This window comes from Streptomyces sp. NPDC051104, assembly GCF_040682835.1.
In the GTDB taxonomy this organism is placed as follows: Bacteria; Actinomycetota; Actinomycetes; order Streptomycetales; family Streptomycetaceae; genus Streptomyces; species Streptomyces cynarae.
In genome coordinates this window covers 169,313-282,445 of the sequence record NZ_JBFBBS010000008.1, presented here as the reverse complement: position 1 = coordinate 282,445, position 113,133 = coordinate 169,313, and the positions used below count along the sequence as shown (strand labels likewise).

Genomic DNA, 113,133 nt, shown 5'->3' with positions numbered 1-113,133 from the left:
CGCTGCCGGCCCGGCTGCTGCACCCCGGGCTGTGGGTCGCCGAGGTGGTCTACCGCCCGCTGGAGACCGAACTGCTGCGCACCGCCCGCGCGCTCGGCTGCGCCACGCTCGACGGCGGCGGTATGGCCGTCTTCCAGGCGGCCGACGCGTTCCGCCTGTTCACCGGGCGGGAACCGGACAGCACGCGCATGCTCACGGACATCACCGAACTGGCCGGGGCCACGGCCGCCCGTCAGTAGGGAAGGACCCCTGGTGCGTACCTCCATCGCCACCGTCTCGATCGGCGGATCCCTCACCGAGAAGCTCACCGCCGCGGCCCGGGCCGGGTTCGACGGGATCGAGATCTTCGAGAACGACCTGCTCGCCAGCCCGCTGAGCCCCGAGGAGATCCGGGCCCGCTGCGCCGACCTCGGCCTGAGCATCGACCTCTACCAGCCCCTGCGGGACATCGAGGCCGTGCCGGCGGAGGAGTTCGAGCGCAATCTGCGCCGGGCCCGGCACAAGTTCCAGCTGATGAACCGCCTCGGCGCGGACACGGTCCTGGTCTGCTCCAGCGTCTCCCCGCACGCCGAGGACGACGACGCTCTCGCCGCCCGGCATCTGCGCCGACTCGCCGACCTCGTTCCAGGAGTTCGGGATCCGCGTCGCCTACGAGGCACTGGCCTGGGGCCGGCACGTGAGCACGTACGACCACGCGTGGAGCGTCGTCGAGGCCGCGGACCACCCGGCGCTCGGCGTCTGCCTGGACAGCTTCCACATCCTCGCCCGGGGCAGTGACCCGAAGGGCATCGAGGACATCCCCGGCGAGAAGATCTTCTTCCTGCAACTGGCCGACGCCCCGCTGATGGCGATGGACGTCCTGCAGTGGAGCCGCCACTACCGCTGCTTCCCCGGCCAGGGCGGCTTCGACCTCGCCGGGCTCCTCGCCCATGTGATGCGCGCCGGCTACACCGGCCCGCTGTCCCTGGAGGTCTTCAACGACGTCTTCCGGCAGGCCGAGGCCGCCCCCACCGCCGTGGACGCCCGCCGCTCGCTGCTCGTCCTCCAGGAGGCGACCGGACTCGCGGCCCCGCCCCCGCCCGTGGTGCCGACCGGTGTCGCCTTCGCGGAACTCGTCACCCCGGACGTCGACCCGGTCTCCGCGGTCCTCGGCGCGCTCGGCTTCGCCCGCGCGGCCCGGCACCGGACGAAACCCGTGGACCTGTGGGAGCAGGGCGCGGCCCGTGTCCTCGTCAACACCGGCCCGGCCGCACGCCGCGACGGCACCGCCCTCGCCGCCATCGGCCTGGAGTCCCCGGACCCGGAAGGAGCCGCCCGGCGCGCCGAGGCGCTGCTCGCCCCGGTCCTGCCACGCCGCCGCGCCCCGCAGGACGCGCCGCTGGAGGCGGTGTCCGCGCCCGACGGCACGGAGCTGTTCTTCTGCGCCACCGGACGATCCCGACTCCCCGACTGACGCGGGGACTTCGAGGACGTCCCGCACAAGGCCGCGGCCTCCGGCATCGACCGCGTCGACCATCTCGCCCTCACCCAGCCCTGGCACCAGTTCGACGAGGCGGCCCTCTTCCACCGCAGCGTGCTCGGGCTGCACGCCCAGGAAAGCGTCGACGTCGCCGACCCCTACGGACTGCACCGCAGCCGCGCGGTCACCAACGCCGACGGCAGCGTGCGCATCGCCCTGAGCATCGGGCCCACCCCGATCGACGACGGCGCCCGAGCCCAGCACATCGCGCTCGCCACCGAAGACGTGGTCGCGGCGGCCCGCCGCTTCCGCGAGGCGGGCGGCCGGCTCCTCGAGGTGCCCGCCAACTACTACGACGACCTGGCCGCCCAGTACGAGTTCACCGACGGCGAGCTGGAGACGTACCGCGACCTCGGCATCCTCTACGACCGCGACGCGGACGGCACCTTCCTGCACTGTTACACGCACACCGTAGGCCGCGTCTTCTTCGAACTGGTCCGGCGGGGCGGCGGCTACCGGGGGTACGGCGCCCGGAACGCACCGGTGCGGCTGGCGGCGCAGCACGCGAGCCGCACCGGTGCGTTGACGAAGGGCGTCACGGGGCTACGGGACTACAGGTCGAACTCGTGCGGCGGCAGGTCCAGTGCGAAGCACGCCTCCCGGACCACCGCCTGCTCGTCCTTGTCGAAGTCGCCGTCGGCGCCACCGATGACGATGCCGATCTGGATGACGGCCCGTGCCTCGGCCGGCTTCTTCTTCGCCTTGCCGATCTCCTGCAACACACTGACCTTGCCGAAGTCGAAGTCGGCGGTCAGCTTGTTCAGGTTCTCCTCGAAGCGGCGGCGGAGGTCGTCGGCCGGGAAGTTCTGCAGCACCTCATTGGTGGCGATGAGTTGCGCCACGCGCTGACGCTCCGACGGGTCCACGGTGCCGTCGGCCGCCGCGACGAGCGCGCACATCGCCATGCTCGCGTCGCGGAACGCGCCGCTCTTCAGGTCGTTCTTCTTCGCCACGAGCTGCGTCTGCATCGTCGACGCGGATTCCTTGATGCGGTCCCACAGAGCCATGCGGACTCCCTATGTCGTGGAGGAGGGCCCGCCCCCGGCGGGCAGGCCCTCGTCCCTGAAGATCTCTACAGCAACCGAGAAGAGAACTGACGGGGAGTCGCGGAAGTTCCGGTCGTGTTCCACTCCGCGACCACGGGCCGGCCGTGCTCGGTGGAGAGCCGGCTGAGCGTGCCCGTGGCGAGCTGGAACAGCCGCCCCTCGGCGGCCGAGAGGCCGAGGTGCCGCGCGGTGAGGACGCGCAGGAAGTGGGCGTGGGCCACGAGGACCACGTCGCCCTCGGCGAGGTCGGGCGCGATGCGGGCCAGTACCCGGTCCGCACGTGCGCCGACCTCGTCCGGCGACTCACCGGGGTGACCGGGCGGGCCCTGCGGGACGCCGTCGGTCCACAGGTTCCAGTCGGGGCGGGTGCGGTGGATCTCGACGGTGGTGATGCCCTCGTAGGCGCCGTAGTCCCACTCGTGCAGATCCGGGTCGGGGACGGCGCCGGAGAGTCCGGCGAGTTCGGCGGTGCGTATCGCGCGGCCGAGGGGGCTGGTGAGGATGCGCGCGAAGGTGCGTCCGGCGAGCAGCGGGGCGAGGGACTTGGCCTGTTCCTCGCCCCGCTGCGTGAGCGGGAGGTCGGTGAAGCTGGTGTGCTGCCCCGAGACGCTCCACTCGGTTTCGCCGTGGCGGACCAGCAGGAGGTCGCCCACGGCTCGTTACTCCTTCGCGGACTCGACCGCGTGACCGCCGAACTGGTTGCGCAGCGCCGCGATCATCTTCATCTGGGGGGAGTCGTCCTGCCGCGAGGCGAACCGGGCGAACAGGGACGCCGTGATCGCCGGGAGCGGGACGGCGTTGTCGATGGCGGCCTCCACCGTCCAGCGGCCCTCGCCGGAGTCCTCGGCGTAGCCGCGCAGCTTGTCCAGGTGCTCGTCCTCGTCCAGGGCGTTGACCGCGAGGTCGAGCAGCCAGGAGCGGATGACGGTGCCCTCCTGCCAGGAGCGGAAGACCTCGCGGACGTTGTCCACGGACTTGATCTTCTCCAGCAGCTCCCAGCCCTCGGCGTAGGCCTGCATCATCGCGTACTCGATGCCGTTGTGGACCATCTTCGAGAAGTGGCCGGCGCCGACCCTGCCCGCGTGGACGTAGCCGTACGGCCCCTCGGGCTTGAGCGCGTCGAAGATCGGCTGGAGCCGGTCGACGTGCTCCTTGTCGCCGCCGACCATCAGCGCGTAGCCGTTCTGCAGGCCCCACACACCGCCGGAGACGCCCGCGTCGATGAAGCCGATGCCCTTGATGCCGAGTTCGGTGGCGTGCTTCTCGTCGTCCGTCCAGCGGGAGTTGCCGCCGTCCACCACGATGTCGCCGGGGGAGAGCAGAGCGCCGAGTTCGTCGACGACGGACTGGGTGGCGGCGCCGGCCGGGACCATCACCCAGATCACGCGCGGGGCCTCGAGCTTCTCGACGAGTTCGCCCAGGCTCTTGACGTCGGAGACCTCGGGGTTGCGGTCGTAGCCGACGACGGTGTGGCCCGCGCGGCGGATCCGCTCGCGCATGTTGCCGCCCATCTTGCCGAGACCGATGAGTCCGAGCTGCATGTCAGTTCACTTCTTCCTGAGCGTTCTTGAGCGTGCGGTAGGCGGCCACGAGGGCGGCGGTGGACGGGTCGAGGCCGGGGACGTCGGCGCCCTGGGTCAGGGCGGGCTCGACGCGCTTGGCGAGGACCTTGCCGAGTTCGACGCCCCACTGGTCGAAGGAGTCGATGTTCCAGATCGCGCCCTGCACGAACACCTTGTGCTCGTAGAGGGCGATGAGCTGGCCGAGGACCGACGGGGTCAGCTCGGTGGCCAGGACCGTGGTGGTGGGGTGGTTGCCCTTGAAGGTGCGGTGCGGCACCTGCTCCTCGGGCACGCCCTCCGCGCGCACCTCCTCCTCCGTCTTGCCGAAGGCGAGCGCCTGGCCCTGCGCGAACAGGTTGGCCATCAGCAGGTCGTGCTGGGCCTTCAGCTCGTCGCTCAGCTCGGCGACCGGGTTCGCGAAGCCGATCAGGTCGGCCGGGATCAGCTTGGTGCCCTGGTGGAGGAGCTGGTAGTAGGCGTGCTGCCCGTTGGTGCCCGGGGTGCCCCACACCACCGGGCCGGTCTGCCACTGCACCGGGTGCCCGTCGCGGTCCACCGACTTGCCGTTGGACTCCATGTCCAGCTGCTGCAGGTAGGCGGTGAACTTGGACAGGTAGTGCGAGTACGGCAGCACCGCGTGCGACTGGGCGTCGAAGAAGTTGCCGTACCAGACGCCCAGCAGGCCCAGGATCAGCGGCGCGTTGGCCTCGGCCGGCGCGTTGCGGAAGTGCTCGTCGACGATGCGGAAGCCGTCCAGCATCTCCCGGAACCGCTCGGGACCGATCGCGATCATCAGCGACAGTCCGATGGCCGAGTCGTACGAGTAGCGGCCGCCGACCCAGTCCCAGAACTCGAACATGTTGTCAGGGTCGATACCGAACTCGGTGACCTTCCCCGCGTTCGTCGACAGCGCCACGAAGTGCTTGGCGACCGCCTTGTCGTCACCCTCGAACGCGGCGAGCAGCCAGGACCGCGCCGAGGTCGCGTTCGTGATCGTCTCGATCGTGGTGAAGGTCTTCGACGCGACGATGAACAGCGTCTCCGCCGGGTCCAGGTCCCGCACCGCCTCGTGCAGGTCGGCACCGTCCACGTTCGACACGAACCGGAACGTCATCTCCCGTGCGGTGTAGGCGCGCAGCGCCTCGTACGCCATCGCGGGGCCCAGGTCGGAGCCGCCGATGCCGATGTTGACGACGTTCTTGATGCGCTTGCCGGTGTGGCCGGTCCACTCGCCGGAGCGGACCCGGTCGGCGAAGTCGGTCATCTTGTCGAGCACCGCGTGCACCTTGGGCACCACGTTCTCGCCGTCGACCTCGATCACCGCATCACGCGGGGCGCGCAGCGCGGTGTGCAGCACGGCCCGGCGCTCCGTGGTGTTGATCTTCTCGCCGCGGAACATGGCGTCGCGCAGCCCGAACACGTCGGTGGCGGTGGCCAGTTCCTGGAGCAGCGCCAGGGTCTCGTCGGTGATCAGGTGCTTGGAGTAGTCGATGCGCAGATCACCGACGCGCACGACATAGCGTTCCGCGCGCCCGGGGTCCTGGTCGAACAGGTCCCGGAGGTGCGCGTGCCACTGGGCGCGGTGGTCCTCCAGTTCGGTCCACTCGGGCCGCCGGGTGAGCCTCGGGCTGTCAGACATGAGCGGCACCCTCCTCGGCACCGTCGCCGCCGCGCAGGGCGATGGCGTACATCTCGTCCGCGTCGAGGCGGCGCAGCTCCTCGGCGATCAGTTCGGAGGTGGGGCGCACCTTCAGCGCCAGGGTGCGCGAGGGCTGGCCCGGCAGGGTGAGCGTGGCCAGCGGGCCCTCGGGGCGGTCGATGACGATCTCGCCCTTGTCGGTGCCCAGCCGGACGGCCGTGACGACCGGTCCGGCGGTGACGACCCGGTCGACGGTCACCTTCAGCCGGGCCTCCAGCCAGCGGGCCAGCAGCTCGGCGGCCGGGTTCTCCGCCTCGGCCTCCACGGCCGCGGAGATCACCTTCGTCCGGGCCTGGTCGAGCGCGGCGGCCAGCATCGACCGCCACGGCGTCAGCCGGGTCCAGGCCAGGTCGGTGTCGCCCGGCGCGTATGAGGAGACCCGGGCCTGCATTACGCGCAGCGGGTCCTCGACCGCGTACAGGTCGGTGATCCGGCGCTGTGCGAGGGCGCCCAGCGGGTCCTTGGCCGGGTTGTCCGGCGCGTCCACCGGCCACCACACGACGACGGGCGCGTCGGGCAGCAGCAGCGGCAGGACCACCGAGTCGGCGTGGTCGGAGACCTCGCCGTACAGTCGCAGCACGACCGTCTCGCCGGTGCCGGCGTCGGCGCCCACCCGGACCTCGGCGTCCAGGTGCGACCGGGTGCGGTCGCGCGGGGTGCGGGCCTGCCGCTTGATGACCACCAGGGTCCGCGAGGGGTGCTCGTGCGAGGCGTCCTGGGCCGCCTTCATCGAGTCGTAGGCGTTCTCCTCGTCGGTCACGATGACCATGGTCAGGACCATGCCCACGGCGGGGGTGCCGAGGGCGCGGCGGCCCTGCACCAGCGCCTTGTTGATCTTGCTTGCCGTGGTGTCGGTCAGGTCGATCTTCATGGCCTGCGCCAGCTCCGTCCGTCTCGTGCGAGCATCTCGTCGGCTTCCCCGGGACCCCAGCTGCCCGAGGCGTACTGCGCGGGCTTGCCGTGGGTCGCCCAGTGCTCCTCGATCGGGTCGAGGATCCTCCAGGACTCCTCCACTTCCTCGGTGCGGGGGAACAGGTTGGCGTCGCCGAGCAGTACGTCCAGGATCAGCCGTTCGTACGCCTCCGGGCTGGACTCGGTGAACGACTCGCCGTAGGCGAAGTCCATCGTGACGTCCCGGATCTCCATCGACGTACCCGGCACCTTCGAACCGAAGCGAACGGTCATCCCTTCATCGGGCTGCACCCGGATGACGATCGCGTTCTGGCCCAGCTCCTCGGTGGCCGTGGTGTCGAAGGGGGAGTGCGGGGCCCGCTGGAAGACGACGGCGATCTCCGTCACCCGGCGGCCCAGGCGCTTGCCCGTCCTGAGGTAGAACGGCACGCCCGCCCAGCGGCGGTTGTCGACCTCCAGCTTGATCGCCGCGTAGGTGTCCGTGGTGGACACGGGGTCGATGCCCTCCTCCTGGAGGTAGCCGCGCACCTTCTCGCCGCCCTGCCACGCGGCCGCGTACTGGCCGCGCACGGTGTGCGCCCCGAGGTCCTCCGGCAGCTTCACCGACTTCAGGACCTTCATCTTCTCGGTGACCAGCGACCCGGCGTCGAAGGCGATGGGCTCCTCCATGGCCGTCAGGGCCATCAGCTGGAGCAGGTGGTTCTGGATCACGTCGCGGGCGGCGCCGATGCCGTCGTAGTAGCCGGCGCGGCCGCCGATGCCGATGTCCTCGGCCATGGTGATCTGCACGTGGTCCACGAAGGACCGGTTCCAGACCGGCTCGTACATCTGGTTCGCGAAGCGCAGCGCCAGGATGTTCTGGACGGTCTCCTTGCCCAGGTAGTGGTCGATGCGGAACACCTGGTCCGGCTCGAACACCTCGTGCACGATCCGGTTCAGCTCGCGGGCGCTCGCCAGGTCGTGGCCGAACGGCTTCTCGATGACCGCGCGCCGCCAGGAGCCCTCCGGAGCGTGGGCGAGGCCGTGCTTCTTCAGCTGCTTCACGACCTTCGGGAAGAACTTCGGCGGCACCGACAGGTAGAACGCGTAGTTGCCGCTCGTGCCCCGGGAGGCGTCCAACTCGTCGACGGCGGACTTCAGCTGCTTGAAGGCCGTGTCGTCGTCGAAGTCACCGGGGATGAACCGCATGCCCTCGGCGAGCTGCTGCCAGACCTCCTCGCGGAAGGGCGTACGGGCGTGCTCGCGCACCGCGTCGTGCACCACCTGCGCGAAGTCCTGGTCGGCCCAGTCGCGCCGGGCGAACCCGACGAGCGAGAAGCCCGGCGGCAGCAGGCCGCGGTTGGCCAGGTCGTAGACCGCCGGCATCAGCTTCTTGCGGGACAGGTCGCCGGTGACACCGAAGATGACCAGTCCGGAAGGGCCCGCGATACGGGGCAGACGGCGGTCCCGGGGGTCGCGCAGCGGGTTGTCCCAGGCGGACGAACCGCTGTCGGGAGGGGTGAGGGCGGCTTCGAGCACCAGCGTGCTCTCGGCCGGAGCCGCGCCCCGTGCCATGGTCTCGTCGCTCATTCCGCGTCAACTCCCTTGCTCTTCAGGGACTTCGTCACGGCGTCCAGCAGGTCCTGCCAGGCCGTCTCGAACTTCGCGACGCCCTCGTCCTCGAGCTGCTTGACGACCTCGTCGTAGGAGATCCCGAGCCGCTCCACGGCCGCGAGGTCGGCGCGGGCCTGCTCGTAGCCACCCGTCACCGTGTCGCCCCGGACGGCGCCGTGGTCGGCGGTGGCCTTCAGGGTGGCCTCCGGCATGGTGTTGACCGTGCCCGGCGCGACCAGTTCGTCGACGTACAGGGTGTCCTTGTACGCCGGGTCCTTCACACCGGTGGAGGCCCACAGGGGGCGCTGCCTGCCCGCGCCCGCGTTCTCCAGCGCGCTCCACCGCTCGGAGGCGAAAGCCTTCTCATAAGCCTCGTACGCGAGCCGTGCGTTCGCGAGCGCGGCCCGGCCCTTGAGAGTCAGGGCCTCGTCGGTGCCGAGCTTGGTGAGGCGCTTGTCGATCTCGGTGTCGACGCGGGAGACGAAGAAGGAGGCGACGGAGTGGATGGCCGACAGGTCTAGGCCGGCCGCCCGGGCCTTCTCCAGGCCGGCGAGGTAGGCGTCCATGACCTGGCGGTAGCGCTCCAGGGAGAAGATCAGCGTCACGTTGACGCTGATGCCCTGGCCGATGACCTCGGTGATGGCCGGCAGGCCCGCCTCGGTGGCCGGGATCTTGATCATCACGTTGGGACGGTCGACGAGCCAGGCGAGCTGCCTGGCCTCGGCGATGGTCGCCGCCGTGTTGTCGGCGAGGCGCGGGTCGACCTCGATGGAGACCCGGCCGTCCCGGCCGTCCGTCGCGTCGTACACGGGCCGCAGGATGTCGGCGGCGGCCCGGACGTCCGCGGTGGTCATCATGCGGACGGCCTCCTCGACCGTCACCCCGCGCACGGCCAGGTCGGCCAGCTGCTCCTCGTAGCCCTCTCCGGAGCCGATGGCGGCCTGGAAGATGGACGGGTTGGTGGTGACGCCCACCACGTGCCGGGTCTCGATGAGTTCGGCGAGGTTGCCGGACGCGATCCGCTTGCGGGACAGGTCGTCCAGCCAGATCGACACGCCCGCCTCGGACAGGCGCTTCAGAGGCTCCGCTGCTGCGGTTGCTTCGGTCACTGTGATCATCTTCCTTCTGGCGATCGGATCAACCGCGGACGGCGGTAAGAGATTCCTTGGCGGCGGCGACGACGTTCTCGGGGGTGAAGCCGAACTCGGCGAACAGGGTCTTGGCGTCGGCGGAGGCGCCGAAGTGCTCCAGGGACACGATGCGCCCTGCGTCTCCGACGTACCGGTACCAGGTCAGGCCGATACCGGCCTCGACGGCCACCCGGGCCTTCACGGACGGCGGGAGGACGCGCTCGCGGTACTCGGCGGGCTGCTCCTCGAACCACTCCACGGACGGCATCGACACCACCCGGGTGCCCACGCCCTCGGCCTCCAGCTGCTTCCGCGCGGCGACGGCGAGCTGCACCTCGGAACCGGTGGCGACCAGGATGACGTCCGGCGTCCCGGTGGAGGACTCCTGAAGTATGTAACCGCCCTTCGCCGCCTCGGGGTTGGGCGCGTAGGTGGGCACGCCCTGGCGGGTGAGCGCGAGCCCGTGCGGGGCGGGGTCGGTGGAGTGCCGCTTGAGGATCTCGGCCCAGGCGACGGCGGTCTCGTTGGCGTCGGCCGGGCGGACGACGTTCAGGCCCGGGATCGCGCGCAGCGCCGCGAGGTGTTCGACCGGCTGGTGGGTGGGGCCGTCCTCACCGAGGCCGATGGAGTCGTGCGTCCACACGTACGTCACCGGCAGCTGCATGAGGGCGGACATACGGACCGCGTTGCGCATGTAGTCCGAGAACACCAGGAACGTGCCGCCGTAGATACGGGTGTTGCCGTGCAGGGCGATGCCGTTCATCTCCGCGGCCATGGAGAACTCGCGGATACCGAAGTGGATGGTGCGGCCGTAGGGGCTCGCCTCCGGCAGCGGGTTGCCCTTCGGAAGGAAGGAGGACGTCTTGTCGATGGTGGTGTTGTTCGACCCGGCGAGGTCGGCGGAGCCGCCCCACAGCTCGGGGATGACCGCACCGAGCGCCTGCAGCACCTTGCCGGAGGCGGCACGCGTGGCGACGGACGCGCCCTCCTCGAACTCCGGAAGCGCCTGCTCCCAGCCGTCGGGGAGCTGCCCGGCCACGACACGGTCGTACAGCTTCGCGCGCTCGGGCTGGGCACCGCGCCACTCGGCGATCCGCTTGTCCCAGGCGGCGTGCGCCTCGGCACCCCGGTCCAGGGCCTGACGGGCGTGGGCGAGGACCTCGGGCGCCACCTCGAAGGACATCTCCGGGTCGAAGCCGAGGACGCGCTTGGTGGCGGCGACCTCGTCCGCGCCGAGCGCCGAGCCGTGGGCGGCCTCGGTGTTCTGCGCGTTCGGGGCCGGCCAGGCGATGATCGTGCGCATCGCGATGATCGAGGGGCGCTCGGTCTCGGCCTGCGCCGCCCTCAGCGCCGCGTACAGCGCGTGGACGTCGATGTCCCCGTTCTCGGCGGGCTCGATGCGCTGGGTGTGCCAGCCGTAGGCCTCGTACCGCTTCAGGACGTCCTCGGAGAAGGCCGTCGCGGTGTCGCCCTCGATGGAGATGTGGTTGTCGTCGTACAGGAAGACGAGGTTGCCGAGCTTCTGGTGGCCGGCCATCGAGGAGGCCTCGGCGGAGACGCCCTCCTCCAGGTCGCCGTCGGAGACGATGGCCCAGATCGTGTGGTCGAAGGGGGACTCGCCCGCGGGGGCCTCCGGGTCGAACAGGCCGCGCTCGTAGCGGGCGGCCATCGCCATGCCCACCGCGTTCGCGACACCCTGGCCGAGCGGGCCGGTGGTGGTCTCGACACCGGCCGTGTGCCCGTACTCCGGGTGACCGGGTGTCTTCGAACCGTGCGTGCGGAACGCCTTCAGGTCGTCCAGCTCCAGCTCGTAGCCGGCCAGGAAGAGCTGCGTGTAGAGGGTCAGCGAGGTGTGGCCGGGGGAGAGGACGAAACGGTCACGGCCCGTCCACTCCGGATCCGCCGGATCATGGCGCATCACCTTGTGAAAGATCGTGTACGCGGCCGGGGCCAGGCTCATCGCGGTGCCAGGGTGGCCGTTGCCGACCTTCTGCACGGCGTCGGCCGCCAGGACGCGGGCGGTGTTGACGGCACGCCGGTCGAGCTCGGTCCATTCGAATCCGTCGGTGCTCTGCGCACTCATCTTCAAAGAGTCCTCACTGGATGCGGAATCGCTGGTGGAACGCGTTCAAAGCTAAAAGTCTGACTTTTGCCGGGGAAGGTGCGGCTGTGTCAGCCTTCGGTGAAAGTGGGACATCGGCAGCGGTACCGAGGCGGCACGAGAAGGACATGGCGGACAGAACCATGCAAGACGGCGACGGGATCAGGACATACGCGTTCCCGGCCGACCGGAGCGTCTGCGGCGTCGGTATGCAGGTGAGCCCCATGGAGCCCGGGCGCACCTGGCACGAGGACGCGCCGCTGGACCGCGTCCACCGCATCGATTTCCATGTCCTGATGCTCTTCACTGGCGGCCCCGTGACGCACATGGTGGATTTCGCCGAGTACGAGATGACCGACGGCGACCTTCTGTGGATCCGCCCCGGGCAGGTCCACCGCTTCTCCCGGGCGAGCGAGTACCGCGGCACCGTGCTCACCATGCAACCCGGCTTCCTGCCCCGTGCCACGGTGGAGGCCACGGGCCTTTACCGCTACGATCTGCCGCCCCTGCTGCACCCCGACCCGGCCCAGCTCGCCGCGCTCCGGGCGGCCCTCGCCCAGCTCCGGCGCGAGTACGAGGACACCACCACGCTGCCGCTCGGTCTGCACACCGAGGTGCTGCGGCACTCGCTGACCGCGTTCCTGGTACGCCTCGCGCACCTCGCGACCACCTCCGCCGAGGCGGCCCGCGGCCAGATCGACACCACCTTCACCCGCTTCCGGGACGCGGTGGAGAAGGACTTCGCCACCAACCACAGCGTCAGCGCCTACGCCGACGCCCTCGGCTACTCCCGCCGTACCCTGGTCCGCGCCGTCCGCGCCGCCACCGGTCAGACGCCCAAGGGCTTCATCGACAAGCGCGTGATCCTGGAGGCCAAGCGCCTGCTGGCGCACACGGACCTGCCGATCGGCCGCGTCGGCGCGGCCGTGGGCTTCCCCGACGCGGCGAACTTCTCCAAGTTCTTCCACCAGCACACGGACACGACGCCGGCGGCGTTCCGGGCGGACCTGCGCTGAGTTCCGTGCACGGGAAAGGGGCCCCACGCGCGCGGGGCCCCTTTCCCGTGGGGGAGGGAGGTGGTCAGTGCCCGAAGTCGAACCAGTTCACGTTCACGAAGTCGCCCGGCTGACCGCTGGTGAAGGTCAGATAGACGTCATGCGTGCCGGTCACGGAGGTGATGTTGGCCGGGATCGTCCTCCAGCTCTGCCAGCCACCGGTGTCGGCCACCGCGAAACTGCCGATCGGTGCGTTGCTCCGGCTGTCGAGGCGCACCTCGACCAGCCCGCTCACCCCGCTCGCCGCGCCGCTCGCGACCCGGCCGTAGAACTGCTTCGCGGCCGTGGAGCCGAAGTTGACGCCCTTGTACACGGCCCAGTCGCCGTTCGCCAGTGAGCCGATGTCCTGGCCGCCGCCCGTGTCCGTGGTGGTCTCGGTGGCGACGCCGGACTGGCCGTCGTACGACTCGGCTTGGATCGCGCTGTAGGCGTCGCGGTTGCCCGACGGCGGAGGTGTGGTACCGCTCCCGCCGCCCGAGGACTGCAGTACCTGCACGTAGTCGACCACCATCGGATGGCCGGGCTGCGTGTCGTTGTCCAGGCCGCCGCCGAACGCGTCCGGGAAGCCGCCGCCCATCGCCACGTTCAGGATGACGAAGAACCCGTGGTTCGTGGCGTTGGCCCAGGTCGTCGCGTCGACCTGGTTGGCGGTGACCGTGTGGTAGTTGACACCGTCGACGTAGAAGCGGATCGCCTCCGGGCTCACGGAACGGTCCCACTCCATGGTGTAGGTGTGGAAGCCGGACTGGCATGTCGTGTTCGGACACGCGGTGGAGTTGCCGATGCCGCTGGTCTCGTTGCACGGGCCGCCCGGGTTGGTGCCGCAGTGCATCGTGGCCCACGTCTTGTTCAGGCCCTGGACGTTCTCCATGATGTCCAGCTCGCCGACACCGGGCCAGTTCTGGTAGTTGCCGCGGTAGGGAGCGCCCAGCATCCAGAACGCGGGCCAGTAGCCCTCGGCGGCGGTGCCGGTCACGTTCGGCATCTGCAGCCGGGCCTCGACGCGCAGCTTGCCGCCGGCCGGCGGCTGGAAGTCCGTGCGAGCGGTCTCGATACGGCCCGAGGTCCAGTGGCCGGAGGCGTCGCGACGCGGGGTGATGAGCAGGTTGCCGTTGCCGTCGAGCGAGACGTTGCTGGTGCTGGAGGTCATCGTCTCGACCTCGCCGGTGCCCCAGTTTGCGGCGCCGCCCGGATACGACGTCCCGGTGTCGTACTGCCAGTTGGACGTGTTGACGCCGGAGCCGGCCGCGCCGCTGAAGTCGTCGAGGAAGACCTGGCTCCAGCCCGACGGGGGAGCGGGAGCGGAGGCGTTCGCGGACGGCGTGGCGACCGTGGCGGCGGCCACGGCGAGACCCATCGTGCCGAGGACGGCGACGAACGCCCGCCTCACGCTGCACCGTCTGCGGGGTATTCCGGGGGAATCGCTCATGGGGGGTGCCTCTCGGGTACGGGGAGTCGATGCGCGGGTGTCTGCCGGAGAGCGTCCGCGGCTTCTTGAGAGCGCTCTCAAGCGGTGGTTGCGCGCTCAATGTGCTCTCCGTCATTCCGGTCGTCAAGAGGTGAAGCAGAGAAAGTCCCTCGTAGGGAAGGGAGTTCAGGGCCTGAAGGGAGGGATGAAGGGAGGACGGTCCGGCGATGACCTGTCCCGTGGGTCCCTCGGACCCCGAGGCTGACTACTATCCTCAATCGAGCCAGGCGCCACCGGAGTTGGGGGAACCATGCCGAACGTCCTGACCATTCCGCTCGATGGCGGGGAGCAACTGCACGTCGAGGTCGAACAGCGGGACGAGAACGGCTGGGCCCGGGCCGGCCGGGCGCAGGACGCCGCCCTTGCGGCGGGCAGGACCCTGCAAGAGGTGCTCGCTCCCATACGGCCCGCCATGGAGGCGGTGGTCAGCCAGCTGCGTGCGGGCGTCGCACCGCCGGACAGGATCAGTCTGGAGTTCGGGATCAAGTTCTCCGCCGACGCGGGTGTGGTGGTCGCGCGCACGGCGACCGAGGCGAACTTCACCGTCGCGGTGGAGTGGAACCGCCCGGCCGAACGCCCCTCCGGACCGTGACCGCCGGGGAGTTGGTACTCGCCGACGCCGTCGCCCGGGTGCACGGCCAGGGCGGCATCGTCGGCGCCGCCTTTCTCGTGGCCCCGGGCCTGCTCTGCACCTGCGCCCATGTCGTGGCGCGTGCGCTGGGCACGGACCCACGGGATCCCGCCCCGCCGCCCGGCCGGGTCGGACTCGACTTCCCGCTGGCGGCGGCGAAGGGCACGGGCGACGGCCCGCGGCTCGCCCGGGCCGTCGTGTCGGGCTGGCACCCCGTACTCCCCGACGAGACCGGGGACATGGCTCTGCTGCGCCTCGAGGGGGATGTGCCCTCCGGCACGGTGACACCGTGGCTGGTGGAGGCGGACGAGCTGTGGGACCACGGCGTCCGCCTTTTCGGCTTCCCCTCCGGCAGCGACCACGGGGTGTGGGTCGCGGGACGGCTGAGAGCCGTGCAGGGAGCCGGCTGGCTTCAGATGCAGAGCGAGGCCGGACCGCAGGTGGAGCCGGGGTTCAGCGGTACGCCGGTCTGGGACGTCGACCTCGGCGGAGTCGTCGGCATGGCGGTCGCCGCCGGACAGGGAAGCGCCGTAGGCACGGCCTATCTGCACCCCGCCTCGTCGATCCTGCGGGCCTGGCCGGAGCTCGCGGAACACGCGCAGCCCTCCTCTCCCTACCGCGGTCTGCGACCGTTCACGGAGGAGGACGAACCGGTCTTCTGCGGCCGTGAGAAGGACGCCCTGCAACTGGAGGAGCTGGTCACCCGCCAGCCGGTCGTCGTGCTGTCCGGGCCGTCGGGCAGCGGGAAGTCCTCACTCGTCCGGGCCGGACTGCTGCCCAGGCTGCGACGGGCCGGCCAGGTGACGGCGGACTTCCGGCCCACTCCCGGACTCGGCCCCGAGGAGACGCTGGCCGGCGCGGTGCAGCCGCTGCTGGACGGCGAACTGAGCCGCGCCGAGCTGGCCCAGCGGCTGTCCGCCGGGGACACCACCGAGGTGGCCGCACGCCTGGCACGCCGTCACCCCGATGGTGTCCTGCTGTTCGTCGACCAGTTCGAGGAAATCGTCACCACCGATCCGGTCACCGGCCGGGAACTGCTCAGGCTGGTCACCGCACTGGCCGAGGGCAGTCCGCGGTCCCGGCCGGTGCGGGCGCTGCTCACGGTGCGGTCCGGCTCCCTCGACCGCCTGCTGACCCACGACAACCAGAGCGGGCTGCAGGAAGGCATCATGCTCCTGGCTCCCATGGACCGGGACCAGCTGCGGGCGGCGATCACCGGTCCACTCGCCGCCGCTCCGGGCGTCGCTCACGAGGCGGGCCTGGTCGAGCGGATCCTGGACGACGCGGGCGACGGCCCCGGACGGCTGCCACTGGTGGAGTTCACGCTGACCCGGCTGTGGAACCGGCGCCGCGGCGGGACACTCACCCATGAGGCCTACGACGCCATGAGCGGCGTGTCCGGCGCGGTCGCCGGATACGCGGAAGAGGTGTACCACCGCCACCTGCGGGACGCGGAACGCGACGCCGCGAGGCGCCTGCTCGTCCAGCTCGCCCGACCCGAGGACGACGGCGGCTTCGTCCGGCGCACCGTGCGCGTGGACTCCCTCCCCGAGGGCCAGAGGCGGGTGGCGAGCCTGCTGACCGACCGCAAACTGCTGGTCTCCACCCAGGCGGTGGACGGGGCGGAGATGATCGACGTCGCCCACGAGGCGTTGATCCACCACTGGGACCGGCTGCTGTCCTGGCTGGCGGCGGACCGTGACTTCCGGGACTGGCAGGAACGGCTCCGACAGAGCCTGCGCCAGTGGCGGCAGCTCGACGGCGGGAGCAGAGGTGCACTGTTACGGGGAGCTCCGCTGGCGGAGGCCGTCCGGTGGCGGGAACAACGGCCGCAGGAGATCACGGCCGAGGAACACGCGTACATCCAGGCGTCCCAGGCCCGTCAGAGCTGGGAGGTGCGGCGGTGGCGGCTGATCACCGCGGTGATCACCGTGCTCGCGGTGCTGGCCGGCACCATGGCCGGGCTGTCGTATCAGCGTTCCCAGGAACTGAACCGGCAACTGCGCGCTCAGGCCGCGCGTCTGCTCGGCCCGGACGCGGTGCGCAGGGCCGCCGACAATCCGAGCACCGCGGCTCTGCTGGCCCTGACCGCCTGGCGCACCGACGCGCGCCAGCCCGAGGCCTACGGCGCGCTGCTGACGTTGTACTCACAACTGCGCAACACCGAGTACGCCCTGGATCTCCCCGGGACCGACCACGTGCTGTTGCTGACGGCCACACCCGACGGCCGGGCCGCGGCGGTGGTCGACCAGGTGGGGGCCGTGCAGGTCCTCACGAACCTCACCGGCCGGGTGACCGTGCACCGGCTGCCCCGGATCAGGTCGATCACCGCCCACGAGCCGATCGTGCGGCTCAGCCGCGACGGCCGGAAGGTCGGTGTGCTCGACGACCGGGAGGGGTTGTCGGTGTGGGACGTCGCGCACCCGGACCGTCCCCTGCGGCTGCCCGTACCCACTTCGTGGAACGCGGCTGAGAACACCCGGGACATCGACTTCTCCTCCGACGGCTCCCGGGTTCTCGCCCTGTTCGCGGCCGACGGTGACAACGCCAGGGAACGGCTCGGCGTCTGGGACCTGGAGCGCCGGACGCTCATGTCCACCACGATGCTGCCGGCGGGCCGCGCCTTCTACACCGCGCGCTTCTCCCAGCCCTCCGGGGCCGTCGTACTCAAGGAGACGGGAAGCTACGACCGGTTCGACCTGCGCACCGGTGCCCAGCTCGGCAAGGTCCCGGTCCAAGGCCTGGACGGCCTCGGGCTCGACGCCCAGGCGGTCGTCGACTGTCCCGCCGACTCCTTCCGGGTGCGACCGCTGACCGGGCGGACACCGCGGTACGAGGTCGGCGGGATCGACTGCGGAGGCGAGCTCCTCGACGCCACCGGCCGTTACGCCGTCATGCCGACCGGGGACGACGGGGTGGACTCGGTGGTGGCGATCGACATCCGGACGGGCGGAGTGTCCCGCGGGCCGGCCCCGGTTACCGATGTCGCCAAGGACGCAGACTACCTGGTGCTGCCGCGGAAGGACGGGCAGTTGACCGTGGTGGGCATAAGGGGCGGAACGCTGCTGCGGTTCACGCTGCCGCGACCGGGTGACAACCCGGTCTTTCCCACACCGGTGTACGGACCGTTTCCGCTGCTCACTGCGGACGGAAGGTTCCGCGTCCTGGCGGACGACACGTCGGGCGAGGAGACGATGGCGGTCCTCGACACCCGGACCGGCAGGAGGTACGACGCCGGGACGGCGGCACGTCAGCAACTCCTGCCGACGTACAGGGCCCTGCGTCAGAACGCCCTCACCTCCGACGGCCGCCATCTGGTAGCCCGGATCGGGAACCGGCTCGCCGTCTACTCCCTGCCTCGTCTGTCACTGGAGCATGTCGTACGGCTTCCCGGCTCCGCCAAGTTGCGGGAGAACGCCACCGGGGCCGTCGCCGCCGCCGGCGACGGCAGTGTCGTGACCCTGTACGCGGGCACCCTGACACGCTGGGACCCCTCCACCGGACGGGCCATCGGCTCACCACTTCCCCTGCACACAAACGACACGTCGCAGCAATGGCTCGCGGTCAACGGAGAGTCGCTGTGGCCGCGCCCAGGACACGCTCAACAGGTACTCGTCCGAGGCCGGGACGGAGAAATGATCCTGTGGGATCTCGGCGCACGCCGCCCGGTGAAAGCGTTCCACGCCAACCCCGATGCGGTCAGCAATTGGGAGACGGAAGTCTTCGATCCGTCGGGGAACACCCTCGCCACCCTCAGCAACATCAAGACCATGAAGGCCGCGCGGATCGAGTTCCGCAGTGTGCCGGACTTCCGTCTGCGGTCACCCGCGGTCTCCGCGGGTGAGTTCGGCCACCTGATCGGATTCACCCCGGACGGACATCTGATCTCCACAGACCTGGACAATCTCGAGGTGTGGCAGCCGGGGACCACACTTGAGATCGCGAAGCTCCCGGTGCAGCTGACCTCCGCGCAATGGCTCCTGCGAGGCCACACCGCCGTGGGTGCGACCACCTGGGGCACACTGGCGCTCCCGCTCGACCCCGAAGACTGGTACAGAGGGCTCTGCCGCGCCTTCCACCGTTCGCTGACCGCCGACGAACGTCAGCTCCTGCCCCACGGTGCCGACCGCTCAGGGGCCTGCCCCGAGGTCTGAAGCCGCGCCCCCGGGTCTCACCGCGCCTCCGGCTGCCACCCCAGCGCCCGCGATATCCCCCGCGCCGCGAGCCGCACCGCCGGGATCAGGGCCGGTACCTGGGCCGTCGCGTGGGGAACCACGACTGACACCGCCGCCGTTGCCCCGCCGTCGCGGCCGCGCACCGGGGCCGCCACCGACAGGGCGTCGTCCGTGACCTGACGGCTGCTCACGGCCGCTCCGGAGCGCCGCACCTCGGCCAGTTCGCGGCGCAGCCGCCCCGGATCCGTGAGGGTGTACGGGGTGAACGCGGCCAGCGGCCCCTCGCAGTAATCCTCCTGGAACGCCTGCTCGCTGTGGGCCAGCAGCGCCAGCCCCACCCCGGTGGCGTGCAGCGGCCAGCGGGCGCCCACCCGGATGTGCACGCCGACGGCGGAGCGCCCCGAGAGCCACTCGATGTACACGACGTCCGCGCCGTCGCGCACCGCCAGCTGCACGTTCTCGTGCGTCGCCTCGTACAGGTCCTCCAGGTACGGCAACGCCACCTGCCGCAGCGCGAGTCCGCGCGGGGCGAGCGCCGCGACCTCCCACAGCCTCAGGCCCACATGGTAGACACCGTCCGCGTCCCGCTCCAGCGCGCCCCACTCGGTCAGCGCCCGGACCAGCCGGTGCGTTGTGGTGAGGGTGAGCCCGGTACGGCGGCTGATGTCGGTGAGGCAGAGCGCCGGATGCGCGTGGTCGAAGGCCGCGAGCACGGCGAGCAGCCGGTCCGGCGCGGAGCGCACCGTCTGCGGGGGCAGGGCGTCGGCGGTCATCGGTATCGGGTCACCCGAGCCCGGTCTCGGCGACTCTGAGCAGCAGCGCGTGCAGGGCCTCCCGCTCGTCGGCGTCGAGCGGCCGGAGCAGTTCGCCCGTGACGCGCAGGCCGGCCTCGTCGGTGTCGCGCAGAAAGGCCCGGCCGGTCTCGGTCAGTACGACGATGCGGCTGCGCCGGTCGTCCGGGGAGGGGCGGCGCTCGGCGAACCCCAGCTTCTCCAGGTCGTCGACCAGGCCGACGATCGCGCTCGGGTCGTAGCCGAGGGAGGTGCTCAGCTCCCGCTGGAGGGCGCCCTCGGAGGTGGCGAGGAAGCGCAGCAGGGCGTAGTGGCGCAGCCGCAGGCCGGACTCCTGGAGGAAGGCGTTGAACAGCTGACCCGAGCGCAGTCCGAGCCGGTACAGCAGATAGCCGGTGTCCGCGTGCAGCCCGCGCATCCACGGCTCCCGGGCGTCGATGGGGTCGGCGGAGGTCGGGGCGTGCTGCTGGCCGGTGATGACGGGCTCCCTGGGCCGGGCCTCCGGAGGGAGGCGGTACGGACTGCTGCCCACAGCATGCCGCACCGACCGGTCGGCAACAACTATTGACGACAACAATGATTGTCCTTAGCTTCGATCTCGAAGCCGCACCGCCGCCGGGGCAGCAGGCGCCTTGCCGCAGCGCGCCCGGTGGCCGACCCGTCTGGAAGGGACCCGCTCGTGCCCAGCATCGATCTCACCGGCAAGGTGGCCGTCGTCACCGGAAGCGGCCGTGGCCTCGGCCTGGCCTACGCCCGCGCCCTGGCCGCCCATGGCGCCGCCGTGGTCGTGAACGACGTCGACGAGGCCGTCGCCGAGCAGGCCGTGAAGTCCATCACCGAGGCGGGCGGCAAGGCCGTGGCCGAGGTCGTCGCGGTCGGCACCAGTGAGGCCGCCGACCGGCTGGTCGCCCGCGCCGTGGAGGAGTTCGGCCGACTGGACATCCTGGTCACCAACGCCGGCATCCTGCGCGACAAGGTGCTGTGGAAGATGACCGACGACGACTTCGACGCGGTGATCACCACGCATCTGCGCGGCACCTTCACCTGCGCCCGCGCCGCCGCCGTCCGCATGCGCGAACAGGGTGAGGGCGGCACCCTTGTCCTGGTCGGCTCCCCGGCCGGCCAGCGCGGCAACTTCGGCCAGACCAACTACGCCGCCGCGAAGGCCGGCATCGCCGCCATGGCCCGCACCTGGTCGATGGAGCTGGCCCGCGCGAACATCACCGTCAACGCGATCGTGCCGGTCGCCGCCACCGCCATGACCGAGACCATCCCGGGCTTCGCCCCCCACATCGAGGCGATGAAGAACGGCGAGCCGCTGCCGGACTTCCTCCGCAAGGGCGAGGGCTTCGGCACCCCCGACGACTGCGCCGCCCTCGTGCCCTTCCTCGCCTCGGAGGCGGCGCGCGGGGTGACCGGCCAGTGCATCGGCATCGGCGGCGACAAGGTGGCACTCTGGTCGCATCCGCAGGAGATCAGGACGGCCTACTCGGACGGCGGCTGGTCCCCGGACACCCTCGCCGACGTGTGGGCCACCTCGGTCGGCGCCGAACCGCAGACCGTCGGCATCCCCGCGCCGAAGTTCCCGGAGGCGTGATGGACCTGAACGAACTCGTCGCGATCGACGTCCACACCCACGCCGAGGTCTCCTCCAAGGGGCACTCCTCGCTGGACGACGACCTGCACGACGCCTCCTCCGCCTACTTCAAGGTGGAGGGCAAGCGGAAGCCGACCCTGGAGGAGACGGCCGCGTACTACCGCGAGCGGAAGATGGCCGCCGTGATCTTCACGGTCGACGCCGAGTCCGCCACCGGCACCGAGCCGGTCCCCAACGAGGAGGTGGCGGAGGCCGCCGCCGCGAACCCGGACGTGCTGATCCCCTTCGCCTCCATCGACCCCTTCCGCGGCAAGGCCGGCGTCAAGCAGGCGCGCCGTCTGGTCGAGGAGTACGGGGTGAAGGGCTTCAAGTTCCACCCCAGTATCCAGGGCTTCTTCCCCAACGACCGCTCGGTGGCGTACGACCTGTACGAGGTCATCGAGGAGACCGGTGCCATCGCCCTGTTCCACACCGGCCAGACCGGGATCGGCGCCGGTGTACCCGGCGGGGGCGGGATCAGGCTCAAGTACTCCAACCCGCTGCACGTGGACGACGTCGCCGCCGACTTCCCCCATCTGAAGATCATCCTGGCGCACCCGTCGTTCCCCTGGCAGGACGAGGCCCTCGCGGTCGCCACGCACAAACCGGGCGTGCACATCGACCTGTCCGGCTGGTCGCCGAAGTACTTCCCGCCGCAGCTCGTGCAGTACGCCAACACCTTGCTCAAGGACAAGGTGCTCTTCGGCTCCGACTTCCCCGTCCTCACCCCCGACCGCTGGCTCGCCGACTTCGAGAAGCTGTCGATCAAGGACGAGGTCCGGCCGAAGATCCTCAAGGAGAACGCCGCTCGCCTGCTCGGGCTGACGAAAGCGTAGAGGGGCCGTGAGATGCGCAACGAGGGACTGGGGTCGTGGCCCGCACGCCGGGCCCGCAAGACCCCGCACCGCACCGCCCTGATCCACGGCGACCGGAGCGTCACCTACGCGGAGCTCTACGAACGCACCACCCGTCTCGCGCACGCCCTGCGTGCCCGTGGTGTCCGCCGCGGCGACCGGATCGCCTATCTCGGCCCCAACCACCCCGCCTACCTGGAGACACTGTTCGCAGCGGGCGCCCTCGGCGCGGTCTTCGTCCCGCTCAACATCCGCCTCGCCGGCCCCGAGATCGCCTACCAGCTCGCCGATTCGGGCGCCAAGGCCCTGGTCTACGCACCCTCGCTGGCCGCGCCGGTGGCCGGGCTGCCGGGCAGCACCGATGTCCGCGCGTACGTCGAAGTGGGCGCCGAGTACGAGGAGTTGCTGGCCGTCGCGAGCGACGAACCGATCGACCAGCCCGTCGCCCTCGACGACACCTGCATCATCATGTACACCTCGGGGACCACGGGCCGGCCCAAGGGCGCCATGCTCACGCACGGCAACCTGGTCTGGAACGCGTTCAACGTTCTCGTCGACCACGATCTGATCGCCGACGAACGCGCCCTGGTCTCCGCCCCGTTGTTCCACACGGCCGGGCTGAACATGCTCACCCTGCCCGTCCTGCTCAAGGGCGGCACCTGCGTCCTGGTCGAGTCCTTCGACCCGGAGGCCACCTTCGACCTGATCGAACGCCACCGGATCACCTTCATGTTCGGGGTGCCGACCATGTTCGACCAGGTGGCCCGGCATCCGCGCTGGGACGGGGCCGACCTGTCCAGCCTGCGCATCCTCACCTGCGGCGGCTCCCCGGTGCCGACCCCGCTGATCGCGAAGTACCAGGAGCGCGGCCTCACCTTCCTCCAGGGGTACGGCATGACGGAGGCCGCGCCCGGCACGCTCTTCCTGGACGCCGAGCACGCGGTCGGCAAGGCGGGTTCGGCGGGTGTGCCGCACTTCTTCAGCGACGTACGGGTGGTGCGGCCCGACCTCGCCCCGGTCGACGTCGGCGAGACCGGCGAGGTCGTGGTGCGCGGCCCGCACGTCATGCCCGGCTACTGGGGGCTGCCCGAGGAGACCGCGGCCGTGTTCGCCGACGGCTGGTTCCGCAGCGGGGACGCGGCCCGCGTGGACGAGGACGGGTACGTCTACATCGTCGACCGCATCAAGGACATGATCATCTCGGGGGGCGAGAACATCTACCCCGCCGAGATCGAGGACCAGCTCCTCGCGCACCCCGACATAGTCGAATGCGCCGTCATCGGCGTGCCCGACGAGAAGTGGGGCGAGGTGCCGCGCGCGGTCGTCGTCCCCCGCGAGGGCGCCACGCTCGACCCGGACCAGGTGATCACCTCGCTCTCCGGGCGGCTGGCCAAGTACAAGATCCCCAAGTCGGTGGTGGTCGCGGACGCCCTCCCGCGCACCGCCTCCGGAAAGCTCCTGAAGTCCCGGGTCCGCTCCCGGTACGGCACCGACTCCCAGGCAAAGGACCACAGATGAGCATCACCGTCAACGGCCTCGACGAACTCAAGAAGCTGGCCGGCAGCGACCTCGGCACCAGCGAGTGGATCGAGGTCACCCAGGAGCGGATCAACACCTTCGCCGACGCCACGGGCGACCACCAGTGGATCCACGTCGACCCGGAGAAGGCGAAGGACGGCCCGTTCGGCGCGCCCATCGCACACGGCTATCTGACCCTGTCCCTCTTCATCCCGCTCTTCACCGAGCTGCTGGAGGTCGAGGGCGTGTCGACGAAGGTCAACTACGGCCTGAACAAGGTGCGTTTCCCGGCACCGGTGAAGGTCGGCTCCCGCATCCGGCTGGTCGCGAAGCTGGCCTCGGTGGATGACGTGCCGGGCGGGGTGCAGATCGCCGTCGACGGCACGATAGAGATCGACGGCGGCGGGAAGCCCGCGGCCGTCCTGCAGAGCCTGTCGCGGTTCTACGCCTGAGGCAGGGCGTTCTGCCTCAGGCACGGGTTCTGAGGCAGGCGCGTTCGGTCGGGCGGCCCGGGGCAGGGTCGCGGGACGCACGCCCGAAGCCCTGCCCGGGTTCCTCCGGCGGCGGGTGACAATGCGCACGGGAGTCCTCCCCGCGCCCGCCGCAACCTCGCCTCCCCTTCCCCCGTCTAACTGGCATGCAGGGCCCGCGTGGCGGGTCCCGCGTCCAGACCAGGGGGAAGCCCATGCGCGTCCAGCAGTTCCGCAAGGTTCCGGCCGCCGCCGTGGTGCTCGCGGCGGGACTCGCGCTCACCGCCTGCAACGGCGACGACGGCAAGCACAGCGGGGTGAGCTCCGCTCCGTCCGCCACGGCGTCCACGTCAGGCGCCACTCAGGGCTCCGGCAGCGGTCCGGCAGGCGGCGGCACCTCGGCGACGGCCACCTCCGGCACGGCGACCGGCGGCACGAGCAGCGCGTCCGGCTCGGCCACGGGGTCCGGTTCGGCCACGGGGTCCGGTTCGGCCACGGCGTCCGCGGGACCGCGGACCTCCACGAGGCCCGCCGCCCGGTGCAGGACCGCCCATCTGACCTTCGCCAAGGGTGACGCGTACGGCAAGGGCCCGTACTCGAACATTCCCGTGAGACTGACCAACTCCGGCCCCGCCCCGTGCACCCTGCACGGCTTCCCGGGCGTGGACCTGGTCGGCAAGGACGGACACGTCCGTGCCCGGCGGAGCGTCGAGGCCCCGCACACCGTCGTCCTCACCCCGGGCCGGAGCGCGACCTTCCTGCTGGTCGTGCCGCAGAACTACGGCGGCGGCAGCGGAGTGACCTTCACCCGCGCGGTGATCACCCTGCCGCGCGAGATCCACCCGCACGTCCTGCAGCTCAGGGTGAACCTGCCCGCCAAGGGCGACGGTCCCGACGACCACACCGTGATCGTCGGCCCCCTCACCCGCTAGTGCCGCAACAGGCAACGTTCGCCCCGTCGCGACGCCCGGCACTCCCCCAAGCTCTCGGCTTCGCTCGAGCAGGGGGGACGCGGTCCGGGAAGACGACACCGTCCGCGATGAACGCGCCGTCGTGGACGGTCTCGCCGAAGTCGCCGCCGTACGCCCAGCGATGGCCGGGCGCGGCGACACCGTTGTCGTACAGCCCGGCGCCCGCGCGCCCGGTGGGTCTGCCGTCGCTCACGCGTTGCAGAATTCCGTGGTCCCAGAACTCCCAGATGAACCCGCCCTGAAGACCCGGCGTGGACTCGATGGCCGCCCAATGGTCCGCCAGCGTGCCGTTGCTGTTGCCCATGGCGTGCGAGTACTCGCACTGGATCAGGGGCCGGGTCTGCCGGCCCGACAGGGCGTGGGCCACGCAGTCCTCGAGCGGTGCGTACATGGGGCAGGCGATGTCGGAGGCGTCGTCGGTCGCCGCCCAGTCGAGTTTGGCGGCGCTCTCGTACTGGATCGGCCGCGTCGGATCGTGCCGCCGCACCCAGCCGGCCGCCGCGTCGTGGTTCGCGCCGTAGTCGGACTCGTTGCCCAGCGACCAGATGATGATCGACGGGTGGTTCTTGTCGCGCAGCACCATCCGCGAGACCCGGTCCACGAAGGCGTTCAGACAGCGCGGGTCGTCGGCGATCTCGTGGGCGTGGTCGTGGGACTCGATGTCGGCCTCGTCGACGACGTAGAAGCCGAGCTCGTCGGCGAGGTCGTACAGGGTGGGGTCGTTCGGGTAGTGGGAGGTGCGGATCGCGTTGAAGCCGAACCGCTTCAGCAGCACCAGGTCCGCGCGCATGTCGCCGTACGACACCGTGCGGCCGGTCAGCGGATGGAAGTCGTGCCGGTTCACGCCCCGGATGAACACGCGCTCGCCGTTGACCAGCAGGTCCCGGCCGACGATCTCGACGTCGCGGAAGCCGACGCGGTGCCGCGAGGTGTCGGCGACCGTTCCATCGGCGCGGTGCAGGCGGACCGTGAGGTCGTACAGCTCCGGCGCCTCGGCGTTCCAGGTGCGCACGTCGGGGACGGTGGTGTGGAGGCGGGCCTCGCCGAGGAAGTCGGAGACGCGGTCGTCCTCGGCGTTGACGCGGTCGAACTCCGTGTCCTGCGTGAGGAGGCGGCCCTCCAGCTCGCCGCTGACGTACCACCCTTCCGGCAGTGCCCCGCGCGCGTCGCGCACCCGGCAGTCGATGCGCAGCTCGCCGTCCTGCCGCGCCCGCACGGTCACGTCGGCGAGGTGCAGGGGGTCGGTGGCGTACAGCAGTCGGCGTAGATCTGGGTGCCGTTCGCGGCGGCCTTGGCGAGCCAGGCGCGGGGCTCGGCCTCGAGGTGCACCAGGGCGGTGCGCGCCTCGGGCACCTCACCCATCAGCATGTCCTGCGAGTACGGGGGCTCCTGGCCGTGCGTGACCAGGGCCCGGTCGGCGATGGGGGTCCCCCCTGCTCGTGGGGGTCCCCCCGCTCGAGCGAAGCCGAGAGTGGGGGAGGAGCCGAGAGCTTGGGGGAGCGCGAGCGAGACGGTGACGGGGGTGGGCCAGCCGTTCGCGGTGCGGGAGAGCGAGAGGTCGATGTGTTCCTGGTCGCCGATGACGTCCCGGCAGTACGCGCCGCAGAAGTCGTCGCCGAAGACCGTGGCCAGGGAGGTTTTCAGGCCGAAGCGGGCGGCGGCCACCGCGAGGTTCGCGATGCCGCCCGGGCCGCAGCCCATGCCCGCCGTCCAGATCTCCTCGCCGGGCGTCGGTGCTTTGCCCAGGCCCGTGAGGACGAGGTCGTAGAAGAGCAGCCCGGTCAACAGCACCTCGGGCCGGTCGTCGTCCACGCGTGGGTCCTCTCGTCAGAACTGCTCAAACTCGGTGCACGGAATCGTGCGCTCATCGACGAGATTGGTCAATACTCAAGCAGAAGTGAGCATAGAAATGATTGAAGATGACGAGTAGTGTTCGCGGCGTGCTGGCAGAACGACGACACCAACTCATCCTGCGGGTCCTGCGCTCCGGCGGGCCTGCGTCGGTGACCGATCTCTCCGAGCAGCTCGGTGTGAGCCCGGCGACCATCCGGCGCGACCTCGTCAAGCTGGAGGAGGACGGCCTGCTCACGCGGGTGCACGGCGGCGCGGTCGTCGAGGAGGGCGACCAGCCCTTCGCCGAGGTCGCTGAGGTGCGCGTGTCCGAGAAGGACGCGATAGCCGCGCACGCCGCCGAGATGATCACGGACGGACAGTCGGTGCTGCTCGACATCGGGACCACCGCCTACCGCCTGGCCCGCCAGCTGCACGGCCGCCGGCTCACCGTGATCACCAGCAACCTCGTCGTCTACGAGGAGCTCGCCGACGACGAGGGCATCGAGCTGGTGCTGCTCGGCGGCATGGTCCGCCGAGAGTACCGCTCGCTGGTCGGCTTCCTCACCGAGGACAACCTGCGCCAGCTCCACGCGGACTGGCTCTTCCTCGGCACCAGCGGGGTCCGGCCCGGCGGGCAGGTGATGGACACGACGGTCGTCGAGGTACCGGTCAAGCGAGCCATGATCAAGGCGAGCGACAAGGTCGTGCTGCTCGCCGACTCGGCCAAGTTCCCGGGCACGGGTATGGCGAAGGTCTGCGGTCCCGAGGACCTGGATGTGGTGGTGTCGGACGCGCCGCTGAACGCGGTGACCCGCTCCTCGCTGGACGAGGCGGGCGTCGAGGTGATCGTGGCAGGAAAGGTGCAAGCGTGAAGCTGACTATTCTGGGCGGTGGCGGCTTCCGCGTCCCGCTCGTGTACGGGGCGCTCCTGACGGACCGCGCCGAGGGCCGCGTCACCCGGGTCGTGCTGCACGACCTGGACGCGGGCCGGCTCTCGGCCGTGACCCGGGTCCTGGCCGAGCAGGCCGCGGGGGTGCCCGGCGCGCCCGAGGTGACCGCCACGACCGATCTCGACGAGGCCCTGCGCGGCGCCGACTTCGTCTTCTCCGCGATCCGCGTCGGCGGCCTCGAGGGCAGGGCGAACGACGAGCGCGTGGCCCTCGCGGAGGGCGTCCTCGGCCAGGAGACGGTCGGCGCCGGGGGCATCGCCTACGGGCTGCGCACGGTCCCCGTCGCCGTCGACATCGCCCGGCGGGTGGCCCGGCTCGCCCCCGACGCCTGGGTCATCAACTTCACCAACCCGGCGGGCCTCGTCACGGAGGCCATGTCCCGCCACCTCGGCGACCGCGTCATCGGCATCTGCGACTCACCGGTCGGCCTCGGCCGCCGTATCGCCCGGGTGCTCGGCGCGAACCCGAGGGAGGCGTGGATCGACTACGTCGGCCTCAACCACCTCGGCTGGGTCCGCGGCCTGCGGATCGCCGGCCGCGACGAGCTCCCGCGCCTGCTCGCCGACCCCGACCTGCTCGGCTCCTTCGAGGAGGGCAAGCTCTTCGGGACGGAGTGGCTGCAGTCGCTGGGCGCGATCCCCAACGAGTATCTGCACTACTACTACTTCAACCGTGAGACCGTCCGCGCCTACCAGCACGCCGAGAAGACCCGCGGCGCCTTCCTGCGCGACCAGCAGGCGCACTTCTACGAACAGGTCACGCGGCCGGACGCCTCCGCCCTTCAGGCATGGGAACGCACCCGCGCCGAGCGGGAGGCGACCTACATGGCCGAGAACCGCGAGACCGCGGGCGCCGGCGAGCGCGAGGCCGACGACCTGTCCGGCGGCTACGAGAAGGTCGCCCTCGCCCTGATGCGGGCCATCGCGCGGGACGAGCGCACGACCCTGATCCTCAACGTCCGCAACCGCTGCACCCTGTCCGTCCTCGACACCGAGGCCGTGATCGAGGTTCCGTGCCTGGTCGACGCGAACGGTGCGCACCCGGTCGCGGTCGACCCGCTGCCGGGCCACGCCACCGGACTGGTCTGCGCGGTCAAGGCGGTGGAGCGCGAGGTGCTCGCCGCCGCCGATTCCGGCGACCGCGCGACGGCCGTGAAGGCGTTCGCCCTGCATCCGCTGGTCGACTCCGTGAACGTGGCCCGCAGGCTGGTCGAGGGCTACACGGCGGTCCACCCTGGGCTGGCGTACCTTAGGTGAACACCTCTCAGTAAGCGCTTTCTCCCTCTCGCTTCCCGCTCTCTCTGGAGACCCCGAATGCACGACGAACGCCGCCGGATCGAGGAGCGCGTCCAGCGCCTCCACGACCAGCGCATCAAGACCGCGATCCACGCCGCCACGGTTCCCCTCGAGGTGGAGGCCTGGCAGGCCCCGGGGGAGCCGGTCCCGTTCGCCGAGGCCGCTGCCGCGTCGTACGCGCCCTTCGCGATGGGCACCCCGTGGGGCCCGCCGTGGGGCACCACCTGGTTCCGCATGCGCGGGCAGGTGCCCTCGGAGTGGGCCGGCCGGCGCGTCGAGGCCGTCATCGACCTCGGCTTCGTGGGCGACTGGCCCGGCAACCAGGCCGAGGCCCTGGTGCACCTGACCGACGGCCGGCCGCTGAAGGCCGTCAACCCGCTCAACCAGTACGTCCCGATCGCCCACCCGGCCGTCGGCGGTGAGGAGATCCACTACCTCGTCGAGGCCGCCTCCAACCCGGACATCCTCGCGAACGACTTCGCGGCCCCCACCCCGCTCGGCGACGTGCTCACAGCCGGGGACAAGCCGCTCTACACCTTCCAGCGCGCCGACATCGCGATCCTCGACGAGGACGTCTGGCACCTCGACCTCGACATCCAGGTGCTGCGCGAGCTGATGCTGGAGCTCGGCGAGCACGACCCGCGCCGGCACGAGATCATGCACGCCCTCGACCGGGCGATGGACCTGCTCGACCTCGACGACATCTCCGGCTCGGCCGCCTCCGTGCGCGAGGCGCTGAAGCCGGTCCTCGCCAAGCCGGCGCACGCCAGCGCGCACATCGTCTCCGGGGTCGGCCACGCCCACATCGACTCGGCCTGGCTGTGGCCGATCCGCGAGACCAAGCGCAAGACCTCCCGCACCTTCTCGAACGTCACGTCCCTGGCCGACGAGTACGAGGAGTTCGTCTTCGCCTGCTCCCAGGCCCAGCAGTACGAGTGGGTGCGCGACAACTACCCGCACGTGTGGGCCCGTATCCAGGAGTCGGTGAAGAAGGGCCAGTGGGCGCCGGTCGGCGGCATGTGGGTGGAGGCCGACGGCAACCTGCCCGGCGGCGAGGCCCTGGCCCGCCAGCTCGTCCACGGCAAGCGGTTCTTCATCGAGCACTTCGGCATCGAGACCAAGGGCGTGTGGCTGCCGGACTCCTTCGGCTACACCGCGGCCTACCCGCAGCTCGCCAGGCTGGCCGGCAACGAGTGGTTCCTCACCCAGAAGATCTCCTGGAACCAGACCAACAAGTTCCCCCACCACACCTTCTGGTGGGAGGGCATCGACGGCACCCGCATCTTCACCCACTTCCCGCCGGTCGACACCTACAACGCCCGCTTCAGCGGCGAGGAGATGGCCCGGGCGGTGCGCAACTACCAGGAGAAGGGCGGCGCGACGCGCTCGCTGGCCCCCTTCGGCTGGGGCGACGGCGGTGGCGGCCCCACCCGCGAGATCATGGAACGGGCGCGGCGGCTGAAGAACCTGGAGGGCTCCGCCAGGGTCGAGGTCGAACACCCCGACGCGTTCTTCGCCAAGGCCCGCGAGGAGTACCCGGACGCCCCGGTGTGGGTGGGCGAGCTGTACCTGGAGCTGCACCGGGCCACCTACACCTCCCAGGCCCGCACCAAGCAGGGCAACCGGCGCAGCGAACACCGGCTGCGCGAGGCAGAGCTGTGGGCGACGACGGCCGCGCTGCACGCGCCGGGCTACGCGTACCCGTACGCGAAGCTCGACCGGCTGTGGAAGACGGTCCTGCTGCACCAGTTCCACGACATCCTGCCGGGCTCGTCGATCGCCTGGGTGCATCGCGAGGCCGAGGCCGAGTACGCCCGCGTCGCCCAGGAGCTGGAGCAGCTGACGGCGGAGGCGGTGGCCGCGCTGGGCGCCGGCGACACCCGTGTCTTCAACACCAGCCCCTTCGACCGCGCCGAGGTCGTCCGCGCGGCCACGGGCGTCCCGGCCTACGCCGAGGTACCGGCGAACGGCAGCGCGCCCGTCGCGGTAGCCGACCCGCCGCAGCCGGTCACGGTGAGCGGCCGTGTGCTCGACAACGGCCTCGTGCGCGTCGAGGTGGCGGCGGACGGCACGCTCGCCTCCGTACGCGACCTGCGGGCCGGTGGCCGTGAGGTCCTCGCCGACAAGGGCAATCTGCTCCGCCTGCACACCGACCTCCCGAACTACTGGGACGCCTGGGACGTCGACAAGCACTACAGGAACCGCTACACGGATCTGCTGGACGCCGACTCCGTGACGGTCGTCGAGGAGGACCCGCTGCTCGGCGCGATCCGCGTGGAGCGGAGCTTCGGCAAGGGCTCGAAGATCACGCAGACGATCACGCTTCGCGCCGGCAGTCCCCGTATCGACTTCGAGACGGACATCGACTGGCACGAGGCGGAGAAGTTCCTCAAGGCGGGCTTCCCGGTCGACATCCGCGCCCCGCACTCCTCCGCGGAGATCCAGTTCGGGCACATCCAGCGGCCCACCCACACCAACACCAGCTGGGAGGCGGCCCGTTTCGAGGTCTCCGGCCATCGCTGGGTGCACATCGCCGAGCCCGGCTACGGCGTCGCGGTCATCAACGACTCTACCTACGGCCACGACGTCTCCCGCACGGTCCGCGAGGACGGAGGTACGACCACCACGGTCCGCCTCAGCCTGGTCCGCGCCCCGCGCGTCCCGGACCCGGGTGCCGACCAGGGCCGCCATCGCTTCACGTACTCCCTCCTCCCGGGCGCGACCATCGATGACGCGGTCGCCGAGGGCTACGCCCTCAACCTCCCCCTCCGGGTGGCCGAGGCGGCGGGCGCGCCGGAGCCGATTGTCTCCGTCGACGGCGGGGGCGTGACCGTGGAGGCGGTGAAGCTCGCCGACGACGAGTCCGGTGACGTCGTCGTACGGCTCTACGAGTCCCGGGGCGGCCGCGTCGAGGGCGTGCTCCGCACGGGCTTCCCGCTCGCCGGCGCCCGGGTGACCGACCTGCTGGAGCGCCCGCTGGAGGACGCGGAGATCGTCGACGGCGGTGTCCCCGTCGACCTGCGGCCCTTCCAGATCCTGACGCTCCGTCTGCGGAGGGGCTGACCCGTGGCCATGCAACCCTGGTTCGCCGACGCCAAGTTGGGGATCTTCGTACACTGGGGCATATACGCCGTCGACGGCGTCCAGGAGTCCTGGTCGTTCTACGACGACATCGTGCCGCACGACCAGTACATGTCCCAGCTGGAGCGTTTCACCGGCGCCGACTACGATCCGAAGGCGTGGGCCGACCTGTTCGCCCGCGCCGGCGCCAAGTACGCCGTGCTGACGAGCCGTCACCATGACGGAGTGGCCCTGTGGGACACGCGGTACGGCGACCTCAACCTCGGCAAGGACTACATCGGCCCGTACGCCGAGGCCCTGCGCGAGAAGGGCCTCAAGGTCGGCCTGTACTACTCCCACTCCGACTGGAATCACCCCGACTACGCCTCCACGCGCAAGCCGGGCCGCCCGCCGGAGCTGGAGGACAACCGCTACTCCGAGGTGGCGGCCGAGGACGAGGACCTTCAGGCCTGGGAGCGGTTCATCGCCTACCGGGACGGCCAGATCAAGGAGTTGGCCTCCCGCTACCGTCCCGACCTGATGTGGTTCGACGGCGAATGGGACCGCAGCGAGGAGCAGTGGCGGATTCCCGAACTCGCCGCGCTCATCCGCAGTTACGTGCCCCACGTCGTCTTCAACGCCCGGATGCTCAGCGAGGGCGACTACGCCACCCCGGAGCAGGGCGCCCCCATCGTTCCCCCGGAGGGCCCCTGGGAGCTGTGCCTGACGATCAACGACTCCTGGGGCTACCAGCACCACGACCACAACCACAAGTCGCTGTCCCAGCTGATCCGCTACTTCACCGAGACCATGGGCGGAGGCGGCAACCTGCTCCTGGACGTCGGCCCGATGGAGGACGGCACCATCCCGCAGCCCCAGGTGGAGCGTCTGGAAGGCCTGGGGGAGTGGATCCGCAGGCATGCGGAGGCGGTGTACGGAACGGTGCGCGGCCTCCCGGCCGGACACCACTACGGCCCCAGCACACTCTCCGCCGACCGCCGCACCCTTTACCTGACCCTGTTCGACATCCCGCGCGCCGAGACAGGCGTCCGGGGCCTCGCCACACCGGTCCGCAAGGTCACCGTGCTCGGCACCGGCACCGAACTCGGCCACCGGGTCGTCGGCGGACTGCACGAGGCGGTCGGCGTGCTGTGGATCGACCCGCCGTCCGAGGCCGATCTGGACCCGTACGCCACCGTCCTCGCGGTCGAGTTGGACGGCGAGCTGGAGCTGTACCGGGGCTCGGGCCGCTTCTGACGGTCAGGGGGGTGCCCGACGCAGCGGGCACCCCCCTTTTTTTCCGTTCCTGGCTTCCTCGCTCAGCCGGTGAAGCCGGCCGTGATCGAGGTGAACTGCCAGTTGTTCTGGCTGATGCCGGAGCAGTTGCTCACCACGCCCCCGCCCGGGCACGGCCGGTCGCGGTTGACCGACCAGAAGGCGAGGCGGGCGATGTGGTGCGAGTTCGCCCAGTCTTTGATCTGGGTCCAGATCGCCGGGGTGGTGTTCTCCTGCTGGTCGGATAGGCCGTTCATGCCGGAGATGCCTATGTGGGAGTACGCGGTGGCGTCGTCCCAGCCGAAGGTCGACTTCAGCTTGGCCTTCAGGCCCTCGGCCGCGTTCACGGTGTTCCCGTACATGTCGGAGCCGCCGCCGAAGTCGAAGGGCATGATGGTGAAGACGTCGATGTTTGCGCCGAGCGACTGCGCCTGCTCTATGAGGCGGTTGCCGTAGTACGTCGGGCCGGTGGTGGACGTGCCGAAGGTGACGATGGTCTTCAGGCCGGGGTTGTTGGCCTTGACCGTCTTCAGGGCGGTGAGGATCTTCGCCTGGACGGCCTCGTTCTCGAACTCGTCCGAGTTCTCGATGTCCATGTCGATCGCCTTCAGGCCGTAGGCGTCGATCACCTTCTGCAGGGCCCCGGCGAGCGCGCTCGCCGAGGAGCAGTTGGCGCCGAGCTTGCTGCCCTGCCAGCCGCCGAACGAGGGGACGATGTCACCGCCGGCGGAGCGGATGGCGTTGATGGCGGTCTGGTCGACACCGCCGGTCAGCGGCCTGCTGCCGTCCCAGGCGGGGTTGCAGCCACCCGAGTCCAGCATGAACGCCATCGTGAACCACTTGATGCCCGTCGCGCTCATCACCGTCGTCGGGCTCGGCGGGTCGCCCCAGCCCTCGTACAGGTAGGGCGCGGCCTGCTTGAAGCCGGTGCCGCCACCGGTGCCCGCGTCCGTCGTGACGGTCACGGAGTTGGAGGCCGCGGAGGTGTTCCCGGCCGCGTCCCGCGCCTTCACGGTGAAGGTGTAGGAGGTGCTGGGCGACAGCCCGCCGACCGTGGCGGTCGTACCGGAGACGCTGAGCACCTGACTCGAGCCGCTGTAGATGTCGTACGCCGTCACACCGACGTTGTCCGTCGAGGGGTTCCACTTCAGCGACACGCTCGACGACGTCTTGCCCGTGGAGGTCAGTCCACCGGGGGCGGTCGGCGCCTGCGTGTCCGAACCACCGCCTCCGCCGGGGCCGTCGAGACTGATGTCGTCGGCGTAGTAGGAGCCCTGGGCGTACCAGCCGTGGACGTAGATCGTGGCACTGGTCTGCGAGGCGCCCGTGGTGAAGGACACCGACAGCTGGCTGTAGGCCGACGGGGACGTCGTCCAGGTGGAGGCGCCGCCGTCGACGCCGAGGTAGACGTAGCTGCCCCGCACCCAACCTTGAAGCGTGTACGTCGTGTTCGGCTGCACCGCCACGGTCTGGCTGCACTGGGCGTTGTCACTCGAAGTCACCGCACCCTGAAGGGCCTTGGACCCCCCGTGCACGGGCGAGGAGACGACCGAGCCGAGGTTCCCGGTGCAGGACCAGGGGGAGAGGGAGCCGGATTCGAAGCCGGGGTTGGTCAGAATGTTGGCCGCCTGGGCCGTGCCCGGCAGGGCGATGGCTCCACCGACCGCCAGAGCGGCGGAACCGAGCAGAGCGAGGAGCCGGCGTCTGGAACGCCTGAGTGTGGTGCGCACGCGATCTCCCTGGAGGATGTGGGGTGTTCGGGAGTGGCAGGGACATGCGAAACGATGCGCAACCAAGTTGGTATGGACCAATCCGCGTGTCAAGGAGAATGACGGAATTGGTCCATACCGGTGAGTGGAGAAACCCCGGTCTCGCGCGCACTGCGCTGAGCTACGGAGTCAGCACGATCCTGCCGAAGACCTCGCCGGCCTCCATCTTCCGGTGCGCCAGCACGGCTTGCTCCATCGGCAGCAGCTCGTGCACCACCGTCTGCAGTTCGCCGCGGCTCGCGGCGGCGAACTGCTCGGTCCTCACGGCACGCCGATCGGGTTCACCGACGGTGTCGGCGCTGAAGGTGGCGAACGATGTCGACTTCCGGAATGCTGCCATCAGGCTCGTGGCGAAGTCCTCCGGCGGCTGACCGGCGACCACGCCGACGGCCACCATGCGGCCGTTGGGATTGAGCTTGTCGAAGATCGAGGACATGTCCGCACCGGCGACGATGTCGATGATGACGTCGTAGCCCGCAGGAGCGTCCTCGTCCGTCTCACCGGAGCGGTCCAGCACATGCGTCGCGCCGAGCTTGCGCAGGCGGTCGCCGCGCTCGGCCGACGAAGTCGTGACCGCTACCGCTCCGGCACCACCACGAGCCGCGAGCTGGACCGCCATGATCCCGATGCTGCCGGCCGCGCCGCGCACCAGCACCGTCTCGCCCGGCGCGAAGTGGGCATGGGCAAGGCCGAAGTGCGCCACCACTCCGGAGCTACCGAGCGTCACCGCGTCGACAGCGGAAAGGTTCGCGGGGAGGGGGAGGATCTCCTCGACCGGGGCGATCGCCTGTTCCACGTAGCCGCCGCCCAGGCCGGTGAACGCCCATACGCGCCGGCCGATCCACGACGTGTCGACGCCGTCGCCGACTGCTGTCACCGTGCCCGCCACCTCGCTGCCGGGGATGTGGCCCTCCTGGAAACCGTAGGCAGCGACCGCGCCCCTTCTGATCACGGCGTCGACACCGCCGACGCCGATCGCCTCGGTGGTGACCAGCTGCCGGGCAAACGTTGCCTGCCGCGGCACTAGAGCGGCAGTGCCTCCGCCGCTGCTTCGACTGTCTCGACGGGCGCAGGAACCGTCGGCAGCAACGGCTCCGCCTGCTCGACCCGCTGCTGCGGCAGCGACACCGGTCGCAGCGGCCGAGGCCCCGACACCACCGTGTAGTCCTGCCCCAGGAACGGCGGCGTGATCTCCCCGGGATCCTCCCCGAGCGCCAACTGCACAGCCGCCCAAGGCGCGTTGACCCCGCACAGGGACAACTGGTGCAAGCCGCCGGCCGGGCGCGTGTTGACATCCATGAGCACGGGCTGCTCGCCGAACATCCGGAACTGGATGTTGGACAGGTAGTGCAGCCCGAACCCCTCCGCGATCCGCCGCGCCGGCTCCAGCCACTGCTCGTGCTGCGTGAAGCCGCGCCGGCGGCCGTTCTTGGTGCGGCCGATGGCCAGCCGCACCCGGTTGTCCGGTCCGGTGAGGCAGTCCACCGACACCTCCGGCTGCTCCAGGCGCGGCATCACCAGCCAGTCGACCGGCTCGTCGGCCTGCTCCAGCGCCTCCACGACCAGGTCCAGCGGCACGTAGGGGCTGGGAAACCCGGTGAGGTGCGCGAGCGAGAAGGGAGCGCGCGTGACGACCCGGAAGCCCACCCCGCCCGCACCGGACGCCGGCTTGAAGCACGCCTTATGCCCGCCGGCCTCCAACTCTTCCACCGAAGCGACGAGTCCGTCCGCCGTCCGCACCCGGAACCACGGCGGCACGGGCACACCGATCGCCTGCACGGCCTCGTAGGCGATCACCTTGTCCTCGAAGACGGCCACGGCCTCCGGCGGCGGCGCCAGCAGCGCCGTACCCACCGCCTCGAACTCGGAGCGGTGCGCCACGATCGCCGACTGGTGCAGGCGGGGCACGAAGACATCGATGCCACGCCGTGCGCACTGGTCGAGGGCGTACTCCACGTACGCGGCCGGGGAAAGGCCGTCCGGCTCCAGATCGGCGGTGTCCGCGGCGGCCAGGACGGGCGAGTCGGGGTCACCGTGCGTGGCGTGGATCTCGACGGCCCGGTCGCTGGGATTTCTCCGCAGCTGGTCCATGAAGAACACGTTCTCCGCGTACGTGCGGTTGAGCCAGACGCGTACGCGAGAGACCATGCAGGCCGCCTTTCACGGTTGTGCGGGCAGGGCGAAGCAGGCCGTGCCCGGCCAGGGGAGAGGGAGGTGCACCGAACCGCCGTACGCTTCTGCGGCGTCCGCGACGGATGTGCTGGGGCGATCATAGGCCCTTCCGGGCACCACCACTGCTACGCGCGTGTTACGGATTTTCCCCGGCTCTCGATCAGGCGGGGAGGGGCGTGTTGCGGGACGGCTGAGCACCCGGTGCACGTTGTTTCGGCCTGGCCCGGAACCTGCCGCGGGTCGCTCTTGTCCGTCCGCGGCCCGGTGTGGTCTTGTGGAGCCAATTCGGATCTCGAAAGGGGCGAGAGTGGAGTCGACGGACGGCCGTGGACGTCTGCTCGCCATCAGCGACCTGCACGTCGGGTACGCCGAGAACCGCGCCCTCGTCGAGCGCATGCGGCCCACGTCGGACGAGGACTGGCTGCTGGTCGCCGGTGACGTGGCCGAGACCGTCGCCGACATCCGCTGGGCCCTGGAACTGCTCGCCGGCCGCTTCAGCAAGGTGGTCTGGGCACCGGGCAACCACGAGCTGTGGACCCACGGGAAGGACACCGTCACCCTGCGCGGCGTCGAGCGGTACGAGCACCTGGTGGCCGTGTGCCGGGAGTTGGGCGTGACGACCCCCGAGGACCCCTACCCGGTCTGGGAGGGCCCGGGCGGTCCGGCGGTCGTCGCCCCGCTGTTCCTCCTCTACGACTACTCGTTCCTGCCGAAGGGATGCACGACCAAGGAGCAGGGGCTCGCCTACGCGCACGGCACCGGGATCGTGTGCACGGACGAGCACCTGCTGCACCCCGACCCCTATCCCAGCCGCGAGGCGTGGTGCCGGGCCCGGGTGGCCGAAACCGAGCGCAGGCTGACGGAGATCCCCGGCGATCTCCCCGTGGTGCTGGTGAACCACTACCCGCTGGACCGGCACCCGACGGACATCCTGCGCTACCCCGAGTTCGCCATGTGGTGCGGTACCCGCCTGACCGCCGACTGGCACCGCCGCTTCCCGGTGGCGTGCATCGTCTACGGCCATCTGCACATCCCACGGACCACCCACCACGAGGGCGTCCGCTTCGAAGAGGTGTCCCTGGGCTACCCCCGTGAGTGGGGCCCGCGCCCGCAGCCGCCAGGGGAGCTGCGGCGCATTCTGCCGATGGAGGACCAAGCAGGTGATCGAGGAGCTGCTTCCGGGGCCGGTCGCGGTCGTGGAGGCGCACGGCCGTGACGCGCTCGGCGAGGGCGTCAGTCTCTACCCCGAGGAAGAAGCGGTCATAGCGCGGGCGGTGGACAAGCGGCGCCGGGAGTTCACCGCCGTACGGGCCTGCGCACGGCATGCCATGGAGAAGCTCGGAGTCCCGCCGCAGCCGGTCCTGCCCGGCGAGCGCGGTGCACCGCGCTGGCCGGACGGGCTGATCGGCAGCATGACGCACTGCGACGGCTACTGTGCCGCCGCACTGGCCCCGGTCGGCGAGCTCGCCTCGCTCGGCATCGACGCCGAACCCCACGACCGGCTGCCGGACGGCGTACTGGACGCGGTGGCCCTGCCCACCGAGCGGACGCGGCTGCGGGGCCTTGCCCGCAGCCGTCCTTCCGTCCACTGGGACCGGCTGCTGTTCAGCGCCAAGGAGTCGGTCTACAAGGCGTGGTTCCCCCTGACCGGCAAGTGGCTCGACTTCCTCGAGGCCGACGTGGAGATCGACCCGGGCGCCGCCCTCCGGGCCCCGGACTCGCCGGATTCGTCGGACTCCCGGGCCGCTTCGGAGCCGTCCGACTCGCGGGCCGCCTCGGACGCCTCCGGCGGCTTCCGGGCACGGCTCCTCGTGCCGGGCCCGCTGGTCGACGGCCGCCGCGTCGAGGCCTTCGACGGTCGCTGGACCGTACGCGGGGGCCTGCTCGCCACGGCCGTCGCCGTGCGCCACTTCTGAGTCGCCCTCCGCGTCGTCCACCCGGTCATCGGGGGCACCAGTCGCCGAGCAGGCGGAAGAACTCCTCCTCGGTGCCGGTGAGCCCCGCCTCCATCAGGGCCCGGTCCGCCTCGGCCAGCGCGGCGGTCGGGACCACGGGTGGTCGGCGCGCGTCCGACGGCCCGTCGAAGGCGGCTCGTACGGTGTGCAGGAGACGCAGATAGGCCTGGACGGCGGCGCGCTGGCGGTCGGTCAGGACGGCGGTCGGCATCGGTCGGCTCTCCCCGGTTTCGGCCGTGCGACGGGACGTCGCGCGGCGGTTCGTGCACGGCACGCGCCGGCGGTACGCGGACGGCCGCCGCGCGCACCTCGGGCGCACCTCCCAAGCTTGCCGTCCGCCACTGACAATCCCGTTCGCCTCCCTGCTGGTTCGCCCGCTTAGCCGAGGCGAAACCCGGCCGAAATCCAGCGGGGAACACGCCCCCTACGCTGGGGAGCAAGGGCTTTCACACGCCTTCGCGGCGGCCGGCGGAAGGGAGGCGGGCGGTGGAGGACGTCCCGGGCGGGCGCCCGCGGCGCGCACCCAGGCTGCGCCCCGTGGGCGAGGGCGAACTGCGCCCGCGCCACCGGATCGTGCACGGTTACCGGCGCGCCTATCGTCTGGCCGGCCAAGGCCCGGCGCTCGTCCTCATCCACGGCATCGGCGACTCCTCGGCGACCTGGGCGGAGCTGATCCCCGACCTGGCCCGCACCCACACCGTGCTCGCGCCGGACCTGCTCGGCCACGGAGCCTCCGACAAACCGCGCGCCGACTACTCCGTGGCCGCGTACGCGAACGGGGTACGCGATCTGCTCACGACTCTCGGCATCGAGTCGGCGACGCTGGTGGGGCACTCGCTGGGCGGCGGCGTCGCCATGCAGTTCGCCTACCAGTTCCCCGAGCGCACCGAGCGGCTGATTCTGGTCAGCGCCGGGGGAGTGGGCAGGGAGGTCAACCCGGTGCTGCGGGCCGCCTCCTTGCCCGGAGCGCACCTGATGCTCTCCGCGCTCCGCCTGCCCAGTATGCGGCTCAATCTCGGCCTGTTCGCCCACCTGATGCGACTGCTGGACACCGATCTCGGCCAGGACGCGGCCGAGCTGCTGACCCTGGTGGACGCGCTGCCGGACGCCACGTCCCGCAGCGCCTTCATCCGCACGCTGCGGGCCGTGGTCGACTGGCGCGGCCAGGCGGTCACCATGCTCGACCGCTGCTATCTGACCGAGGGCATGCCCACCCTGCTGATCTGGGGCGACCGGGACGGTGTGGTGCCGGTGCGGCACGCCCACCGGGCGCACGAGGCGATGCCCGGCAGCCGTCTGGAGATCTTCGAGGGCGCGGGCCACTTCCCGTTCCACACGGATCCCGCGCGCTTCCTGGCCCTGGTCGAGGAGTTCACCAGCGGCACAGCCCCGGCGGAGTGGAGCCGCGACCACTGGCGGGCGCTGCTGCGGGCCGGCCGTCCCGACACGTCCGGGAACCGGGCGCCGGACAGGGACGTACGGGAGGCGAGCGAACGCAGCGCCACGTGACGATCATCTGTTTGAGGTGCGGCCGCCGACCGCTACCAGTAGGGCCGTCACAAGGTACGGCAGCGCGGCCCATACGAAGGCGGTGCTGTGCGTGGTGGCCGAGCTGACCGCCGCGTACGCGCCGTACACCGCCATCGTGGCCACGTCGGTGCCAAGGCTTGCCACCGAGGTCAGGGTGGCCCGGTGCCCGTCGTCGATGCGCGTCTGGAGCCGGGCGTCGGCCAGCACCGTGGCCAGTTGGAAGCCACCGAAGGCGAGGGCCACGAGGACGAGGCCGGCCGGTGTCCGCAGCGCTGCGCCGGTGGCCAGGGCGAGCGCGGCGCTCGCGAGGAGTCCGGAGAGTCCGGCCCGGCCCAGGCGTGCGCACGCCCCGGCCGACAGACCGCCGGTCGTGGCCCCGGCCCAGACGAGGAGGAGCGGGTAGGGGACGGCTTCGTCGGGCACGCCGGTGCCCCGTACCAGGAGCGGGGTGTACTCGTCGAGCGCGCCCCACACGGCGCCCACGGCCGGGACGAGCAGCAGGGCTCCGCGTACGGACCGGTCGGCCCGGGCCTCGGCGAGCCCCGCCCGCAGCGTCCTGGCCCAGTCGCCGCTCCGTGCGGCCGGCGCCCGGTGTTCCGGCAGCCGGGTCGCCGTCGCCGCCGCGAGGAGGCAGGCCAGCGCGCTCGCCGCGCCGACGGCCGGATAGCCGCCCAGGGCGAATACCGGGCCGGCGAGCGCCATCGCCGCCATCACGGCCACCAGCCCGGCCGCGCGGATCCGGCCCATGACACGGGCGTAGCGCTCGGCGGCGCCGAGTCGGCCCAACTCGTCGTACACGAGCGCCTCCAGCGCCCCGGAGCCGAGAGCTCCGCCGGCGCCCCAGAGGACGAAGCCGAGGGCGAAGGCCCCGTACGACGGGACGAGCACCCACAGGGCGAAGGCAACGGCGGTGAGGAGCGGGCCGAGCCACAGCAGCAGCCGACGGGAGAGGGCGTCGGCCCAAGCGCCGGAAGGAATTTCCAGGAGTACGCCAGTGACCGACCAGAGGGCGAAGAGGGAGGAGATCTGCCACAGCGGCAGACCGGTGTCGATGAACAGCAGCGCGTACACCGGGTAGAGCAGGACGAAGTCGTTGAGGAACGCGTAGCAGTACAGCTTCGCGGTCAGCCGCCGGACCCCGGTGGCGGGCACACGTGCAGGTGAGAGTGTCATGAGGCCTTCCCGCAGGGACAGTTCGGACGCCGGGAGCGGGGCGTCCGAGGTGGCCCTCGGGAGGCATGGCTGCGGGATCAATGTCGCCAGGTCATGGCACCGCATGGTAGGCGGTGGGTCCCGTGCGGCGCAGGGAATTGCGCACGACCGTCCGCAGGGCGTCCGTCCGCTGCCGCCACCCGCTGTGCCCGTTCGAGGGGAACATCCCGCGGAGCCGTCCCACGCATCCCCCACCCTCGGCGACGTCCCGGCAGGTCACAGGGGGTGGAATCCCGTAAGGGCGTCATGTGCCCAGGGATCGCTGGGGCGGGACGGGGCGGCCGGGCACGGTGGTGTCGTGCCGACGGACCACGAGGGACCCACCGGGGGACCGTCCGCCGGCCGACGGAAAGGATCCACTGTGATGTCACGCAAGCGCATCGCCCTCGTAGCCGCCGGACTGGCCCTGGCGGGTGGCCTCGCCGCGGCCCCGGCAGCGACCGGCGCACCGTCCGCCCGGTCTGCTCAGTCCGCCGCGAACGTGGAGGCCGCGGCCAACAAGTGCTCCGGCTGGAAGGAGATCCACATCACCGGCGGCGCCGCCAAGTACATGGAGTGCACGAAGAAGGTCAACGGCAAGTCGTACGCCTCCGGCGCCTTCTACCTGTGGGACACCAAGCGCGACGGCAAGGCCGTCCAGGCGTACGCGGAGACGGACTACGACCACTGGTACGGCGACGACGTCACCTGGTCGCACTTCTACGGCTGGGCCGACGACACCCACCACAGCCCGAAGATCAGCACGGGCTGGCACCCGGGCAACGACTTCGGCCTGGTGATCGAACTCAAGTAGGCGCCTCGGCCTCGGTGACCACTTCGTCGGGCTGGTCACTGCCCGGTGGGCGGCTCGATCAGGTCGGTCGGGTCGGTGTTGGCCCCGCACAGCACGACGCAGACCTTCTCCCCCCTTCCGGGCCGGTAGCTGCGGTCGGGGGTGTCGGGCCGGACCGGCAGGTCGCCGTCGGGCAGACGCTCGTCGGGTGTGGTGAGTGCGGCGAGGGCGGTCGCGGCGCCGTGTTCGACGGCCACCTTGCGGTGGTCCCACAGTGCCTTGCGGGCGCGGACGATCTCAGCGTCCGGTACCAGTACGGAGTGCACGCCGTCCTGCTGGGCGGCGTGCAGGGCCATGGCGGAGGCGCGGCGGGCGCCGAGGGAGTCGGCGGCGACGGAGTCGACGGTGACGTCGACGGGTCGGCCGGCCCGCAGGGCGGCGTTCAGCGCGCGGCAGTTGTCCGGCTCGACAGCCACGGTGCGGATGCCGTGGTGCCGGGCGGCGGTCGCGACGCCGGCGAACAGGCCGCCGCCGCCGACCGCGACCACCACGGTGTCCAGGCCGGGGATCTGCTGGTGGATCTCCTCGAGCAGGGTGCCGGCGCCGGCCGCGATCAGCGGGTGGTCGTAGGCGTGGGAGGTCAGGGCGCCGGTGGTGGCGGCGAAGTCCTCGCACGCGCCCAGGGCGTCGGCGTACTCGGTGCCGGTCAGCCGTACGCCGGCGCCGTAGGAGCGGAGCTTGGTGACCTTCACCTGCGGGGCGGTGGCGGGCAGGAAGACGGTGGCCTGGACGCCCTGCTGCTGGGCGGCCCAGGCGCAGGCCAGGCCGGCGTTGCCGCCGGAGGCGATCGTCACCCCGGCCTCGGGGAGGGTGCCGGCGTCGAGGTGGGCCTGGAGGAAGTTCTGCGCGCCGCGGGCCTTGAAAGACCCGGTGTGCTGCATGAACTCCAGTGCCAGCCACACCTGGCACGGCTGTTCGGGGCCCTCGTCCGGGGCGTCGCGTCGGCCGGTGCGGATCGCGCCGGGATCGACGCGGGCGAGGGTGACGGGGCGGATGCGGCCGGCGATCCGGTCGGTGGCGTCCTTGACGTCGCCGTACGTGAGCTGGTGCACGGTGTCGCTCGCGGCTCTGAGAGACAGGCGTCAGGCCGCACTCTCCCGGGCCTCGCCGTCCTGCGGGCCTTCCGCCGATCCCGTGACCGCCTTCCACTCGTCCGCGGTCAGCGGCGGCGCCGTCAGGAGCGGGCGGCGGGGGCCGCGCAGCACGGCGATCACGACGGCCGGTCGGACCAGTTCGCTCATCGGCTTCGACAGGGTGACCACGTCGAAGAACGCCTTGGTGACGAGCGGTCGGCCGGTCGCGGTGAGCATCAGCCGGTTGACGTACGCGCCGAGGACGCGGTTGGCAAGGCCCGGTGCCTTGCCGATCGCGTCCGGGTAGTGGATGTCCGTGCTGGTCGCGAACTCCCAGGCCGTCCCCACCGGACGGGCCACCGCCCGCTGCACCCGCCGCGCGAGCCCCGGCGCGGCAGGCCCGTGCCGGGCCACCAGCTCGCCCAGCGCCACGGCACCCTGCGCGGCGACCGAGAGCCCGTGCCCGTAGACCGGGTTGTACGTGGCCACCGAGTCGCCGATCGCCACGAACCCCTCGGGCCAGCCGTCGACCTTCTCGTAGAAGCGCCGGCGGTTGACCGTGCTGCGCGTGACGACCGGGTCCGACAGCGGCTCCGCGTGTGCGATCAGCTCGCCCACCACCGGATGCCGCACGCTCGCGCGCGCGAACGCCTCGAACTCCTCGGCGGTGGAGGGCGGTTCGCCGCCGCGCGTGCCCGACAGCGTCACCAGCCACCGTCCGCCCTCGATCGGCTCGATGGTCGTGGTCCGCCCCGGCACCGGCACCGTCGCGTCCGACTGCACGTTGACCAGCGGGAACTCCTCGGTGCCCGCGGGCGCCCGGAAGATCCGGCTGGAGTAGACGAGCCCCGAGTCCACCTCCTCCAGGGGCGCCGCGGGCACGCCCAGGTCCTTCAGCCAGGCCGCCGCGCGCGAACCGCGTCCCGCAGCGTCCACGACGAGGTCGGCCGCCAGCACCCGCTCCTCGCCGTCGGCCGTCCGCACCCGCACGCCCGTCACCCGCGACGCGTCGCCCTCCAGGGACAGCAGTTCGGTCCGCTGCAGCACCGTCACCCGCTCGCTCCCGGTGACGCGCTCACGCACCACCCAGTCGAGCAGATCACGGCTGCACGCGATCATGAACTGCATCTCGGGCCAGCGCCGGAACCAGCCGCGCGGCTGCAGCGACACGAGCCCCGTGGGCAGCGGGACGCGCCGGGCGCCCGCCGCGAGCCACGCCTCGGTCACCCCCGGCAGCAGCTGTTCCATGGCGCGGGCGCCCCCGGACCAGATCACGTGCACATGCCGGGCCTGCGGGAGCCCCTTGCGCGGTTCGGGGCCCTCGGGCAGCACATCCCGCTCGACGACGGTGACGTCGGCGTGGGCGCGCAGGGCCGCGGCGGCCAGCATGCCGGCCATGCCGCCGCCGATCACGACGGCACGACGCGGTCTCGCGCCCGGGGAGGTGCTAGCGGGTTCGTTCATGGAAGTCGCTTCCTGGCCTGGTCCCGGCCGGCCCCCGGGCGGCCGCGACGACGGGTGACTGACGCAGGGCGACCGACATCCGCACGAGGTCGCGGGGGACCTCCAGGGACGCGGCGGGAGCGCTGTCCGTCCCCGCCGAGCTGATCACCCTGCCCTCCGGATCGGCTGCCCTCGCCCGCACGGCCGCCGCCACCATCGCCGCGTCGGCCTCGGCCTGCGCGTGGACGGGGTCGGAGCCGGCCGCCAGGGCGGCGTCGTAGGCGCGGGAGCGCACGTCGGAGTCGAAGTAGCAGTACAGGCCGAGCATGCCGTCGTGGATGTCGGACTCCCGCTGGGTGACCTGGAGTTCGACCGGCGACCACCAGGAGATGCGCACCCCGTGGTCCGCGTGTGCGGACACCGGTCGCAGCTCGCGCCACAGCGGCCCGAGTCGGCGGTAGGTCGCCCAGGTGCTCCAGCTGTCCCCGACGCGCTGGCAGGCCAGCGGAAGGCAGAAGCCGACCGCGCTGATCTGCGCCCCCGCGGACGCCAGCACCGGCGCCGCGTCACTGCTGAGATAGTCCAGGTCGTGGCCGTACCAGCGGGCGACGACGGCGGTGAACTTGGTCGTCAGATAGGCCAGGTTGAACAGATAGCCGGTCACGATGATCAGCAGTCCGACGCGCAGCCAGCCGCGCACCTGCAGGGCCCAGCGTCCGCACATGAAGTTCATCGCGACGCCCGCCACGGTGAGGGCCAGCAGGTACAGCACGATCATCTCGCGCATGTACGGGGTGCGCGCGTAGTACGTGTCGAAGTCGACGAGACGTTCCACCGGGGCGTCGCCGAGCGCGAACAGCGTCACCAGGGCGACGATGACCACCCCGTACCCGGTGATGATCCTCCGGGTGGTGCGCCGGGTCTGCTCGGGCGGCCCGCCGCGCCAGTTGACGACGAGGACCAGGCAGGACGCGCTGAACGCGCTCAGCAGGCAGTACACCAGGGGTGCCGAGACATTGGTGATGCCGGTGTGGTCGTTCACCTTCGCGATGGTCGGGGGCGCGGCGAAGAAGAACACCAGGCCGGCCAGCGCCATCAGCGCGCACACCGACCTGAGCAGCGGATCGCGCCACGAACGGGCCAGTGCGGGCGTCTTGAAGGTGAGCGCCAGGCCCATCGCCGCGGCCGGAACGTAATAGCTGGAACCGTCCATGGAATCGGCGCCCGCGCCCCTCAGCCCCGCGGTCCGCGATAACCGAGCGACGCCTCGATCCGCCCCGCCAGGTCGTCCCGTTTGACGGGCCCGCGCAGGGACGAACCGACCAGCCAGGTACGGCACTTGCTCGCCAGCAGCAGCCCGAAGCTCTCGGCGTCCTTCTCGTCGGCGAGATCGAAGTGCGTACGTGCGGCGACCTTGTGGACGGTGGCCCGCAGATCCGCCGTGTCGCTCAGCAGCCGCGCCGCGACCGCGGCGCCCTCCACATGGTGGCCGTGGTGCCCGGCGTTCATGTGCCACAGCTCGTGGCCGAGGATCACCAACTGGTGGTCGGGGGCGGTGCGTTCCTCGATGACGACGAGGTCCTGGTCGGCCATGTCGAGCCAGAGGCCGCTGGCCGTGCCCGGCGGGAAGGGAGCCGTGCGGAACTGGACGGGCCGGCCGCGGCGTCTGCTCATGCCGTCGCACAGCGCGGCGTACAGGTCGGCGGGTTCCGCCGGCGCCGGGAGCGAGAGCTCCGCGACCAACTCGCCGCACAGGCGGCGCATTTCCCTTCCGATGCCCACGGTTCTCTCCCGGATCACGACTCGGGCCGCTTGACGCTCTCCAGGAGCATGTCCAGCCACTCGGCGACCTTGTCCCGGTGCTGGTCGGTGGGCAGCTGGGCCGCCCGCCAGGCGATGCCGCGGACGCCGTGGTCCTGCAGCAGCCGCTCCAGCGGGTCGTCGGCGGCCTCGGCCGTCGCGCGCTCGCGGTCCGCGAGCTGCTGGAGGAGCTCCTGCTCGGAGCGCTGGAGGGCGTTCGCGAGCGCCTCCGGGTCCTCTGCCGTGAGGAACCCGGCATGCACGCCGAAGAAGCGCTGAATGGCGTCGCAGTGCTCCATGGTGGGGCGCCGGTCGCCATTGATGAGGGCACCCGCCTGCTGCCGCGACATGCCCGCGCCGTCGGCGATCTCCTGCTGGGTGTACTTGCGCCCGCTGGGTTTGAGCCGGGTGCGGCGCAGCAGGTCCAGTCGCTGCAGGAAACGCGCCTGCAGGTCCGGCTCGCCGGCGGGCACTCCGCTCAGCAGGGCCTTCACCACCGGCTCCGGGACGCCGGACTCGACCGACAGCCGCGCGACGTCGAAGATCCGCTCGTACGACACGCCCAGCCGGTCGGCGAGGGCGGTGACACGGGCCACGACGGCCGGCAGCAGACCCGGCGCCGCGGCTCCCGGCACCTCGAAGCCATCCGTCACCGACAGGTCTCCTACGTCTCGCTCAGGTCGTTGTTCTCGCTTGCCCGGAACCAACCGGAGAGTAGCCGTTCCCTCGAACGGACATCCAGGTCTCGCCACAACTGTGGCGAGATTCAGCCGTCAACAGGCGCCAAATGCCACGATAGTTGACACGCTGGATGCGGGGCACCAGGATCAAGGCGCCACGTGAAGGCCGCAAGGGCAAGAGGGGTGACCTCCCGATGGCGTTTCAGGCAGGAGGGCAGCGGTCGCAGCCGCGGTGCCTCCCCGAGAGTCCGGAAGCACGGGCGTACCTGCAGGACTATGCCACGCTCCTCGAGGCCGTCCCCTTCCCGTCCGTCGTCTTCGACCACCGCTGGGACGTGGTGCTCGCCAACAGCGCGTTCAGGACACTGTTCAGCGGGGTGGCATCCCATCCGACGGCCATGCCCTGCGACAACTTCCTGCGGTTCGTGCTGTTCCATCCGGACGCGGGCACGGTCCTCGGCGAGCACGAGTCGAACTGGTGCCTGCCGATGCTCGCGCACTTCGCCGCGGCCGTGGAGCGGCACGGGCAGGACCACGGGCTGCAGTCCATCCGCCGGGACATCGCCCAGGACCCCATCATGGAGGCCGCCTACCGGGACGGCCTACCGCACTGGATCCGCGCGGCCGGACCGCACGCCGTGGAGCACGACGGGGCGGTACGGCCGTTGCTCCACCCCGACCCGCGCTGGGGCACCGACTGCCGGGTTGTGGGGGAGACCCCCAAGACCCTCCAGGACATGGGGTACTCCCGGCTGACCCTGGTGATGCGCGAGGCCCGCCGCTCGGCACCGGCCCGCCGCCCGCGCCGCGCCCGGCACGCGGCGAACCACCTCAGCGTGGTGCCCGAGCTGCCGGCGTAAGGCTGCCGCGGAGGCCCCGGCTCCGTCGGTGTTCAGGTCACCGACGGCGCCGGGGCTCGTTCTTGCCGTGCGTCAGCCGTCGCGGTCGCGCGGCACCGGCGGCAGGGCCCAGTACGGCGGCAGGCTCTACAGAGTCACCCGCAGCGCGATGAGCCGTGCTGTCGATTCCTGGACGCACCGTTCGGCCAGTTCCCTGGCCGCATCCCGGGCCCCGTCCTGCACGGCGCGGACGAGGGAGCGATGGCGGCCGGCCACCTCATCGCGCCAGGCGTCGTCCCCGAGGACGAGACACAGCAGTGCCCCGACCTCCGTCTGGAGCGCGATCTGCTCCCGGGTGAGCCGGGCCGACTGCGCGGCGGCGGCCAGCTCCACGTGGAAGCGGCCGTAGACGCGACTGCGCGCCGCCGCGTCCCCGGCCGCGGCGAACTCCTCCAGGGTGCGCCGCAGGTGCTGAAGATCGTCCGGTTCGGTGCGCTCGGCGGCGAGCCGGGCAGCGACGCCGGAGACGGCCGCCCAGTGGTCACCGAGGTCCCGCAGCTCCTCCGTGCTCCAGTCGGCCAGCCGCTGCCTGAGCCGCTCCTCGGCCGGGTCCGCGGGCAGCGAGACGAAGCTGCCGCCGCCGCGCCCCCGCCGGGTGGTGACCAGCCCCTGCTGCCGCAGCGCCATCAGCGCCTCCCGCAGGGTCACGGTGGACACGCCGAGCTGCCCGGCCAGCTCCGCCTCCCCGGGCAGCTGCTCCCCGTCGGCGAGCAGCCCGAGTTCGATGGCGTCACCGAGCCGGCGGACGACCGTTTCCACACGCGCCCGGGTGTCCACCGGAGCGAACACGGCTCTCCGGGCGGTGCCGTCCCTGTTCTGCTTCACGGCCACCACCTTGTGCATTGACTCAATCTTTACCTTAAGAGGGTCTTGAGCTTCGAACTATGACTTGAGCTTTGAACTATGACTTCATATCTTTACGACCCAGGGTAAGAACGGAACAGTGCTTCAGAAAGGTTCCCGTCCATGGAGGGCAGCGCGGTCCGGCTCCAGGGCCTGCGGAAGGAGTTCGGCGGCACCACCGCCGTGGCCGGGGTCGACCTGGAGATATCCGACGGGGAGTTCTTCTCGATGCTCGGCCCGTCCGGCTCCGGCAAGACGACCGTCCTGCGCATGATCGCGGGCTTCGAGAGCCCCACCTCCGGCACGGTGGAACTGGCCGGTCAGGACGTCACCGGACTCGCCCCCTTCGAGCGGGACGTCCACACCGTCTTCCAGGACTACGCGCTCTTCCCGCACATGACCGTCGAGCAGAACGTCGCCTACGGCCTCAAGGTCCGCAAGGTGCCCAAGGCCGAACGGCTCAAGCGGGCCCGCAAGGCGCTCGCCGACGTACGCCTCGAAGGCTTCGGCAAGCGGCGGCCGAGCCAGCTCTCCGGCGGCCAGCGCCAGCGGGTCGCACTCGCCCGCGCCCTCGTCGGCCGCCCCCGCCTCCTGTTGCTCGACGAGCCGCTCGGCGCCCTCGACCTCAAGCTGCGCGAGCAGATGCAGGTCGAGCTCAAGGCCCTCCAGCGCGAGGTCGGCATCACCTTCGTGTTCGTCACCCACGACCAGGAGGAGGCCCTGACGATGAGCGACCGCATCGCCGTCTTCAACCAGGGCCGCATCGAACAGATCGGCACCCCCGCCGAGATCTACGAGCGCCCCGCGACCGCCTTCGTCGCCTCCTTCGTCGGCACCTCGAACCTGCTGCAGGGCGAGGCCGCCGAGCGGGTCACCGGCGCCCCGGGCACGTACAGCATCCGGCCCGAGAAGATCCGGGTGCTGAAGGAGTCCGCCCTCGCCGACGAGCCCGAGCACTCCACCGCCACCGGCACCGTCGCGGAAGTCGTCTACCTCGGCGACGCCACCCGCTTCCTCGTCGACCTCGACGCGGGCGGGCGCCTCACCGCACTCCAGCAGAACCTGGAGACCTCCTCCGAGGACGTCGCCGCCTACCGAGGCACCCGGGTGCGCCTGACGTGGCACCGCCGCCACGCCGTCCAGGTCCCCACCGCCCGCTGACCATCCCCCACGCCAGGTCACCGTCACGTATGGAGAACGTCGTGCGTCTCACCCGAACCCTCCAGGTCGCCGCCAGTGCCGCGGTGCTACTCGCGGCCACCGCCTGCGGCTCGTCCGGCTCCGGCTCGGGCGGCTCCTCCTCGTCCACCGGCCTCAACCCGCCCGATCTCAAAGCGCAGTCGAAGCTGGGCAAGAACGAGGGTCAGGTCAACCTGGTCGCCTGGGCCGGCTATGTCGAGGACGGCTCCAACGACCCCAAGGTGAACTGGGTCGGCGACTTCGAGAAGCAGACGGGCTGTCAGGTCCACTCCAAGGTGGCGGCCAGCTCCGACGAGATGGTCAAGCTGATGAAGACCGGCGAGTACGACGCCGTGTCCGCCTCCGGCGACGCCTCCCTGCGCCTGATCGCCTCCGGTGACGCCGCCCCGGTCAACACCGACCTGGTACCGAACTACAAGGACGTCTTCAGCGACCTGAAGCTGCAGGCCTGGAACTCCGTCAAGGGCAAGGCGTACGGCATCCCGCACGGCCGCGGAGCCAACCTGCTCATGTACAACACGGAGAAGGTCAAGCCCGCGCCGACCTCCTGGTCCGCCGTCTTCGACGACGCCGCCAAGTACAAGGGCCATGTGACGGCGTACGACTCCCCGATCTACATCGCCGACGCGGCGCTGTACCTGAAGGCCACCAAGCCCGAGCTCAAGATCAAGGACCCGTACGCGCTCGACCAGAAGCAGTTCGACGCGGTCGTCGACCTGCTCAAGAAGCAGAACGGATACGTCGGCGAATACTGGGGCGACTACCTCAAGGAGGTCTCCGCCTTCAAGAGCGGCGACTCCGTGGTCGGCACCACCTGGCAGGTCATCGCCAACCTGGCGAAGAGCGAGGGCGCCAAAGTCGATGCCGTCGTGCCCAAGGAGGGTTCGACCGGCTGGTCCGACACCTGGATGCTCTCCTCCAAGGCCAAACACCCCAACTGCGCCTACCAGTGGATGAACTGGATCATCTCCCCGAAGGTGAACGCGCAGGTCGCCGAGTACTTCGGTGAGGCCCCCGCCAACGCCAAGGCGTGCGCCGAGACCAGCGACAAGAACTTCTGCACCACCTTCCACGCCGCCGACACGGCGTACTGGAAGAACATCGCCTTCTGGAACACGCCCATCGAGCAGTGCCTCGACGGCCGCAGCGACGTCAAGTGCGTGCCGTACGCCAAGTGGGTCCAGGCCTGGACCGAGATCAAGGGCTGAGGCACGACGATGACCGCCACCGCGCAGGCCGCCGGACGGGCCCCCGTCCGGCGGCTCGCCGGGATGCTGCACCGCCGCCCGCGGCTGCGGCTGTCCCTGCTGCTCACCGCCCCCCTGCTGTGGCTGGCCGTGCTCTACCTCGGCTCGCTGGCAGTGCTGTTCGTCTCGGCGTTCTGGACGACGGACTCCTTCACCTCCGAGGTGGTGAAGGTCTGGTCGACCGACAACTTCCACGCGCTGCTGACGACCTCCGTCTTCCGCCAGGTCATCTGGCGAAGCATCGTCGTGGCCCTCGCGGTCACCGTCCTGTGCGCGGTGATCGCCTTCCCGCTCGCCTTCTACACGGCGCGCGTCGCGAAGCCCAGGTGGCGACCGCTGCTGGTCGTCGCCATCCTCACCCCGCTGTGGGCGAGTTACCTGGTCAAGGTGTACGCCTGGCGACTGATCCTGTCCGAGGGCGGGCTCGCCGACTGGACGCTGGAGCCGTTCGGGCTGAGCGGTCCCGGGTTCGGCCTCCCGGCGGCGATCATCACCCTGACGTACCTGTGGCTGCCGTACATGATCCTGCCCGTCCACACGGCGCTGGCACAGCTGCCCGCCAACCTGCTGGACGCCTCCGCCGACCTGGGGGCGCGGCCCGGCCGCACCTTCCCCTCGGTCGTCCTGCCGATGGTGCTGCCGTCCGTCGCCGCCGGCTCGGTCTTCACCTTCTCGCTCAGCCTCGGCGACTACATCACCGTGCAGATCGTCGGCGGCAAGACCCAGCTGATCGGCAACCTCGTCTACTCCAACATCGAGCTCAACCTGCCCATGGCCGCCGCGCTGGGCACGGTCCCGGTGGTGGTCATCGTGCTGTACCTGCTGGCGATGCGCCGCACCGGCGCGCTCAGCAGCCTGTAGAACTCCCGAGCCACCACAACTCGGCAGCCTCCAGAAGAGGTCCCACGTCATGCAACTGTCCCGTTCCGCGCGCATCGCGCTGCGAATCGCCGCCGGGCTCGGCTTCGCGGTCGTCTACGTCCCGCTCGCGCTCGTCCTGGTCAACTCCTTCAACCCGGACCGCAGCGCGAGCTGGCCCCCGCCCGGGTGGACGTTCCACTGGTGGTCGGTGGCCTGGGAGAACGCGGGCGCCCGCAGCGCGCTGTGGGTCTCGGTGAAGGCGGGCCTCGGCGCCACGGCCATCGCGCTGGTGCTGGGCACGCTCATCGCGTTCGCGGTGGCCCGGCACCGCTTCTTCGGCCGCGGCACCATCTCGTTCGTGGTCGTCCTGCCGATCGCGCTGCCCGGCATCGTCACCGGCATCGCGCTCAACTCGGCGTTCAGCACGGTCCTTCAGCCGCTCGGCGTCGGTCTCGGCCTGTTCACCGTGATCGTCGGGCACGCCACCTTCTGCATCGTCGTCGTCTTCAACAACGTGGTCGCACGGCTGCGCCGCACCTCCGGCTCCTACGAGGAGGCGGCGATGGACCTGGGGGCCGACACGTTCCGCGCCTTCGTCGACGTGACGTTCCCGCTGGTGCGCTCGGCGCTGTTCGCGGGCGGGCTGCTCGCGTTCGCGCTGTCCTTCGACGAGATCGTGGTGACGACGTTCACCGCGGGCCCCGGCATCGAGACCCTGCCGATCTGGATCTTCAACAACATGACACGCCCTCAGCAGGCGCCCGTCGTGAACGTGGTGGCGGCGGTGCTGGTCCTGCTGTCGGTGATCCCGATCTACGTAGCCCAGCGACTGTCCGCGGACACGGCGACGGAGAGCCGGATCTAGGACCGGCCCTGGCACCGGGGCACTGGGACACGCCCTGGCACCGGGCACTGGGGCCGGTCCTGCTACCGGGGCACGAGGACCGGTGCCTGCGGGCCGGGTCCGTAGCCCCCGGTCCGTCGGGGAACGCCCGTCGGTCAGAGGTCGAGCACCAGTCGCCCGCTCCGGCACCGGGACACGCATATCATCATCGTCTCGCCGGACTCCCGCTCCTCCTCCGTCAGCACCGAGTCCCGGTGGTCCGGGGTGCCCTCCAGGACGTCGGTCTCGCAGGTGCCGCAGGTGCCCTCCGTGCACGAGAACAGCACCTCCACGCCGGCGTCGCGCACGGTGTCGAGGACGGAGACGTGCGGCGGGACGGTGAGCGTACGGCCGCTCTGCGCGAGGACGACCTCGAACTCCCCGTCGTCCCCGGCCGGTTGCTCCTTGGGCTGGAACCGCTCGACGCGCAGCGTGCCGGCGGGGCAGCGCCCCTCCACCGCGTCCAGCAGCGGGCCGGGGCCACAGCAGTAGACGAGCGTGCCGTCGGGCACGTCGTCCAGCACCGAGGCCAGGTCCAGCAGCCCGGTCTCGTCCTGCGGGGCGACGGTGACCCGGTCCCCGTACCGCTCCAACTCAGCGGTGAACGCCATGGAGCGGCGGGTGCGGCCGCCGTACAGCAGGGTCCACTCGGCGCCCGCCGCCTCGGCCGCGGCGAGCATCGGCAGGATGGGCGTGATGCCGATGCCGCCCGCGATGAAGCGGTAACGGGGGGAGGGATGCAGGGGGAAGTGGTTGCGCGGTCCCCGCACGCGCACCTTGTCGCCCTCGCGCACCTGCTCGTGGACATGAGCCGACCCACCCCGCCCGTCGGCCTCGCGGAGCACTGCGATCCGCCAGGCCTGCCGGTCCGCGGGATCGCCGCACAGCGAGTACTGCCGCTCCAGTCCCGGCCCGAGCAGGACGTCGACGTGGGCGCCCGGCTCCCAGGCCGGCAGCTCCTCGCCCAGCGGGTGGCGCAGGGTGAGGGCGAGCACGCCCTCGGCCGCCGGCTCGCGGCGGCCGACGACGAGTTCGGCTTCGTACGCGGTCATGAGGTGGTTCCTCGGGGCTGGTGTCCTTCGGGGTGCGCGAGCATCCACTCCCACATCTCCACCGGGTCCTGGGCGGTGTGCTCGGCGCCGCAGTGGCAGGTGCCGTGCAGGATGTCGGTGCCCGGGAGCCAGTCGATGCGGTAGACCTCGCGCAGCGCAGAACTGGACGGCGTGCTCACTGGACCTTCTCCACCGGCTTGTCGCCCTCCTCGACCAGTCGGGCGAGGATACGGCGGGCGGCGAGACCGCCGGTGTCGATGTTGATGCTCAGCTCCTGGTAGCCGGCCCGCTCGGTGCCGAGCGTCCTCTGCAGCAGGTTGAGCGCGTCGACGTCCTGCATGACGACCGTGTGGTTGAAGTCGCGCAGGAACGCGGTGACTTCCTCGTCGTCCTTCGCGAAGTCCCGGGAGACGGCCCAGAAGTCGTAGACCTTGCCGTCGGAGGACGGGGTGATCGCGTAGGTGATCTCGGTGTGGAAACCGTTCGGGTCGCTGCCGTCCGGCTCGGGCAGCACGCCGACCGGCGCGATCCGGCTGTGCAGCAGGTAGAGGCAGGGGGCGTGGTACTCGATGTCCTGCCAGCGGGTGATGCGGCCCTCGATACCGGTGGAGCGGGCGTAGAAGGGCGGGCACTCGGCGTCGTCCATGTGCCGGCTGACCCGCACGATGCCGGCGCCCTCGTCGACCTCGGTGGTGATCGGCGTCTCGGCGACCTCCGGGGTGCCGATGTAGCCGCCGTGCAGATACGTCTCGTGGGAGAGGTCGAGCAGGTTGTCGACCAGCAGACCGTAGTCGGCGTCGATCGGCTCCATGCCGCGCACCGTGACCCACTGCGGGGAGTCGAGGTGCTTCGCCCGCGGGATGGTGCCCGCGTCGGCGAGCGCCGGGTCACCGATCCACACCCACACCAGGGAGTCCTGCTCGACGACCGGGTACGAGGCGACACGGGCCGTACGCGGGATGCGCTTCTGCCCCGGCACGTACACGCAGGCGCCCGTCGTGTCGTACGTGAACCCGTGGTACCCGCACACGATGCGGTCCCCGTCGAGCCGGCTCTCCGAGAGCGGGAAGCGGCGGTGGACACAGCGGTCGGCCAGGGCGACCGCGGTGCCGTCGTCCTCGGTGCGGTAGAAGACGAGCGGCTCACCGAGGATCGTACGGCCGAGCAACTCGCGCCCGACCTCATGGCTGTAGGCGGCGACGTACCACTGGTTCCTGGCGAAGGCGGTCATGTGAGGCATGGGGGTCGGCTCCCGTCTCTCGTGGTGGCGCCATCGTCGGGAGAGGCCCCACGGTGGCGCAACGGGGCTTCCGCCTCACGGAAGAGCCGATGCGGACGCCCTGCTCAGAGGGCCTGAACGGCACGGCGAGGACCGCATTCCCTGCGCACGGCTCCGGTTGCGTCCCGGCTGGGCGGACCACCGGCTGCCCATGCCCTGCGGAGTGACGGCTGTACGGAGTCTGCTGTACATGACGGTGGGCGCCGGTACACGGGTGGAGAAGTGGGCCTCAAGTGGCGGGACGGTCTCGGCGCGTGTCCCTGTCGTGGACGTGCGGCGCCGTGTACGGCCGAATCCCGTACGGGCGCTGGAGGGTGACCGAGACGCACACGATGTTCCCGAGCTGGCCGTGGCCTGTCCCTCCAGTGGGCCCCGTGTGACGCTGGGTGTGGTGCTTGCGGCGGAACGCGGTGCGGGCGCCTCTGTGGGCGGTGAGGCGAGAGTTCACTGCTGATCTCCGAGGCTTTTGGCCGACCGGTCGGCTACATCTACGAGGTGGCGCTCGCACAGAGCGGCGCCCGGCCGTTTCCTCTTGTGCTCCGCACCGCGGGCGTCCACGTCCGAGCTCGTCCCGCGCTGACGTGGGGGCCGAACACCGCCAGACTGGAGGTGGGCGTGGTGAGCGGGAGCCGGCCCGGTCTGCGCAGCAGGCGATCATCCGCGAGGTGACGGGGAGGCGGAGACGTGACGGTGGGACGTATCGGTCTGGTCGTCCACGGCGGCCGTGCCGAAGCCGTGGACGCGGCGCGGACCGTGCGAGCGTGGTGCGCCGAGCACGCCGTGCAGTACGCGGACATCGACGTGTGGCAGGACGGTGGGCGGCGCCATGCCCGGGACGAGGTGGACTCCGCGGGCGACCCGGATCTCATCGTGACCCTGGGCGGAGACGGCACCTTCCTGCGCGGTGCCCGGCTTGCCGCCGAGAACGACGCCCTGGTCCTGGGGGTCGATATCGGCCGGGTGGGCTTCCTGACGGAGGTGCCCGTCACGCTGGTACGCCAGGCCCTCGACGCCGTCCTGCAGAACCGGTTCTCGGTCGACCACCGGATGCTGCTCACCCTGCGTGCATCGCGCCGGCTGGAGGTGCCGGCGGAGATGGAGGCGCTCACACGGTACGGCCGCGGACCGCTCCTGCCGCCTCCGCAGGTGCGCGCCCACTGCGAGGTCTGCGACGACTGGGGCATCCCGCTGAACGTCATGGCGCTCAACGACGTCGTACTGGAGAAGCTGGCACGGGACCGGCAGGTGTCGGTGGGCGTCTACCTCGCCGGCCGGCTCCTGGCCTCCTACTCCGCCGACGCGCTGCTGGTGGCCACACCGACGGGTTCGACCGCCTACAGCTTCGCCGCCGGCGGCCCGGTCGTCTCGCCCCGCGCGGAGGCCCTGGTTTTCACGCCGGTCGCCCCGCACATGGCGTTCAACCGCTCGGTCGTGGCTGCCCCCGACGAACCCGTCGCGCTGAAGGTGCTCGAACGGTCGGGCCAGGCCGCCGTCAGCATCGACGGCCAGCTGCGGGGCGTCCTGTACCCCGGGGACTGGATCGGCGTGTACCCCTCCCCACGGCGCCTGAGGGCCATCCGGCTGGGGCCGATGGACTTCTACGGCCGCCTGCGGGAGCGGATGAAGCTGACCGACGCCCCGGCGGCCGTCGTCGACGGGACTCCCGCGCCGCTCTGGCCGGTGACCACCCCCCGGCCGGACGACCTGGCGCACCTGGCACTGCCCATCGGCCCGACGGCGGACAGCGGGCCCCACACCTGATCGAGCGGGCCTGCCCGCGGCCCGCCGCATGAGCGACCCCCTTGGGCAGCTCTTGGCGGTTCCCGCACCGGGTCTTGGCCGACACCACAACGGCCCTTGGCCGGCCCCACATCTCCCGTACCGCCGACTTTCACATGGGCGACACCGCACCCTTTCCTGACGTTCGGTGCTCCTGGAACACTCCTTTCGCGCAGGTTCCCTCACCATTGCGCGTATCGCGCCCCGTCAGGACAAGAGGTCATCCCGTCATGCCTGAAGTGAATCGGCGCCGATTCCTCCAACTCGCGGGCGGCACCGCCGCGTTCACCGCGCTCTCCAGCAGCATCGAGCGCGCCGCGGCCCTTCCCGCCAACCACCGTTCCGGCACCATCGAGGACGTCGAGCACATCGTCGTCCTGATGCAGGAGAACCGTTCCTTCGACCACTACTTCGGCACCCTCAGAGGCGTCCGCGGCTTCGGTGACCCGCGCCCGGTGACCCTGCAGAACGGCAAGACGGTCTGGCACCAGTCGGACGGCACCAAGGACATCCTGCCGTTCCACCCCGACGCCGACGACCTGGGCCTCGCCTTCATCCAGGACCTGCCGCACGGCTGGAACGACGGGCACGCCGCCTTCGACGGGGGTAAGTACGACAAGTGGGTCCCGTCCAAGGGCTCCACGACCATGGCGTACCTGAAGCGTGAGGACATCCCGTTCCACTACGCGCTCGCCGACACGTTCACCATCTGCGACGCGTACCACTGCTCGTTCATCGGCTCCACCGACCCGAACCGCTACTACATGTGGACGGGCTACACCGGCAACGACGGCAAGGGCGGCGGCCCGGTCCTCGGCAACGACGAGGTCGGCTACAGCTGGACCACCTACCCCGAGCGCCTGGAGAAGGCGGGGGTCTCCTGGAAGATCTACCAGGACGTCGGCGACGGCCTCGACGCGAACGGCTCCTGGGGCTGGATCCAGGACGCCTACCGCGGCAACTACGGTGACAACTCGCTGCTCTACTTCACCCAGTACCAGAACGCCAAGCCCGGCGACCCGCTCTACGACAAGGCCCGCACCGGCACCGACGCCCGCAAGGGCGAGGGCTTCTTCGACCAGCTCAAGGCCGACGTCAAGTCCGGCAAGCTGCCGCAGATCTCCTGGATCGTCGCCCCCGAGGCCTTCACCGAGCACCCCAACTGGCCCGCCAACTACGGCGCCTGGTACGTCTCCCAGGTCCTCGACGCGCTCACCTCCGACCCGGCGGTGTGGGCGAAGACGGCCCTGTTCATCACCTACGACGAGAACGACGGCTTCTTCGACCACCTGATACCGCCCATCCCGCCCGCCTCCGCCGCGCAGGGCAAGTCCACCGTCGACGTGGGACCGGACCTCTTCAAGGGCGACGGCAGCCACGTCCCCGGCGCCTACGGGCTCGGGCAGCGCGTGCCGATGCTGGTCGTCTCCCCGTGGAGCAAGGGCGGCTACGTCTGCTCCGAGACGCTCGACCACACCTCCGTCATCCGGTTCATGGAGCGCCGCTTCGGTGTGCACGAGCCGAACATCTCGTCCTGGCGGCGCGCCATATCCGGCGACCTGACCTCCGCGTTCGACTTCTCCCGCAAGGACACCAAGCCGGTCGCGCTGCCGTCCACCGACGGCTACCAGCCGCCGGACCACAACCGCCACCCCGACTATGTGCCGACCCCGCCCGCCAGCGGAGTCCTGCCCAAGCAGGAGCGCGGCCTGCGGCCCACCCGCCCGCTGAAGTACGCGCCGTCCGTGGACGGTTCGGCGGACACCGCGGCCGGGACGTTCACCCTGACCTTCGCCTCCGGCGCGCACGCCGGTGCCGCCTTCCTGGTCACCTCCGGCAACCGCACCGACGGCCCCTGGAGCTACACCACCGAGGCCGGCACGTCGGTCTCGGACACCTGGAACTCGGCGTACTCCGGCGGCTCCTACGACCTGACCGTGCACGGCCCGAACGGCTTCCTGCGCGTCTTCGAGGGCCGGGGCAAGGCCGCCGGTCCCGAGGTCACCGCCCGGCACACCGGTGACGACCTCGCGCTGACCTTCACCAACAAGGGTTCCGCCACGGTGGGGCTGAAGGTCACCAGCGGCTACGGCGGCCGCCCGCAGACGGTCACGGTGCGCCCCGGTGCCACCGTGAAGCACACCGTCGACCTCGGGTCGAGCAGGCGCTGGTACGACCTCACCGTCACCTCCGAGGCCGACCCGTCCTTCCTGCGCCGCTTCGCCGGGCACGTGGAGAACGGGCGGCCGGGTGTGAGCGACCCCGCGATCGTGACGGAGTGACGGGAGGATCCGGTGCCGGTGGGTTCCGGCCGGCTCGCGGTAGTGTGCCCCGGTGACCACGCATTCGAACACGCCTGCAGGCTGGTATCCCGATCCCCACGGCGCACCGCACACGCTGCGCTACTGGGACGGCTCGCAGTGGACGCAGCACACCCACGCCGACCAGCAGGCCCCGGCCGCGTCGCAGGCGCCGCAACAGGCGCCCGCGGCGCAGCAGGGGCAGGGTCCGCAGGGTCCGCAGGGATACGGTCAGCAGGCGTACGGTCAGCAGCCCCATGGTCAACAGCCCTACGGTCACCAGGCCGCGGCCCACGATCAGCGCGTCCAGCACCAGGTGCAGCAGCAGGCCGGGGTCGCCCCGAGCGGCCTCGGCGGCGGCACGCTGTTCACCGAACCGGTGCTGGTCGTGAACCAGAAGGCCAAGCTGATCGAGCTGACGAACGAGTACAGCGTCTTCGACCAGAACGGCAACCAGATCGGATCGGTCACGGAGGTCGGGCAGAGCGCGCTGAAGAAGGCGGTGCGCTTCGTCTCCAGTCTCGATCAGTTCATGACCCACAAGCTGGAGATCCGCGACGCCTACGGGCAGCCGCAGCTGGTGCTGACCCGGCCCGCGAAGGTCTTCAAGTCGCGGGTGGTCGTGGAGCGCCCGGACGGTCAGGTCGTGGGCGAGATCGTCCAGCAGAACATGATCGGGAAGATCCACTTCGCGATGAACGTGGACGGCCGGCAGGTCGGCGCGATAAGGGCGGAGAACTGGCGCGCCTGGAACTTCGCGATCGTCGACCACGCCGAGAGCGAGGTCGCCCGGATCACCAAGACCTGGGAGGGCCTGACGAAGACCATGTTCACGACCGCGGACAACTACGTCCTGCAGATCCACTACCAACTGCCCGAGCCACTGCTGAGCCTGGTGGTGGCGACGGCACTGACCGTGGACACGGCGCTGAAGCAGGACTCCCGCGGTCTCGGCTGAGCCGCGGGAGCGACGACGGAGAACGGCGGTGGCCGGCACGTGCGCACACGTGCCGGCCACCGGTGTGTTCACAGGGCGGTCAGGTGCTCCGGCGCGGCCGGCCGCTGAGCGGGCAACGACGGCTCGCAGGGGGCCGGCCCGGGCTCCAGGGCCAGCACCGCGGCGACCGGGTGGTCGTCGCCGACCGGGGCCGGGGCGGCCGGGCCGGACCGCGACAGCGTCACCACGCCCCAGGACGCCAGGCCCGCGCCCGCCGCCGCGAGGAGCAGACCTGCCGCGCCGCCCTGGAGGCGTTCGCCCAGCAGGCTGAGGCCGATCACCGCCGCCGCGAGCGGGTTGGCGAGGGTGACGAGCGCGAGCGGCGCGCCGAGACCGTCCCGGTACGCGGTCTGCGACAACAGCAGGCCGGCCGTCGCGAACAGCGCCACCAGCAGCGCCACCACGACGACGTGCGCGCTCAGCGGCGCAGCGGAGCGGTCCGTCGCCGCCACCGTCACGGTCTGGGTGAGCGCCGAGGCGACACCGGACGCGAAGCCGGAAGCGGTCGCGTGCCGAAGTCCCGGGCGGGACCCCGGCCGGGAGAGCACGCCGATCACGGCGGTGGTCGCCCCGGCCACGGCCAGCGCCTCCGGCAGGCTCAGCACCTCGTCCGGTTCCGTCCCGGACGCCGTCACCAGCAGCGCGGCCAGACCGAGCAGCGTCAGGGCCGTGCCCCGCCACTCCACCCCGCGGACCCGGCGCCCCGCCGCCCGCGCCCCCAGCGGCACCGCGGCCACCAGGGTGAGCGCGCCGAGCGGCTGCACCAGCGTCAGCGGACCGAACTTGAGGGCGGCCACGTGCAGCAGCGCGGCGGCGGCGTTCAGCGCGACCGACCACCACCAGGCGCCGCGCGCCAGCAGCCGGACCACACCGGTCCCGCTCTCCCGGGCGGCGAGCCGCTCCTGAGCCACGGCGGCCGCCGCGTACGCGACCGCGGAGAACAGGGACAGGACGATCGCGAGGACGGCGGCGCTCATCGCCCGGCCCCCACCAGACCGTGGCCGTCGGCGGTCCTGGGCTCCGCGGACCTCGATGACGGCACCGCGCGCCGCGCCGCCGGCGCGATTTCCTGCGGTGTCGCCGACGGGCTGGGGACCACGGCCAGAGCGATGCCCAGCAGGGCCGTCGCCACGACCGCGTCGAGCCAGTAGTGGTTCGCCGTGCCGACGATCACGAGCAGCGTCACCAGCGGATGCAGCAGCCACAGCCACCGCCATCGGGACCGGGTCGCCGCGATCAGGCCGATCGCGACCATCAGCGCCCAGCCGAAGTGCAGAGAGGGCATGGCGGCGAACTGGTTCGCCATCGAGTCGGTCGCGGGCTTCGCCCCGTACACCGTCGGCCCGTACAGCTGCCCGGTGTCCACCAGGTGCGCCAGGTGGAGCATCCGCGGCGGGGCGAGCGGAAACGTGAGGTGCAGCGCCAGCGCCGCGCCGGTGACCAGGGCGAGGACCCGGCGGGCCCACAGGTAGCGGTCCGGCCGCCGTTGGTACAGCCACACCAGGAACGCCGCGGTGGCGGTGAAGTGCACGGCCACGTAGTAGAGGTTCGCGGCGCGGACGAGGGTGTCGCCGTGCAGCAGTGCGGACTGCACGGCGCCCTCGCCCGGCAGCCGCAGCGCGCGCTCCCAGTCCCAGACGCGGTGCGCGTTGTGGAACGCCTCCGCGGTGTGGCCGTTGGCGAGCTGCCGGCCGAACTTGTAGGCCAGGAAGAGCCCGGCGACGAGAAGGAGCTCGCGGACGAGGGGCGGCCGGTGTATCGCGGCTGCCCCTTCTCCTTCGGGCTCGGTGCGGGAATCCATCCCCGCCCCCTTTGCTGACAGTACGTGTGGGGTGGTGCGTGGTGAGCCCAGGAGGGGACCCACTCGACACAGGAGTGGGTCCTGTCCAAGGCTCATCGATACGCCAGTGTACCGATACGCTCGCGTACCGGTACACTGGCGTATCGATATACTGGTGTGAAGCGGCCCACGCGGCCGGCACCACGACCGAGGAGCAGAAGCCATGACGTCGCAGGCAGCGGAGGAACCGCAGTCGGCGGCCGCCTCGCGCCGCTCCAAGCTCACGCCCGAGCGCGAGCAGGAGTTCTTCGACGCCGTGCTGGAGCAGATCCGCGAATGCGGCTACGACGCGGTCACCATGGAGGGCGTCGCCTCCGTCACCCGGTGCAGCAAGTCGACGCTGTACCGGCAGTGGAAGACGAAGCCGCAGTTCGTGGCCGCCGCCCTGAGGGCCAGTCGCTGCCCGCGGTTCGCGGGCGTCGACACCGGTTCGCTCGCCGGGGACCTGCGTGCCGTGGCGCGGGCCGCGGCCGAGTGGTCGCGCCGGGACACCAAGCTCCACCAGGCCCTCGGCCACGCTGCGATGCAGGACCCGGAGCTCGCGCGGGCGCTGCGCGAAGCATTGGTCGAGCCCGAGGTCAGGGCGTTGCAGGAGATCATCAGGCGTGGTGTGGAGCGCGGGGAGGTGCCCGCCGGCCATCCGGCGCTGGAGTACGTCCCCGCACAAGTGCTGGGCGTGATGCGGGTCCGCCCCCTCCTGGAGGGGGAGTACGCGGACGAGGAGTACCTCACGCGCTTCGTCGAGGCCGTGGTGCTCCCGTCGCTGGGACTCACCTGAGGACCGGGTCGCCGTCCGTGGGATGACCGGACGTCGGCCCGACCGCGCCGCACCGTGGGGACGGGGGCGGCGCGCATCCCCGGCCGGGCGGGGCTCCTCCGGAGCGGAGGGAGCCCCGCCCGGCCGCATCGCATCGGCCGCGGCGGCCAGGGGGTTTCGTCTCCGGACGAAACCCCTAGACCATCCCCTAGACCTTCTGTCCGGCGCCGCCCGCCGACGACTCCTTGATGCCCTTGGTGATCTGGTCCAGGACGGACGGCTTGGGCGCGCCGGACCCGGCGTCGAGGCCGAAGCGTACGACGACGAGCTGCCGGGAGTCGGCGGGCGACGGGAAGACCAGCGACTCGACATAGCCGTCCGCGCCCTTGGCCGTGACCGCCTTCCAGCGGACCATGTAGCCCTTCTGCCCGGCCACGGTCACCGCCTCCGAGGCCAGCACCTGGTGCGAGGTGATCCCGCCGTAGGACGTACCGCCGTAGGACTCCTCGGCGTTCTTGGCGATGTCCTGCTCGGCCGCCGCCCGAGCGGTCGTGGCCGTCAGCCCCTGCTGCTCGGCAGAGGCCGAGTAGGCCCCGCCGGTGTTGCAGCTCTTCGAGGTGTCACCGGGGCACTTGTAGGTGCCGTTGGACTGGACGGCCGCCCCGCCCTCGACGGTCTGGCCGGTCCACCCGGCGGGCACCGGGATGCTGATGCCGTTGAACGGGTCGGTGGCGTACCCGTCCTCGGTCCCCGGCTGCCCGGACTGACCGGGCGCGGGCGTCTGACCGTCCGAACCCCCCGAACCACCGCCGAAGGGCCCGCCCTGCCCGCCGAAGGGCCCGCCCTGCCCGCCGAACGGACCGCCCTGGCCCCCCTGACCCTCCTGGCCGCCCTGCCCGCCGAAGGGCCCGCCCTGCCCGCCGAACGGACCGCCCTGGCCCCCCTGACCCTCCTGGCCGCCCTGGCCACCGAAGCCGCCCGGGCCGCCCGGGCCCTGGGCACCCGCGGAGCGGCCGCTCCCGCCGTCCTGGGCCGTGAGCGCGTAGACACCGCCGCCTATGCCCGCCAGCACCAGGATCGCCGCCGCCACGGCTATCCCGGTCCGCACCCCGTGCCGCGCCGGGGCGGGCCTGGCACCGGGGTAGGGGGTGGCGGCGAACGGCTCGCCCGGATACGCGCCGGCGACCGGCGGCTGCTCCGGCGGACCCCACGGGGCGCCCACGTCCATGGGGCGGACCCGGTCCGTCCACGCCTTGCCGTCCCACCAGCGCTCGGTGGCGGGCCCGTCACTTGTCTGCCCCGGGTCGGGGTACCACCCGGGAGGAGTCACCTGCGTCATGCCCCCACCGTATGAGGTGGGAGTGAAAGGCAGATGAGAGCGCCCGACCTGGGCACCCCGCCCACGGTGAGCCGACTGCCCGACTGCCCGACTGCCCGACCGCCCGACTGGCCGGGCGCGGCGGCGCCCGGCCGGCCCGCGGCGCCCCGGGTCCGTCGTGCCGGGCTCGGAGCTGCCGCACGGCGCCACGTACACGCCGGGACCCGGCCGTCGCCGCGAGGGTGGAGAATGCGCTTGCCCCGCACGGACTTTGATGTCCTATTACCCGCGCCCGGGCTGGTCGGCGCCCGATCGCGTCGCCCCGGGGAGCCTCGTGTCACCCGTCACGGCAACAGGTGCTCCGACCTCCCTCCACCGGGGCACGGGGACGGCTAGGCTCGATGTCCGTACGTCGTTTGGGCGACCTGGGGAGGTACCGGGATGACGGAGGCACGGCCCGGCGCGGCCGCCTCGGCTTCCCTGTGGGAACGCGACGCGGAACTCGCCGTCATCACCGAGGCGGTCGACGCGCTCAGCGACGACGCGTCGCCCTCGGAGCCGGGGAGTCTGCTCGTGTTCAGCGGGGAGGCCGGCATCGGCAAGACCGCGCTGCTCGCCGAGACACGCCGCATCGCGGAGGAGCGCGGCTGCGCGGTCTGGTGGGCGCGCGGCGGCGAGACCGTCACGTCCGTGCCCTTCAACGTCGTACGGCAACTGCTCCAGCCCGTGCTCCTGTCACTGATGCCGGAGGAGGCGCGGGAGTACCTGGGCGACTGGTACGAGGTCGCGGGCCCCGCCCTCGGCATAGCGGACCCCGGAGAGCGGCAGGCCGACCCGCAGGGCGTGTGCGACGGCCTGGTCGAGGTCGTCTCCCGGCTCGCCCGGCGGGAGTGGCCGCTGGTCCTGATCGTCGACGACGCCCACTGGGCCGACCAGGAGACCCTGCACTGGCTGGCCGCCTGCTGCGAACGCCTCGCCGACCTGCGCGTGCTCCTCGTGGTGGCCCTCCGGCCCGGCGAGGCGTCCGGTGAGGGCGCCCGCCACCTCGACGCGATCACCGCGACCGCCCGCCGCCCGGTCAGCACCCTCAGCGCGCTCACCCCCGAGGCGACCGCCGGACTCACCCGGGCCACCGTCGGCGCGCACGCCGACGCCCCGTTCTGCCGCGAGGTGTGGGCCGTGACCGGCGGCAACCCGTACGAGACCGTCGAACTGCTCGCCAAGGTGCAGGACAGCCGCCTCGACCCGGTCGAGGCGTCGTGCGCCGAGCTGCGCGACCTGAACCGCTCGGCCCGCGGCAACGGCCTCGTCGCCCGCCTGGAGGGCCTCGGCATCGACGCCACCCGGTTCGCCTGGGCCGCGGCCATCCTCGGCACCGGCATCACCCTGGACCTGGTGGCCGAGCTCGCCACCATGCGCCCCGAGGAGGCCGCCCGCTGCGCCGAACTGCTCAGCGCGGCCCGCATCCTGAGCGCACCGGATGCGGCGGGCCGCCGGACGGACGGCGCGGAGCTGGATTTCGTCCACCCGCTGATCGCCAGCGCCGTCTACCGCTCGATCCCCGACGGCCTGCGCACCGCCATGCACGGCATCGCCGCGCGGGTCGTCACCGACTCCGGGCTCGGCGCGGCGGCCGCCTCCCGCCACCTCCTCGAAGTCCACCCGGACGACGACGAGGAACTGGTCGAGCAGATGCGGGAGGCCGCGCGCGAACACCTCGCCGTCGGCGCCCCCGAAGCGGCCCGCCGCTGCCTGGAGCGCGCCCTGGCCGAACCGCCGACGCCCGAGGTCCACCCGTACGTGCTCTACGAACTGGGCTGCGCCACGCTGCTGACCTCACCGGCCACCACCGTCGACTACCTCCGGGCCGCCCTGGCCATGCCGGGCCTGGAAGGCGACGACCGGGTGGACGCCGTCCACCGCCTGTCCCAGGCCCTGCTGCACAACGACCAGCTCGACGACGCCATCCGCACCGTCGACGAGGAGGCCGCCCGTCTGGAACCGGGCCCCTCCCGGATGCGCCTGCAGGCCGTCCACTACATGTGGGAGAGCATCCACGCGGCCGAGGAGGACTCCCCGGCACGCTCCCGCGAGCTGGCCGAACTCGCCCGCGCCTGTACCGGCAGGGACAACTCCGAGCGCGCGCTGCTCATCCTGCGCGGCTTCGACGCGATGACCCACGGGGAAAACGCCGAAGAGGTCGTGGAAGTGTGCGACCGCGCCCTCGTCAACGGCCGCCTCGCCCCGGGACTCGGCTGGACCGACACCGAGTGGGGCATCGAACTGCTGCTGATGCTGGGCAGCGCGTACGCCTACAGCGACCGGCTCGACCGGGCCGATAGCCTGTTCACGGAGGGCCTGCGCGCATACGAGTCCGCCGGCTGGAGCGGCGGTCATCTCGCCCTGGCCCACGCCTACGTCGGACTCGCGCACCGCAGACGCGGCCGGCTCCGGGAGGCGGAGGCCTCCCTGCGCGAGTCGCTGCGCCTCGCCGAACGCGTCGGGCGCAGGCTGCCCCTGTACTGGTCGGCGACCTGCGGCCTCGTCGACACGCTGCTCGTCCGCGGGCACGTCGAGGAGGCATGGTCCCTCGCCGAGCGGTACGGCTTCGCACCTCCGTACCCGTCCACGATCGTGCTGCCCGACACCCGTTCCGTGCGCGGCCGGCTGCTCCTCGCCGTCGGGCGGACCGAGGAGGCTGTGGGCGAGCTGGAGGCCGCGGAGAAGGCGTGCGCGGGGCGCGGCCACAACACGGTGCTGGCCCCCTGGGCGGGGGACCTCGCGCGGGCACTGGCCGCCGACGATCCGCGGCGTGCGGCGGATCTGGCCGCCCTTGCCCGACGGCGGGCCGAGATCCTGGGCACCGACACGGCCATCGGTGAGGCCCTTCGGGTGGCTGCCGCGCTGGAGACCGGGCAGCGAGCGGTGCGCCTGTCCGGGCAGGCCGTGGCGTACCTCGAGGCCTCAGCCTGCCAGTACGAACACGCCGCCGCGCTGGTCGAGTACGGGATCGCCACGGGGTCGGTGCCCGAACTCGAACGGGGGCGTTCGCTGGCGGAGTCCTGTGGGGCGGACGGGTTGGCCCTCCGGGCCCGGGACGCGTTGGAAGCTGTCGGGGCACCGTGACCGCGCACCCCTTGCGGGGCGCGCCTACAGGGCCAGTAGTCGATCCGTGACCGCTTCCAGGCGCTTGCGCACCTCCCGGTCGTACGCCCTGTCATGCGCCCGTGAAGGACTGGTCCCGTCGAAGTAGCCGCCGCTGCCCACCTCCTGCGTCGCCAGCGCCAGCACCCCCGCCGCCCCGTCCGCCACCGTGTTCCAGGGATTGACCCCGGCCTCGCGGACCATCGCCGTGTCCATGTAGGTCGCGGGGTGCAGGACGTTCACCGACACTCCCGTGCCCTGGAGTTCCTCCGCGAGCGTGAACGTGTGCGCGGCCAGGGCGAACTTGCTGCGGCAGTACGCCGAGACGCCGCTGTAGCCGCGGGTCGGCTCCGGGTCGTCGAAGTCCACGGGCTCCTGGCCCGCCGAGCCCACGTTGACGATCCGGGCGGGGGTGTTCTGCCGCAGCACCGGCAGCAGGGCGCGGGTGAGGGCGACCGGCGCCAGGTAGTTGACCGCGAGCCGCAGTTCGTGGCCGTCGGCGCTGACCTCGCGCCCTGAGCCGCGCGCGCCGCTGCCCACCCCCGCGTTGTTGATCAGGACGTCCAGCCCGGGGTGCGCCGCGGCCACCTCGTCGCCGAGCCGGCGCACCTCGGCGAGCGAGGCCAGGTCGGCGACGAAGCCGTGCGCCTCGCCCTCGGTGCGCAACTCCGCGACGAGCCGGTCGGTGCGGCCCGCGTCGCGCCCGTGGGCGAGGACCACGTGTCCGGAACGGACCAGTTCGAAGGCGACGTACCGGCCGAGTCCGGAGGTGGCACCGGTGATGAGAACAGTCGACATGCTTCCACCCTAGGCACGCGCGGGCGGGCTGTGAGGGGTTGTGCTGAAGCTACGACCAGCAGGGTCACCCTCCGGCGGCCTCCTCCTCCGCGAGCACCCGCTGCGCCACCGCGAATGCCGAGTTCGCCGCCGGCACCCCGCAGTAGACGGCCGTCTGCAGCAGCACCGCGCCGATCTCCTCCGGTGTCAGACCGTTGCGCCGCGCCGCCCGAACGTGCATGGCCAGCTCCTCGTGGTGGCCGTGGGCGACCAGTGCCGTCAGCGTGATCATGCTGCGTTCGCGGCGGGACAGCGTCGGGTCGGTCCAGATCTCGCCCCAGGCGTAACGGGAGATGAAGTCCTGGAAGCGGGCGGTGAAGGGGGTCTGGCGCTCCTGCGCCCGGTCCACGTGGGCGTCGCCCAGGACCTGGCGACGCGCCTCCATGCCGCGCTCCGGCGCTCCGGTCAGGTGCGTACGCATCGCCGCCAGGACGGCCTTCGGGCACTGCGCGGGCGCCAGGTGCGAGGCGCCCGGGATCTCGATCAGCGCGGAGCCGGGCACCGCGTCGGCGATCTCCCGCAGATGCGCGGGCGGCGTCGCCGGGTCCTGGCGGCCCGCGATCAGCAGCGTCCGTGCGGTGATCGACGCCAGCCGGTCACGGATGTCGAACGCGGCGAGCGCGTCGCAGCAGGCGGCGTACGCGTCCGGATCCGCCTCCCGGTGGTCCTGCACCAGCCGGGGTACGGTGAACCCGGCCGTGAACCAGCGGGAGTCCGCCGTCGCGGCGACCGGCGCGAGCCCCTCACGGCGTACCAGGGCGGCGCGTTCCTCCCACGGCTTGGAGCCGTTGAAGTGGGCGGAGGAGCAGATGACGGCCAGTGACGAGATCCGCTCGGGGTGGTGCACGGCGAGGTGCAGCCCCACCGCGCCGCCGAGCGACACGCCGGCGTACGCGAACCGGTCGACGCCCAGCGAGTCCGCGAGCGCCAGGACCAGTTCGGCGAGGTCGGCGACCGTCGCGCCCGGCCCGATGAGGCCCGGGGCCGAACCTCCGTGGCCGGGCAGGTCCCAGCGGATCACCCGGTGCGTGACGGACAACTCGGGTGCCACCGGGTCCCACAGGGCGTACGAGGTGCCGAGCGAGGGGCCGAGGATCAGCGGGGGAGCGGTGGCGGGACCCTCGATGCGGTGGTGCAGCAGCTTGTCGGTCACGAGCGCTCCAGGGCACGGTCGGTGAGGGCTCCCGCGGAGCCGGTGTACTGGGTCGGGTCGGTGAGGGCGTCGAGGTCGACGTCCCTCAACTCGGCGTATTCGGCGAGGAGATCGGCGAGCGTGCGGCCCTCGGTTCGGGCGCGCCGGGCGGCCTCCGTGAGCAGCTCCTTTGCGCGGGCGCGGCCCAGCACGGAAGCCAGTTGGGCCGCCAGCCGCTCCGAGACGATCAACCCGTCGGTGAGGCCGAGGTGTTCCCGCATGGCGTCCGCGTCCACCCGGAGGCCTTCGGCCAGGTGCACGGCGTCGTGCGCGGCGCCGCCGACCAGCCGCAGCAGATCGCGCAGCGGCTCCCACTCTGCGTGCCAGGCTCCGGCCGGGCGTTCGTCCTCGGCGGCCAGTGACCCGTAGAGAGTGGCCGCGAGCTGCGGTGCCCGCCGCGCGGCCGCCGCGATCAACGTCGCCCGTATCGGGTTCGCCTTGTGCGGCATCGCGGAGGAGCCGCCGCCCGCGCCCTCGGCGACCTCGGCGATCTCGGTACGGGAGAGGGTGAGGACGTCCGTGGCCGTCTTGCCCAGCGCCCCGGCCGTGAAGGCGAGCGCGCCCGCGAGGTCGGCGATGGGGGTGCGCAGGGAGTGCCAGGGCAACTCGGGTGCGCGCAGGCCGAGTTCCCGTGCGTACGCGGCCACGAGCGCCGTCGGATCCTCGGCACCGTACGCGGTGAACGCGGCCAGCGTGCCCGCCGCACCGCCCAGTTGAGCGAGCAGCCCGTCGCGCACGGCCCGTAGCCGGTCCCGGGCGTCCAGCACCAGTGACCGCCAGCCGGCCGCCTTCAGCCCGAACGTCGTCGGCACCGCGTGCTGGGTGAGCGTCCGCCCGGGCAGGACCGTGTCCCGGTGGCGGGCGGCGAGCCGGGCCAGCGCCTCCCGCGTACGCTCCAGATCGGCCAGGACCAGGTCCAGCGTGCGCGCGGCGACCAGCATCGTCGCGGTGTCCAGGATGTCCTGGCTGGTGGCGCCCCGGTGGACGTACGGCCCGTACTCCTCTCCGGCCGCCTTCGTCAGGTCGGCGACGAGCGGGATCACGGGATTGCCGCCGTCCCTGGCCCGCAGCGCGATGTCCCGGACGTCGAAGCGACCGGACCGGGCCGCCGCGGCCACCGCCGTCGCCGCCTCCTCGGGGACCAGCCCCAGCCCGGCCTGCGCACGGGTCAGTGCCGCCTCCGCGTCGAGCAGCGCCCGCAGATACGCGGTGTCGCTCGTCGAGGACGCGGCGGGGGAGCCGGCCCACCCGGGGGCGAGCAGGCCGGTGCCGGACTCTGCAGAGGTCACCGGAACTCCAGGAAGACCGTCTCGCCCTCGCCCTGAAGGCGGATGTCGAAACGGTACGTGCCGTCGCCCCCGTCCACCGCGATCAGCGTGTCGCGGCGCTCCGGCTCCAGCTGGGCGAGCAGCGGGTCCGCGGCGAGCGCCGCCTCGTCTCCGGGGAGGTGGATCCGCGTGAACAGGTGCATCAGCAGACCGCGCGCGAACACGCAGGCGCTGATGTACGGGGCGCTGCGCCCGCGGGCGCCCGGCCGCAGCGTACGGGCGTACCAGTGGCCGTTGGCATCGGTCTGGACGCGGCCCCAACCGGTGAACTCGACCCCGTTGCGGCCCAGGTAGCCGCCCGTCGCCGGGTCGCGCCGGATCGAGCCGTCGGTGGTCGGGACCGCGCCCTCCGGATCCGGGCCCCACAGCTCCACGAAGGCGTCCGGCAGCGGGTTGCCCTCGCCGTCGAGGACGTACCCCTGGAGGGTGATCGTGTCCGGGTGGCCGACCGGCGCGATGTCACCGCCGCCCGGGAACGGCAGCGCGTACCCGTAGAAGGGGCCGACCGTGTGCGACGGGGTGGGCAGCACGCTCTCCGGCCTGCTCGTGTCGATCCTCGTCATGGCAGGTCAGCGTCCTTCCTCGATCCAGGTGGCGTGCGGGCCGTCGAGCACGATGTCCCAGTGGTAGCCGAGCGAGAACTCCGGCACCGACAGGCTGTGGTCGTACGTGGCGACCAGCCGCTGCCGGGCGTCGTCGTCCGTCACGGACTGCAGGATCGGGTCGTAGGGGAACAGCGGGTCGTTCGGGAAGTACATCTGCGTCACGAGCCGCTGCGTGAACGCCGTGCCGAAGAGCGAGAAGTGGATGTGGGCCGGCCGCCAGGCGCCCACGTGATTGCGCCACGGGTAGGGGCCCGGCTGGATGGTGGTGAACCGGTAGAAGCCGGCGTCGTCCGTGAGGGTGCGGCCGACGCCCGTGAAGTTCGGGTCGAGGGGGGCGTCGTGCTGCTCGCGCTGGTGCGCGTAGCGGCCGGCCGCGTTCGCCTGCCAGATCTCGATGAGCTGGCCGCGGATCGGACGTCCGCCGCGGTCGAGGAGGCGGCCCGAGACGGTGATCCGTTCCCCGATGGGCTCGCCCCGGTGGTGTCGTGTGAGGTCGTTGTCGATCTCGGTGATGTCCCGTTCGCCGAAGGCCGGGGACGACAGCTCCACCAGCTCCGGGTCCTTGCTGACGTCGATGGTGACCGGCGGCTGCTTGGGGTGCCGCAGCACCGAGGAGCGGTAGGGCGGGTAGTCGCGGCGCGGGTGGTGCTCGACGGGCCCGCCGTCGGCGACCCGCTTCTCGTAGGCGGCGTGCTCGGCCGCGATCTCGAGGTCGATGTCCTGCTGAGTGAGAGCCATGGGGGTTCCTAACGCTTCCTTAGCGTTCGAGGACGAGGGCGAGGCCCTGGCCGACGCCGATGCACAGGGTGGCGACGCCGGCGCCGGAGCCGCGGCGGGCGAGCTGGTGGGCGACGGTGCCGGCGAGACGGGCACCGGAGGCGCCGAGCGGGTGGCCGAGGGCGATGGCGCCGCCCTGCGGGTTGAGGATCGCCGGGTCGAACTCGGGCCATTCGGCGAGGCAGCCGAGGACCTGGGCGGCGAAGGCCTCGTTGAGTTCGAGGACCGACAGGTCGTCGAAGCCCCTGCCTGCCTTGGCCAGGGCGCGGCCCACCGCCTCGACGGGAGCGAGGCCGAAGTACTGCGGGTCGATGGCCGACACGCCGGTCGCCGCGACCCGGGCCAGGGGCTCCCGGCCGATGGCCTGCAGCCCCTCCTCGTCGGTCAGGAGCAGGGCGGCGGCGCCGTCGTTGAGCGGGGAGGCGTTGCCCGCGGTCACGGTGCCGTTCCGGGTGCGGAAGGACGGCTTGAGCCGGGCCATCGCGGTGAGGGAGGCGTCCGGGCGTACGCACTCGTCGGCGGCGAAGACCTGCGGGTCGCCCTTGCGCTGCGAAATGGTCACCGGCGTGAGTTCTGCGTCGAACAGCCCCTCGGCCTGTGCCCTGGCCGCCTTCTGGTGGCTGTGCAGGGCGAACTCGTCCTGCTGCTCGCGGCTGATCTTGTGCTTGTCCGCGATCAGCTCCGCGCTCTCGCCGAGGGGGACGGTCCACTGCGGGTCCATCTTCGGATTCACCATGCGCCAGCCCAGCGTGGTGGAGTACAGCTCCGTGTGCGCGGCCGGGAACGGCTTGTCGTTCTTCGGCAGCACATAGGGGGCGCGAGTCATGGACTCCACGCCACCCGCCAGCGCGATCGAGGCGTCCCCGACGGCGATCGCGCGGGCGGCCTGGATCACGGCCTCCAGGCCGGAGGCGCACAGCCGGTTGACGGTGACACCGGGCACGGAGGTGGGCAGACCGGCCAGCAGGGCGGCCATGCGGGCGACGTTGCGGTTCTCCTCGCCCGCGCCGTTGGCGTTGCCGAAGTAGACGTCCTCGATCCGTGACGGGTCCAAGTCGGGCGTACGGGCCAGTAGTTCCCGGATGGCGTGGGCGGCCAGGTCGTCCGGGCGGACGCCCGTGAGTCCGCCGTTGTAGCGGCCGATCGGAGTGCGGACCGCGTCGACGATGTAGACGGTCTTCACCTGCGTTCCTCCGCGACGGTCAGCGGGGCGTCGGTCTTGGCGGTGATCTCCTCGACACTCACGCCGAGTGCGGTCTGGACGAGGACCAGCCCCTCGTCGGTCACGTCGAGGACGCCGAGGTCGGTGATGATCCGGTCGACGCAGGCCTTGCCGGTCAGCGGCAGCGCGCACTCCTTCAGGATCTTCGGGCTGCCGTCCTTGGCGGTGTGGGTCATCACGACGATGACGGTGCGGGCGCCGTGCACCAGGTCCATCGCCCCGCCGATCCCCGTGATCAGCTTTCCGGGGATCGCCCAGTTCGCCAGGTCGCCCTTCTCCGAGACCTGCATGGCGCCCAGCACGGCGACGTCGATGTGCCCGCCGCGGATCATGGAGAACGACAGCGCCGAGTCGAAGAAGGCGGCGCCGGGCAGGACCGTGACCGTCTCCTTGCCCGCATTGATCAGGTCCGGGTCGACCTCGTCCTCGGTCGGGTACGGGCCGGTGCCCAGGATGCCGTTCTCCGACTCCAGGACCACCTCCACACCCTCGGGGAGGTGGTTGGGGATCAGGGTCGGCAGTCCGATGCCGAGGTTGACGTACTGACCGTCCCTCAGCTCGCGCGCCGCGCGGGCCGCCATCTCCTCACGCGTCCACGCCATCACGCACTCACCGTTCCTCGTGCCTCGGGCGCGGAGACCGTGCGCCGCTCGATCTTCTTGTCCGCGGCCTGCTCGGGCGTGAGCGCGACGACCCGCTGCACGAAGATCCCCGGCAGATGCACGGCGTCCGGTTCGATCTCTCCCGGCTCCACCAGCTCCTCCACCTCGGCGATCGTGACGTTGCCGGCCATGGCCGCCAGGGGGTTGAAGTTGCGGGAGGACTTGTTGAAGACGAGGTTCCCGTGCCGGTCGCCCCTCGCCGCCCGCACCAGCGCGAAGTCGGTGCGGATGCCACGCTCCAGCACGTACTCGGTGCCGTCGAACTCCCGCACCTCCTTGGGCGGGGAGGCCAGAGCGACCCCGCCCTGCCCGTCGTACCGCCACGGCAGCCCGCCCTCGGCGACCTGCGTCCCCACACCCGCCGGGGTGTAGAACGCGGGGATGCCGGCCCCGCCCGCCCGCAGCCGCTCGGCCAGCGTGCCCTGCGGGATCATCTCGACCTCGATCTCACCGGCCAGGTACTGGCGGGCGAACTCCTTGTTCCCCCCGATGTAGGAGCCGGTCACCCGGGCGATCCGCCCGGCGGCCAGCAGGACCGCGAGACCGGACTCCATCGCCCCGCAGTTGTTGGAGACGACGCTCAGGCCGCTGACCCCGCGCTCGTGCAGCGCCTGGATCAACGCGTTCGGCACGCCGCTCAGCCCGAACCCGCCCACCGCCAGCGACGCGCCGTCCGGCACGTCGGCCACCGCCTCCAGGGCCGTGGCGACCACCTTGTCCATCCGTCAAGCCCCATCCGTCTTCGAAACCACGAGGACCGCCGAATTGCTCAGCACACTGACTATTTCTGCGAGGTCTCACTCACGCTGCCACCCGACGCTTGAGTCGTCAAGAGTCCAGCGAATCAGCAACTGCACACCGTGGGCAGAGATGGGATGCAGGCGGTATTGTTCAGTGCACCGATGGAATGACCGAAGCATGACGGACGGACCCTGAGGAGCGCTCATGGCCGCGATGGATCTCTCCGCCCACCCCGGGCACCTGGCCCGGCGGCTGCAGCAGGCGCACTACCTGCTGTGGAACACGATGGTCTCGGAGGAGATCACCTCGCCGCAGTTCGCGGTCCTGAACGCGCTCGTCGCCGAGCCGGGCCTCGACCAGCGCACCGTGGGGGAGCGGGTGGGCCTCGACCGGTCCACGATCGCCGAGGTGATCAGCCGGCTCGGCCGGCGCGGTCTCCTCGACAAGGTGCGCGACCCGCAGGACGGCCGCCGCTTCCTGCTGCGCCTGACGGAGGACGGTGTGCGGACGCACCGCAAGCTGACCGTGCGCACGGCCCGGATGAACCAGGTCTTCCTGGCCCCGCTCGCCCCCGAGGAACAGACCCTCTTCCTTGACCTCATCCGGCGTGTCGCGGATGCCGCCGAGGACCTGCGCAACCCGGCGGAACCCCTCGCGGCCAAGGCCTGACCCCACATTCCGAGGAGTCGGAGGTCCGCGGAGAAACGTGGGCCGGTCCGCCGCTCGGAGGGCGGACCCGGGGGCGGCCCGCTGGTCCGTTCAGCGGACGGCGACCACCGCATTCCGGATCGACGGACCTAGACTGGGGTGCCCCGCGGCACCCCAGACGCGTATCCGCGAAGGAAGGCGGCACCACCGTGGACCGGACCCTCGCCACCCGTTCCCCGCACACCTCCGCGGACTGGTGGGTCTCCGCCGATCAGGCACGGCACGCGGCCCAGAGCGGCCTCGCGGACGCCGCGACGGCACCCGACCTGCTGCGCACCCTCACCGAACTGGACCGAGCCCGCCATGAGGCGGGCGTCGCCGTCGGTGCCGCGGTGGAGGCGCTGCTCGCGGGCGGCGTCGCCTGGGAGGCGATCGCGGCCGCTTTGGGATTCGGCTCGCCCGAGGAGGCCCGCCAGGCGCTCGCCCCCGACCGCCGGGACGCGGGAGCGGCGATCGAACGCCGACTGGGGCGCAGGGCGTAGCCCCGGACAGCCCCTCACGCCCGGGCGGTCGTCACCCGCACCCGCACCCCGCCGGCGGTCGTCACCCGCATCCGCACCCCGCCGCCGGTCGTCACCCGCATCCGCACCCCGCCGCCGGTCGTCACCCGCATCCGCAACCAGGCAAGTCCGCCGAGTGCCGTCCGCCGGAGGGGCGACCTCCGCCACAGGTCAGTCCGGGACGCCGAGGATCTCCGCGAGGTCGTAGCGCACCGGTTCCTGCAACTGCGCGTACGTACAACTCTCGGGGGTGCGGTCCGGGCGCCAGCGGCGGAAGCGCGCCGTGTGCCGGAAGCGCTCGCCGTTCTCCATGTGGTCGTACGCCACCTCCGCCACCCGCTCCGGCCGCAGCGGCACCCACGACAGGTCCTTCTTCCCCGACCAGCGGCTCGGCGCTCCCGGCAGCCGGGCCGTCTCGTGCGCCTGCTCGTCCGACCAGGCGGCCCAGGGATGCCCGGCGACATCGTCCATCCGCAGCGACTCCAGCTCCTCCACCAGCCGCTCCCGCTGCTTCATCGGGAACGCGGCCGACACTCCCACGTGCTGGAGCGCGCCCCGGTCGTCGTACAGCCCGAGCAGCAGCGACCCCACGACCGGGCCGCTCTTGTGGAAGCGGTAGCCCGCCACCACGACCTCCGCCGTGCGCTCGTGCTTGACCTTGAACATCACGCGTTCGTCCGGACGGTACGGCAGGGAGAGCGGCTTGGCGATCACCCCGTCCAGGCCCGCGCCCTCGTACTGCTCGAACCACTGCTCGGCCACCGCGCGGTCCGTCGTCGCCGGCGCCAGGTGGACGGGTGGCCGCGCTCCCGACAGCGCCTGCTCCAGCAGGGCGCGCCGGTGACCCAGCGGAACGTCGAGCAGCGAGTCGTCGTCCAACGCCAGCAGATCGAACACCACGAACGACGCCGGGGTCTTCTGCGCCAGCATCCGCACCCGCGAGTCCGCCGGATGGATCCGTTCCGTCAGCGCGTCGAAGTCCAGGCGACCCTCCCGCGCGATCACGATCTCCCCGTCCACCACGCACCGCTCGGGCAGCCGCTCCCGCAGCGCCTCCACCAGTTCGGGGAAATACCTGGTCAGCGGCTTCCCCGTACGGCTGCCCAGCTCGACCTCCACGCCGTCACGGAACACGATGGCCCTGAAGCCGTCCCACTTGGCCTCGTACTGCATGTCCGGCGGGATCGCCGCCACGGGCTTGGCGAGCATCGGCTTCACGGGGGGCATCACCGGCAGGTCCATGCCTTCGATTCTGCTGCCCGGCGAGGCGGTTCGCCCGGTGTGCGAGGAGGGGGGCGGGCGCCTACCGTGGCTCGCATGGGCGATGCGGTGGAGCTGGAGGTGGCGGGACGGACGGTACGGCTGTCCAGCCCGGACAAGGTCTTCTTCCCGGAGCGCGGCTTCACCAAGCTCGACCTCGCGCAGTACTACATGGCCGTCGGGCCCGGCATCCTGCGCGCCCTGCGCGACCGGCCCACCACCCTGGAGCGCTACCCGGACGGGGTGACCGGCGAGTGGTTCTTCCAGAAGCGGGCGCCCAAGAGCATGCCCGACTGGATCCCCACCGCGCACATCACCTTCCCCAGCGGCCGCAGCGCCGACGAGATGTGCCCGACCGAGGCCGGCGCCGTCGTCTGGGCCGCGCAGTACGGCACGCTCACCTTCCATCCGTGGCCGGTGCGCCGCGCCGACGTCGACCGCCCCGACGAACTGCGCATCGACCTCGACCCGCAGCCCGGCACCGACTACGCCGACGCGGTGCGTGCCGCCCATGAACTGCGCGCCGTCCTCGACGAGTACGGCGGGCTGCGCGGCTGGCCCAAGACCTCCGGCGGCCGCGGCCTGCACGTCTTCGTGCCCATCGAGCCCCGCTGGACCTTCACCCAGGTGCGCCGCGCCGCGATCGCCGTCGGGCGCGAGATGGAGCGGCGGATGCCCGATCACGTGACCATCGCCTGGTGGAAGGAGGAGCGGGGCGAGAAGATCTTCCTGGACTACAACCAGACCGCCCGCGACCGCACCGTCGCCTCCGCCTACTCGGTACGCCCGAGGCCCCACGCCCCCGTGTCGGCGCCACTGCGCTGGGAGGAGGTCGACGACGCGGAGCCCCGCGATTTCGACCTCGCGACCATGCCCCGCCGGTTCGCCGAACTGGGTGACGTCCACGCGGACATGGACGACCACGCCTTCTCCCTCGAGGCGCTCCTCGAACTCGCCCGCCGCGACGAACACGACCACGGGCTCGGCGACCTGCCCTATCCGCCCGAGTACCCGAAGATGCCGGGCGAGCCGAAGCGCGTGCAGCCGAGCCGGGCACGGCGGGAGCGGAAGCCGGAGACCCCTGAGAGTCCGGCCGCCTCCTGACGTGTCCTGACGTCCCCCTGACCTGACGTGTTCTGAACGCCCCCCAGACCGGCGCGGGCGTCGCCCGCACACGACACTTATATATCGGTATGTCGTCAATACCAAGAATCTGTCCTTTGTGCGGATAAGCTCGCGCCGTGCCGCTATCGGTCCGTTGTTCGCCCAGCGGCTCTTCTCCATGAATTGCGTACGAGGATGGGGAGTTCCGCATGGACAGACGCAGCTTCCACCGGCGGATGCTGATCGGTGGCGCCGCCGTCGCGACATCGTTGTCACTTGCTCCTGAGGCTTTCGCCGAGGGTGGGCCGCGGACGGCGCCCGCCGGTGGCAAGGAGAGGCACATCAAACTCTTCGCCGCGGACCTCGGTAACGGACGGATGGGCTACGGCCTCGCAGGCAAGAAGGCGACCATCCCGGGCCCGGTGATCGAACTGGTCGAGGGCGACACGCTGTACATCGAGTTCGAGAACCGGCTGGACGTCTCGACGGGCCTGCATGTGCACGGGGTGGACTACACGATCAGCAACGATGGAACGAACCTCACCAAAAGTCTCGTGAAACCGGGCCGCACACGCACCTACGTGTGGAAGGCACACGCCCCCGGCCGCCGCAAGGACGGCACGTATCGGGAGGGCAGCGCGGGCTACTGGCACTACCACGACCATGCCGTCGGCACCCCGCACGGCACCGGTGGCGTACGCGCGGGCCTGTTCGCGGCCTTGATCGTACGCCGCCAGGGCGACATCCTCCCCGACACCACGCACACCATCGTGTTCAACGAGACGTCGATCAACAACGGCAAGGGGCACTCCGGACCCACACTCGAGGCCATCGTGGGGGAGCGCGTCGAGTTCGTGGTGATCACGCACGGTGACGACTTCCACACGTTCCACCTGCACGGTCATCGGTGGGCGGACAACCGCACGGGACTGCTCACCGGTCCCGAGGACTCCAGCCAGCTCATCGACACCAGGGTCGTCGGTCCCGGTGCCTCCTTCGGCTTCCAGGTCATCGCGGGCGAGTCGGGCGGCGCGGGCGCGTGGATGTACCACTGCCACGTCCAAAGACACGCCGACAAGGGGATGGACGGACTGTTCCTCGTGCGGAAAGACGACGGAACGATCCCCGAGTACGACGATTCGTCTCAGCACCGGCACTAGGCGTATTGATCACGAGCGTTAGGGCCGACCTGATCCGAAAGACAGGCCCTGGACCTGGGAGCGCTCTCAGCGGTGGGGCGGCCGGGGCTATCCTGATCGGCAACCGCCGAGGAGGAGCCCCACGTGACCGAGACCGCGCCGCGCCCCACGCTGGAGGCCGTGGCTGCCCGGGCCGGGGTCTCCCGGGCGACGGTGTCCCGCGTCGTCAACGGCGGTGACGGAGTGCGCGAACCCCTCGTGGAGCGGGTGCGCCGCGCCGTGGAGGAACTCGGGTACGTGCCGAACCAGGCCGCGCGCAGCCTGGTCACCAAGCGGCACGACGCGGTCGCCGTCGTGATCGCCGAGCCGGAGACCCGGGTCTTCGCCGACCCCTTCTTCGCCCTGCAACTGCGCGGCATCAGCAAGGAACTGACGGTCCACGACTCTCAGCTCGTCCTGCTGCTGACGGAGGGCCGCGCCGACCACGCCCGGGTCGGCCGCTATCTCGCCGGCGGGCACGTCGACGGCGCGCTCGTCTTCTCGCTGCACCTCGACGACCCGCTGCCCGAGCTGGTGCAGCGGGCCGGGGTGCCCACCGTGTTCGGTGGGCGGCCGGGCTGGGGCGGCGGCACCCGCAGCGCCGTCTACGTCGACAGTGACAACCGCGGCGGTGCCCGCGAGGCCGTGCGCCATCTTGTGGGGCTCGGCCGCCGCCGCATCGCGCACATCACCGGCGCCCTCGACCAGACGTCCGCAGTGGACCGGCTCGACGGGTTCCGCGACGTGATGGTCGACGCCGACCCGGGGCTCGTCGTGGAGGGGGACTTCACGCCGGCGGGCGGCGAACGGGCGATGCGGGAGCTGCTGGGCCGCTGCCCGGACCTGGACGCCGTGTTCGCCGCCAACGACCTGAGCGCCTCGGGTGCCCTGCGGGTGCTGCGCGCCGAGGGCCGCCGGGTGCCCGACGACGTCGCCGTCATCGGCTTCGACGACATGCTGCCGGTCGCCGAACAGACCGACCCGCCGCTGACGACGGTCCGCCAGGACATCGAGACGATGGGCCGTTTGATGGCCCGACTCCTGCTGCTGGGCCTGGACCGGCGCGGTGACGAGCCGGGAGTGGGCGGCGCGCCGTCGAGCGTGGTGCTGCCGACGACGCTGGTACGTCGGGCGTCGGCGTGACGGCACGGTCATGAACCGACCGTCACCGTGAACCGGCGTGGGTTCCCGTCGTACGCCGCCCCCGACACGTCCGGCTGACCGTCCGGACGCACGTCGTCGTACGGGAACGCGTACCCGATCGGCGAGTTCGCGTGCACGACGCGCGCCCAGTGGTTGGTCACCCCGCCCTGGTAGTAGTCCGCGCTGGTCAGGCCGTTCGGCTGGTACGGGTGGGTGAGCATCAGCGAGCGGTTGAAGCCGGCGGCGAGACGCGCGAGGAGGGCCTTCCTGTCGTCCGGATCGCCCGGGTTGTTGGCGAACGGCCCGTGGTCGCAGGTGAAGACGTCCCTGGAAGTGGGCCTGGAGAAGGTGTGCCCGCCCGTGAAGGTGAGCGCGTCACCGGTGACCCGGCCGGTGAGCACGCCCCGGCCGCCCTGGAGGTCGATCCTCAGGTCCGTGGCGCGGTACTTCGCCCAGACCTGGTCGATGTAGGCGGTCCACAGGTCGCGGAACGGCATCCGGTCGGGTTGGCCGAAGTACGGCGCCATCAGGTTCTGTGGGGAGACGGCCCGTAGCACCTTGCCGTCCGAGCCGTGGATCACCAGCTTGTCCCAGGGCTGCCCGTCCTTCGCGGCCTGGGCCGAGAGAGCCGAGGCGATCCTGTCCACGGCGCCGTCGGGGAGCGGTGCGACGGTGTGGGTGGCGTCCCCCTCCAGGGTGAGTCCGATCGGGAGGGCGGTCACCAGGTCGACATAGCTGATGTTCGCGTACAGCTGCGCCGAGTTGAAGGTGAACTCGCAGAACGACCAGGTCTTGCCGTAGTTGGGGTCGGCGGGGGTGGCGAAGGCGGGCTCCACCAGGGCCGGGCCCGGGTTGAGGAAGAAGTCGAGGGTGGCGTCCCGCACGAAGTAGATCCTGGCACCGTACATCTGGGGAAGCGTCAGCACGGTGGGGGGCGAGCCCGCGGGGCCCAGGGGGATCGCACAGTCGACGGGGAGCGGGGTGTGCGGCGCGGAGGGGGAGCCCGGCCGGTAGACGCTGCCGTCGGCGCGCAGGAGCATCCAGTTGCCGGTCGACTGCTCGTGTCCCGTGACGTACGCCCGGACCGTGCCGGGCAACGAGGCATTGCGGAGGGCGAGTTGGCAGGTGGCGGGGGCTGCCTGGGCGGCGGTGGGGGCGAGGGCGGCCGACCAGGCGGGGGAGGTGACGGCCGCGGTGGCCGCGGACAGAAACGCTCGGCGCGATATCACGAGGGGGCTCCTGGGATGTGGGGGAGGAGGAGTGGTCCCACTGTTCCCAGGAGGAGTTGAAGCGTCAAGGGTATGAATGAGAGCGCTCTCAAAAATTTTTCGCGTTCAAGAAGTGACAGCGTGGGGACCCCCTTTGGGGCGGAAGGAAGGCGGGGCGCGGTGCGTGCGAAAAGGACTCAGGCACCGCGCCCGGAACCGACCGGCGTCAGCTCTGCTGCGGCTGCGGCGGTGCGCTCTTGATCACCGCGAAGCGGGCTCCGTACGGGTCGGCGAGCCGGGCGATACGGCCCACCCCTTCGATGTCCGTCGCGGGCGTCCGGACGCTGCCGCCCAGCTCCTGCGCCTGGGTCACCGTGGCGTCCGTGTCCGTGACCTCGAAGTACGGCAGGAAGTGCGCACCGGCCTCCGCTTCCGTGGGGTCGTCGGCCAGCGGGACCAGGCCGCCGAACATGTCGTCCCGGCCGCCGCCCTCCGGGTTGATGCACGTGTACGTGCCGCCGGGGAAGGGGACGCCCTCGGTCTCCCAGCCGAGCACCTGGCGGTAGAACGCGGCGGCTCGGGCGATGTCCGGCGTGTACAGCTCGACCCAGCACAGCGAGCCCGGGTCGCCGGCCACCTCGATGCCCTTGGTACGGCCCGGTTGCCAGATGCCGAACGGCACGCCGGCCGTATCGGCGAGGACGGCCATGTGGCCCTCACCCATCACGTCCATCGGCCGCATGAGCACGCTGCCACCGGACTGCTCGGCCGCCTTGGCGGTGGCCTCCGCGTCGGCACTCTGGAAGTAGACGGTCCAGGACGGCGGCCCCTGCTCCGGGGTGGTCTGCATGCCGCCGGCCGCGGTCCTGCCGGACAGTTGGAAGAAGCCGTAGCCGCCGGCGTCGGGGCCCGCCGACTGGAACTGCCAGCCGAAGAGACCGCCGTAGAAGGACTGGGCGCCGTCGATGTCCGGGGTGCCGATGTCGAGCCAGTTCGGAGCGCCGTTGACGAAACGGGTGGTGAGCATCTCTGCCCTCCTTCGAGGGTTCCCGGGGCCTGCTCTGCCGAGTCTTCCATCCCCCACTGACAATCGCCGCCGGAATGACGCGGCGGGCTCCTGTGCCGATGTGTATCGGCAGGGTGCGCTCTCGTCACGGTTGTCTCGGCGCGCCGCCGTGCGCGGCACCGCCAGGCGAGGCCATCATCGGGAGCCGTACGAGGACGGGAGCCGTACGAGGCCGTGAGCCCCACGACGCCGTGCCACACGACGCCGTGCCGCACGACGTCGAGCCCTGCGAGCTCGTAAGGCGTCGTCCCCGGTCGCGGGAGGCCCCGGGGGGCGGCCGGTCCGCCGTTGATCACGTGTTGATCGAACGTTTTTCGCCGCGCGGCACGATCTCGGCCATGCACATCGAAGCGATCATCGCGTCCGACATCCCCTGGCAGGACCAGGCGCTCTGTGCGCAGACGGGGAGCGATTTCTTCTTCCCCGAGCCGGGCAGTTCGGTGCGGGAGGCGAAGCGTATCTGCGGGCTGTGCGAGAGCCGTGCCGCGTGTCTCGAACACGCGCTCACCCACGACGAACGGTTCGGCGTCTGGGGCGGGCTGTCCGAGAAGGAGCGGCTGCAGCTGAGGCGGACGCCGGACAGCAACTGAGAGGGCTCAGCCGTCCGGATGCGCGGCCGGACGCCCGGGACGATGCTGGAGACATGTCCGGACGGGCTCCTGTCATCGTTCATCCGCCGTCGGGCACCGGCGGCCGCCGGGTGACCGCGCGCGGAGAGAGCCTGGGGGTGGCGTTCTCGGACGAGGACGTGATCGAGTTCCTCGGCCGGGCCGGGCTGCCCGACGCCGAGGACCTGCTCGACGATCCGGCGTGGGTGAAGTGGCGCGGCGCGGACGCCCACCACTACGAGGCAGCCTAGGACCCGGGAGCCCTGTGACCGGGGGGTGGCCCGGGGTCAGTCCTCGCTGACCGTTGCCAGCACGGCGAGCGTCTCGCCCGCCCGGCGCAGCGCCCGTCGCAGGACGACCGGGGAATGCAGCAGCCCGCTTCCGTCGGGCGCGACGATCCACTCCAGGGAACCGGCGGGCCGGTACGGCGGGGGCACGGCGACCCAGGCCCCCCTGCTCGCATGGCGGAGCCCGGCGCCGGTCCAGTGACCGGGCGGATCCGGTGGCACGAAGAAACCCACCCTGAGCGCCGCCGAGTCCACCAACGTCGGTCCGGGTGTCCGCAGCGGGTCGTCCCACAGGATGTCCAGGGCGAGCAGCCCCAGCCGGCGCGGAACGCTCACCACGTCCCAGTGGCGTCCGGCCTCCAGCAGCACCGTGCCGTCGCCCCGCTCCCACTGCTGTGCGCAGGCGTGCGGGTCCGGTGCGGCGGCGGCCAGCCACTGGACGCCTCGCATCCACATCGCATTCGTCATGACCGCTCCAGGGGCGCCACCCGGCCCGACCGGCCCGACCAGGCGTACGACAGGGACAGGCCGGGCGGGTTGCCCCGCGCGGACGTCCACCCGGCATATGCATCCTGAGGGATGCTTCAGTGCGGCGAACAGGGTGGCGCGACGTGGCGTTTGCGGCGGATCCGGAGGCGGATACGGACTCGGATGCAGGTATCCGATGCGGGTATCCGACGCGGTTACGCCTCGGCCCTGGCCGCCATCCGGGCCTTGCGCGCGGCCAGCTTCTCGTCGAACCGCGTGGCCTCGCTGTCGAGGCCGTCCATGAACAGGCCGAGTTCCTCCTGAGCCCGGAGGCCTTCGGGGCCCAGGCCGTCGATCTGGAGGACCTTCAGGAAGCGGAGCACCGGCTGGAGTACGTCGTCGTGGTGGATGCGCAGGTTGTAGACCTCGCCGATCGCCATCTGCGCGGCGGCACGCTCGAAGCCGGGGATGCCGTGGCCGGGCATGCGAAAGCCCACCACGACGTCCCGCACCGCCTGCATGGTCGGGTCGGGCGCGATCTCGAACGCGGCCTTCAGCAGGTTCCGGTAGAACACCATGTGCAGGTTCTCGTCGGTCGAGATGCGGGCCAGCATCCGGTCGCAGACCGGGTCGCCGGACTGGTGGCCGGTGTTGCGGTGCGAGATGCGGGTGGCCAGTTCCTGGAAGGCGACGTAGGCGACGGAGTGCAGCATCGAGTGCCGGTTGTCCGACTCGAAGCCCTCGCTCATGTGCGCCATGCGGAAACGCTCCAGCTGGTCGGGGTCGACCGCGCGGGAGGCGAGCAGGTAGTCCCGCATCACAATGCCGTGCCGGCCCTCTTCCGCCGTCCAGCGGTGCACCCAGGTGCCCCACGCGCCGTCGCGGCCGAACAGTGTGGCGATCTCGTGGTGGTAGCTGGGGAGGTTGTCCTCCGTCAGAAGATTGACGACCAGCGCGATCCGGCCGATGTCGGTGACCTTCGACTGCTCCTTCTCCCAGGCGACGCCGTCCTCGAAGAAGCCCGGGAAGTTGCGGCCGTCGCCCCAGGGGACGTACTCGTGCGGCATCCAGTCCTTGGCGACCTTCAGATGCCGGTTCAGCTCGTTCTCGACCACTTCCTCCAGGGCGTACAGCAGCCGCGCGTCGGTCCAGACAGAGGGGCTGCCGAGGTGGGGGGAGGCGATCGTCACAGGAACTCCAGGGAGACGGGGAGGAGCAGCGGTGCAGCCGGCGAGCGGTGCCACGAACTTACGGTATCGTAGGCTACGAATCCGTAGGTTAAGCGCGCTGTAAAAGCCCTGCCCGTACGCCCGGAAGACCCCAAGGGGGAGGCTCTGTCCGGCATACGGAAGTCCCCGCCGGCGCGAGGTCCACGGGGACGACGGGGGCGAACGGGTGGCCGCTTCAGCAGGTCAGTCGTACAACTTCCGCAGCCGCACCGACAGGCACGTCACACATCCCTCGAGCTTCTCGAACTCGCTGATGTCCACCAGGACCGGTTCATGACCGAGGTCGGCGAGCAGGTCCGCCGTCTTCGGCGCGCCGGCCGACAGGAGCAGCCTGTCGCCGCCGAGCAGCACGACGTGCGCTCCGGACTCCTCCGGCACCGGAAGGAAGCGCGGGAACAGCGACGGCTTGTCCACCAGCGGTACATGGCCGATGACGGTGCCGTCGGGCAGCGCGGTGACCGCCGACTTCAGGTGCAGCACCTTGGTGACGGGCACCGGGACCACCCGGGCGCCCAGTGGTTCGAACACCGCGCGCATCTGCTGGACGGCGGCCGCGTTGGTGCGTCCGCTGCGGCCGACGTAGATCGTGTCGTCGATCTTCAGGACGTCGCCCCCGTCGAGGGTGCCCGGCTCCCAGATCCAGTTCACCGAACAGCCCAGCCGGGCCACGGCCTCCTCGACGCCCGCCGTCTCCTCGCGCCGTGACTCGGCGCCCGGTCGTGTGATCAGTGCGACATTCTTGTACATCACCACCGTGTCCTCGACGAACACCGAGTCCGGGCAGTCGTCGGCCGGCTCCACCTCGATCGTCTCCCAGCCGTGCTCGCGCAGCGTCCGCGCGTACGCCTCCCACTGCTCGAGCGCGCGATCGACGTCGACCTTCTCCCGCTCGATGTGGGTCACCAGCCCCTCGGCAAGGCGCGGGCTGGGTCGGCGGATGAGGGCCTTCTTGCTGGGCACGTGCGGAACTCCATCTCGGCTGATGATGTCGCCCGCCATCATGCAGGGCCGGAACCCGGGGACAAAGCCCCGGGTTCCGCCACCGTGCGGACCAGGCGCCGCCCCGGTCAGGGCCGGTCGGGCTCCCCGACGGCCTTCGGCGTCGTCTCCCTCAGCTCTCCGTCGAGCAGCAGCCAGCGTGTGATGCCGATCGACTCCAGGAACGGCAGGTCGTGGCTCGCCACGATCAGCGCGCCCTCGTACGACTCCAGGGCCGTGGTGAGCTGCCGCACGCTCGCCATGTCGAGGTTGTTGGTCGGCTCGTCCAGCATCAGCAGCTGCGGCGCGGGCTCGGCGAGCATCAGCGCGGCCAGGGCGGCGCGGAAGCGCTCGCCGCCCGACAGGGTCCCGGCCGGCTGGTCGGCCCGGGCGCCGCGGAACAGGAAGCGGGCCAGGCGTGCCCGGACCCGGTTGTTGGTGGCGGCGGGTGCGAACCGGGCCACGTTCTGCACCACCGTCAGCCCGTCGTCGAGGACGTCGAGCCGCTGCGGCAGGAAGCGCAGCGGCACATGCGCCGTCGCCTCGCCCGCCACCGGGTCCAACTCGGCCGCGATGGTGCGCAGCAGCGTGGTCTTGCCCGCGCCGTTGCGCCCGATCAGCGCGATCCGCTCGGGACCGCGCAGTTCCAGGCCGCCCCGCACACGGGCGCCGTACGTCAGCTCCAGGTCCCGGAGCGTCAGGACGGACCGACCCGGCGGTACCGCCGTGTACGGCAGGTCGACGCGGATCTCGTCGTCGTCCCGGACCGCCTCCACCGCTTCGTCCAGTCTTCCCCTGGCCTCGGCGAGCCGCTCCTCGTGCAGGAGACGGTGCTTGCCCGCCGACTCCTGTGCGGCCCGTTTGCGTGCCCCCATGACGATCTTCGGTTCGCGTTTGCTGTCCCACATCTTCTGCCCGTACCGCTTGCGGCGCGCCAACTTCACCTGTGCGTCGACCAGTTCGCGCTTCTGCTTGCGCAGATCGGCCTCGGCGACGCGCACCATGCGCTCGGCCGCCTCCTGTTCGACGGCCAGTGCCTCCTCGTACGCGGAGAAGGTGCCGCCGAACCAGGTGATCTCCCCGGCGCGCAGATCGGCGATCTGGTCGACGCGGTCGAGGAGTTCCCGGTCGTGGCTGACCACGACCATGAGCCCCGGCCACGCCTCCACCGCCGCGTACAGCCGTCTGCGCGCGTACAGGTCGAGGTTGTTGGTGGGCTCGTCGAGCAGCAGCACGTCCGGGCGGCGCAGCAGCAGCGCGGCCAGCCGCAGCAGGACGGACTCGCCGCCGGAGACCTCGCCGATGGTGCGGTCCAGCCCGATGTGACCGAGGCCGAGTTCGCCGAGCATCGCCTCGGCGCGCTCCTCCACGTCCCAGTCGTCGCCGACGGCCGTGAAGTGCTCCTCCGCCACGTCGCCCGCCTCGATGGCGTGCAGCGCGGCGCGCTGGGCGGCGATCCCGAGGGCCTCGTCGACCCGCAGGGCGGTGTCGAGCGTCACGTTCTGCGGCAGATGGCCGACCTCTCCCGCGACGCGCACGGTGCCCGAAGCCGGCGTGAGTTCACCGGCGATCAGCTTCAACAGGGTGGACTTCCCGGACCCGTTTGTTCCGACGAGTCCGGTCCTGCCGGGGGCGAAGGCGACCTGGAGGTCGTCGAAGACGGAGGTGCCGTCGGGCCAGGAGAAGGTCAGGGAGGTGCAGGTGATGGAAGATGACATACGGGCCTCGCGGTTGCTCAGGGGCGGGTGTCGGGCAACGCGTGTGAGACACCGCATGAGGCGACGGTCCGCGAACGGGGAGAAGAGGAAGCTCCGCACGGAAAGGACGGCTCGAACGCCGAGGTCGCACGCGACGCACACAGACACGGACAGTGCTGTGTGACGCGGTGTCCCAAGACCTCAGACGAGCAACGTCCTTCTCCTCCCGGCGGCAACAGAAGCGTTGAACACCGTACGAGGGGCTCGGGAGAGCGTCAACGCATTTAAGTGCGCGGAGTGCGCCCCCGGTCCCTCGCCCTCGTCGCCCGCCCCTACCCGCGTGTCGGATTTCCGCCAGCCACCGGCCTCCGCCCGCTGGTTGACTCGTCCGCATGACGAACAAGACCTCGCCGCGTGAGCAGGCCGTCGCCTTCCGTTCCCTGCATGTGCCCGGTCATCCGCTCGTGCTGCCCAACGTCTGGGACGTCGCCAGCGCGAGGGTCGTCGAGGACGCGGGGGCCGCGGCCGTCGCCACCACGAGCGCCGGGCTCGCCTGGGAGCTGGGCGCCCCCGACGGCGACCGGCTCTCCGGCGGCGACGCCCTCGCGGCCCTGACCCGGATCGCGGACGCGGTGACCGTGCCGGTGAGCGCGGACATCGAGACCGGGTACGCCGAAGACGCCGCGGGCGTCGGCGGCACGATCAGGACGGTGCTGGCGGCGGGCGCCGTCGGCGTCAACATCGAGGACGGCCTGTACGGCGGCGGCGCCCCGCTGCGCCCGGTCGCCGAGCAGGCGGCGCGCATCGCCGCCGGGCGCGAGGCCGCCGAGGCGGCCGGGGTGCCGCTGTTCGTCAACGCGCGCGTGGACACGTATCTGCGCGGCGCCGGAGGCCTGGAGGAGACCCTGGAGCGGGCCGCCGCGTTCCTCGCCGCCGGGGCGGACGGCGTCTTCGTCCCCGGGGCCGTCGACCCGGGGACCGTGAAAGCGCTCGCCGAGGGCATCGAGGGCCCGCTGAACGTGATGGCCGGCCCGGGCGCGCCCACGGTCACCGAACTGGCCGCCCTCGGCGTCGCCCGGGTCAGTGTCGGCTCGGGCATCGCGCAGGCCGCCCACGCGCTGGTCCGCCGCGCCGCACGGGAGCTGCTCGACGCGGGAACGTACGACGCACTGGCCGCCGGCCTCGACTACGGGGAGCTCAACGGGCTGCTGGGCGGGAACCGTCACAAGGCCTGAAGGGACGCGGGGTTGTGACCGTGTCCGGCTCCGCCGAGTGGGCGCGACCGGCCACGGACGGCGGGCACGCGCCGTCGAACCGAAGGAGGGCGAGCGGGCGCACCGAGGAGCTCAGCACGCGTCCCGCATCAGCTCCGCCAGGTCGTGGTCCAGGTCGACCTGAAGATGCTCCAGACCCACCGGCACCAACTCGGTGGTCCGCCGCAGGAAGCTCTGGATCGCGTCCGAGTGGACGTGCACCACGGCGGTGCCCTCCGGGGCGTGGAACTCCAGGACGGTGCGCTCGTAGCCGTACGGCCGCACCCGGACGTCCCCGTGACCCTCCGGGCCCTCCAGGCCGGCGGTGAGGAGTTCGCGGGCGAAGGTCCAGCACACCTCCACACCCTCCAGGGTGGCCGGGGCGGGGAAGGTCATGCGGACGGCGAACGGGTCGCGCCGGTCGTAGTGGAGCACGGCCGGAATGCTCGGCATACGCGGCGCGGCAGCGACGAGACGGGCCTCCACGGGCTGCTCGATGACGGTGGACAACGCCTTGCTCCCTTGTGACGGCTGGACGGACTTCGGGCGGATGAGGCCAGGCACTTGAAGAGACGATGGAATCGGCCAATCCGTGCACATGAAATGCGAGTGACCTCTGTCACCGAGTCCATGCCACCGGGCGGCGCACGGTGAGGGCGATCACTCCGGTGTCCCGCGGTCTCCGGGACACCGGAGAGGACACCGGGCACGCGCGTACGGTTCCCGGGCGGGCGTTGACGGTGAAGCGCGGCGAAAGGGGTACTCGTAGGGAACCCGCATCCGGAGAGGAAGTGACGGTCATGCCACGCGGCTCGAGCCCCAAACGGGAACGTCAGTACGAGCACATCAAGGAGAGCGCGCGCGACCGTGGGGAGAGCGAGGGGCGCGCCAAGGAGATCGCGGCGCGGACCGTGAACAAGGAGCGCGCCCGTTCCGGTGAGTCCAAGACCGCGAGCCGCACGTCCACCCAGGACAAGTCGTCCGCCAAGCGCGGCGGACAGCGCTCGGGCAAGGGCTCCCAGGGGCAGACGTACGACCAGCTGTACGAGGAGGCCAAGCGGCGCAACATCCGCGGCCGCTCGGACATGAACAAGAGCGAGCTGCAGCGCGCGCTGGGCAAGTGACGGCGGGCCGCGGGGTCGTACGCTCGTCACCACCATGACCACCGTACGCACCCCCGCGGGCTGGCCCGCGACCGAAGAAGAGGCCCGTGCCGTGCAGGACGAGCTGCGCGGCCGGGTGATCCTCGACGAACCGGGGCCGCCGCCCGGGACCGGCCCCGTCACGGGGGTCGACGTCGCCTACGACGACGAGCGCGGCGTGGTCACGGCGGCGGCCGTCGTCCTGGACGCGGGCACGCTCACGCCCCTCGCCGAGGCCACGGCCGTCGGCGAGGTCTCCTTCCCGTACGTTCCCGGTCTGCTCGCCTTCCGGGAGATCCCCACCGTCCTGGCCGCGTTGGAGGTCCTGGATCGCGATCCCGGGCTGGTCGTCTGTGACGGCTACGGCCTCGCCCACCCGCGCCGGTTCGGTCTGGCGAGCCACCTCGGCGTTCTCACCGGACTGCCCACGATCGGCGTCGCCAAGAACCCGTTCACCTTCACCTACGCGGAGCCGGGCAGCGAGCGCGGCAGCAGGAGCCCGCTTCTCGGGGGCAACGACGAGGTCGGCAGCGCCCTGCGCACCCAGGCGGGCGTCAAGCCGGTGTTCGTCTCCGTGGGGCACCGGGTCGGCCTCGACACCGCCTGCGCGCACACCCTCGCGCTCGCCCCGGTGTACCGCATCACCGAGTCCACCCGGCGCGCCGACAGCCTGTGCCGGCGCGCCCTCAAGGAGGCCGTCGGGTCCGCGGCCTGAGTACGGCGCCTGAGTACGTGTACGGATGTGGCCGCACCCCCGTGATCGGCAGGAGTGGGACGCATGACGACACACCGTGCGCCCAAGACCGTGAGCCAACCCGCCCAGCCGGTCGAGCGTGCCGTGACGGCCGCTCTGCTGCTCGCCGCTCTCGCGGGACTCGCCTGGATCGTCGGGATGGTCGTCACGGTCCTGGAGTGGGGCTCCTGACGCCGGCCGGCGATTGCTCCCTCCCGCGCCGCTGTCGGTGGCGGCGGCTACTGTGAGGCGAGAATGTGCATACGGAGAGTTTACGGTCGGGGCCCGTGCTTGACTAAGCGCTTGCTCGATCGGATAGTGCCCCGTACTGGAACACGTTCTCAACAACGCCGATCTCGCATCGGGTGTGTCACGGAGCTGGGGGCCGGATGGCAGTGGCAAGGACGCCGGGGCAGGGCCCTCTCGCCGGCGTGCGCGTCGTCGAGCTGGCCGGTATCGGGCCCGGCCCGTTCGCCGGCATGCTCCTCGCCGACCTCGGCGCCGACGTGGTCCGGGTGGACCGGCCGAACGGCTCGGGGCTCGCCGTCGACCCGGAGTACGACGTCACCAACCGCAACAAGCGCTCGGTGATCGTCGACCTGAAGACCGAGGAGGGCCCGGCCCGAGTCCTGGATCTGGCCGAACGCGCCGACATCCTCATCGAGGGCTACCGCCCGGGCGTCGCGGAGCGCCTCGGCGTCGGCCCGGAGACCTGCCACGCCCGCAACCCCCGGCTCGTCTACGGCCGGATGACCGGCTGGGGCCAGGAAGGCCCGCTCGCCCCGCGCGCCGGACACGACATCGCCTACATCGCGCTCACCGGCACGCTCGGCATGATCGGCGCCCCGGACGCGCCGCCCGCGATCCCCGCGAACCTCGTCGGCGACTACGCGGGAGGTGCGCTCTACCTCGTGGTCGGCGTCCTCGCCGCCCTCCACCACGCCCGCGCGACCGGAACCGGCCAGGTGGTGGACGCCGCCATCGTCGACGGAGCCGCCCACCTGGCCTCGATGATCCACGGCATGCTCGCCGCCGGGGGCTGGCAGGACCGGCGCGGCGCCAACCTGCTCGACGGAGGCTGCCCGTTCTACGGCACCTACGAGACGGCCGACGGCCGGTACATGGCGGTGGGCGCCCTTGAAGAGCAGTTCTACGGGGAGTTCGTGGAGTTGCTGGGGATCGCGGACCGGGCCCCGGCCCGCAAGGACGTCGCCCGGTGGGGTGAACTCCGGGAGCTGGTCGCGGCCCGTTTCAAGACCCGCACGCGCGACGAGTGGACCGCCGTCTTCGAAGGCTCCGACGCGTGCGTGGCGCCCGTCCTGTCGCTGCGGGAGGCGCCGGCACACCCCCACCTCGCCGCCCGCGGCACCTTCACCGACCACGGCGGCATCACCCAGCCGGCGCCCGCGCCCCGCTTCTCGGTCACCCATACGGCGGTGCACGGCGGGCCCGCGCAGCCCGGCGCCGACACCGAGGACGTCGCCCGCGACTGGGACGTGCCGCGACTCCTCGGGGCGGCGGCCGATGAAGCTTTCGACCCTCCCGAGCCGCGCCTGCCCGGCCGACCCTCCTCGAAAGGCTGACAGTTGAGCACCGAAGCGTACGTCTACGACGCGATCCGCACCCCGCGCGGGCGCGGCAAGTCCAACGGCGCCCTGCACGGCACCAAGCCCATCGACCTGGTGGTCGGGCTCATCCACGAGACGCGGCGGCGTTTTCCCGATCTCGACCCCGCCGCGATCGACGACATCGTGCTCGGTGTGGTGAGCCCGGTCGGCGACCAGGGCTCCGACATCGCCCGGATCGCAGCGATCGCCGCCGGACTGCCCGACACGGTGGCCGGCGTCCAGGAGAACCGCTTCTGCGCGTCCGGTCTCGAAGCGGTCAACCTGGCCGCCGCGAAGGTCCGCTCGGGCTGGGAGGACCTGCTGCTCGCGGGCGGCGTCGAGTCGATGTCCCGGGTCCCGATGGCCTCGGACGGCGGCGCCTGGTTCGCCGACCCGATGACCAACATGACCGTCAACTTCGTGCCGCAGGGCATCGGCGCCGACCTCATCGCCACCATCGAGGGCTTCTCCCGCAGGGACGTCGACGAGTACGCGGCGCTGTCCCAGGAGCGGGCGGCGGCGGCGTGGAAGGACGGCCGCTTCGACCGCTCCGTGGTCCCGGTGAAGGACCGCAGCGGTCTCGTCGTCCTCGACCACGACGAGCACATGCGGCCCGGCACCACCGCCGACTCGCTCGCGGGGCTCAAGCCGTCGTTCGCGGACATCGGTGAACTGGGCGGCTTCGACGCGGTGGCGCTGCAGAAGTACCACTGGATCGAGCAGATCGACCACGTCCACCACGCGGGCAACTCCTCCGGCATCGTCGACGGCGCGGCCCTGGTCGCCATCGGCTCCAAGGAGGCCGGCGAGCGGTACGGGATGCGGCCCCGGGCCAGGATCGTGTCCGCGGCGGTCTCCGGCTCCGAGCCGACGATCATGCTGACCGGACCCGCGCCCGCCGCCCGCAAGGCCCTCGCCAAGGCCAGGCTGACGATCGACGACATCGACCTCGTCGAGATCAACGAGGCGTTCGCCGCGGTCGTGCTGCGCTTCGCCAAGGACATGGGGCTGCCCCTGGACAAGGTCAACGTCAACGGCGGCGCCATCGCGCTCGGCCACCCGCTCGGGGCGACCGGCGCGATGATCCTCGGCACGCTGGTGGACGAATTGGAGCGGCAGGACAAGCGGTACGGGCTGGCCACGCTGTGCGTGGGCGGCGGCATGGGTATCGCGACGATCGTCGAACGCGTCTGACCTTCCCCAACGGATCGAACGGATCGAACGGACCTTACGGAGCACCCCGATGAGCACAAAGTCCACCACCATCCGCTGGGAGCAGGACGACACCGGCGTCGTCACCCTCGTCCTCGACGACCCGAACCAGTCCGCGAACACCATGAACCAGGCGTTCAAGGAGTCGATCGCGGCGATCGCCGAGCGGGCCGAGGCCGAGAAGCACTCCATCCGCGGCATCATCTACACCTCCGCCAAGAAGACCTTCTTCGCGGGCGGCGACCTCAAGGACATGATCAAGGCCGGCCCCGAGGACGCCCAGCAGGCGTTCGAGACCGGTGTGGCGATCAAGAACTCCCTGCGCCGTATCGAGACCCTCGGCAAGCCGGTCGTCGCCGCCCTCAACGGCGCGGCCCTCGGCGGCGGCTACGAGATCGCGCTCGCCTCCCACCACCGCATCGCCCTCGACGCCCCCGGCTCCAAGATCGGCCTTCCCGAGGTCACCCTGGGGCTGCTCCCGGCGGGCGGCGGCGTCACCCGCACCGTGCGCCTGATGGGCATCGCCGACGCCCTGCTGAAGGTGCTGCTCCAGGGCACCCAGTACTCGCCCCGGCGCGCGCTGGAGAACGGTCTCGTGCACGAGGTCGCCGCCACCCCCGAGGAGATGATGGCCAAGGCCCGCGCCTTCATCGACGCGAACCCCGAGTCACACCAGCCGTGGGACAAGCCCGGCTACAAGATCCCGGGCGGTACGCCGTCCAACCCGAAGTTCGCCGCCAACCTGCCCGCCTTCCCGGCCAACCTGAAGAAGCAGCTGAACGGCGCCCCCTACCCGGCCCCGCGCAACATCCTCGCGGCGGCCGTCGAGGGCTCCCAGGTCGACTTCGAGACCGCCCTGACCATCGAGGCGCGCTACTTCACCGAGCTGGTCACCGGGCAGACCGCGAAGAACATGATCCAGGCGTTCTTCTTCGACCTCCAGGCCGTCAACTCGGGCGCCAACCGCCCCAAGGGCGTCGAACCGCGCCAGGTCCGCAAGGTGGCCGTCCTCGGCGCCGGAATGATGGGCGCGGGCATCGCCTACGCGTGCGCCCGCGCGGGCGTCGAGGTCGTCCTGAAGGACGTCTCCATGGAGGCGGCCGTCAAGGGCAGGGGCTACTCCGAGAAGCTGTGCGCCAAGGCGGTCTCCAAGGGGCGTACGACCCAGGAGAAGGCCGACGCGCTGCTCGCCCGCATCACTCCCACCGCCGAGGCCGCCGACCTCGCGGGCTGCGACGCCGTCATCGAGGCCGTGTTCGAGGACCCGGCGCTCAAGCACAAGGTGTTCCAGGAGATCGAGAACGTCGTCGAGCCCGACGCGCTGCTGTGCTCCAACACCTCGACCCTGCCGATCACCGCGCTCGCGGAAGGTGTGGAGCGGCAGTCCGACTTCGTCGGGCTGCACTTCTTCTCGCCGGTCGACAAGATGCCGCTGGTCGAGATCATCAGGGGCAAGCGGACCGGTGAGGAGGCGCTGGCGCGCGCCTTCGACCTGGTGCGCCAGATCAACAAGACTCCGATCGTGGTCAACGACTCGCGCGGCTTCTTCACCTCCCGTGTCATCGGCCACTTCATCAACGAGGGCGTCGCGATGGTCGGCGAGGGCATCGAGCCGGCGTCCGTCGAGCAGGCGGCGGCCCAGGCGGGCTACCCGGCGAAGGTGCTGTCCCTGATGGACGAGCTGACGCTCACCCTGCCGCGCAAGATCCGCAACGAGACCAGGCGGGCCGTCGAGGAGGCGGGCGGCACCTGGACACCGCACCCGGCGGAGGCCGTCATCGACCGCATGGTCGACGAGTTCGGCCGCACCGGGCGCAGCGGCGGCGCCGGGTTCTACGAGTACGGCGACGACGGCAGGCGCGGCCGGCTGTGGCCGGGCCTGCGGGAGCACTTCACCGAGCCCGGGTACCAGATCCCCTTCCGGGACATGCAGGAGCGCATGCTGTTCTCGGAGGCGCTGGACACCGTCCGGCTCATCGAGGAAGGCGTGCTGACCTCCGTCGCCGACGCCAACATCGGCTCGATCTTCGGAATCGGCTTCCCCGGCTGGACCGGCGGCGTCCTGCAGTACATCAACGGCTACGAGGGAGGCCTGCCCGGCTTCGTGGCCCGCGCCCGGGAGCTGGCCGAGCGGTACGGCGAGCGGTTCACGCCGCCCGCGCTGCTGGTGGAGAAGGCGGAGAAGGGGGAGCGGTTCACCGACGCTCACTGAGACGGTGCACGACGGCCGGGGGCCCGGGGCCAGGAGTCCTGCACGGGTCCCCCGCCGTGCCTTTATGACCACTCTGCGACGCCCATGTGGTGAAGATGTGAGAAGTCCCGCTCTGTGACGTGCGCCATCGCATGGATATCGGCCTCTGCGAGAAGGTGAGGCCTTGGTCTGTGCCGCGTCAGGGGTGGCCGGACCGAGCCCCATCCGGAAACCCGCGCACACCCCAGCGCCGGGCGTACCAGAGAGTAGATCCACTCGTGAGCAAGGACGCCGTGAACACGGCCGCGGTTGCATCCGACACCGATGCGACCCGGGCGCCCGCGGACGCGGGCGACGCCGGTTACAGCAAGGACCTCAAAGCCCGCCACATCAACATGATCGCGATCGGCGGGGCGATCGGCACCGGACTCTTCCTCGGTGCCGGAGGACGGCTGCACAACGCGGGTCCTGCCCTCGCGGTGGCGTACCTGGTCTGTGGCGTCTTCGCCTTCTTCGTCGTGCGCGCCCTCGGCGAGCTGGTCCTGTACCGGCCGTCGTCCGGGTCGTTCGTCTCGTACGCGCGCGAGTTCCTCGGCGAGAAGGGCGCGTACGTCGCCGGCTGGATGTACTTCCTGAACTGGTCGACGACCGGTATCGCCGACATCACCGCCATCGCCCTCTACACCCACTACTGGAGCTTCTTCACCTCCATCCCGCAGTGGGTGCTCGCCCTGATCGCCCTCGCGGTCGTGCTGGCGGTGAACCTGATCTCGGTGAAGATCTTCGGCGAGATGGAGTTCTGGTTCGCGATCATCAAGGTCGCCACGCTGGTGGCCTTCATGTTCGTCGGCATCTTCCTGCTGGCCACGCGGCACGAGGTGGACGGCCGCACGCCCGGTCTCGGCGTGATCACCGACCACGGTGGGATCTTCCCGCACGGGCTCATGCCCGTCGTCCTGGTGATGCAGGGCGTGATCTTCGCCTACGCGGCCCTGGAGCTGGTGGGCGTCGCGGCGGGCGAGACCGCGGAGCCCGAGAAGGTCGTGCCGCGCGCCGTGAACTCGATCATGTGGCGTGTGGGTCTGTTCTACGTCGGCTCGGTGGTGCTGCTCGCACTGCTGCTGCCGGGTTCGGTCTACTCCGGGGACCAGAGCCCCTTCGTCACCGTGCTGTCGAAGATCGGTGTCCAGGGCGCGGGTGACGTGATGAACCTGGTCGTCCTCACCGCCGCGATGTCCTCGCTGAACTCCGGCCTGTACTCCACCGGCCGCATTCTGCGCTCCATGGCCATGGCGGGCTCCGCGCCGAAGTTCACGGCGCGGATGAACCGCAGCCAGGTGCCCTACGGCGGCATCCTGTTGACCTGCGCGGTCTGTGTGATCGGCGTCGGCCTGAACTACTTCGTGCCGAGCCAGGCCTTCGAGATCGTGCTGAACGTGGCCTCCCTCGGGATCGTCAGCACCTGGGTGATCATCATGATCTGCCACCTGGTCTTCGTCCGCCGCGCCCGGGCGGGCCACGTCACCCGGCCGTCCTTCCGGCTGCCCGGCAGCCCGGTCACGGAGATCGCGACGATCGCCTTCCTGCTGGTCTGCCTCGGCCTGATGTGGAACGACCCCGAGGTCGGCCGCAAGACCCTGCTGCTCATCCCCGTGATCGCGGCCCTGCTCGTCGGCGGCTGGTTCGCACTGCGCCGCCGCATCGAACAGACCGCGAACCAGGAACTGACCGACCTCACGGAGTAACCGCTCAGCGGCCGGAGCGGCGCCTGCGTCGCGCGCCGTGCCGGAGGCCGAGCTCCGCGTACGGCCACGTAGCGGAGCCGGCCTCGGACCGGCGAGACCCGGCGAGCCGGTCGGGGCCCCGGTGGGGGCCGCCGATCAGCCGGAGTGCACGGCGTTCGTCGCCTCGATCTTCTTCCAGGACTTCGGCTGCGTCACGGCCGCCGGAGCCGGTTCGACAGACGCGGCGCGCGCCGCCGGTGCCGCCGGCTTCGACGGCTGGAACAGCCAGGTGTCGAAGAGCGCCCCGAGCGGCTTCCCGGACACCTTCTCCGCGTACGCCTGGAAGTCGGCGACCGAGGCGTTGCCGTACGCGTGATCCTTCGGCCAGCCCTTCAGGACGGCGAAGAACGCGTCGTCCCCGATCTCGTTCCGCAGCGCCTGGACGGCCAGCGCACCCCGGTCGTAGACCGCGATGTCGAACTGGTTGTCCGGCCCCGGGTCACCCGGCTTCACCGTCCAGAAGGTGTCGTCGGCCGGGTGCGAGGCGTACACGTAGTCCGCCAGCTCCTGCGTCGTGCCCTCGCCCTCGTGCTCCGACCAGAGCCACTGCGCGTACCGCGCGAAGCCCTCGTTGATCCAGATGTCCTTCCAGCCCTTCAGCGACACGTCGTCGCCGTACCACTGGTGCGCCAGCTCGTGCACCACGACGGACGTGTTGGAGCCGTTCGCGAACTGCTTGGGGCTGTAGTACACCCGGGTCTGCGTCTCCAGCGCGTACCCGGTGGTCGTGTTCGGCACATAGCCGCCCGCCGAGCTGAACGGATACGGCCCGAGGTAGCCGCTGAGCCAGTCGACGATCTCCCCGGTGCGCTCCACGCTCGCCCGCGCGGCCCCGTCGTTGTCGCCGAGGTCCTTGCTGTAGGCGTTGACGACCGGGACACCGCCGTCCGAGGTGCTCGTCGTGATGTCGAACCTGCCGATCGCGAGGGTGGCGAGATACGTCGCCTGAGGCTTGTTCTCCCGCCAGTTGTAGCGAGTCCAGCCCAGCTTGGAACTCGTCGACTGCAGCGTGCCGTTGGATATCGCCTGCGTGCCGTCCGGTACGGCCACCGACACGTCGTACGTCGCCTTGTCGCTCGGGTGGTCGTTGCTCGGGAACCACCACCACGCCGACTCGGGCTCGTCCGCGGCGACCGCGCCGTCCGGGGTGCGGTGCCAGGTGGTGAAGCCGTACGCGCTCTTGGTGGACGGCACGCCGCTGTAGCGGACCACGACGGTGATCGGCGTGCCCTTCGGCAGCGGGTTCGCGGGCGTGACCACCAACTCGTGCTGGCCCGAGGTGGTGAAGGACGCCTTCGCCCCGTTCACCCGCACCTCGCTCACATCCAGCAGGAAGTCCAGGTCGAACCGCGACAGGTCCTGTGTCGTCCGCGCCAGGATCGTCGCCGTGCCCTGCAGCTCGTCCGTCTTCGGCTGGTACGCAAGTCGCAGGTCGTAGTGGGAGACGTCGTATCCGCCGTTGCCGTAGTACGGGTAGTAGGGATCGCCGATACCCGGGGCACCGGGCTGGTAGGCGGCCGCCGATGCCGGGATCGCCAGCAACAGGGAAGCCGCCGCCAGTGCGCCCGGGGCGATGAGTCTGCGGTGCACGAGAACTCCAAGTCGTAGGGGCACGAGGTCTGTTGTGTCCGGAGCCTATTCAGACCCAGCGTTCCCCGACATGTCCATGGCGCCCCCTGTCACACGATCGCCATCCGGCCGTCATGAGCCATCGCGTTCATCCGGCCTCACCGGCCTCATCCGGCCTCACCGGCCCCGTTCGGCCTCACCGGCCTCATAGGGCCTCACCGGCCTCCCGGCTCCGCCGGAACCCGACTGTGCCTCAGATGCCCTCTTCTGCCCGCGAGTTGATCCCGGTACCGTCCCGCGCATGCGGATCAGCACCCCCCTCAGAGCCTTCAGACCGCTCGCGGCGGCGGCCACCGCCGCGCTCCTGGCGGTCTTCCTCACCCCGTCGGCCGCTCACAGCGCGCCCCGGGAGAGCCGGCCCGTCTACTCGTACGACAACGCCATCCGTGAGTCCGTCTGGGTGGACACCGGCCTGGACGGCGACGGCGACGGGAAGTCCGACCGTGTCGCCGCCGACATCGTCCGGCCCCGCGAACCCGCGGCCCAGAGCCGCAAGGTCCCCGTCATCATGGACGCCAGCCCCTACTACTCCTGCTGCGGGCGCGGCAACGAGAGCCAGAAGAAGACCTACGACGCCAGCGGCCACGTCGTCCAGATGCCGCTCTTCTACGACAACTACTTCGTGCCGCGCGGCTACGCCTTCGTCGGCGTCGACCTGGCCGGAACCGATCGCTCCGACGGCTGCGTGGACGTGGGCGGCCGCTCTGACATCCAGTCCGCCAAGGCCGTGATCGACTGGCTGAACGGTCGGGCGAGGGCCTACACCGCCCGCACCGGCACCACGCCCGCCACCGCCACCTGGACCAACGGTGCCACGGGCATGATCGGCAAGAGCTGGGACGGCACCATCGCCAACGGAGTCGCCGCCACCGGCGTCAAGGGCCTGAAGACCATCGTGCCGATCAGCGCCATCTCCTCGTGGTACGACTACTACTTCGCGAAGGGCGCACCCCTGTACGACTCCGGCCCCAACTGGCTGTCCAACTACGTCGAGAGCCCCGACGCCCGCGCCAAGTGCGCCGCCGTGCAGCACAGACTCGTCGACGGCGCGCCGCGCACCGGTGACTGGACACCGTTGTGGACCGAACGCGACTACGTGAAGGACGCGGGCAAGGTCCGGGCGAGCGTCTTCCTCGTGCACGGCATGCAGGACCTCAACGTGCGCACCAAGCACCTCGGCCAGTGGTGGAACGCCCTTGCCCAGCACGGCGTCAAGCGCAAGATCTGGCTCTCGCAGACCGGGCACGTCGACCCCTTCGACTACCGGCGCGCCCAGTGGGTGGACACCCTGCACCGCTGGTTCGACCACGAACTCCTCGGCTACCACAACGGCGTCGACCGCGAGCCCACGGCCGACATCGAACGCCACCCCGACCAGTGGGTCACCTCCACCGCCTGGCCGCTCCGCGGCACGGCCACGACCACGCTGCGTCCCGGCCACGGCGACCGGGCCGGCGTCGGCACCCTCGGGCTGCGCTCCGGCACCGGCACCGAGACCTTCACCGACGACCCGCAGCTCAGTGAGACCGACTGGGCCGCGGACATCGACCGGTCCACCCCGGACAAGGCCGGGTTCGTCACCCCGACGCTGTCGAAGGACCTGCGGATCTCCGGCTCCTCCACGGTGACCGTCACCGTCACGCCCACCACCTCCTCGGCCCACCTGTCCGCCGTGCTCGTCGACCTCGGCCCCGACACGATCCGCGACTACGCCGACTCCGCGGAGGGCATCACCACGCTCACCGACCGCACCTGCTGGGGCGCGAGCACGGCCGGCGACAGCGCCTGCTTCAAGGTCACCCAGGCCAAGAAGACGGACGTCACCTCCACGGTGTTCAGCCGCGGCTGGGCCGACCTCGGCCACTACGCCTCGGACGCGAAGGGCGTCCCGCTGACCCCGGGCAGGCCCTGCACGATCACGCTCGACCTGGCCGCGACCGACCACGTCGTCCCGAAGGGCCACCGGCTGGCCCTGATCGTCGCCGGCACCGACAAGGACCTCATCGACCCTCCGTCCACCACGCCCACCCTGACCGTCGACCTGTCCCGCACGGCGGCCCGGGTGCCGCTCGTCGGAGGGGCCGCGGCGTTCGCGGGCGCCACCTCCGGGGCGACGTCGGCCACTGCGGCGCCCACAACGCCGTACGGCCTGCGCAGCCCGCACAGGGACCACCGCATCCCTGACGGCCGCTGACGGTGGCACGGCATCCGACACAGCCTCGGGCGGCCGGGTCCACGGCCCGGCCGCCCCCGCCCGCCCGGTACGCCGACCGAATCCGTCCTGCCGTGCTCACATCACTCCCCGCGTGGGGATACTCACGGCATGTCTGCCGAATACGCGACCTTCGGCCTGGCACCGGCCATGCGGGCCGGTGCCGTCCTCACCGGTGGCGACTACGAAGCGCACCGGGACTTCGTGGACTTCGTCGTCGACGGACACCCGCTGCTGCACCGGCTCTCCGACCTGGACGCCGTCTCCCCGCTGGCCTCCGACATACCGCCCGCGATCTTCACCGCGCAGGTGCGCGGGCTGCTGCTGGAGAACGGGGCGCCGCTGCCGGGCGGCAGGTACGTCCTGTACGGCTGCCCCGAGTGCGAGGACCTGGCGTGCGGAGCGGTCACCGCGGTCATCGCACGCGACGGCGACGACTACATCTGGCGGGACTTCGCCTGGCAGACCGACGACACCGCCGATCCCGAACTCGACGGCTACCACGGCATCGGCCCCTTCCGCTTCCACGGCGCCCAGTACCGTGCCGCCCTGGGCGCGCTGCTGGACGGCGGCGCCCCCACCTCCCGACGCCGCGTGCTGCTGATCGGCGCCCGTGTCGCCGTGCTCGCCAAGCTCGCCGCCGCCCTGCGCGCCATCGGCGTCGGCGCCGACATCACCCGCGACGCGACCGGCGTCCCCGCCGAGGAACTGCGCCAGTACAGTGCCGTCGCCTTCGGCCGGGCGGTCACCGCGGACGAACGGGCCGCCGTACGCCGCTCCTTCGAGGACGCCGGGCTCGACGTGGCCCAGGTCGACGGACTCGCCCCGATCGTCCCGCTGCTCGTCGCCCAGATCGAACAGGCGCTGGACCGCGCCCCGGTGCAGCAGCGCCGCCTGACGGGTCTGGCCGCGAGCGACGGCGCGGCGTACGTCGAGGTGACCTCCGCCTGCCGTGTACGTCTCACCGCCCACCGCCTCGACCGCCTCTACCGCACCCACACCAGCGAGGTCTTCGACGGCGTCCTTCAGCCGGGCCGTCACCGTATCGCCCTTGACCCCGAGGCGGTGAAGGGCAAGGCGTTCCTCGTGGCGCGGACGTCGGGAAGTGTGCTGGTGGAAGCCGTGACGCGGTGAAAACCGGGGCGCGGGCGGCACCGGGCGGCCGTTAGGATCGGCGGTCTGATGACTGCCACCCTCGTCGCCAAGAACCTCGCCGCCGGGCACGGCGACCGCTCGCTCTTCACCGGGCTCGACCTCGTCGTCGCGCCCGGTGATGTGATCGGCCTCGTCGGTGCCAACGGCGCAGGCAAGTCCACCCTGCTGCGCATGCTCGCCGGGCTGCTCACCCCCGAGCAGGGCGAGCTGCGGCTGTCCCCGCCCACCGCGACGGTAGGGCATCTCCCGCAGGAGCCGGAGCGCCGGCCGGGGGAGACCGTACGGGAGTTCCTGGCCCGCCGCACGGGCGTCGCCGACGCCCAGCGCGCGATGGACGAGGCCACGCAGGGCCTCGTCGACGGGGTGCCCGGCGCGGACGACGCGTACGCGGCGAGCCTGGAGCGCTGGCTCGCCCTCGGCGGCGCGGACCTCGACGAACGCGCGGAGGAGGTCGCCGACTCCCTGGGCCTGGGCGTCGGCCTGGACCAGCCGATGACGTCCCTGTCCGGCGGGCAGGCGGCCCGCGCCGGCCTCGCCTCCCTGCTGCTGTCCCGCTACGACGTCTTCCTGCTCGACGAGCCCACCAACGACCTCGACCTGGACGGCCTGGAGCGGCTGGAGCGTTTCGTCAGCGGACTCCGGGCCGGGACGGTGGTCGTCAGCCACGACCGGGAATTCCTCACCCGCACGGTCACCAAGGTCCTGGAACTCGACCTCGCGCAGCAGCAGATCAACCTCTACGGCGGCGGATACGAGGCCTACCTCGAGGAACGCGACCGGGCCCGCCGGCACGCCCGCGAGGAGTACGAGGAGTACGCCGACAAGAGGTCCGCCCTCCAGGACCGCGCCCAGATGCAGCGCGCCTGGATGGACAAGGGCGTCAAGAACGCACGCCGCAAGGCGAGCGACAACGACAAGATCGGCCGCAAGTTCCGCAGCGAGTCCAGCGAGAAGCAGGCCGCGAAGGCCCGGCAGACCCAGCGCATGATCGAGCGTCTGGAGGTCGTCGATGAGCCCCGCAAGGAGTGGGAGCTTCGCATGGAGATCGCGTCGGCCCCCCGCTCGGGTGCGGTCGTCGCCACCTTGCGGGACGCGGAGGTACGGCGCGGCGAGTTCACGTTCGGTCCGGTGTCCCTCCAGATCGACTGGGCGGACCGGGTGGCGGTGACGGGCGCGAACGGCGCGGGCAAGTCCACGCTGCTCGGCGCGCTCCTCGGCCGTGTCCCGCTGGACGCGGGCCACGCCTCCCTCGGCTCGGGCGTCCTGGTCGGCGAGGTCGACCAGGCCCGCAAGCTGTTCCACGGCCCGGAATCCCTGCTGGACGCGTTCCGGGCGGCGGTCCCGGACACCGAGCCGGTCGAGGTCCGCACCCTGCTCGCCAAGTTCGGCCTGAAGACGGACCACATCCTGCGCCCGGCGGCGACCCTCTCCCCGGGCGAACGCACCCGTGCCGCGCTGGCGCTGCTCCAGGGCCGGGGCGTCAACCTGCTGGTCCTGGACGAGCCGACGAACCACCTGGACCTGCCGGCGATCGAACAGCTGGAGTCGGCCCTGGACTCCTACGAGGGCACCCTGCTCCTCGTCACGCACGACCGCCGGATGCTGGACGCGGTACGGGTGACACGCCGCCTGGAGGTGGCGGACGGCAAGGTGACGGAACAACGGTGACCGCGTCGGGTAATCGGCTTGTTCCCCGAACTCCCCTCGTTCTAGAGTGATTTGACTCCGATGAGACGTTCCCCCCGAAGTACGCCGCAGAGCGGGAACGTCCCACCTCACCGAGGTGCCGGAGGGGCGGCAGCTTTCCTTGTCGACCCTTCCTGTCGGAGGTCTCCCGCATGAACATCGGTATCGGTCTGCCCATCGGCGACCCGACCACCCTGCTCACCTGGGCGCGGCACGCGGACGCCGGGCCCTTCAGCACCCTCGGCCTGCTCGACCGGCTCGTCTACGACAACCCCGAACCCCTGGTCGCGCTCTCCGTCCTCGCGGGCGCCACCTCCCGCATCCGCGTCCAGACCGAGGTGCTGCTCGCCCCGCTGCGGGATACCGCCCTGCTCGCCAAACAGGCCGCCACCCTGGACCGGATGACCGGTGGGCGGCTGGTCCTCGGCCTGGGTATCGGCGGCCGTGACGACGACCACCGGGCCACGGGCACCGACCCGCGCACCCGGGGCCGGCGCCTCGACGAGCAGATGGAGGTCATGCGGCGCCTGTGGTCCGGCGAGCCGTACGGTGAGGGAGTCGGCCCGATCGGGCCGGAGCCCACTCGCCCCGGCGGCCCCGAGGTCCTCTTCGGCGGGTTCAAGCCGGCCGCTCTCGAACGCGTCGCGCGGTGGGGCGACGGCTTCCTGGCCGCCGCGCCGCCCTCCTGGGCGGGCGGCCTGTTCGACACCGTCCGCGGGTTCTGGCAGCAGTACGGCCGCGACGGCGAGCCCCGCCTCGTCGCTCAGGTCAATGTGGCGCTCGGCCCGCAGGACGTGATCGAGGACGCACGGACCGCCATGCACGCGTACTACACCTTCACCGGCATGGCCGACCGGATGGTCGCCGGGATGCTCACCACGCCGTCGGAGATCCGCGAGGCGATCACCGCCTTCACCGACCTCGGCGCCGACGAGGTGATGCTCTACTGCTACGGCCTCGACCCGGCTCAGGTGGACCGCCTCATCGACGTCCTGTAGCGACCCGGACGAGGAAGCTGGGGCCGGCGACTCGGGCCACCGGAGCCCCGCCCCCTCCGTCGTGCGCGGCGCAGGGGGCGGGGCCCGGCGTCGCCCTATCGGCCGCCCCACAGCCGGGGCCCGCTCCTGTGCGGCGGGCCCGGGCGTTGCGAGCGTGAGCCCGCCCTGGCCGCCAGGGCAACACGGGGGCACCCTGACGGGGGCGGGCGAAGGGCCGGGGTGTTCCAGGCCGGAGGCGTCAGCGGCGGCCCGGCTTCTGGTCGAGCAGGCCGGCCCGGCGCAGTGCGTCCGCCATCGCGCTGTTGGCCGGCGGGGGCGCCTGACGGGAGCCTGCGCCCTGGCGGCCCTGGCGCTGCTGCGGGGGACGCCCGCCGCCGCGCTGCCGGGCGCCGCCGGAGGTCTGCCCCTGCGGGGCCGCTTCGTCGTCCAGCCGCAGCGTCAACGAGATCCGCTTGCGCGGAATATCGACGTCCAGGACCTTCACCTTGACGATGTCACCCGGCTTCACCACGTCCCGCGGGTCCTTGACGAACGTCTTCGACATCGCGGAGACGTGCACCAGACCGTCCTGGTGGACGCCGATGTCGACGAAGGCGCCGAACGCGGCGACGTTCGTGACCACACCCTCCAGGATCATCCCGGACGACAGGTCGGAGATCTTCTCGACGCCCTCCTTGAAGCTGGCCGTCTTGAACGCGGGCCGCGGGTCGCGCCCCGGCTTCTCCAGCTCCTTGAGGATGTCGGTCACCGTCGGCAGACCGAACGTCTCGTCCACGAAGTCGGACGCCTTCAGCGAGCGCAGCACCGCCGTGTTCCCGATAAGCGACGCCACCTCCTGGCCCGTGGTCTTCACCATGCGCCGGACCACCGGGTACGCCTCCGGGTGCACGCTGGAGGTGTCCAGCGGGTCGTCACCGCCCCGGATCCGCAGGAAGCCCGCGCACTGCTCGTACGCCTTGGGCCCGAGCCGCGCCACGTTCTTCAGCTGGGCGCGGGACGTGAACGGGCCGTTGGCGTCGCGGTGCGCCACGATGTTCTCCGCGAGCCCGGAGGAGATGCCGGAGACGCGGGCGAGCAGCGGAGCCGACGCCGTGTTGACGTCCACTCCCACGCCGTTCACACAGTCCTCCACCACCGCGTCCAGCGAGCGGGACAGTTTCACCTCGGACAGGTCGTGCTGGTACTGGCCGACGCCGATCGACTTCGGGTCGATCTTCACCAGTTCGGCGAGCGGGTCCTGCAGACGGCGGGCGATGGAGACCGCGCCACGCAGCGACACGTCCATGTCCGGCAGCTCCTGCGAGGCGAACGCGGAGGCGGAGTACACCGACGCGCCCGCCTCGGACACCATCACCTTCGTCAGCTGCAACTCGGGGTGCTTGATGATGAGTTCACCCGCGAGCTTGTCCGTCTCGCGGGACGCCGTGCCGTTGCCGATCGCGACCAGCTCGACCGCGTGCTCCTTGGCCAGCCGGGCCAGCTTGGCGATCGCCTCGTCCCACTTGTTGGCCGGGACGTGCGGGTGGATGACGTCCGTGGCGACCACCTTGCCGGTCGCGTCCACCACGGCCACCTTCACGCCCGTACGGAAACCGGGGTCCAGGCCCAGCGTCGCGCGCGTGCCGGCCGGGGCGGCGAGCAGCAGGTCGCGCAGGTTGGCCGCGAAGACCTTGACGGCCTCGTCCTCGGCCGCCGTCCGCAGCCTGAGCCGCAGGTCGATGCCCAGGTGCACCAGGATGCGGGTGCGCCAGGCCCAGCGGACCGTGTCCAGCAGCCACTTGTCGGCGGGGCGTCCGCGGTCGGCGATCCCGAAGCGGTGCGCCACCATCCCCTCGTACGAGGACGGGCCGTCCGTCGGCTCCTCCGGCTCCAGGACGAGGTCGAGGACCTCCTCCTTCTCGCCGCGCAGCAGGGCGAGGACCCGGTGCGAGGGCAGCTCGGTGAAGGGCTCGGCGAAGTCGAAGTAGTCGGCGAACTTGGCGCCCGCCTCCTCCTTGCCCTCCCGCACCTTGGACGCCAGGCGCCCGCGCACCCACATCCGCTCGCGCAACGCGCCGATCAGGTCCGCGTCCTCCGAGAACCGCTCGGTGAGGATCGCCCGCGCGCCCTCCAGCGCGGCCTGCGGGTCCGGCACCCCCTTGTCGGCGTCGACGAACGCGGCCGCGGCGGCCAGAGGCTCCACCGCCGGGTCGCCGAGCAGGCCCTCGGCCAGCGGCTCGAGTCCCGCCTCGCGTGCGATCTGCGCCTTGGTGCGCCGCTTCGGCTTGTAGGGGAGGTAGATGTCCTCCAGGCGGGCCTTGGTCTCCGCGCCCCGGATCCGCGCCTCGAGCTCCTCCGTGAGTTTGCCCTGCTCGCGCACCGACTCGAGGATCGCCGTGCGCCGCTCCTCCAGCTCACGCAGATAGCGCAGCCGCTCCTCGATCGCGCGCAGCTGCGCGTCGTCGAGCATCTCGGTCGCTTCCTTGCGGTAGCGGGCGATGAAGGGCACCGTCGAGCCGCCGTCCAGCAGCTCGACCGCGGCCTTCACCTGCCGCTCCCGTACGCCGAGCTCCTCGGCGATCCTGCCTTCGATGGACCCTGCTCCGAGGGACCCGGGTGTCGTCACGATCCCGTACCGCCTTCTCCACTGAGGTTGCGCGGCAATTGTGGCAGGTCGCAACGACAACGGGGGCTCAAGGGCACGAGGACGGGGCGGCGCCGTCCGCGCCGCCCCGTGGGCTGGGAGTCCTCGGACCCGCTCAGGCCCGGCGGGCGGAGCCCGAAGCCCCGCCGAACAGCCGGGCCAGTGCCCGGAACGGCAGCGTCACGACGGTCGCGACGGCGCCGCCGATCTGGCGCAGTACGTCTGCGATCGCACGGAACACAAGCTTCCCCTTTCGTCTCCCGGTGTGAACCATCGGGTGACGACCGGGTACCTCATCCCTTGCCGATCATGCCCTCCGGGAAGGCCCCGGCCGTAAGAGCCCTGGTCAGCAGCGCGCCCGCGAGATCCGTCAGCCGTTCGACGCCCGCGGCGCCGAGGTGTTCGTAGGGGGCCCGGTCCAGGCGGTCGGTCTCCGCCTCCATCTCCCCGCGCAGCGCGGTGCCCGCCTCGGTCAACTCGCCGTCCGCACCGAGCAGTCCACGCTCGCGCAGCCGCCCGCACGCCGCGTCCCAGTCGTCCCGGCTCCAGCCGCGCGTGCCGAGCACCCACTTGGGGGACATGCCCTTGCCGGTCGCGGTGTGCGTCACCAGCGCCTCCACCGGATCGAGGTCCGAGGCCAGCAGCACCGCGAGATGGCCGTCGCCGCGGTGCTCCCGCAGCAGTGTGGCCGCGTGCCAGAACGCCATGTGCGGCTCATCGGGCACCGGCAGATCGGCGTGCGCGGCGTACAGGGGGCGCGCGTGCCGGGTGCACGCCTCCGTCGCGCGCAGCGCGAGCTCCGCCGCCTCGGCCATCTCCTTGGCGGCGACGGTCTCCTCGCCCAGCAGTCGCCGCAGGGTCGTGTCGACGGCACGCGCGCGTGCCGCGAGCACCACCTGAGGGGACGCCGTCTCCCACACGGCGGGCACGTGCCGTGCCACCAGCCCGGGGTGGAAGTTGAAGAACGCGGCCGTCACCACACCCGCGCCCACGGAGCCCATGGCGGCGGCCCGCACCGCGAAGTAGGCGGCTCTGCTGTCGGACACGCCTACGGCGGTCAGTTCCCGGTTCAGATCCGACGAGAAGTAGTGCGTCGAGTGCAGCGGATTGATCACATTGTGGCAGCGCCGCGCGGCGCGCTCCGGGAGGGGAGAGGTCATGACCGGCAGGTTACCGACTGGTCGGTACGTCGGGAAGCGTGGGGCCGCACGGCATGGCTGCGAAGCGGAAAGCCCGGCCCGCGAGGTAAGGAACCTCCCGTCGTTCACCGCGGGGAGGAGGTCAGCCTGACGTGGTCCAGTCGAACCGCGGCTGCCTGCGCTCCAGGAACGCGGCGACGCCCTCGGCGGTGTCGCCGCTGCCGCGCGCCTGCTCCGCCCAGTGCGCGTCCCGGTCCGTCCGCCCGCTCGCGAACTCCTTGGCCGCCGCCTGCGTCAGCTGCGAGCGTGAAGCCAGCACGCGCGTGAACTCCGCGACCCGTTTGTCGAGTTCCCCCTCGGGCAGCACCTCCTCGATCAGGCCGGTGCGCAGCGCCCGTTCCGCCTCCAGCAACTCGCCCGAGAACAGCAGGTACTTGGCGGTGCCCGGCCCCACCAGCGACACCAGCCGCCGGGTCGAGGAGGCCGGGTAGACGATCCCCAGCTTGGCCGGCGTCACCCCGAACAGCGCGCCCTCTTCCGCGAACCGCAGATCGCAGGCCGCCGCGAGCTGGGCGCCGCCGCCCACGCAGTGCCCGCGGACCGCCGCCAGCGTCGGCTTCGGGAACGCGGCCAGCGCCTCCTCGGCCCGCACCGCGAGCGTCTGCGCCCGCTCCGGCGACCCCCGCAGCGTGGAGATGTCGGCGCCCGCGCAGAACGTGCCGCCCTCCCCGGTCAGCACCAGTACCCGGACCGTGGGGTCGGTGGCCAGGGCGTCGAGCAGCGGCGGCAGCGCCTCCCACATGCCGGCCGTCATGGCGTTCCTCTTGGCCGGATGGTGGATGACGACGGTCGCGACCCCGTCGGCGACGCGGTGCAGCAGCTGGGGCTCCATACGCCGGATGCTATCCGCAGCCGCCGAAGGCTCGACGAACGCCTACAACCCGAAGAGTTCGCAAGGTGGCGCGGCAAGGAGCAGGAGCGGTCACACAACTGACCGTGTCATACGCCAATGGTCAGATGTCGTCGATACCTGCTGACTTGTGTTCAGTCTTTTGGGACGGACCAGCGCATTCCCAACACTCGAGGTGTGGTGACAATCGAGCGCAAGGGTGGCGACCGGACGATGGAGAACGAAGGGCGAGGGTCCGGCCCACGCCCTGAAGGAAGGCTGCCGGAAGGCGCGAGGCCGGCGGGACCGCTGCCGTACGAGGGGGTGTGGCGGTTCACCGCCGCCGCCGTGGACGCCTCGGTGCCGCAGGCGCGGCACGCCGTGCGGGACCTGCTCGTCCGCCAGGGCGTGCCGGTCTCGGACGACACCGTGCAGGCGCTGTTGCTGATCGTCTCCGAGCTGGTCACCAACGCGGTCCGGCACGCGGCGCTGTTGTCGCCGATGCTCGCCGTGGAGGTCGCCGTCGGTCCCGAGTGGGTGCGGGTGGCGGTGGAGGACGACCACCCCTACCGCCCGAGCGCGCTGGAGGCGGACCACGGCCGCACCGGGGGCCGGGGACTGCTCCTGGTCCGGGAGGTGACGAGGGAAGCCGGCGGGGTGTGCGACGTGGAGCACACGGCCGGCGGCGGCAAGGTGATCTGGGCCGCGCTTCCGCTCAAGCCCACGGGCATCTTCTGAGCCGGCAGGGACATCTGCTGAGCCGGCAGGGACATCTACTGAGCCGGTCCGGCATCCGCGGACCGGCGGGTCCGTCCGGGCGGGCCGGCCGGACCCCCGTTTCACCAGCCCGCGGACGGCCCGGTCAGCTCCCTGATCGCGGGCCGCGCCGCGTCCAGGACCGTCATGAACCACGAGGAGAAACTGTCCTCGGCGTGCCGCTGAGCCAGCTCCTCCGCGGTCACGAACGCCGTCGCCCCGACCTCCTCCGGGTGCGGGTGCAGGGGGGACTGCACCAGACCGACGAAGAGGTGGTTGTATTCCTGCTCCACCAGGCCCGAGTCCGGATCCGGATGGTTGTAGCGGACCGTGCCCGCCTCGGCGAGCAGCGACGGTGAGACACCCAGCTCCTCGTACGTCCGCCGGGCCGCCGCCGCGAACGGCGCCTCACCCGGGTAGGGGTGGCCGCAGCAGGTGTTCGACCAGACACCGGGGGAGTGGTACTTGCCCAGCGCCCGCTGCTGGAGCAGCAGTCGGCCCCGCTCGTCGAAGAGGAACACCGAGAACGCCCGGTGCAGCCGGCCCGGCGGCTGATGGGCGGCGAGCTTCTCGGCCGTGCCGATCGTGGTGCCGTTCTCGTCGACCAGCTCCAGCATGATGGCTTCGGCGGTGCCGTTCGACGAACGGTGCGTCGCGGTGGCAGGTGTGATCGGCATACCCATCCTTCGCTTCGGTTGTCCAGCCCCAAGTCTGCCGTACGAATCCGGCACTCCCGACACTTCACTCCTCCCCGCATGTCCCGGCACGGACGCATCGAAAGCGGTCCGGCCCCCCGGAGAGGACGCCGGAAGCGGTCGGATACCTGATCGTGCCCCTCGCCACCGACGGGGAACCACACGGGGGCGCGCCCGCGGCAACCGCGCCGGCGCACGCGCCGCGCGCCCGTGGCGCAGCCC

The 113,133-nt window shown here is 71.4% G+C and carries 97 protein-coding genes and 3 pseudogenes (1 of these 100 running past the window's edge); 48 read left to right on the top strand and 52 right to left on the bottom strand.

Going from position 1 to position 113,133, the window contains the following annotated elements; translation table 11 throughout:
- Together AB0N14_RS15570 and AB0N14_RS15565 are read left to right on the top strand one after the other, a co-directional pair.
- Nucleotides 1-239, top strand: partial view of a shikimate dehydrogenase gene (locus AB0N14_RS15570; RefSeq protein WP_366026165.1) — the end only. The gene continues 637 nt to the left of window position 1, outside the view; 239 of the gene's 876 nt are visible here — the last part of the coding sequence; its start codon lies off the left edge, out of view; the stop codon is at nucleotides 237-239.
- Nucleotides 240-252: 13 nt separating this feature from the next.
- Nucleotides 253-2,032 (top strand): annotated as a pseudogene (locus AB0N14_RS15565) (TIM barrel protein); the annotation flags it as partial.
- A 38-nt stretch (nucleotides 2,033-2,070) separates the two neighbouring features.
- On the opposite strand, the gene AB0N14_RS15560 reads toward AB0N14_RS15565, so the two are convergent.
- From AB0N14_RS15560 to tkt, 8 genes are all read right to left on the bottom strand, one after another.
- Nucleotides 2,071-2,526: a TerB family tellurite resistance protein gene (locus AB0N14_RS15560; RefSeq protein WP_366026164.1), complete on the bottom strand. Its 456-nt coding sequence runs from the start codon at nucleotides 2,524-2,526 to the stop codon at nucleotides 2,071-2,073.
- A gap of 65 nt (nucleotides 2,527-2,591) precedes the next feature.
- Nucleotides 2,592-3,218 (bottom strand): histidine phosphatase family protein, encoded by a 627-nt coding sequence (locus tag AB0N14_RS15555; protein WP_366026163.1) that lies wholly within the window; start codon nucleotides 3,216-3,218, stop codon nucleotides 2,592-2,594.
- A 6-nt stretch (nucleotides 3,219-3,224) separates the two neighbouring features.
- A complete protein-coding gene (gene gnd / locus AB0N14_RS15550) occupies nucleotides 3,225-4,106 on the bottom strand; it encodes a phosphogluconate dehydrogenase (NAD(+)-dependent, decarboxylating) (RefSeq protein WP_366026162.1) in 882 nt (293 codons plus the stop codon).
- A gap of 1 nt (nucleotide 4,107) precedes the next feature.
- On the bottom strand, nucleotides 4,108-5,766 hold the full coding sequence (gene pgi, locus AB0N14_RS15545) for a glucose-6-phosphate isomerase (protein ID WP_366026161.1): 1,659 nt from the start codon (nucleotides 5,764-5,766) through the stop codon (nucleotides 4,108-4,110).
- Nucleotides 5,759-6,697, bottom strand: coding sequence for a glucose-6-phosphate dehydrogenase assembly protein OpcA (gene opcA / locus AB0N14_RS15540; RefSeq protein ID WP_366026160.1), 939 nt, complete (start codon nucleotides 6,695-6,697; stop codon nucleotides 5,759-5,761). The genes pgi and opcA overlap by 8 nt, the downstream gene beginning before the upstream one ends.
- Nucleotides 6,694-8,307, bottom strand: a complete 1,614-nt coding sequence (gene zwf / locus AB0N14_RS15535) for a glucose-6-phosphate dehydrogenase (protein ID WP_366026159.1) — start codon at nucleotides 8,305-8,307, stop codon at nucleotides 6,694-6,696. Before zwf ends, opcA begins: the two co-directional genes overlap by 4 nt.
- Nucleotides 8,304-9,449: a transaldolase gene (tal, locus tag AB0N14_RS15530; RefSeq protein ID WP_366026158.1), complete on the bottom strand. Its 1,146-nt coding sequence runs from the start codon at nucleotides 9,447-9,449 to the stop codon at nucleotides 8,304-8,306. The genes zwf and tal overlap by 4 nt, the downstream gene beginning before the upstream one ends.
- A 19-nt stretch (nucleotides 9,450-9,468) precedes the next feature.
- The gene (gene tkt / locus AB0N14_RS15525; protein ID WP_366026157.1) at nucleotides 9,469-11,544 is read right to left on the bottom strand and encodes a transketolase; all 2,076 of its coding nucleotides are present in this window, start codon (nucleotides 11,542-11,544) and stop codon (nucleotides 9,469-9,471) included.
- A 146-nt stretch (nucleotides 11,545-11,690) separates the two neighbouring features.
- Between tkt and AB0N14_RS15520 the strand changes: the two genes are divergently transcribed.
- Entirely contained in the window at nucleotides 11,691-12,578 is an 888-nt protein-coding gene (locus AB0N14_RS15520; protein ID WP_366026156.1) for an AraC family transcriptional regulator, read from the top strand.
- A gap of 64 nt (nucleotides 12,579-12,642) precedes the next feature.
- Here AB0N14_RS15520 and AB0N14_RS15515 read toward each other — a convergent pair whose 3' ends face one another.
- Nucleotides 12,643-14,046 (bottom strand): glycoside hydrolase family 16 protein, encoded by a 1,404-nt coding sequence (locus tag AB0N14_RS15515; RefSeq protein ID WP_366026155.1) that lies wholly within the window; start codon nucleotides 14,044-14,046, stop codon nucleotides 12,643-12,645.
- A gap of 289 nt (nucleotides 14,047-14,335) precedes the next feature.
- Between AB0N14_RS15515 and AB0N14_RS15510 the strand changes: the two genes are divergently transcribed.
- Both AB0N14_RS15510 and AB0N14_RS15505 read left to right on the top strand, forming a co-directional pair.
- Nucleotides 14,336-14,677: a CU044_2847 family protein gene (locus AB0N14_RS15510; RefSeq protein WP_366026154.1), complete on the top strand. Its 342-nt coding sequence runs from the start codon at nucleotides 14,336-14,338 to the stop codon at nucleotides 14,675-14,677.
- Nucleotides 14,674-18,870, top strand: a complete 4,197-nt coding sequence (locus tag AB0N14_RS15505; RefSeq protein WP_366026153.1) for a trypsin-like peptidase domain-containing protein — start codon at nucleotides 14,674-14,676, stop codon at nucleotides 18,868-18,870. Before AB0N14_RS15510 ends, AB0N14_RS15505 begins: the two co-directional genes overlap by 4 nt.
- Nucleotides 18,871-18,887: 17 nt before the next feature.
- Here AB0N14_RS15505 and AB0N14_RS15500 read toward each other — a convergent pair whose 3' ends face one another.
- Entirely contained in the window at nucleotides 18,888-19,664 is a 777-nt protein-coding gene (locus tag AB0N14_RS15500; RefSeq protein WP_366026152.1) for an IclR family transcriptional regulator, read from the bottom strand.
- Nucleotides 19,665-19,674: 10 nt separating this feature from the next.
- Entirely contained in the window at nucleotides 19,675-20,100 is a 426-nt protein-coding gene (locus tag AB0N14_RS15495) for a MarR family transcriptional regulator (protein WP_366026183.1), read from the bottom strand.
- 261 nt (nucleotides 20,101-20,361) lie between these two features.
- Here AB0N14_RS15495 and AB0N14_RS15490 point away from each other — a divergent pair, with 261 nt between their 5' ends.
- The 5 genes from AB0N14_RS15490 to AB0N14_RS15470 all read left to right on the top strand — a co-directional run bounded on the left by AB0N14_RS15490 (nucleotide 20,362) and on the right by AB0N14_RS15470 (nucleotide 25,092).
- Nucleotides 20,362-21,279: an SDR family oxidoreductase gene (locus AB0N14_RS15490; RefSeq protein ID WP_366026151.1), complete on the top strand. Its 918-nt coding sequence runs from the start codon at nucleotides 20,362-20,364 to the stop codon at nucleotides 21,277-21,279.
- Nucleotides 21,279-22,154, top strand: coding sequence for an amidohydrolase family protein (locus AB0N14_RS15485; protein WP_366026150.1), 876 nt, complete (start codon nucleotides 21,279-21,281; stop codon nucleotides 22,152-22,154). Before AB0N14_RS15490 ends, AB0N14_RS15485 begins: the two co-directional genes overlap by 1 nt.
- A gap of 12 nt (nucleotides 22,155-22,166) precedes the next feature.
- A complete protein-coding gene (gene menE / locus AB0N14_RS15480) occupies nucleotides 22,167-23,690 on the top strand; it encodes an o-succinylbenzoate--CoA ligase (protein WP_366026149.1) in 1,524 nt (507 codons plus the stop codon).
- Nucleotides 23,687-24,142 carry a MaoC family dehydratase gene (locus AB0N14_RS15475; RefSeq protein WP_366026148.1) on the top strand — a complete coding sequence of 152 codons (456 nt, stop codon included), beginning with the start codon at nucleotides 23,687-23,689 and terminating at the stop codon, nucleotides 24,140-24,142. The genes menE and AB0N14_RS15475 overlap by 4 nt, the downstream gene beginning before the upstream one ends.
- A gap of 233 nt (nucleotides 24,143-24,375) precedes the next feature.
- On the top strand, nucleotides 24,376-25,092 hold the full coding sequence (locus AB0N14_RS15470) for a DUF4232 domain-containing protein (RefSeq protein ID WP_366026147.1): 717 nt from the start codon (nucleotides 24,376-24,378) through the stop codon (nucleotides 25,090-25,092).
- Nucleotides 25,093-25,171: 79 nt separating this feature from the next.
- Here AB0N14_RS15470 and AB0N14_RS15465 read toward each other — a convergent pair.
- Both AB0N14_RS15465 and AB0N14_RS15460 read right to left on the bottom strand, forming a co-directional pair.
- Nucleotides 25,172-26,389: pseudogene (locus AB0N14_RS15465) on the bottom strand (glycoside hydrolase family 2 TIM barrel-domain containing protein); the annotation flags it as partial.
- A pseudogene (locus AB0N14_RS15460) lies at nucleotides 26,389-26,943 on the bottom strand (carbohydrate kinase family protein); the annotation flags it as partial. The pseudogenes AB0N14_RS15465 and AB0N14_RS15460, both read right to left, overlap by 1 nt.
- Before the next feature lie 128 nt (nucleotides 26,944-27,071).
- On the opposite strand from AB0N14_RS15460, the gene AB0N14_RS15455 reads away from it, so the two are divergent.
- From AB0N14_RS15455 to AB0N14_RS15440, 4 genes are read left to right on the top strand one after another with little or no spacing between them, the layout of a single operon-like run.
- Entirely contained in the window at nucleotides 27,072-27,836 is a 765-nt protein-coding gene (locus AB0N14_RS15455) for a DeoR/GlpR family DNA-binding transcription regulator (RefSeq protein WP_366026146.1), read from the top strand.
- Nucleotides 27,833-29,170 (top strand): 6-phospho-beta-glucosidase, encoded by a 1,338-nt coding sequence (locus AB0N14_RS15450; protein WP_366026145.1) that lies wholly within the window; start codon nucleotides 27,833-27,835, stop codon nucleotides 29,168-29,170. Before AB0N14_RS15455 ends, AB0N14_RS15450 begins: the two co-directional genes overlap by 4 nt.
- Nucleotides 29,171-29,227: 57 nt before the next feature.
- On the top strand, nucleotides 29,228-32,272 hold the full coding sequence (locus AB0N14_RS15445) for a glycoside hydrolase family 38 C-terminal domain-containing protein (RefSeq protein WP_366026144.1): 3,045 nt from the start codon (nucleotides 29,228-29,230) through the stop codon (nucleotides 32,270-32,272).
- Between the two features lie 3 nt (nucleotides 32,273-32,275).
- The gene (locus tag AB0N14_RS15440; RefSeq protein ID WP_366026143.1) at nucleotides 32,276-33,526 is read left to right on the top strand and encodes an alpha-L-fucosidase; all 1,251 of its coding nucleotides are present in this window, start codon (nucleotides 32,276-32,278) and stop codon (nucleotides 33,524-33,526) included.
- A 62-nt stretch (nucleotides 33,527-33,588) separates the two neighbouring features.
- Here the strand turns inward: AB0N14_RS15440 and AB0N14_RS15435 are convergent, their stop codons facing one another.
- From AB0N14_RS15435 to AB0N14_RS15425, 3 genes are all read right to left on the bottom strand, one after another.
- A complete protein-coding gene (locus tag AB0N14_RS15435; protein ID WP_366026142.1) occupies nucleotides 33,589-35,274 on the bottom strand; it encodes a carbohydrate binding domain-containing protein in 1,686 nt (561 codons plus the stop codon).
- Between the two features lie 160 nt (nucleotides 35,275-35,434).
- Nucleotides 35,435-36,337, bottom strand: coding sequence for a zinc-binding dehydrogenase (locus AB0N14_RS15430; protein ID WP_366026141.1), 903 nt, complete (start codon nucleotides 36,335-36,337; stop codon nucleotides 35,435-35,437).
- Nucleotides 36,337-37,461, bottom strand: a complete 1,125-nt coding sequence (locus AB0N14_RS15425; protein WP_366026140.1) for an ATP-grasp domain-containing protein — start codon at nucleotides 37,459-37,461, stop codon at nucleotides 36,337-36,339. Before AB0N14_RS15425 ends, AB0N14_RS15430 begins: the two co-directional genes overlap by 1 nt.
- A 331-nt stretch (nucleotides 37,462-37,792) precedes the next feature.
- Between AB0N14_RS15425 and AB0N14_RS15420 the strand changes: the two genes are divergently transcribed.
- Nucleotides 37,793-38,701, top strand: coding sequence for a metallophosphoesterase (locus AB0N14_RS15420; RefSeq protein WP_366026139.1), 909 nt, complete (start codon nucleotides 37,793-37,795; stop codon nucleotides 38,699-38,701).
- Nucleotides 38,646-39,401: a 4'-phosphopantetheinyl transferase superfamily protein gene (locus AB0N14_RS15415; protein WP_366026138.1), complete on the top strand. Its 756-nt coding sequence runs from the start codon at nucleotides 38,646-38,648 to the stop codon at nucleotides 39,399-39,401. Before AB0N14_RS15420 ends, AB0N14_RS15415 begins: the two co-directional genes overlap by 56 nt.
- Nucleotides 39,402-39,426: 25 nt before the next feature.
- Here AB0N14_RS15415 and AB0N14_RS15410 read toward each other — a convergent pair whose 3' ends face one another.
- Nucleotides 39,427-39,651 (bottom strand): hypothetical protein, encoded by a 225-nt coding sequence (locus tag AB0N14_RS15410; protein ID WP_366026137.1) that lies wholly within the window; start codon nucleotides 39,649-39,651, stop codon nucleotides 39,427-39,429.
- A gap of 275 nt (nucleotides 39,652-39,926) precedes the next feature.
- Between AB0N14_RS15410 and AB0N14_RS15405 the strand changes: the two genes are divergently transcribed.
- Nucleotides 39,927-40,949 carry an alpha/beta hydrolase gene (locus AB0N14_RS15405; RefSeq protein WP_366026136.1) on the top strand — a complete coding sequence of 341 codons (1,023 nt, stop codon included), beginning with the start codon at nucleotides 39,927-39,929 and terminating at the stop codon, nucleotides 40,947-40,949.
- A 3-nt stretch (nucleotides 40,950-40,952) separates the two neighbouring features.
- Here the strand turns inward: AB0N14_RS15405 and AB0N14_RS15400 are convergent, their stop codons facing one another.
- Entirely contained in the window at nucleotides 40,953-42,143 is a 1,191-nt protein-coding gene (locus AB0N14_RS15400; RefSeq protein WP_366026135.1) for an MFS transporter, read from the bottom strand.
- A gap of 403 nt (nucleotides 42,144-42,546) precedes the next feature.
- On the opposite strand from AB0N14_RS15400, the gene AB0N14_RS15395 reads away from it, so the two are divergent.
- Nucleotides 42,547-42,975: a hypothetical protein gene (locus AB0N14_RS15395; RefSeq protein WP_366026134.1), complete on the top strand. Its 429-nt coding sequence runs from the start codon at nucleotides 42,547-42,549 to the stop codon at nucleotides 42,973-42,975.
- Between the two features lie 35 nt (nucleotides 42,976-43,010).
- Here AB0N14_RS15395 and AB0N14_RS15390 read toward each other — a convergent pair whose 3' ends face one another.
- The 5 genes from AB0N14_RS15390 to AB0N14_RS15370 are packed head-to-tail and all read right to left on the bottom strand — an operon-like array spanning nucleotide 43,011 to nucleotide 47,983.
- Complete coding sequence (locus tag AB0N14_RS15390) at nucleotides 43,011-44,066, bottom strand: threonine/serine dehydratase (protein ID WP_366026133.1); 1,056 nt, start codon at nucleotides 44,064-44,066, stop codon at nucleotides 43,011-43,013.
- Between the two features lie 30 nt (nucleotides 44,067-44,096).
- A complete protein-coding gene (locus AB0N14_RS15385; RefSeq protein ID WP_366026132.1) occupies nucleotides 44,097-45,551 on the bottom strand; it encodes an FAD-dependent monooxygenase in 1,455 nt (484 codons plus the stop codon).
- Nucleotides 45,535-46,743 carry an MAB_1171c family putative transporter gene (locus AB0N14_RS15380; protein ID WP_366026131.1) on the bottom strand — a complete coding sequence of 403 codons (1,209 nt, stop codon included), beginning with the start codon at nucleotides 46,741-46,743 and terminating at the stop codon, nucleotides 45,535-45,537. The genes AB0N14_RS15385 and AB0N14_RS15380 overlap by 17 nt, the downstream gene beginning before the upstream one ends.
- A gap of 20 nt (nucleotides 46,744-46,763) precedes the next feature.
- Nucleotides 46,764-47,294 (bottom strand): toxin-antitoxin system, toxin component, encoded by a 531-nt coding sequence (locus tag AB0N14_RS15375; RefSeq protein ID WP_366026182.1) that lies wholly within the window; start codon nucleotides 47,292-47,294, stop codon nucleotides 46,764-46,766.
- Nucleotides 47,295-47,326: 32 nt separating this feature from the next.
- Nucleotides 47,327-47,983: a helix-turn-helix transcriptional regulator gene (locus AB0N14_RS15370; protein WP_366026130.1), complete on the bottom strand. Its 657-nt coding sequence runs from the start codon at nucleotides 47,981-47,983 to the stop codon at nucleotides 47,327-47,329.
- A 221-nt stretch (nucleotides 47,984-48,204) separates the two neighbouring features.
- On the opposite strand from AB0N14_RS15370, the gene AB0N14_RS15365 reads away from it, so the two are divergent.
- A complete protein-coding gene (locus tag AB0N14_RS15365) occupies nucleotides 48,205-48,870 on the top strand; it encodes a hypothetical protein (protein WP_366026129.1) in 666 nt (221 codons plus the stop codon).
- A 126-nt stretch (nucleotides 48,871-48,996) separates the two neighbouring features.
- Here AB0N14_RS15365 and AB0N14_RS15360 read toward each other — a convergent pair whose 3' ends face one another.
- Nucleotides 48,997-49,752 (bottom strand): GntR family transcriptional regulator, encoded by a 756-nt coding sequence (locus AB0N14_RS15360; RefSeq protein ID WP_366026128.1) that lies wholly within the window; start codon nucleotides 49,750-49,752, stop codon nucleotides 48,997-48,999.
- 123 nt (nucleotides 49,753-49,875) lie between these two features.
- Here AB0N14_RS15360 and AB0N14_RS15355 point away from each other — a divergent pair, with 123 nt between their 5' ends.
- From AB0N14_RS15355 to AB0N14_RS15340, 4 genes are read left to right on the top strand one after another with little or no spacing between them, the layout of a single operon-like run.
- A complete protein-coding gene (locus AB0N14_RS15355) occupies nucleotides 49,876-50,913 on the top strand; it encodes an ABC transporter ATP-binding protein (protein WP_366026127.1) in 1,038 nt (345 codons plus the stop codon).
- 41 nt (nucleotides 50,914-50,954) lie between these two features.
- Nucleotides 50,955-52,160 (top strand): ABC transporter substrate-binding protein, encoded by a 1,206-nt coding sequence (locus tag AB0N14_RS15350; protein ID WP_366026126.1) that lies wholly within the window; start codon nucleotides 50,955-50,957, stop codon nucleotides 52,158-52,160.
- A gap of 9 nt (nucleotides 52,161-52,169) precedes the next feature.
- Nucleotides 52,170-53,060, top strand: coding sequence for an ABC transporter permease (locus tag AB0N14_RS15345; protein WP_366026125.1), 891 nt, complete (start codon nucleotides 52,170-52,172; stop codon nucleotides 53,058-53,060).
- Between the two features lie 49 nt (nucleotides 53,061-53,109).
- Nucleotides 53,110-53,925, top strand: coding sequence for an ABC transporter permease (locus tag AB0N14_RS15340; RefSeq protein ID WP_366026124.1), 816 nt, complete (start codon nucleotides 53,110-53,112; stop codon nucleotides 53,923-53,925).
- 134 nt (nucleotides 53,926-54,059) lie between these two features.
- On the opposite strand, the gene AB0N14_RS15335 is transcribed toward AB0N14_RS15340, so the two are convergent.
- The 3 genes from AB0N14_RS15335 to AB0N14_RS15325 are packed head-to-tail and all read right to left on the bottom strand — an operon-like array spanning nucleotide 54,060 to nucleotide 56,235.
- Nucleotides 54,060-54,995, bottom strand: coding sequence for a PDR/VanB family oxidoreductase (locus AB0N14_RS15335; RefSeq protein WP_366026123.1), 936 nt, complete (start codon nucleotides 54,993-54,995; stop codon nucleotides 54,060-54,062).
- Nucleotides 54,992-55,174 (bottom strand): hypothetical protein, encoded by a 183-nt coding sequence (locus tag AB0N14_RS15330; protein ID WP_366026122.1) that lies wholly within the window; start codon nucleotides 55,172-55,174, stop codon nucleotides 54,992-54,994. The genes AB0N14_RS15335 and AB0N14_RS15330 overlap by 4 nt, the downstream gene beginning before the upstream one ends.
- Nucleotides 55,171-56,235, bottom strand: coding sequence for an aromatic ring-hydroxylating dioxygenase subunit alpha (locus AB0N14_RS15325; protein ID WP_366026121.1), 1,065 nt, complete (start codon nucleotides 56,233-56,235; stop codon nucleotides 55,171-55,173). Before AB0N14_RS15325 ends, AB0N14_RS15330 begins: the two co-directional genes overlap by 4 nt.
- Before the next feature lie 723 nt (nucleotides 56,236-56,958).
- On the opposite strand from AB0N14_RS15325, the gene AB0N14_RS15320 reads away from it, so the two are divergent.
- The 3 genes from AB0N14_RS15320 to AB0N14_RS15310 all read left to right on the top strand — a co-directional run bounded on the left by AB0N14_RS15320 (nucleotide 56,959) and on the right by AB0N14_RS15310 (nucleotide 61,311).
- A complete protein-coding gene (locus AB0N14_RS15320; RefSeq protein WP_366026120.1) occupies nucleotides 56,959-58,035 on the top strand; it encodes an NAD(+)/NADH kinase in 1,077 nt (358 codons plus the stop codon).
- Nucleotides 58,036-58,283: 248 nt separating this feature from the next.
- Complete coding sequence (locus tag AB0N14_RS15315) at nucleotides 58,284-60,335, top strand: phosphocholine-specific phospholipase C (RefSeq protein ID WP_366026119.1); 2,052 nt, start codon at nucleotides 58,284-58,286, stop codon at nucleotides 60,333-60,335.
- Between the two features lie 52 nt (nucleotides 60,336-60,387).
- Nucleotides 60,388-61,311, top strand: coding sequence for a phospholipid scramblase-related protein (locus tag AB0N14_RS15310; RefSeq protein ID WP_366026118.1), 924 nt, complete (start codon nucleotides 60,388-60,390; stop codon nucleotides 61,309-61,311).
- 68 nt (nucleotides 61,312-61,379) lie between these two features.
- Here the strand turns inward: AB0N14_RS15310 and AB0N14_RS15305 are convergent, their stop codons facing one another.
- Nucleotides 61,380-62,327, bottom strand: coding sequence for a hypothetical protein (locus AB0N14_RS15305; protein ID WP_366026117.1), 948 nt, complete (start codon nucleotides 62,325-62,327; stop codon nucleotides 61,380-61,382).
- Complete coding sequence (locus AB0N14_RS15300; protein ID WP_366026116.1) at nucleotides 62,324-63,151, bottom strand: phosphatase PAP2 family protein; 828 nt, start codon at nucleotides 63,149-63,151, stop codon at nucleotides 62,324-62,326. Before AB0N14_RS15300 ends, AB0N14_RS15305 begins: the two co-directional genes overlap by 4 nt.
- Nucleotides 63,152-63,353: 202 nt before the next feature.
- On the opposite strand from AB0N14_RS15300, the gene AB0N14_RS15295 reads away from it, so the two are divergent.
- Nucleotides 63,354-63,968: a TetR/AcrR family transcriptional regulator C-terminal ligand-binding domain-containing protein gene (locus AB0N14_RS15295; RefSeq protein WP_366026115.1), complete on the top strand. Its 615-nt coding sequence runs from the start codon at nucleotides 63,354-63,356 to the stop codon at nucleotides 63,966-63,968.
- A 187-nt stretch (nucleotides 63,969-64,155) separates the two neighbouring features.
- On the opposite strand, the gene AB0N14_RS15290 is transcribed toward AB0N14_RS15295, so the two are convergent.
- Entirely contained in the window at nucleotides 64,156-65,286 is a 1,131-nt protein-coding gene (locus AB0N14_RS15290; RefSeq protein WP_366026114.1) for a DUF2510 domain-containing protein, read from the bottom strand.
- 420 nt (nucleotides 65,287-65,706) lie between these two features.
- Between AB0N14_RS15290 and AB0N14_RS15285 the strand changes: the two genes are divergently transcribed.
- Nucleotides 65,707-68,391 (top strand): AAA family ATPase, encoded by a 2,685-nt coding sequence (locus tag AB0N14_RS15285; RefSeq protein ID WP_366026113.1) that lies wholly within the window; start codon nucleotides 65,707-65,709, stop codon nucleotides 68,389-68,391.
- 24 nt (nucleotides 68,392-68,415) lie between these two features.
- Here the strand turns inward: AB0N14_RS15285 and AB0N14_RS15280 are convergent, their stop codons facing one another.
- From AB0N14_RS15280 to AB0N14_RS15245, 8 genes are all read right to left on the bottom strand, one after another.
- Nucleotides 68,416-69,207 (bottom strand): SDR family NAD(P)-dependent oxidoreductase, encoded by a 792-nt coding sequence (locus tag AB0N14_RS15280; protein WP_366026112.1) that lies wholly within the window; start codon nucleotides 69,205-69,207, stop codon nucleotides 68,416-68,418.
- Between the two features lie 64 nt (nucleotides 69,208-69,271).
- On the bottom strand, nucleotides 69,272-70,399 hold the full coding sequence (gene pcaD, locus AB0N14_RS15275; protein ID WP_366026111.1) for a 3-oxoadipate enol-lactonase: 1,128 nt from the start codon (nucleotides 70,397-70,399) through the stop codon (nucleotides 69,272-69,274).
- A complete protein-coding gene (gene pcaB, locus AB0N14_RS15270) occupies nucleotides 70,396-71,727 on the bottom strand; it encodes a 3-carboxy-cis,cis-muconate cycloisomerase (protein WP_366026110.1) in 1,332 nt (443 codons plus the stop codon). Before pcaB ends, pcaD begins: the two co-directional genes overlap by 4 nt.
- Nucleotides 71,724-72,329 (bottom strand): protocatechuate 3,4-dioxygenase subunit alpha, encoded by a 606-nt coding sequence (pcaG, locus tag AB0N14_RS15265; protein ID WP_366026109.1) that lies wholly within the window; start codon nucleotides 72,327-72,329, stop codon nucleotides 71,724-71,726. Before pcaG ends, pcaB begins: the two co-directional genes overlap by 4 nt.
- A 6-nt stretch (nucleotides 72,330-72,335) precedes the next feature.
- Complete coding sequence (gene pcaH, locus AB0N14_RS15260) at nucleotides 72,336-73,109, bottom strand: protocatechuate 3,4-dioxygenase subunit beta (RefSeq protein WP_366026108.1); 774 nt, start codon at nucleotides 73,107-73,109, stop codon at nucleotides 72,336-72,338.
- Nucleotides 73,110-73,128: 19 nt separating this feature from the next.
- Nucleotides 73,129-74,331 (bottom strand): thiolase family protein, encoded by a 1,203-nt coding sequence (locus tag AB0N14_RS15255; RefSeq protein ID WP_366026107.1) that lies wholly within the window; start codon nucleotides 74,329-74,331, stop codon nucleotides 73,129-73,131.
- The gene (locus AB0N14_RS15250) at nucleotides 74,328-74,972 is read right to left on the bottom strand and encodes a CoA transferase subunit B (RefSeq protein WP_366026106.1); all 645 of its coding nucleotides are present in this window, start codon (nucleotides 74,970-74,972) and stop codon (nucleotides 74,328-74,330) included. The genes AB0N14_RS15255 and AB0N14_RS15250 overlap by 4 nt, the downstream gene beginning before the upstream one ends.
- Entirely contained in the window at nucleotides 74,972-75,754 is a 783-nt protein-coding gene (locus AB0N14_RS15245) for a CoA transferase subunit A (RefSeq protein ID WP_366026105.1), read from the bottom strand. The genes AB0N14_RS15250 and AB0N14_RS15245 overlap by 1 nt, the downstream gene beginning before the upstream one ends.
- Nucleotides 75,755-75,977: 223 nt before the next feature.
- Between AB0N14_RS15245 and AB0N14_RS15240 the strand changes: the two genes are divergently transcribed.
- Entirely contained in the window at nucleotides 75,978-76,442 is a 465-nt protein-coding gene (locus AB0N14_RS15240) for a MarR family transcriptional regulator (protein ID WP_366026104.1), read from the top strand.
- Nucleotides 76,443-76,630: 188 nt separating this feature from the next.
- Nucleotides 76,631-76,963, top strand: a complete 333-nt coding sequence (locus AB0N14_RS15235) for a hypothetical protein (protein ID WP_366026103.1) — start codon at nucleotides 76,631-76,633, stop codon at nucleotides 76,961-76,963.
- A gap of 189 nt (nucleotides 76,964-77,152) precedes the next feature.
- Here AB0N14_RS15235 and AB0N14_RS15230 read toward each other — a convergent pair whose 3' ends face one another.
- On the bottom strand, nucleotides 77,153-78,223 hold the full coding sequence (locus AB0N14_RS15230; protein ID WP_366026102.1) for an ATP-dependent DNA ligase: 1,071 nt from the start codon (nucleotides 78,221-78,223) through the stop codon (nucleotides 77,153-77,155).
- 75 nt (nucleotides 78,224-78,298) lie between these two features.
- Here AB0N14_RS15230 and ligD point away from each other — a divergent pair, with 75 nt between their 5' ends.
- The 3 genes from ligD (at nucleotide 78,299) to AB0N14_RS15215 (ending at nucleotide 81,666) form a co-directional block, all read left to right on the top strand.
- Nucleotides 78,299-79,345, top strand: coding sequence for a non-homologous end-joining DNA ligase (gene ligD / locus AB0N14_RS15225; protein WP_366026101.1), 1,047 nt, complete (start codon nucleotides 78,299-78,301; stop codon nucleotides 79,343-79,345).
- A 209-nt stretch (nucleotides 79,346-79,554) separates the two neighbouring features.
- Entirely contained in the window at nucleotides 79,555-80,505 is a 951-nt protein-coding gene (locus AB0N14_RS15220) for a multicopper oxidase domain-containing protein (protein WP_366026100.1), read from the top strand.
- A 123-nt stretch (nucleotides 80,506-80,628) separates the two neighbouring features.
- Nucleotides 80,629-81,666 (top strand): LacI family DNA-binding transcriptional regulator, encoded by a 1,038-nt coding sequence (locus AB0N14_RS15215; protein WP_366026099.1) that lies wholly within the window; start codon nucleotides 80,629-80,631, stop codon nucleotides 81,664-81,666.
- Nucleotides 81,667-81,674: 8 nt separating this feature from the next.
- Here the strand turns inward: AB0N14_RS15215 and AB0N14_RS15210 are convergent, their stop codons facing one another.
- Entirely contained in the window at nucleotides 81,675-82,895 is a 1,221-nt protein-coding gene (locus AB0N14_RS15210) for a glycoside hydrolase family 64 protein (RefSeq protein WP_366026098.1), read from the bottom strand.
- A 205-nt stretch (nucleotides 82,896-83,100) separates the two neighbouring features.
- Nucleotides 83,101-83,901, bottom strand: a complete 801-nt coding sequence (locus AB0N14_RS15205) for a VOC family protein (protein WP_366026097.1) — start codon at nucleotides 83,899-83,901, stop codon at nucleotides 83,101-83,103.
- Between the two features lie 338 nt (nucleotides 83,902-84,239).
- Between AB0N14_RS15205 and AB0N14_RS15200 the strand changes: the two genes are divergently transcribed.
- Together AB0N14_RS15200 and AB0N14_RS15195 are read left to right on the top strand one after the other, a co-directional pair.
- Nucleotides 84,240-84,530 carry a WhiB family transcriptional regulator gene (locus tag AB0N14_RS15200; RefSeq protein WP_366026181.1) on the top strand — a complete coding sequence of 97 codons (291 nt, stop codon included), beginning with the start codon at nucleotides 84,240-84,242 and terminating at the stop codon, nucleotides 84,528-84,530.
- Between the two features lie 53 nt (nucleotides 84,531-84,583).
- The gene (locus AB0N14_RS15195; protein ID WP_181139054.1) at nucleotides 84,584-84,799 is read left to right on the top strand and encodes a hypothetical protein; all 216 of its coding nucleotides are present in this window, start codon (nucleotides 84,584-84,586) and stop codon (nucleotides 84,797-84,799) included.
- A 36-nt stretch (nucleotides 84,800-84,835) separates the two neighbouring features.
- Here the strand turns inward: AB0N14_RS15195 and AB0N14_RS15190 are convergent, their stop codons facing one another.
- The 4 genes from AB0N14_RS15190 to AB0N14_RS15175 all read right to left on the bottom strand — a co-directional run bounded on the left by AB0N14_RS15190 (nucleotide 84,836) and on the right by AB0N14_RS15175 (nucleotide 89,228).
- Entirely contained in the window at nucleotides 84,836-85,303 is a 468-nt protein-coding gene (locus AB0N14_RS15190) for a hypothetical protein (protein ID WP_366026096.1), read from the bottom strand.
- A gap of 215 nt (nucleotides 85,304-85,518) precedes the next feature.
- Nucleotides 85,519-86,493, bottom strand: a complete 975-nt coding sequence (locus AB0N14_RS15185) for an acyl-ACP desaturase (RefSeq protein ID WP_366026095.1) — start codon at nucleotides 86,491-86,493, stop codon at nucleotides 85,519-85,521.
- A gap of 222 nt (nucleotides 86,494-86,715) precedes the next feature.
- Nucleotides 86,716-87,492 (bottom strand): dimethylargininase, encoded by a 777-nt coding sequence (gene ddaH, locus AB0N14_RS15180; protein ID WP_366026094.1) that lies wholly within the window; start codon nucleotides 87,490-87,492, stop codon nucleotides 86,716-86,718.
- A gap of 107 nt (nucleotides 87,493-87,599) precedes the next feature.
- Nucleotides 87,600-89,228, bottom strand: coding sequence for an ABC-F family ATP-binding cassette domain-containing protein (locus AB0N14_RS15175; protein ID WP_366026093.1), 1,629 nt, complete (start codon nucleotides 89,226-89,228; stop codon nucleotides 87,600-87,602).
- Nucleotides 89,229-89,599: 371 nt separating this feature from the next.
- Here AB0N14_RS15175 and AB0N14_RS15170 point away from each other — a divergent pair, with 371 nt between their 5' ends.
- Nucleotides 89,600-90,442, top strand: a complete 843-nt coding sequence (locus AB0N14_RS15170) for an isocitrate lyase/phosphoenolpyruvate mutase family protein (protein WP_366026092.1) — start codon at nucleotides 89,600-89,602, stop codon at nucleotides 90,440-90,442.
- Between the two features lie 111 nt (nucleotides 90,443-90,553).
- Here AB0N14_RS15170 and AB0N14_RS15165 read toward each other — a convergent pair whose 3' ends face one another.
- Complete coding sequence (locus tag AB0N14_RS15165; RefSeq protein WP_366026091.1) at nucleotides 90,554-90,970, bottom strand: SsgA family sporulation/cell division regulator; 417 nt, start codon at nucleotides 90,968-90,970, stop codon at nucleotides 90,554-90,556.
- 290 nt (nucleotides 90,971-91,260) lie between these two features.
- Between AB0N14_RS15165 and AB0N14_RS15160 the strand changes: the two genes are divergently transcribed.
- From AB0N14_RS15160 to AB0N14_RS15130, 7 genes are all read left to right on the top strand, one after another.
- On the top strand, nucleotides 91,261-91,584 hold the full coding sequence (locus tag AB0N14_RS15160; protein ID WP_200420360.1) for a plasmid stabilization protein: 324 nt from the start codon (nucleotides 91,261-91,263) through the stop codon (nucleotides 91,582-91,584).
- Between the two features lie 34 nt (nucleotides 91,585-91,618).
- Nucleotides 91,619-92,317 carry an endonuclease V gene (locus AB0N14_RS15155; protein WP_366026090.1) on the top strand — a complete coding sequence of 233 codons (699 nt, stop codon included), beginning with the start codon at nucleotides 91,619-91,621 and terminating at the stop codon, nucleotides 92,315-92,317.
- 63 nt (nucleotides 92,318-92,380) lie between these two features.
- The gene (locus tag AB0N14_RS15150; protein WP_366026089.1) at nucleotides 92,381-92,527 is read left to right on the top strand and encodes a hypothetical protein; all 147 of its coding nucleotides are present in this window, start codon (nucleotides 92,381-92,383) and stop codon (nucleotides 92,525-92,527) included.
- Nucleotides 92,528-92,724: 197 nt separating this feature from the next.
- Entirely contained in the window at nucleotides 92,725-93,918 is a 1,194-nt protein-coding gene (locus tag AB0N14_RS15145; RefSeq protein ID WP_366026088.1) for a CaiB/BaiF CoA-transferase family protein, read from the top strand.
- Nucleotides 93,919-93,921: 3 nt separating this feature from the next.
- Complete coding sequence (locus AB0N14_RS15140) at nucleotides 93,922-95,136, top strand: acetyl-CoA C-acetyltransferase (RefSeq protein ID WP_366026087.1); 1,215 nt, start codon at nucleotides 93,922-93,924, stop codon at nucleotides 95,134-95,136.
- Between the two features lie 49 nt (nucleotides 95,137-95,185).
- Nucleotides 95,186-97,366, top strand: coding sequence for a 3-hydroxyacyl-CoA dehydrogenase NAD-binding domain-containing protein (locus AB0N14_RS15135; RefSeq protein WP_366026086.1), 2,181 nt, complete (start codon nucleotides 95,186-95,188; stop codon nucleotides 97,364-97,366).
- Between the two features lie 257 nt (nucleotides 97,367-97,623).
- Nucleotides 97,624-99,090, top strand: coding sequence for an amino acid permease (locus AB0N14_RS15130; RefSeq protein ID WP_366026085.1), 1,467 nt, complete (start codon nucleotides 97,624-97,626; stop codon nucleotides 99,088-99,090).
- A 135-nt stretch (nucleotides 99,091-99,225) separates the two neighbouring features.
- Here AB0N14_RS15130 and AB0N14_RS15125 read toward each other — a convergent pair whose 3' ends face one another.
- Nucleotides 99,226-100,719 carry a M1 family metallopeptidase gene (locus AB0N14_RS15125; protein WP_366026084.1) on the bottom strand — a complete coding sequence of 498 codons (1,494 nt, stop codon included), beginning with the start codon at nucleotides 100,717-100,719 and terminating at the stop codon, nucleotides 99,226-99,228.
- A 280-nt stretch (nucleotides 100,720-100,999) separates the two neighbouring features.
- On the opposite strand from AB0N14_RS15125, the gene AB0N14_RS15120 reads away from it, so the two are divergent.
- The 4 genes from AB0N14_RS15120 (at nucleotide 101,000) to AB0N14_RS15105 (ending at nucleotide 106,809) form a co-directional block, all read left to right on the top strand.
- On the top strand, nucleotides 101,000-102,952 hold the full coding sequence (locus tag AB0N14_RS15120) for a Xaa-Pro dipeptidyl-peptidase (protein ID WP_366026083.1): 1,953 nt from the start codon (nucleotides 101,000-101,002) through the stop codon (nucleotides 102,950-102,952).
- A 129-nt stretch (nucleotides 102,953-103,081) separates the two neighbouring features.
- On the top strand, nucleotides 103,082-104,104 hold the full coding sequence (locus AB0N14_RS15115) for an oxidoreductase (RefSeq protein WP_366026082.1): 1,023 nt from the start codon (nucleotides 103,082-103,084) through the stop codon (nucleotides 104,102-104,104).
- Nucleotides 104,105-104,152: 48 nt separating this feature from the next.
- The gene (locus AB0N14_RS15110; protein ID WP_366026081.1) at nucleotides 104,153-105,793 is read left to right on the top strand and encodes an ABC-F family ATP-binding cassette domain-containing protein; all 1,641 of its coding nucleotides are present in this window, start codon (nucleotides 104,153-104,155) and stop codon (nucleotides 105,791-105,793) included.
- Nucleotides 105,794-105,963: 170 nt separating this feature from the next.
- Nucleotides 105,964-106,809: an LLM class flavin-dependent oxidoreductase gene (locus AB0N14_RS15105; RefSeq protein ID WP_366026080.1), complete on the top strand. Its 846-nt coding sequence runs from the start codon at nucleotides 105,964-105,966 to the stop codon at nucleotides 106,807-106,809.
- A gap of 238 nt (nucleotides 106,810-107,047) precedes the next feature.
- On the opposite strand, the gene AB0N14_RS15100 is transcribed toward AB0N14_RS15105, so the two are convergent.
- The 4 genes from AB0N14_RS15100 to AB0N14_RS15085 form a co-directional block, all read right to left on the bottom strand.
- Nucleotides 107,048-109,414 (bottom strand): Tex family protein, encoded by a 2,367-nt coding sequence (locus tag AB0N14_RS15100; protein WP_366026079.1) that lies wholly within the window; start codon nucleotides 109,412-109,414, stop codon nucleotides 107,048-107,050.
- A gap of 133 nt (nucleotides 109,415-109,547) precedes the next feature.
- On the bottom strand, nucleotides 109,548-109,673 hold the full coding sequence (locus AB0N14_RS15095) for an LPFR motif small protein (RefSeq protein ID WP_258053467.1): 126 nt from the start codon (nucleotides 109,671-109,673) through the stop codon (nucleotides 109,548-109,550).
- 52 nt (nucleotides 109,674-109,725) lie between these two features.
- Nucleotides 109,726-110,592: a hypothetical protein gene (locus tag AB0N14_RS15090; RefSeq protein ID WP_366026078.1), complete on the bottom strand. Its 867-nt coding sequence runs from the start codon at nucleotides 110,590-110,592 to the stop codon at nucleotides 109,726-109,728.
- 121 nt (nucleotides 110,593-110,713) lie between these two features.
- The gene (locus AB0N14_RS15085; protein WP_366026077.1) at nucleotides 110,714-111,463 is read right to left on the bottom strand and encodes an enoyl-CoA hydratase-related protein; all 750 of its coding nucleotides are present in this window, start codon (nucleotides 111,461-111,463) and stop codon (nucleotides 110,714-110,716) included.
- A gap of 231 nt (nucleotides 111,464-111,694) precedes the next feature.
- On the opposite strand from AB0N14_RS15085, the gene AB0N14_RS15080 reads away from it, so the two are divergent.
- Nucleotides 111,695-112,198 (top strand): ATP-binding protein, encoded by a 504-nt coding sequence (locus AB0N14_RS15080; protein ID WP_366026180.1) that lies wholly within the window; start codon nucleotides 111,695-111,697, stop codon nucleotides 112,196-112,198.
- 101 nt (nucleotides 112,199-112,299) lie between these two features.
- On the opposite strand, the gene idi is transcribed toward AB0N14_RS15080, so the two are convergent.
- The gene (gene idi / locus AB0N14_RS15075; protein ID WP_366026076.1) at nucleotides 112,300-112,893 is read right to left on the bottom strand and encodes an isopentenyl-diphosphate Delta-isomerase; all 594 of its coding nucleotides are present in this window, start codon (nucleotides 112,891-112,893) and stop codon (nucleotides 112,300-112,302) included.
- Nucleotides 112,894-113,133 lie beyond the last annotated feature (240 nt).

What these genes read in the sequence shown, in the direction of transcription:
- AB0N14_RS15560 (WP_366026164.1), bottom strand. Translation starts at nt 2,526, where the DNA reads ATGGCTCTGTGGGACCGCATCAAGGAATCCGCGTCGACGATGCAGACG.
- gnd (WP_366026162.1), bottom strand. Translation starts at nt 4,106, where the DNA reads ATGCAGCTCGGACTCATCGGTCTCGGCAAGATGGGCGGCAACATGCGC.
- pgi (WP_366026161.1), bottom strand. Translation starts at nt 5,766, where the DNA reads ATGTCTGACAGCCCGAGGCTCACCCGGCGGCCCGAGTGGACCGAACTG.
- opcA (WP_366026160.1), bottom strand. Translation starts at nt 6,697, where the DNA reads ATGAAGATCGACCTGACCGACACCACGGCAAGCAAGATCAACAAGGCG.
- zwf (WP_366026159.1), bottom strand. Translation starts at nt 8,307, where the DNA reads ATGAGCGACGAGACCATGGCACGGGGCGCGGCTCCGGCCGAGAGCACG.
- tal (WP_366026158.1), bottom strand. Translation starts at nt 9,449, where the DNA reads ATGATCACAGTGACCGAAGCAACCGCAGCAGCGGAGCCTCTGAAGCGC.
- tkt (WP_366026157.1), bottom strand. Translation starts at nt 11,544, where the DNA reads ATGAGTGCGCAGAGCACCGACGGATTCGAATGGACCGAGCTCGACCGG.
- AB0N14_RS15520 (WP_366026156.1), top strand. Translation starts at nt 11,691, where the DNA reads ATGGCGGACAGAACCATGCAAGACGGCGACGGGATCAGGACATACGCG.
- AB0N14_RS15515 (WP_366026155.1), bottom strand. Translation starts at nt 14,046, where the DNA reads ATGAGCGATTCCCCCGGAATACCCCGCAGACGGTGCAGCGTGAGGCGG.
- AB0N14_RS15510 (WP_366026154.1), top strand. Translation starts at nt 14,336, where the DNA reads ATGCCGAACGTCCTGACCATTCCGCTCGATGGCGGGGAGCAACTGCAC.
- AB0N14_RS15500 (WP_366026152.1), bottom strand. Translation starts at nt 19,664, where the DNA reads ATGACCGCCGACGCCCTGCCCCCGCAGACGGTGCGCTCCGCGCCGGAC.
- AB0N14_RS15495 (WP_366026183.1), bottom strand. Translation starts at nt 20,100, where the DNA reads ATGCGCGGGCTGCACGCGGACACCGGCTATCTGCTGTACCGGCTCGGA.
- AB0N14_RS15485 (WP_366026150.1), top strand. Translation starts at nt 21,279, where the DNA reads ATGGACCTGAACGAACTCGTCGCGATCGACGTCCACACCCACGCCGAG.
- menE (WP_366026149.1), top strand. Translation starts at nt 22,167, where the DNA reads ATGCGCAACGAGGGACTGGGGTCGTGGCCCGCACGCCGGGCCCGCAAG.
- AB0N14_RS15475 (WP_366026148.1), top strand. Translation starts at nt 23,687, where the DNA reads ATGAGCATCACCGTCAACGGCCTCGACGAACTCAAGAAGCTGGCCGGC.
- AB0N14_RS15470 (WP_366026147.1), top strand. Translation starts at nt 24,376, where the DNA reads ATGCGCGTCCAGCAGTTCCGCAAGGTTCCGGCCGCCGCCGTGGTGCTC.
- AB0N14_RS15445 (WP_366026144.1), top strand. Translation starts at nt 29,228, where the DNA reads ATGCACGACGAACGCCGCCGGATCGAGGAGCGCGTCCAGCGCCTCCAC.
- AB0N14_RS15425 (WP_366026140.1), bottom strand. Translation starts at nt 37,461, where the DNA reads ATGGTCTCTCGCGTACGCGTCTGGCTCAACCGCACGTACGCGGAGAAC.
- AB0N14_RS15410 (WP_366026137.1), bottom strand. Translation starts at nt 39,651, where the DNA reads ATGCCGACCGCCGTCCTGACCGACCGCCAGCGCGCCGCCGTCCAGGCC.
- AB0N14_RS15400 (WP_366026135.1), bottom strand. Translation starts at nt 42,143, where the DNA reads ATGACACTCTCACCTGCACGTGTGCCCGCCACCGGGGTCCGGCGGCTG.
- AB0N14_RS15395 (WP_366026134.1), top strand. Translation starts at nt 42,547, where the DNA reads ATGTCACGCAAGCGCATCGCCCTCGTAGCCGCCGGACTGGCCCTGGCG.
- AB0N14_RS15385 (WP_366026132.1), bottom strand. Translation starts at nt 45,551, where the DNA reads ATGAACGAACCCGCTAGCACCTCCCCGGGCGCGAGACCGCGTCGTGCC.
- AB0N14_RS15380 (WP_366026131.1), bottom strand. Translation starts at nt 46,743, where the DNA reads ATGGACGGTTCCAGCTATTACGTTCCGGCCGCGGCGATGGGCCTGGCG.
- AB0N14_RS15375 (WP_366026182.1), bottom strand. Translation starts at nt 47,294, where the DNA reads ATGCGCCGCCTGTGCGGCGAGTTGGTCGCGGAGCTCTCGCTCCCGGCG.
- AB0N14_RS15365 (WP_366026129.1), top strand. Translation starts at nt 48,205, where the DNA reads ATGGCGTTTCAGGCAGGAGGGCAGCGGTCGCAGCCGCGGTGCCTCCCC.
- AB0N14_RS15360 (WP_366026128.1), bottom strand. Translation starts at nt 49,752, where the DNA reads ATGCACAAGGTGGTGGCCGTGAAGCAGAACAGGGACGGCACCGCCCGG.
- AB0N14_RS15355 (WP_366026127.1), top strand. Translation starts at nt 49,876, where the DNA reads ATGGAGGGCAGCGCGGTCCGGCTCCAGGGCCTGCGGAAGGAGTTCGGC.
- AB0N14_RS15345 (WP_366026125.1), top strand. Translation starts at nt 52,170, where the DNA reads ATGACCGCCACCGCGCAGGCCGCCGGACGGGCCCCCGTCCGGCGGCTC.
- AB0N14_RS15340 (WP_366026124.1), top strand. Translation starts at nt 53,110, where the DNA reads ATGCAACTGTCCCGTTCCGCGCGCATCGCGCTGCGAATCGCCGCCGGG.
- AB0N14_RS15335 (WP_366026123.1), bottom strand. Translation starts at nt 54,995, where the DNA reads ATGACCGCGTACGAAGCCGAACTCGTCGTCGGCCGCCGCGAGCCGGCG.
- AB0N14_RS15325 (WP_366026121.1), bottom strand. Translation starts at nt 56,235, where the DNA reads ATGCCTCACATGACCGCCTTCGCCAGGAACCAGTGGTACGTCGCCGCC.
- AB0N14_RS15315 (WP_366026119.1), top strand. Translation starts at nt 58,284, where the DNA reads ATGCCTGAAGTGAATCGGCGCCGATTCCTCCAACTCGCGGGCGGCACC.
- AB0N14_RS15305 (WP_366026117.1), bottom strand. Translation starts at nt 62,327, where the DNA reads ATGAGCGCCGCCGTCCTCGCGATCGTCCTGTCCCTGTTCTCCGCGGTC.
- AB0N14_RS15300 (WP_366026116.1), bottom strand. Translation starts at nt 63,151, where the DNA reads ATGGATTCCCGCACCGAGCCCGAAGGAGAAGGGGCAGCCGCGATACAC.
- AB0N14_RS15295 (WP_366026115.1), top strand. Translation starts at nt 63,354, where the DNA reads ATGACGTCGCAGGCAGCGGAGGAACCGCAGTCGGCGGCCGCCTCGCGC.
- AB0N14_RS15290 (WP_366026114.1), bottom strand. Translation starts at nt 65,286, where the DNA reads ATGACGCAGGTGACTCCTCCCGGGTGGTACCCCGACCCGGGGCAGACA.
- AB0N14_RS15285 (WP_366026113.1), top strand. Translation starts at nt 65,707, where the DNA reads ATGACGGAGGCACGGCCCGGCGCGGCCGCCTCGGCTTCCCTGTGGGAA.
- AB0N14_RS15280 (WP_366026112.1), bottom strand. Translation starts at nt 69,207, where the DNA reads ATGTCGACTGTTCTCATCACCGGTGCCACCTCCGGACTCGGCCGGTAC.
- pcaG (WP_366026109.1), bottom strand. Translation starts at nt 72,329, where the DNA reads ATGACGAGGATCGACACGAGCAGGCCGGAGAGCGTGCTGCCCACCCCG.
- pcaH (WP_366026108.1), bottom strand. Translation starts at nt 73,109, where the DNA reads ATGGCTCTCACTCAGCAGGACATCGACCTCGAGATCGCGGCCGAGCAC.
- AB0N14_RS15250 (WP_366026106.1), bottom strand. Translation starts at nt 74,972, where the DNA reads ATGGCGTGGACGCGTGAGGAGATGGCGGCCCGCGCGGCGCGCGAGCTG.
- AB0N14_RS15245 (WP_366026105.1), bottom strand. Translation starts at nt 75,754, where the DNA reads ATGGACAAGGTGGTCGCCACGGCCCTGGAGGCGGTGGCCGACGTGCCG.
- AB0N14_RS15240 (WP_366026104.1), top strand. Translation starts at nt 75,978, where the DNA reads ATGGCCGCGATGGATCTCTCCGCCCACCCCGGGCACCTGGCCCGGCGG.
- AB0N14_RS15230 (WP_366026102.1), bottom strand. Translation starts at nt 78,223, where the DNA reads ATGGACCTGCCGGTGATGCCCCCCGTGAAGCCGATGCTCGCCAAGCCC.
- ligD (WP_366026101.1), top strand. Translation starts at nt 78,299, where the DNA reads ATGGGCGATGCGGTGGAGCTGGAGGTGGCGGGACGGACGGTACGGCTG.
- AB0N14_RS15220 (WP_366026100.1), top strand. Translation starts at nt 79,555, where the DNA reads ATGGACAGACGCAGCTTCCACCGGCGGATGCTGATCGGTGGCGCCGCC.
- AB0N14_RS15205 (WP_366026097.1), bottom strand. Translation starts at nt 83,901, where the DNA reads ATGCTCACCACCCGTTTCGTCAACGGCGCTCCGAACTGGCTCGACATC.
- AB0N14_RS15195 (WP_181139054.1), top strand. Translation starts at nt 84,584, where the DNA reads ATGTCCGGACGGGCTCCTGTCATCGTTCATCCGCCGTCGGGCACCGGC.
- AB0N14_RS15190 (WP_366026096.1), bottom strand. Translation starts at nt 85,303, where the DNA reads ATGACGAATGCGATGTGGATGCGAGGCGTCCAGTGGCTGGCCGCCGCC.
- AB0N14_RS15175 (WP_366026093.1), bottom strand. Translation starts at nt 89,228, where the DNA reads ATGTCATCTTCCATCACCTGCACCTCCCTGACCTTCTCCTGGCCCGAC.
- AB0N14_RS15170 (WP_366026092.1), top strand. Translation starts at nt 89,600, where the DNA reads ATGACGAACAAGACCTCGCCGCGTGAGCAGGCCGTCGCCTTCCGTTCC.
- AB0N14_RS15160 (WP_200420360.1), top strand. Translation starts at nt 91,261, where the DNA reads ATGCCACGCGGCTCGAGCCCCAAACGGGAACGTCAGTACGAGCACATC.
- AB0N14_RS15155 (WP_366026090.1), top strand. Translation starts at nt 91,619, where the DNA reads ATGACCACCGTACGCACCCCCGCGGGCTGGCCCGCGACCGAAGAAGAG.
- AB0N14_RS15150 (WP_366026089.1), top strand. Translation starts at nt 92,381, where the DNA reads ATGACGACACACCGTGCGCCCAAGACCGTGAGCCAACCCGCCCAGCCG.
- AB0N14_RS15145 (WP_366026088.1), top strand. Translation starts at nt 92,725, where the DNA reads ATGGCAGTGGCAAGGACGCCGGGGCAGGGCCCTCTCGCCGGCGTGCGC.
- AB0N14_RS15135 (WP_366026086.1), top strand. Translation starts at nt 95,186, where the DNA reads ATGAGCACAAAGTCCACCACCATCCGCTGGGAGCAGGACGACACCGGC.
- AB0N14_RS15120 (WP_366026083.1), top strand. Translation starts at nt 101,000, where the DNA reads ATGCGGATCAGCACCCCCCTCAGAGCCTTCAGACCGCTCGCGGCGGCG.
- AB0N14_RS15115 (WP_366026082.1), top strand. Translation starts at nt 103,082, where the DNA reads ATGTCTGCCGAATACGCGACCTTCGGCCTGGCACCGGCCATGCGGGCC.
- AB0N14_RS15110 (WP_366026081.1), top strand. Translation starts at nt 104,153, where the DNA reads ATGACTGCCACCCTCGTCGCCAAGAACCTCGCCGCCGGGCACGGCGAC.
- AB0N14_RS15105 (WP_366026080.1), top strand. Translation starts at nt 105,964, where the DNA reads ATGAACATCGGTATCGGTCTGCCCATCGGCGACCCGACCACCCTGCTC.
- AB0N14_RS15090 (WP_366026078.1), bottom strand. Translation starts at nt 110,592, where the DNA reads ATGACCTCTCCCCTCCCGGAGCGCGCCGCGCGGCGCTGCCACAATGTG.
- AB0N14_RS15085 (WP_366026077.1), bottom strand. Translation starts at nt 111,463, where the DNA reads ATGGAGCCCCAGCTGCTGCACCGCGTCGCCGACGGGGTCGCGACCGTC.
- AB0N14_RS15080 (WP_366026180.1), top strand. Translation starts at nt 111,695, where the DNA reads ATGGAGAACGAAGGGCGAGGGTCCGGCCCACGCCCTGAAGGAAGGCTG.
- idi (WP_366026076.1), bottom strand. Translation starts at nt 112,893, where the DNA reads ATGCCGATCACACCTGCCACCGCGACGCACCGTTCGTCGAACGGCACC.